Annotated in this window: 113 protein-coding genes, 1 tRNA gene, 1 pseudogene and 1 riboswitch (1 of these 116 cut by a window edge); of the genes and pseudogenes, 62 read left to right on the top strand and 53 right to left on the bottom strand. The window is 65.0% G+C overall.

Going from position 1 to position 110,846, the window contains the following annotated elements:
- Positions 1-3,308, top strand: the 3' portion of a protein-coding gene (gene carB, locus RAD10_RS05925; RefSeq protein WP_461616706.1) for a carbamoyl-phosphate synthase large subunit. It extends 157 nt beyond the left edge of the window; the window shows 3,308 of its 3,465 coding nt (coding positions 158-3,465); its start codon lies beyond the left edge, outside the window; it ends in the stop codon at positions 3,306-3,308.
- Positions 3,309-3,530: 222 nt separating this feature from the next.
- Entirely contained in the window at positions 3,531-4,004 is a 474-nt protein-coding gene (gene greA, locus RAD10_RS05920) for a transcription elongation factor GreA (RefSeq protein WP_018643807.1), read from the top strand.
- A gap of 309 nt (positions 4,005-4,313) precedes the next feature.
- Here the strand turns inward: greA and RAD10_RS05915 are convergent, their stop codons facing one another.
- Entirely contained in the window at positions 4,314-4,793 is a 480-nt protein-coding gene (locus tag RAD10_RS05915) for an Lrp/AsnC family transcriptional regulator (RefSeq protein WP_026201989.1), read from the bottom strand.
- 266 nt (positions 4,794-5,059) lie between these two features.
- Between RAD10_RS05915 and trxB the strand changes: the two genes are divergently transcribed.
- The 5 genes from trxB to RAD10_RS05890 all read left to right on the top strand — a co-directional run bounded on the left by trxB (position 5,060) and on the right by RAD10_RS05890 (position 9,084).
- Positions 5,060-6,025, top strand: coding sequence for a thioredoxin-disulfide reductase (trxB, locus tag RAD10_RS05910; protein ID WP_461616705.1), 966 nt, complete (start codon positions 5,060-5,062; stop codon positions 6,023-6,025).
- A 5-nt stretch (positions 6,026-6,030) separates the two neighbouring features.
- Entirely contained in the window at positions 6,031-6,954 is a 924-nt protein-coding gene (locus RAD10_RS05905) for a LysR family transcriptional regulator (RefSeq protein ID WP_026201990.1), read from the top strand.
- A 459-nt stretch (positions 6,955-7,413) separates the two neighbouring features.
- Positions 7,414-8,322: a 4-hydroxy-tetrahydrodipicolinate synthase family protein gene (locus RAD10_RS05900; RefSeq protein WP_461616704.1), complete on the top strand. Its 909-nt coding sequence runs from the start codon at positions 7,414-7,416 to the stop codon at positions 8,320-8,322.
- A 317-nt stretch (positions 8,323-8,639) separates the two neighbouring features.
- Positions 8,640-8,786 (top strand): hypothetical protein, encoded by a 147-nt coding sequence (locus RAD10_RS05895; RefSeq protein WP_165637427.1) that lies wholly within the window; start codon positions 8,640-8,642, stop codon positions 8,784-8,786.
- 133 nt (positions 8,787-8,919) lie between these two features.
- On the top strand, positions 8,920-9,084 hold the full coding sequence (locus tag RAD10_RS05890; protein WP_461616703.1) for a hypothetical protein: 165 nt from the start codon (positions 8,920-8,922) through the stop codon (positions 9,082-9,084).
- Positions 9,085-9,160: 76 nt separating this feature from the next.
- Here the strand turns inward: RAD10_RS05890 and RAD10_RS05885 are convergent, their stop codons facing one another.
- The gene (locus RAD10_RS05885; RefSeq protein WP_025032179.1) at positions 9,161-9,838 is read right to left on the bottom strand and encodes a ParA family protein; all 678 of its coding nucleotides are present in this window, start codon (positions 9,836-9,838) and stop codon (positions 9,161-9,163) included.
- A 338-nt stretch (positions 9,839-10,176) separates the two neighbouring features.
- On the bottom strand, positions 10,177-10,515 hold the full coding sequence (locus RAD10_RS05880) for a hypothetical protein (protein WP_461616702.1): 339 nt from the start codon (positions 10,513-10,515) through the stop codon (positions 10,177-10,179).
- Between the two features lie 535 nt (positions 10,516-11,050).
- On the opposite strand from RAD10_RS05880, the gene RAD10_RS05875 reads away from it, so the two are divergent.
- The 4 genes from RAD10_RS05875 to RAD10_RS05860 all read left to right on the top strand — a co-directional run bounded on the left by RAD10_RS05875 (position 11,051) and on the right by RAD10_RS05860 (position 14,577).
- Entirely contained in the window at positions 11,051-12,217 is a 1,167-nt protein-coding gene (locus RAD10_RS05875) for a CaiB/BaiF CoA transferase family protein (RefSeq protein WP_461616701.1), read from the top strand.
- A 2-nt stretch (positions 12,218-12,219) separates the two neighbouring features.
- The gene (locus tag RAD10_RS05870) at positions 12,220-13,143 is read left to right on the top strand and encodes an HpcH/HpaI aldolase/citrate lyase family protein (RefSeq protein ID WP_461616700.1); all 924 of its coding nucleotides are present in this window, start codon (positions 12,220-12,222) and stop codon (positions 13,141-13,143) included.
- 6 nt (positions 13,144-13,149) lie between these two features.
- Positions 13,150-14,088: an AEC family transporter gene (locus RAD10_RS05865; protein WP_461616699.1), complete on the top strand. Its 939-nt coding sequence runs from the start codon at positions 13,150-13,152 to the stop codon at positions 14,086-14,088.
- A gap of 84 nt (positions 14,089-14,172) precedes the next feature.
- Positions 14,173-14,577, top strand: a complete 405-nt coding sequence (locus tag RAD10_RS05860) for a nuclear transport factor 2 family protein (RefSeq protein WP_461616698.1) — start codon at positions 14,173-14,175, stop codon at positions 14,575-14,577.
- A 35-nt stretch (positions 14,578-14,612) separates the two neighbouring features.
- On the opposite strand, the gene tenA is transcribed toward RAD10_RS05860, so the two are convergent.
- Together tenA and RAD10_RS05850 are read right to left on the bottom strand one after the other, a co-directional pair.
- On the bottom strand, positions 14,613-15,296 hold the full coding sequence (gene tenA / locus RAD10_RS05855) for a thiaminase II (RefSeq protein ID WP_461617058.1): 684 nt from the start codon (positions 15,294-15,296) through the stop codon (positions 14,613-14,615).
- Between the two features lie 237 nt (positions 15,297-15,533).
- A complete protein-coding gene (locus tag RAD10_RS05850) occupies positions 15,534-16,673 on the bottom strand; it encodes a helix-turn-helix transcriptional regulator (protein ID WP_461616697.1) in 1,140 nt (379 codons plus the stop codon).
- 343 nt (positions 16,674-17,016) lie between these two features.
- Between RAD10_RS05850 and RAD10_RS05845 the strand changes: the two genes are divergently transcribed.
- Positions 17,017-17,730, top strand: coding sequence for a hypothetical protein (locus RAD10_RS05845; protein ID WP_461616696.1), 714 nt, complete (start codon positions 17,017-17,019; stop codon positions 17,728-17,730).
- A 22-nt stretch (positions 17,731-17,752) separates the two neighbouring features.
- Here the strand turns inward: RAD10_RS05845 and RAD10_RS05840 are convergent.
- Both RAD10_RS05840 and RAD10_RS05835 read right to left on the bottom strand, forming a co-directional pair.
- Positions 17,753-17,829, bottom strand: a tRNA-His gene (locus RAD10_RS05840).
- Between the two features lie 197 nt (positions 17,830-18,026).
- Positions 18,027-18,461, bottom strand: coding sequence for a phasin (locus RAD10_RS05835; protein ID WP_461616695.1), 435 nt, complete (start codon positions 18,459-18,461; stop codon positions 18,027-18,029).
- A gap of 667 nt (positions 18,462-19,128) precedes the next feature.
- Between RAD10_RS05835 and RAD10_RS05830 the strand changes: the two genes are divergently transcribed.
- Positions 19,129-22,533: a PAS domain-containing sensor histidine kinase gene (locus RAD10_RS05830; RefSeq protein WP_461616694.1), complete on the top strand. Its 3,405-nt coding sequence runs from the start codon at positions 19,129-19,131 to the stop codon at positions 22,531-22,533.
- A gap of 55 nt (positions 22,534-22,588) precedes the next feature.
- Here RAD10_RS05830 and RAD10_RS05825 read toward each other — a convergent pair whose 3' ends face one another.
- From RAD10_RS05825 to RAD10_RS05770, 12 genes are all read right to left on the bottom strand, one after another.
- Complete coding sequence (locus tag RAD10_RS05825) at positions 22,589-24,562, bottom strand: methyl-accepting chemotaxis protein (protein WP_461616693.1); 1,974 nt, start codon at positions 24,560-24,562, stop codon at positions 22,589-22,591.
- Between the two features lie 247 nt (positions 24,563-24,809).
- Positions 24,810-25,982: a thiolase family protein gene (locus RAD10_RS05820; protein WP_028140513.1), complete on the bottom strand. Its 1,173-nt coding sequence runs from the start codon at positions 25,980-25,982 to the stop codon at positions 24,810-24,812.
- A 156-nt stretch (positions 25,983-26,138) separates the two neighbouring features.
- Positions 26,139-27,728, bottom strand: a complete 1,590-nt coding sequence (serA, locus tag RAD10_RS05815; protein ID WP_461616692.1) for a phosphoglycerate dehydrogenase — start codon at positions 27,726-27,728, stop codon at positions 26,139-26,141.
- 169 nt (positions 27,729-27,897) lie between these two features.
- Entirely contained in the window at positions 27,898-29,070 is a 1,173-nt protein-coding gene (locus tag RAD10_RS05810; RefSeq protein ID WP_461616691.1) for a phosphoserine transaminase, read from the bottom strand.
- An 81-nt stretch (positions 29,071-29,151) separates the two neighbouring features.
- The gene (locus RAD10_RS05805) at positions 29,152-29,343 is read right to left on the bottom strand and encodes a hypothetical protein (protein ID WP_240536301.1); all 192 of its coding nucleotides are present in this window, start codon (positions 29,341-29,343) and stop codon (positions 29,152-29,154) included.
- 173 nt (positions 29,344-29,516) lie between these two features.
- Positions 29,517-29,981 (bottom strand): GNAT family N-acetyltransferase, encoded by a 465-nt coding sequence (locus RAD10_RS05800; protein ID WP_461616690.1) that lies wholly within the window; start codon positions 29,979-29,981, stop codon positions 29,517-29,519.
- A gap of 17 nt (positions 29,982-29,998) precedes the next feature.
- Positions 29,999-30,589: a glutathione S-transferase family protein gene (locus tag RAD10_RS05795; protein ID WP_092254995.1), complete on the bottom strand. Its 591-nt coding sequence runs from the start codon at positions 30,587-30,589 to the stop codon at positions 29,999-30,001.
- A gap of 75 nt (positions 30,590-30,664) precedes the next feature.
- Positions 30,665-31,492: an outer membrane protein gene (locus RAD10_RS05790; protein WP_461616689.1), complete on the bottom strand. Its 828-nt coding sequence runs from the start codon at positions 31,490-31,492 to the stop codon at positions 30,665-30,667.
- A 168-nt stretch (positions 31,493-31,660) separates the two neighbouring features.
- Complete coding sequence (locus tag RAD10_RS05785; RefSeq protein WP_461616688.1) at positions 31,661-32,509, bottom strand: outer membrane protein; 849 nt, start codon at positions 32,507-32,509, stop codon at positions 31,661-31,663.
- A 226-nt stretch (positions 32,510-32,735) separates the two neighbouring features.
- Positions 32,736-33,983 (bottom strand): MFS transporter, encoded by a 1,248-nt coding sequence (locus RAD10_RS05780; protein ID WP_461616687.1) that lies wholly within the window; start codon positions 33,981-33,983, stop codon positions 32,736-32,738.
- Between the two features lie 298 nt (positions 33,984-34,281).
- Positions 34,282-35,625, bottom strand: a complete 1,344-nt coding sequence (gene glmM, locus RAD10_RS05775) for a phosphoglucosamine mutase (protein WP_461616686.1) — start codon at positions 35,623-35,625, stop codon at positions 34,282-34,284.
- 220 nt (positions 35,626-35,845) lie between these two features.
- On the bottom strand, positions 35,846-36,013 hold the full coding sequence (locus RAD10_RS05770; protein WP_461616685.1) for a hypothetical protein: 168 nt from the start codon (positions 36,011-36,013) through the stop codon (positions 35,846-35,848).
- 116 nt (positions 36,014-36,129) lie between these two features.
- Here RAD10_RS05770 and RAD10_RS05765 point away from each other — a divergent pair, with 116 nt between their 5' ends.
- Entirely contained in the window at positions 36,130-37,266 is a 1,137-nt protein-coding gene (locus RAD10_RS05765; RefSeq protein WP_461616684.1) for an alpha-hydroxy acid oxidase, read from the top strand.
- A 155-nt stretch (positions 37,267-37,421) separates the two neighbouring features.
- On the opposite strand, the gene RAD10_RS05760 is transcribed toward RAD10_RS05765, so the two are convergent.
- The 8 genes from RAD10_RS05760 to RAD10_RS05725 all read right to left on the bottom strand — a co-directional run bounded on the left by RAD10_RS05760 (position 37,422) and on the right by RAD10_RS05725 (position 46,429).
- On the bottom strand, positions 37,422-38,024 hold the full coding sequence (locus RAD10_RS05760) for a single stranded DNA-binding domain-containing protein (protein WP_461617057.1): 603 nt from the start codon (positions 38,022-38,024) through the stop codon (positions 37,422-37,424).
- 29 nt (positions 38,025-38,053) lie between these two features.
- Positions 38,054-38,680 carry a hypothetical protein gene (locus RAD10_RS05755; RefSeq protein WP_461616683.1) on the bottom strand — a complete coding sequence of 209 codons (627 nt, stop codon included), beginning with the start codon at positions 38,678-38,680 and terminating at the stop codon, positions 38,054-38,056.
- Between the two features lie 56 nt (positions 38,681-38,736).
- Positions 38,737-39,576: a shikimate dehydrogenase gene (locus tag RAD10_RS05750; protein WP_461616682.1), complete on the bottom strand. Its 840-nt coding sequence runs from the start codon at positions 39,574-39,576 to the stop codon at positions 38,737-38,739.
- 73 nt (positions 39,577-39,649) lie between these two features.
- Positions 39,650-41,392 carry a SulP family inorganic anion transporter gene (locus tag RAD10_RS05745; RefSeq protein WP_461616681.1) on the bottom strand — a complete coding sequence of 581 codons (1,743 nt, stop codon included), beginning with the start codon at positions 41,390-41,392 and terminating at the stop codon, positions 39,650-39,652.
- 106 nt (positions 41,393-41,498) lie between these two features.
- Complete coding sequence (locus tag RAD10_RS05740; protein WP_026201995.1) at positions 41,499-41,771, bottom strand: helix-turn-helix domain-containing protein; 273 nt, start codon at positions 41,769-41,771, stop codon at positions 41,499-41,501.
- Between the two features lie 345 nt (positions 41,772-42,116).
- Positions 42,117-44,165 carry an elongation factor G gene (locus RAD10_RS05735; protein ID WP_091958426.1) on the bottom strand — a complete coding sequence of 683 codons (2,049 nt, stop codon included), beginning with the start codon at positions 44,163-44,165 and terminating at the stop codon, positions 42,117-42,119.
- Positions 44,166-44,353: 188 nt separating this feature from the next.
- Positions 44,354-44,833, bottom strand: coding sequence for a DUF992 domain-containing protein (locus RAD10_RS05730; protein ID WP_028140527.1), 480 nt, complete (start codon positions 44,831-44,833; stop codon positions 44,354-44,356).
- A 393-nt stretch (positions 44,834-45,226) separates the two neighbouring features.
- The gene (locus tag RAD10_RS05725) at positions 45,227-46,429 is read right to left on the bottom strand and encodes a pyridoxal phosphate-dependent aminotransferase (protein WP_026201996.1); all 1,203 of its coding nucleotides are present in this window, start codon (positions 46,427-46,429) and stop codon (positions 45,227-45,229) included.
- 629 nt (positions 46,430-47,058) lie between these two features.
- Here RAD10_RS05725 and RAD10_RS05720 point away from each other — a divergent pair.
- The 6 genes from RAD10_RS05720 to RAD10_RS05695 all read left to right on the top strand — a co-directional run bounded on the left by RAD10_RS05720 (position 47,059) and on the right by RAD10_RS05695 (position 50,935).
- Complete coding sequence (locus RAD10_RS05720; protein WP_018318298.1) at positions 47,059-47,709, top strand: glutathione S-transferase family protein; 651 nt, start codon at positions 47,059-47,061, stop codon at positions 47,707-47,709.
- Between the two features lie 157 nt (positions 47,710-47,866).
- Positions 47,867-48,043 (top strand): hypothetical protein, encoded by a 177-nt coding sequence (locus RAD10_RS05715; RefSeq protein ID WP_212248370.1) that lies wholly within the window; start codon positions 47,867-47,869, stop codon positions 48,041-48,043.
- 73 nt (positions 48,044-48,116) lie between these two features.
- Complete coding sequence (locus tag RAD10_RS05710; RefSeq protein WP_165637429.1) at positions 48,117-48,272, top strand: hypothetical protein; 156 nt, start codon at positions 48,117-48,119, stop codon at positions 48,270-48,272.
- Positions 48,273-48,400: 128 nt separating this feature from the next.
- Positions 48,401-49,213, top strand: a complete 813-nt coding sequence (locus tag RAD10_RS05705; protein ID WP_461616680.1) for a PAS-domain containing protein — start codon at positions 48,401-48,403, stop codon at positions 49,211-49,213.
- Between the two features lie 71 nt (positions 49,214-49,284).
- A complete protein-coding gene (locus RAD10_RS05700) occupies positions 49,285-49,740 on the top strand; it encodes a GNAT family N-acetyltransferase (protein ID WP_461616679.1) in 456 nt (151 codons plus the stop codon).
- A gap of 253 nt (positions 49,741-49,993) precedes the next feature.
- Positions 49,994-50,935, top strand: a complete 942-nt coding sequence (locus RAD10_RS05695; protein ID WP_028140531.1) for an aldo/keto reductase — start codon at positions 49,994-49,996, stop codon at positions 50,933-50,935.
- An 18-nt stretch (positions 50,936-50,953) separates the two neighbouring features.
- Here RAD10_RS05695 and RAD10_RS05690 read toward each other — a convergent pair.
- The 3 genes and pseudogenes from RAD10_RS05690 to RAD10_RS05680 form a co-directional block, all read right to left on the bottom strand.
- Positions 50,954-51,276: pseudogene (locus RAD10_RS05690) on the bottom strand (antibiotic biosynthesis monooxygenase family protein).
- An 86-nt stretch (positions 51,277-51,362) separates the two neighbouring features.
- Positions 51,363-52,577, bottom strand: a complete 1,215-nt coding sequence (locus RAD10_RS05685; RefSeq protein ID WP_461616678.1) for a DUF1501 domain-containing protein — start codon at positions 52,575-52,577, stop codon at positions 51,363-51,365.
- A 2-nt stretch (positions 52,578-52,579) separates the two neighbouring features.
- Positions 52,580-54,151, bottom strand: a complete 1,572-nt coding sequence (locus tag RAD10_RS05680; RefSeq protein WP_461616677.1) for a DUF1800 domain-containing protein — start codon at positions 54,149-54,151, stop codon at positions 52,580-52,582.
- 114 nt (positions 54,152-54,265) lie between these two features.
- On the opposite strand from RAD10_RS05680, the gene RAD10_RS05675 reads away from it, so the two are divergent.
- Entirely contained in the window at positions 54,266-54,460 is a 195-nt protein-coding gene (locus RAD10_RS05675) for a cysteine-rich CWC family protein (RefSeq protein WP_461616676.1), read from the top strand.
- A gap of 98 nt (positions 54,461-54,558) precedes the next feature.
- Here the strand turns inward: RAD10_RS05675 and RAD10_RS05670 are convergent, their stop codons facing one another.
- The 3 genes from RAD10_RS05670 to RAD10_RS05660 form a co-directional block, all read right to left on the bottom strand.
- A complete protein-coding gene (locus tag RAD10_RS05670; RefSeq protein WP_461616675.1) occupies positions 54,559-55,257 on the bottom strand; it encodes a glutathione S-transferase family protein in 699 nt (232 codons plus the stop codon).
- 116 nt (positions 55,258-55,373) lie between these two features.
- Positions 55,374-55,604 carry a hypothetical protein gene (locus RAD10_RS05665; protein ID WP_461616674.1) on the bottom strand — a complete coding sequence of 77 codons (231 nt, stop codon included), beginning with the start codon at positions 55,602-55,604 and terminating at the stop codon, positions 55,374-55,376.
- The gene (locus RAD10_RS05660) at positions 55,601-56,380 is read right to left on the bottom strand and encodes a TSUP family transporter (RefSeq protein ID WP_461616673.1); all 780 of its coding nucleotides are present in this window, start codon (positions 56,378-56,380) and stop codon (positions 55,601-55,603) included. Before RAD10_RS05660 ends, RAD10_RS05665 begins: the two co-directional genes overlap by 4 nt.
- Positions 56,381-56,591: 211 nt before the next feature.
- Here RAD10_RS05660 and RAD10_RS05655 point away from each other — a divergent pair, with 211 nt between their 5' ends.
- From RAD10_RS05655 to uvrB, 4 genes are all read left to right on the top strand, one after another.
- Positions 56,592-57,509 (top strand): LysR substrate-binding domain-containing protein, encoded by a 918-nt coding sequence (locus RAD10_RS05655; protein WP_028140186.1) that lies wholly within the window; start codon positions 56,592-56,594, stop codon positions 57,507-57,509.
- A gap of 103 nt (positions 57,510-57,612) precedes the next feature.
- Complete coding sequence (locus RAD10_RS05650) at positions 57,613-57,837, top strand: hypothetical protein (protein WP_018318312.1); 225 nt, start codon at positions 57,613-57,615, stop codon at positions 57,835-57,837.
- Between the two features lie 54 nt (positions 57,838-57,891).
- Positions 57,892-58,122: a hypothetical protein gene (locus RAD10_RS05645; RefSeq protein ID WP_461616672.1), complete on the top strand. Its 231-nt coding sequence runs from the start codon at positions 57,892-57,894 to the stop codon at positions 58,120-58,122.
- A 92-nt stretch (positions 58,123-58,214) separates the two neighbouring features.
- Positions 58,215-61,190: an excinuclease ABC subunit UvrB gene (gene uvrB / locus RAD10_RS05640; protein WP_461616671.1), complete on the top strand. Its 2,976-nt coding sequence runs from the start codon at positions 58,215-58,217 to the stop codon at positions 61,188-61,190.
- A 59-nt stretch (positions 61,191-61,249) separates the two neighbouring features.
- Here the strand turns inward: uvrB and RAD10_RS05635 are convergent, their stop codons facing one another.
- Positions 61,250-61,636, bottom strand: coding sequence for a hypothetical protein (locus RAD10_RS05635; RefSeq protein ID WP_461616670.1), 387 nt, complete (start codon positions 61,634-61,636; stop codon positions 61,250-61,252).
- 157 nt (positions 61,637-61,793) lie between these two features.
- Positions 61,794-62,027, bottom strand: coding sequence for a hypothetical protein (locus RAD10_RS05630; RefSeq protein ID WP_461616669.1), 234 nt, complete (start codon positions 62,025-62,027; stop codon positions 61,794-61,796).
- 299 nt (positions 62,028-62,326) lie between these two features.
- Between RAD10_RS05630 and RAD10_RS05625 the strand changes: the two genes are divergently transcribed.
- The 5 genes from RAD10_RS05625 to RAD10_RS05605 all read left to right on the top strand — a co-directional run bounded on the left by RAD10_RS05625 (position 62,327) and on the right by RAD10_RS05605 (position 65,903).
- A complete protein-coding gene (locus tag RAD10_RS05625; protein ID WP_461616668.1) occupies positions 62,327-62,773 on the top strand; it encodes a nuclear transport factor 2 family protein in 447 nt (148 codons plus the stop codon).
- A 229-nt stretch (positions 62,774-63,002) separates the two neighbouring features.
- A complete protein-coding gene (locus RAD10_RS05620; protein WP_038947455.1) occupies positions 63,003-63,443 on the top strand; it encodes a nuclear transport factor 2 family protein in 441 nt (146 codons plus the stop codon).
- A gap of 271 nt (positions 63,444-63,714) precedes the next feature.
- A complete protein-coding gene (locus RAD10_RS05615; protein WP_461616667.1) occupies positions 63,715-64,632 on the top strand; it encodes a hypothetical protein in 918 nt (305 codons plus the stop codon).
- A gap of 325 nt (positions 64,633-64,957) precedes the next feature.
- Positions 64,958-65,380, top strand: a complete 423-nt coding sequence (locus tag RAD10_RS05610) for a hypothetical protein (RefSeq protein WP_461616666.1) — start codon at positions 64,958-64,960, stop codon at positions 65,378-65,380.
- A 385-nt stretch (positions 65,381-65,765) separates the two neighbouring features.
- Positions 65,766-65,903, top strand: coding sequence for a hypothetical protein (locus tag RAD10_RS05605; RefSeq protein WP_164936752.1), 138 nt, complete (start codon positions 65,766-65,768; stop codon positions 65,901-65,903).
- A 39-nt stretch (positions 65,904-65,942) separates the two neighbouring features.
- Here the strand turns inward: RAD10_RS05605 and RAD10_RS05600 are convergent, their stop codons facing one another.
- From RAD10_RS05600 to RAD10_RS05590, 3 genes are all read right to left on the bottom strand, one after another.
- Positions 65,943-66,089 carry a hypothetical protein gene (locus RAD10_RS05600; RefSeq protein ID WP_018318322.1) on the bottom strand — a complete coding sequence of 49 codons (147 nt, stop codon included), beginning with the start codon at positions 66,087-66,089 and terminating at the stop codon, positions 65,943-65,945.
- A gap of 197 nt (positions 66,090-66,286) precedes the next feature.
- The gene (locus RAD10_RS05595; protein ID WP_461616665.1) at positions 66,287-66,766 is read right to left on the bottom strand and encodes a MaoC family dehydratase; all 480 of its coding nucleotides are present in this window, start codon (positions 66,764-66,766) and stop codon (positions 66,287-66,289) included.
- On the bottom strand, positions 66,766-67,218 hold the full coding sequence (locus RAD10_RS05590; RefSeq protein ID WP_461616664.1) for a MaoC family dehydratase: 453 nt from the start codon (positions 67,216-67,218) through the stop codon (positions 66,766-66,768). Before RAD10_RS05590 ends, RAD10_RS05595 begins: the two co-directional genes overlap by 1 nt.
- A 167-nt stretch (positions 67,219-67,385) precedes the next feature.
- On the opposite strand from RAD10_RS05590, the gene RAD10_RS05585 reads away from it, so the two are divergent.
- Positions 67,386-67,682, top strand: a complete 297-nt coding sequence (locus RAD10_RS05585) for a DUF4282 domain-containing protein (RefSeq protein ID WP_018318325.1) — start codon at positions 67,386-67,388, stop codon at positions 67,680-67,682.
- 124 nt (positions 67,683-67,806) lie between these two features.
- On the opposite strand, the gene ychF is transcribed toward RAD10_RS05585, so the two are convergent.
- From ychF to RAD10_RS05565, 4 genes are all read right to left on the bottom strand, one after another.
- On the bottom strand, positions 67,807-68,904 hold the full coding sequence (gene ychF / locus RAD10_RS05580) for a redox-regulated ATPase YchF (protein ID WP_461616663.1): 1,098 nt from the start codon (positions 68,902-68,904) through the stop codon (positions 67,807-67,809).
- A 5-nt stretch (positions 68,905-68,909) separates the two neighbouring features.
- Positions 68,910-69,515 carry an aminoacyl-tRNA hydrolase gene (gene pth, locus RAD10_RS05575; protein WP_461616662.1) on the bottom strand — a complete coding sequence of 202 codons (606 nt, stop codon included), beginning with the start codon at positions 69,513-69,515 and terminating at the stop codon, positions 68,910-68,912.
- A 58-nt stretch (positions 69,516-69,573) separates the two neighbouring features.
- The gene (locus RAD10_RS05570; RefSeq protein ID WP_461616661.1) at positions 69,574-70,284 is read right to left on the bottom strand and encodes a 50S ribosomal protein L25/general stress protein Ctc; all 711 of its coding nucleotides are present in this window, start codon (positions 70,282-70,284) and stop codon (positions 69,574-69,576) included.
- Between the two features lie 315 nt (positions 70,285-70,599).
- The gene (locus tag RAD10_RS05565; protein WP_157328420.1) at positions 70,600-70,851 is read right to left on the bottom strand and encodes an accessory factor UbiK family protein; all 252 of its coding nucleotides are present in this window, start codon (positions 70,849-70,851) and stop codon (positions 70,600-70,602) included.
- A 162-nt stretch (positions 70,852-71,013) separates the two neighbouring features.
- Between RAD10_RS05565 and RAD10_RS05560 the strand changes: the two genes are divergently transcribed.
- The 6 genes from RAD10_RS05560 (at position 71,014) to RAD10_RS05535 (ending at position 76,381) form a co-directional block, all read left to right on the top strand.
- Positions 71,014-71,751, top strand: a complete 738-nt coding sequence (locus RAD10_RS05560; RefSeq protein WP_461616660.1) for a dienelactone hydrolase family protein — start codon at positions 71,014-71,016, stop codon at positions 71,749-71,751.
- Between the two features lie 8 nt (positions 71,752-71,759).
- Positions 71,760-72,605 (top strand): prolipoprotein diacylglyceryl transferase, encoded by an 846-nt coding sequence (gene lgt, locus RAD10_RS05555; RefSeq protein ID WP_461616659.1) that lies wholly within the window; start codon positions 71,760-71,762, stop codon positions 72,603-72,605.
- A 20-nt stretch (positions 72,606-72,625) separates the two neighbouring features.
- Entirely contained in the window at positions 72,626-73,744 is a 1,119-nt protein-coding gene (locus tag RAD10_RS05550) for a class I SAM-dependent methyltransferase (RefSeq protein ID WP_461616658.1), read from the top strand.
- Positions 73,741-74,508, top strand: a complete 768-nt coding sequence (pgeF, locus tag RAD10_RS05545; RefSeq protein ID WP_461616657.1) for a peptidoglycan editing factor PgeF — start codon at positions 73,741-73,743, stop codon at positions 74,506-74,508. Before RAD10_RS05550 ends, pgeF begins: the two co-directional genes overlap by 4 nt.
- Positions 74,509-74,621: 113 nt before the next feature.
- Positions 74,622-75,236 (top strand): hypothetical protein, encoded by a 615-nt coding sequence (locus RAD10_RS05540; protein WP_461616656.1) that lies wholly within the window; start codon positions 74,622-74,624, stop codon positions 75,234-75,236.
- Positions 75,237-75,427: 191 nt separating this feature from the next.
- On the top strand, positions 75,428-76,381 hold the full coding sequence (locus RAD10_RS05535) for a ribose-phosphate pyrophosphokinase (RefSeq protein ID WP_026202002.1): 954 nt from the start codon (positions 75,428-75,430) through the stop codon (positions 76,379-76,381).
- Positions 76,382-76,499: 118 nt separating this feature from the next.
- Here the strand turns inward: RAD10_RS05535 and RAD10_RS05530 are convergent, their stop codons facing one another.
- Positions 76,500-77,060 (bottom strand): 6,7-dimethyl-8-ribityllumazine synthase, encoded by a 561-nt coding sequence (locus RAD10_RS05530; protein WP_461616655.1) that lies wholly within the window; start codon positions 77,058-77,060, stop codon positions 76,500-76,502.
- Positions 77,061-77,135: 75 nt separating this feature from the next.
- Positions 77,136-77,310: riboswitch (FMN riboswitch) on the bottom strand.
- Between the two features lie 437 nt (positions 77,311-77,747).
- On the opposite strand from RAD10_RS05530, the gene RAD10_RS05525 reads away from it, so the two are divergent.
- On the top strand, positions 77,748-78,248 hold the full coding sequence (locus RAD10_RS05525) for a type III secretion system chaperone family protein (protein ID WP_461616654.1): 501 nt from the start codon (positions 77,748-77,750) through the stop codon (positions 78,246-78,248).
- A 211-nt stretch (positions 78,249-78,459) separates the two neighbouring features.
- Positions 78,460-79,287, top strand: a complete 828-nt coding sequence (proC, locus tag RAD10_RS05520) for a pyrroline-5-carboxylate reductase (protein WP_461616653.1) — start codon at positions 78,460-78,462, stop codon at positions 79,285-79,287.
- Between the two features lie 93 nt (positions 79,288-79,380).
- On the opposite strand, the gene RAD10_RS05515 is transcribed toward proC, so the two are convergent.
- The 5 genes from RAD10_RS05515 to RAD10_RS05495 all read right to left on the bottom strand — a co-directional run bounded on the left by RAD10_RS05515 (position 79,381) and on the right by RAD10_RS05495 (position 83,649).
- Entirely contained in the window at positions 79,381-79,785 is a 405-nt protein-coding gene (locus RAD10_RS05515) for a thioesterase family protein (RefSeq protein WP_461616652.1), read from the bottom strand.
- A 112-nt stretch (positions 79,786-79,897) separates the two neighbouring features.
- Positions 79,898-80,104, bottom strand: a complete 207-nt coding sequence (locus tag RAD10_RS05510; RefSeq protein ID WP_461617056.1) for a tautomerase family protein — start codon at positions 80,102-80,104, stop codon at positions 79,898-79,900.
- Between the two features lie 115 nt (positions 80,105-80,219).
- Entirely contained in the window at positions 80,220-81,740 is a 1,521-nt protein-coding gene (hisS, locus tag RAD10_RS05505; protein WP_461616651.1) for a histidine--tRNA ligase, read from the bottom strand.
- Positions 81,741-81,906: 166 nt separating this feature from the next.
- Entirely contained in the window at positions 81,907-82,431 is a 525-nt protein-coding gene (locus RAD10_RS05500; protein WP_461616650.1) for a YegJ family protein, read from the bottom strand.
- Positions 82,432-82,566: 135 nt separating this feature from the next.
- Positions 82,567-83,649, bottom strand: coding sequence for a branched-chain amino acid aminotransferase (locus RAD10_RS05495; RefSeq protein ID WP_461616649.1), 1,083 nt, complete (start codon positions 83,647-83,649; stop codon positions 82,567-82,569).
- 336 nt (positions 83,650-83,985) lie between these two features.
- Here RAD10_RS05495 and RAD10_RS05490 point away from each other — a divergent pair, with 336 nt between their 5' ends.
- From RAD10_RS05490 to RAD10_RS05480, 3 genes are read left to right on the top strand one after another with little or no spacing between them, the layout of a single operon-like run.
- Positions 83,986-84,528, top strand: coding sequence for a MarR family winged helix-turn-helix transcriptional regulator (locus tag RAD10_RS05490; protein ID WP_028140157.1), 543 nt, complete (start codon positions 83,986-83,988; stop codon positions 84,526-84,528).
- Positions 84,525-85,256: a response regulator gene (locus RAD10_RS05485; protein ID WP_028140156.1), complete on the top strand. Its 732-nt coding sequence runs from the start codon at positions 84,525-84,527 to the stop codon at positions 85,254-85,256. Before RAD10_RS05490 ends, RAD10_RS05485 begins: the two co-directional genes overlap by 4 nt.
- Positions 85,257-85,274: 18 nt before the next feature.
- Positions 85,275-86,663 (top strand): ATP-binding protein, encoded by a 1,389-nt coding sequence (locus RAD10_RS05480; protein WP_018318346.1) that lies wholly within the window; start codon positions 85,275-85,277, stop codon positions 86,661-86,663.
- A gap of 102 nt (positions 86,664-86,765) precedes the next feature.
- Here RAD10_RS05480 and RAD10_RS05475 read toward each other — a convergent pair whose 3' ends face one another.
- Positions 86,766-87,296: a DUF3617 domain-containing protein gene (locus tag RAD10_RS05475; protein ID WP_461616648.1), complete on the bottom strand. Its 531-nt coding sequence runs from the start codon at positions 87,294-87,296 to the stop codon at positions 86,766-86,768.
- Between the two features lie 45 nt (positions 87,297-87,341).
- Positions 87,342-87,641 carry a hypothetical protein gene (locus RAD10_RS05470; RefSeq protein WP_461616647.1) on the bottom strand — a complete coding sequence of 100 codons (300 nt, stop codon included), beginning with the start codon at positions 87,639-87,641 and terminating at the stop codon, positions 87,342-87,344.
- 185 nt (positions 87,642-87,826) lie between these two features.
- Between RAD10_RS05470 and RAD10_RS05465 the strand changes: the two genes are divergently transcribed.
- The 4 genes from RAD10_RS05465 (at position 87,827) to RAD10_RS05450 (ending at position 90,612) form a co-directional block, all read left to right on the top strand.
- Entirely contained in the window at positions 87,827-88,288 is a 462-nt protein-coding gene (locus tag RAD10_RS05465) for a hypothetical protein (RefSeq protein ID WP_091958589.1), read from the top strand.
- 118 nt (positions 88,289-88,406) lie between these two features.
- Positions 88,407-89,099, top strand: coding sequence for a ribonuclease T2 family protein (locus RAD10_RS05460; protein ID WP_461616646.1), 693 nt, complete (start codon positions 88,407-88,409; stop codon positions 89,097-89,099).
- Positions 89,100-89,271: 172 nt separating this feature from the next.
- Entirely contained in the window at positions 89,272-90,132 is an 861-nt protein-coding gene (locus RAD10_RS05455) for a 23S rRNA (adenine(2030)-N(6))-methyltransferase RlmJ (RefSeq protein WP_461616645.1), read from the top strand.
- 264 nt (positions 90,133-90,396) lie between these two features.
- The gene (locus tag RAD10_RS05450) at positions 90,397-90,612 is read left to right on the top strand and encodes a cold-shock protein (RefSeq protein ID WP_008544396.1); all 216 of its coding nucleotides are present in this window, start codon (positions 90,397-90,399) and stop codon (positions 90,610-90,612) included.
- Between the two features lie 114 nt (positions 90,613-90,726).
- Here the strand turns inward: RAD10_RS05450 and RAD10_RS05445 are convergent, their stop codons facing one another.
- The gene (locus RAD10_RS05445) at positions 90,727-91,350 is read right to left on the bottom strand and encodes an outer membrane protein (protein WP_028140149.1); all 624 of its coding nucleotides are present in this window, start codon (positions 91,348-91,350) and stop codon (positions 90,727-90,729) included.
- Positions 91,351-91,599: 249 nt separating this feature from the next.
- Here RAD10_RS05445 and uvrC point away from each other — a divergent pair, with 249 nt between their 5' ends.
- The 9 genes from uvrC (at position 91,600) to RAD10_RS05400 (ending at position 100,390) form a co-directional block, all read left to right on the top strand.
- On the top strand, positions 91,600-93,654 hold the full coding sequence (uvrC, locus tag RAD10_RS05440) for an excinuclease ABC subunit UvrC (RefSeq protein WP_461616644.1): 2,055 nt from the start codon (positions 91,600-91,602) through the stop codon (positions 93,652-93,654).
- A 97-nt stretch (positions 93,655-93,751) separates the two neighbouring features.
- Positions 93,752-94,369, top strand: a complete 618-nt coding sequence (gene pgsA / locus RAD10_RS05435; protein ID WP_018318354.1) for a CDP-diacylglycerol--glycerol-3-phosphate 3-phosphatidyltransferase — start codon at positions 93,752-93,754, stop codon at positions 94,367-94,369.
- Complete coding sequence (moaD, locus tag RAD10_RS05430) at positions 94,366-94,617, top strand: molybdopterin converting factor subunit 1 (protein ID WP_461616643.1); 252 nt, start codon at positions 94,366-94,368, stop codon at positions 94,615-94,617. Before pgsA ends, moaD begins: the two co-directional genes overlap by 4 nt.
- A gap of 3 nt (positions 94,618-94,620) precedes the next feature.
- A complete protein-coding gene (locus tag RAD10_RS05425; protein ID WP_183236811.1) occupies positions 94,621-95,103 on the top strand; it encodes a molybdenum cofactor biosynthesis protein MoaE in 483 nt (160 codons plus the stop codon).
- Positions 95,103-96,062, top strand: coding sequence for a 50S ribosomal protein L3 N(5)-glutamine methyltransferase (prmB, locus tag RAD10_RS05420; protein ID WP_461616642.1), 960 nt, complete (start codon positions 95,103-95,105; stop codon positions 96,060-96,062). The genes RAD10_RS05425 and prmB overlap by 1 nt, the downstream gene beginning before the upstream one ends.
- 91 nt (positions 96,063-96,153) lie before the next feature.
- Positions 96,154-96,741 (top strand): phage holin family protein, encoded by a 588-nt coding sequence (locus tag RAD10_RS05415; RefSeq protein ID WP_461616641.1) that lies wholly within the window; start codon positions 96,154-96,156, stop codon positions 96,739-96,741.
- On the top strand, positions 96,742-97,872 hold the full coding sequence (locus RAD10_RS05410; RefSeq protein WP_461616640.1) for a YihY/virulence factor BrkB family protein: 1,131 nt from the start codon (positions 96,742-96,744) through the stop codon (positions 97,870-97,872). It begins immediately after the preceding gene.
- Positions 97,873-98,020: 148 nt separating this feature from the next.
- Positions 98,021-99,520 carry an EAL domain-containing protein gene (locus RAD10_RS05405; RefSeq protein ID WP_461616639.1) on the top strand — a complete coding sequence of 500 codons (1,500 nt, stop codon included), beginning with the start codon at positions 98,021-98,023 and terminating at the stop codon, positions 99,518-99,520.
- Positions 99,521-99,535: 15 nt separating this feature from the next.
- Complete coding sequence (locus tag RAD10_RS05400) at positions 99,536-100,390, top strand: TIGR01459 family HAD-type hydrolase (RefSeq protein ID WP_461616638.1); 855 nt, start codon at positions 99,536-99,538, stop codon at positions 100,388-100,390.
- Positions 100,391-100,531: 141 nt separating this feature from the next.
- Here RAD10_RS05400 and RAD10_RS05395 read toward each other — a convergent pair whose 3' ends face one another.
- Positions 100,532-100,927 (bottom strand): response regulator, encoded by a 396-nt coding sequence (locus RAD10_RS05395; RefSeq protein WP_008567674.1) that lies wholly within the window; start codon positions 100,925-100,927, stop codon positions 100,532-100,534.
- Between the two features lie 228 nt (positions 100,928-101,155).
- Here RAD10_RS05395 and RAD10_RS05390 point away from each other — a divergent pair, with 228 nt between their 5' ends.
- The 7 genes from RAD10_RS05390 to arfB all read left to right on the top strand — a co-directional run bounded on the left by RAD10_RS05390 (position 101,156) and on the right by arfB (position 110,222).
- Complete coding sequence (locus tag RAD10_RS05390; protein WP_461616637.1) at positions 101,156-102,127, top strand: bifunctional riboflavin kinase/FAD synthetase; 972 nt, start codon at positions 101,156-101,158, stop codon at positions 102,125-102,127.
- Between the two features lie 202 nt (positions 102,128-102,329).
- Entirely contained in the window at positions 102,330-105,374 is a 3,045-nt protein-coding gene (gene ileS / locus RAD10_RS05385) for an isoleucine--tRNA ligase (protein WP_461616636.1), read from the top strand.
- A gap of 9 nt (positions 105,375-105,383) precedes the next feature.
- Positions 105,384-105,878 carry a signal peptidase II gene (lspA, locus tag RAD10_RS05380; RefSeq protein WP_461616635.1) on the top strand — a complete coding sequence of 165 codons (495 nt, stop codon included), beginning with the start codon at positions 105,384-105,386 and terminating at the stop codon, positions 105,876-105,878.
- Positions 105,879-105,973: 95 nt separating this feature from the next.
- Entirely contained in the window at positions 105,974-106,699 is a 726-nt protein-coding gene (locus RAD10_RS05375) for a hypothetical protein (RefSeq protein WP_461616634.1), read from the top strand.
- 187 nt (positions 106,700-106,886) lie between these two features.
- Complete coding sequence (locus tag RAD10_RS05370) at positions 106,887-108,281, top strand: M16 family metallopeptidase (RefSeq protein WP_461616633.1); 1,395 nt, start codon at positions 106,887-106,889, stop codon at positions 108,279-108,281.
- Entirely contained in the window at positions 108,278-109,645 is a 1,368-nt protein-coding gene (locus RAD10_RS05365) for a M16 family metallopeptidase (protein WP_461616632.1), read from the top strand. Before RAD10_RS05370 ends, RAD10_RS05365 begins: the two co-directional genes overlap by 4 nt.
- A 160-nt stretch (positions 109,646-109,805) precedes the next feature.
- Positions 109,806-110,222, top strand: a complete 417-nt coding sequence (arfB, locus tag RAD10_RS05360; RefSeq protein ID WP_461616631.1) for an alternative ribosome rescue aminoacyl-tRNA hydrolase ArfB — start codon at positions 109,806-109,808, stop codon at positions 110,220-110,222.
- 62 nt (positions 110,223-110,284) lie between these two features.
- On the opposite strand, the gene RAD10_RS05355 is transcribed toward arfB, so the two are convergent.
- Positions 110,285-110,593 carry a hypothetical protein gene (locus tag RAD10_RS05355; RefSeq protein WP_461616630.1) on the bottom strand — a complete coding sequence of 103 codons (309 nt, stop codon included), beginning with the start codon at positions 110,591-110,593 and terminating at the stop codon, positions 110,285-110,287.
- Positions 110,594-110,846 lie beyond the last annotated feature (253 nt).

The following is a 110,846-nucleotide window of genomic DNA, read 5'->3' as shown; positions in this document are numbered from 1 at the left end:
CCATCATGACCGATCCGGAATTGGCCGATGCGACCTATATCGAGCCGATCACGCCCGAGATCGTCGCCAAGATCATCGAGAAGGAACGTCACGTCATTCCCGGCGGCTTCGCGCTGCTGCCGACCATGGGCGGACAGACCGCGCTGAACTGCGCGCTGTCGCTGCGCCAGCAGGGCACGCTGGAGAAGTTCGACGTCGAGATGATCGGCGCCACCGCCGACGCGATCGACAAGGCCGAGGATCGCCAGCTTTTCCGCGAGGCCATGACCAAGATCGGTCTCGAGACGCCGAAGTCGCGGCTCGCCAATGCCTCCGCCCTGAAGAAGTCCTTCCGCGACAAGCGTCAGGCTGAACGCGAAAAGCTCTCGGGCGCGGCGCTCGAAGAGCACGATCGGCAGTGGACGCTGGGCGAGAGCGAGCGCCGCAAGCGCTACCAGGAATACGCCTTCGGCCAGGCCATGATGGCGCTGTCCGAGATCGGCCTGCCCGCGATCATCCGCCCCTCCTTCACGATGGGCGGCACCGGCGGCGGCATCGCCTACAACAAGGAAGAGTTCCTCGACATCATCGAGCGCGGCCTCGATGCGTCTCCAACCAACGAAGTGCTGATCGAAGAATCCGTGCTCGGCTGGAAAGAGTACGAGATGGAGGTGGTGCGCGACAAGAAGGACAATTGCATCATCGTCTGCTCGATCGAGAACCTCGATCCGATGGGCGTGCACACCGGCGATTCCATCACGGTGGCGCCGGCGCTGACGCTGACCGACAAGGAATACCAGATCATGCGCGACGCCTCGCTGGCGGTGCTGCGCGAGATCGGGGTGGAGACCGGCGGCTCCAACGTGCAGTTCGGCGTCAATCCCGAGGACGGCCGCATGGTCGTCATCGAGATGAACCCGCGCGTGTCGCGCTCATCCGCTCTGGCTTCGAAGGCCACCGGCTTTCCGATCGCCAAGGTCGCGGCCAAGCTTGCGGTCGGCTACACGCTCGACGAGATCGCCAACGACATCACCGGCGGCGCCACGCCGGCCTCGTTCGAGCCGACCATCGACTACGTCGTCACCAAGGTGCCGCGCTTCGCCTTCGAGAAATTCCCCGGCGCCTCCACCACGCTGACCACGTCGATGAAATCGGTCGGCGAAGTCATGGCGATTGGCCGCACCTTCCAGGAAAGCCTCCAGAAGGCGCTGCGCGGGCTCGAGACCGGACTGACCGGCCTCGACGAGATCGAGATCGAAGGTCTCGGCCGCGACGACGACAAGAATGCGATCCGCGCCGCGCTCGGCACGCCGACGCCGAACCGGCTGCTCCAGGTCGCCCAGGCGATGCGGCTCGGCTGGTCGAACGAGGAGATCTTCAACTCCTGCAAGATCGATCCGTGGTTCCTCAGCGAGATGCGCGGCATCGTCGACATGGAGGAGAAGGTCCGCAAGAACGGCCTGCCGGGCATTGCCTTCGGCATGCGCACGCTCAAGGCCATGGGCTTCTCCGATGCGCGGCTCGCGGTGCTCGCCGAGACGACGGAGGCCGAGGTCACCGCGAAGCGCCACGCGCTCGACGTTCGTCCGGTGTACAAGCGCATCGACACCTGCGCGGCCGAATTCGCATCGCCGACCGCCTATATGTATTCGACCTATGAGGCGCTGTTCGCGGGCGCGCCGGCGGACGAGAGCACGCCGTCCGACAAGAAGAAGGTCATCATTCTCGGCGGCGGACCGAACCGCATCGGCCAGGGCATCGAGTTCGACTATTGCTGCTGTCACGCCTGCTTCGCGCTGCACGATGCCGGCTACGAATCCATCATGGTCAACTGCAACCCGGAGACGGTGTCGACCGACTACGACACCGCCGACCGGCTCTATTTCGAGCCGCTCACCGCCGAGGACGTGCTGGAGATCATCGCCAAGGAGCGCACCAACGGCACGCTGCACGGCGTGATCGTGCAGTTCGGCGGCCAGACCCCGCTGAAGCTCGCGCGCGCCCTGGAAGCCGCCGAAGTGCCGATCCTCGGCACCTCGCCTGATGCCATCGACCTTGCCGAAGACCGCGACCGCTTCAAGCGCGTGCTCGACAAGCTCCGTCTCAAGCAGCCGAAGAACGGCATCGCCTATTCGGTCGAGCAGGCAAGACTCGTCTCCGCCGATCTCGGCCTGCCGCTTGTGGTGCGCCCGTCCTACGTGCTCGGCGGCCGCGCGATGCAGATCATCCGCGAGGAGAACCAGCTCAACGATTATCTGCTCGGCACGCTGCCCGAGCTGGTGCCGGCCGACGTCAAGGCGCGCTATCCGAACGACAAGACCGGGCAGATCAACACCGTGCTCGGCAAGAACCCGCTGCTGTTCGACCGTTATCTCTCGGACGCCACCGAGATCGACGTCGACTGCCTCTGCGACGGCAAGGACACCTTCATCGTCGGCATCATGGAGCACATCGAGGAAGCCGGCATCCATTCCGGCGACAGCGCCTGCTCGCTGCCGGCGCATTCGCTCGAGCCTGACATGATCGAGGAGCTGGAGCGGCAGACCCGCGAGCTCGCGCTCGGCCTCGACGTCGTCGGCCTGATGAACGTGCAATACGCCATCAAGGACGGCGAGATCTACGTGCTCGAGGTCAATCCGCGCGCCTCGCGCACCGTGCCCTTCGTCGCCAAGGTGGTCGGAACGCCGGTCGCGAAGATCGCCGCACGCATCATGGCGGGCGAGAAGCTCGCCGATTTCAAGCTGAAGAAGGCAAAGCTCAAGCACGTCGGCGTCAAGGAATCGGTCTTCCCGTTCGCGCGCTTCCCCGGCGTCGACACGGTGCTCGGCCCCGAGATGCGCTCGACCGGCGAGGTCATGGGCATCGACCGCAATTTCGAGGTCGCCTTCGCCAAGAGCCAGCTCGGCGGCGGCACGCGTGTACCGCGCAAGGGCACGGTGTTCGTCTCGGTGCGCGAGAGCGACAAGACGCGCATCGCCGAGGCGGTCCGCGAACTGCATTCGCTCGGCTTCAGGGTGCTGGCGACCTCGGGCACCCAGCGCTTCCTGACCGACCAGGGCATCCCGACCGAGAAGGTGAACAAGGTGCTGGAGGGCCGGCCGCACATCGTCGACGCCATCACCAATGGCGACGTCCAGCTGGTCTTCAACACCACCGAAGGCCCGCAGGCGCTCGCCGACAGCCGTTCGCTGCGGCGCGCGGCCCTCTTGCATAAAGTGCCGTATTACACCACTCTTTCCGGGGCCGTGGCGGCCGCGCAGGGCATCCGCGCCTATCTCGGCGGGGACCTTGAGGTTCGTACCCTGCAGAGCTACTTTTCGGAAACCTGATCGCGAGCGGAAGGCCGAGCCTTTAGGGTTAAGCCATCCGCTAAGTGATTGGCAATGAAGCCACAATGGCCGGAGGAACTGTCCGGCCATGGTGGTTGTTCTGTTCCGGCGCCAGCCCACATAACGTTCCGGTGGCCGCGTGTTCAGCGCCGGGAATACCGACGAATCAAGGTTGCCGCGCCCGCTGTTGTGGGGGCGCGGGATCGAAGGACGAGAGAAGAGATGGAAAAGGTTCCGATGACCCAGGCCGGCTTTGTCGCGCTCGGGGAAGAATTGAAGAAGCGCCAGTCCGAGGATCGTCCGCGGATCATCGAGCATATTGCCGAGGCGCGCTCGCACGGAGACCTGTCGGAGAACGCGGAATATCATGCCGCGAAGGAAGAGCAGTCCCACAATGAAGGCCGCATCGCCGAGCTCGAGGACAAGCTCGCGCGCGCCGACATCATCGACATCTCGAAACTGTCCGGCGACACCATCAAGTTCGGCGCCACCGTGACCTTGGTCGACGAGGACACCGAGAAGAAGACGGTGTGGCAGATCGTCGGCGAGGTCGAGGCCGACGCCAAGAAGGGCCGCATCTCCATCACCTCGCCGCTCGCCCGCGCGCTGATCGGCAAGAAGAAGGGTTCGACCGTCGAGGTCAACGCACCCGGCGGCGCCAAGGCGTATGAAATTACCAAGGTGGAGTGGCGGTAAGAATTTGCCGCTGCGCTGACGTTTGAAAAAGGCCGCGCCCAGCGCGGCCTTTTTGTTTCGGCGTGGTGCTTGCGCTCAATGAACACATGCCTTCACCACACGTCATTGCGAGCGTAGAGCAATAGCATACACCGCTCTCGTGTCCCGGACGCGCTGCAACGCCCTTAGCGTTGCTGCGCAGAGCCGGGACCCAGAAAGCAACACGGGAAGGCGCGGTGAGATGGGCCCCGGCTCTGCAGCGCACCGCACCGGACGATGCTTCGCATCGCCAGGAGCGTTGCGCTGCGTTCGGGGCACGAGACCGGAGAGCTACCTCCGCCCCTTCACGTCCAGCGGCACGGCCGCCTCGTACTTCGAATTATGCAGCACCAGCGACGTCCGCACATTCCGCACATGAGGCGCGGCGGTCAGATGGGTGACGAAATCCTGGAAGGTCGCCATGTCGGGGGCGACGCATTTGAGGATGAAATCGACCTCGCCCGACAGCATCCAGCATTCCCGGACCAGGGGCTCGGCGCGGACGAACTCCTCGAAGGCGCGAAGATCCGCCTCGGCCTGGCTGGACAGGTGCACGGCGGCGAATACGGTGACGTCGAAGCCGAGCTTGCGGGCGTCCAGCAGGCCGCGATAGCCGTGGATATAGCCCTCCTCCTCCAGCGCCCGGACGCGGCGCAGGCAGGGCGGCGGCGAGATGCCGACCCGTTTGGCCAGCTCGACATTCGTGATTCGACCGTCGGCCTGAATCTCGGAGAGAATTTTCAGGTCGATGTCGTCTAGGTTCCGCGACACTTGATTGGAACTCCTGGCCTTTGCGGCTTTATTGGTGGGTTTGCCGCAATCCTCATAGCCCAGTCAGCACGACTAGCGCAATTTTATTGCGCGTGCACCGCAATCGACTTTTGTTCCTTGTTGGAAAAATCCGCCGATAGGCAATGCAATTCTTGCATAGCTCACCAGAAGGCTTAGATTAGCTCTGATATTTCAGCGCCTCCGCGAGGCCTCCCGGCACGTTCCGCGCCCGCGCTGCGAATCCCCCGTGAAAGGCGTCCGTCAATATGTCCGCCCATGTCCATGCAAAGGTCGTCATTATCGGCTCCGGCCCCGCCGGCTACACGGCAGCGATCTACGCCGCGCGCGCGATGCTCGAGCCGATCCTGATCCAGGGCATCCAGCCGGGCGGCCAGCTCACCATCACCACCGACGTCGAGAACTATCCCGGCTTCGCCGACGTGATCCAGGGCCCCTGGCTGATGGAGCAGATGGAGAAGCAGGCCGTCCATGTCGGCACCAAGATCATCTCCGATCTGGTGATCAAGCTCGACAGCTCGCAGCGGCCGTTCCGCCTCACCTGCGACTCCGGTGACGTCTATTTCGCCGACGCCGTGATCCTCGCCACCGGCGCGCAGGCGCGCTGGCTCGGGTTGCCCTCCGAATTAAAGTTCCAAGGCGGCGGCGTGTCGGCCTGCGCCACCTGCGACGGCTTCTTCTACCGCAACAAGGAGGTCGTTGTGGTCGGCGGCGGCAATACCGCGGTCGAGGAAGCCCTGTACCTCACCAACCATGCCTCGCAGGTCACCATCGTGCATCGCCGCGACCATTTCCGCGCCGAGCGCATCCTGCAGGAGCGTCTGTTCAAGCACCCGAAGATCAAGGTGATCTGGGACAGCGCCGTCGACGAGATCTGCGGCACCGAGAATCCGAACAAGGTCACCCATGTCCGCCTCAAGAACGTCAAGACCGGCGCACTGACGGACGTGAAGACCGACGGTGTCTTCATCGCCATCGGCCACGCGCCGGCGACCGAGCTCGTGAAAGACCAGATCAAGCTCAAACCGTCGGGCTATGTCGAGGTCGCCCCGAACTCGACCGCCACCTCGATGCCCGGCCTGTTCGCCGCCGGCGACGTCGCCGACGAGACCTATCGCCAGGCCGTCACGGCCGCCGGCCTCGGCTGCATGGCAGCTCTCGAAGCCGAACGTTTCTTGGCCCTGCGCGCCAGCGAGCGCGCGGCAGCGGAATAAAGATCATGCCCCGAACACGCGACGGATTTACGGATATGGACTGGGACAAGCTGAAGGTGTTTCACGCAGCGGCGGAAGCTGGCAGCTTCACGCATGCGGGCGAGCAGCTCGGCCTGTCGCAATCGGCGGTGTCGCGCCAGGTTTCGGCGCTGGAGCAGGAGCTTTCGGTCTCGCTGTTCCACCGCCATGCCCGCGGCCTGATCCTCACCGAGCAGGGCGACCTGTTGTTCCGCACCGCGCATGACGTGTTCATGCAGCTCCAGGCGGCGCGCGCCAAGCTGACCGACAGCCGCGAGCGGCCGAGCGGCGACCTCAAGATCACCACCACGCCCGGCGTCGGCATCAACTGGCTGATCCCGCGGCTCGGCGAGTTCACCGCGCTCTATCCGGAAATCCGGATCTCGCTGATCGTCACCGACGAGGAGCTCGACCTGTCGATGCGCGAGGCCGACGTCGCGATCCGCACCCGCAAGCCGACGCAACCGGATCTCATCCAGCGCAAGCTGTTCGCGATGGGCTTCCACGCCTATTGCTCGCCGGAATACATCAAGCGCTTCGGCACGCCGCGCACGCTGGAGGAGCTCGACTCCCACCGCATCATCACGCTCTCGGACGGCAACTTCGCGCCGCATTTGCAGAACCGCAACTGGCTGGTCGAAGCCGGCCGCAACGGCTCGGGTCCGCGCGAAGCCTATTTCAGGGTCAACAACATCCTCGGTCTGGTGCGCGCCTGTCAGCAGGGCCTCGGCATCGCGGCGCTGCCCGACTACCTCGTCGAGGAACAGAGCAAACTCGTGCAGTTGTTCGGCGAGTCGGATTCGATCCAGCTCGATACGTATTTTGTCTATCCCGAAGAGTTGAAGACGGTCGCGCGCGTGCAGGTGTTCCGCGACTTCGTGGTGAGCAAGGCGCAGCGCTGGCCTTCCTGATTTCCGCATGACTGACATGCGGCCTCGGCTGTTGCTGCAGGGCGCTCGTCAAGCTCATACTGCTTGCACGCTGAGCCTTCGCGTTGCGCATTTGTCCCCCTCCTCCAGTGGCGCGGGAGTTCAGTAATCCCTCTTGGAAGGTGATTGTGTCGGCCTCACGTGGCCAATACCTTAAGCCGGGCTCGTTCGAGCCCGGCTTTTTTTCGGTCAAATCGGCCTTCGCCTTCCGCGTGTATTGACAGTTCCAGGCATACCCCGCATCATTTGCAAATGATCACGAAGTCGTGCGCAATCTCGTCGAAGGCGATCGCCTCGAAAAAAGGCCCCCATCCGGGGACCTCGGAGTTTTGCGCGCGTTAGACCGGCTTCGTCATCGCTGCAATCCCGAAAACCCCGCCGCCTGGACGGGGTTTTTTCATGTGCCCTCCGTCTCAGGTTTCCCGAGAAGGAGATGGAAACATGACCGGACTTGAAGATCATTTGCACGGGCTGTGGCTGCCGCTGGTGACGCCGTTTCAGGGCGGCGCGCTCGACGAGCGATCGCTGCGGCGGCTGACGCGACATTACAGCGCGCAAGGCATCGACGGATTCATCCTGGGGGCGACCTCGGGTGAAGGCATGACGCTGCGCGAGGCCGAGCTCGAACGTCTCGTCGCCATCGTGCGCGACGAGATGGCGGCGGGCCGGCGCACCTTGCCGATCTGCCTCGGACTGTCGGGCGCGGACACCGCGCGGCTGAAGGACCGTCTCGACGAGACCGCGGACTGGCCCATCGACGGTTATCTGATCGCAAGCCCGTATTATGTGCGCCCCTCGCAGCGCGGCCTGTTGGCGCATTTCGAGACGCTCGCCGATCACGCCGCCTGGCCGATTGCGCTCTACAACATTCCCTATCGCACCGCGGTGACCATCACCAACCAGACCATGCTGCGGCTCGCCGAGCATCCCAACATCATAGGCTTGAAGGATTGCGGCGCGAGCCGCGAGCAATCGATCGCGCTGCTGCGCGACCGGCCGAAGGAATTTCGCGTGCTCACCGGCGAGGACGCCAACTATTTCGAGGCGCTCAGCGACGGCGCCGACGGCGGCATCGTGCTGTCGGCCCATGTCGAGACCGCGACGTTTGCGGCGGTGTATGCGGAAGCGAAGCGCGGCAACCACGACGCGGCTCTGGCGCGCTGGCACGAGGTCGCCGATCTGACGCGGCTGCTGTTCACCGAGCCGAGCCCGGCGCCGGCGAAGTATTGGCTGTGGCGATGCGGCCTGATCGACAGCCCCGAGGTGCGCCTGCCAATGGTGGAAGTGAGCAGCGAGCTCGCAGCCGCGATCGATCGCGAGATCGAGCGACGGACGAAGGTGGCGGCGTAGTTTCTCGTTCACCCTCCCCTGGAGGGGGAGGGTCGATCGCGCGAAGCGCGAGCGGGGTAGGGTGATCTCGCAACTCGGGCACTGTCGGATGGGGCGAGACCGTCACCCCACCCCGTCTCACATTTCGCTGCGCTCATGTGAGCCGACCCACGGGCGAGCTTCGCTCGTCCCGGACCCCTCCAGGGGAGGGTAAGAGCGCCGCCCCTTGGTTAACCGCGCCCCAACGGCCTTCGCTGCTGCCGCATGGCGCATCCACGGCTCGTTTACGCTCTGGTGCCTATCGTTTCCTCCAGGACTTTTCATAAGGGGGAATGACCATGGGACATCGCACCCGGCCTACGGCCGCGAGCCAATACGCGCCGGCCGATCTTTTGCAGGGAATTCTCGTCGTTTCGTCGTTCGGGTTCTGGGCCGTGATGCTCGGCCTGATGCCGGTGCTGCTGTATCGGATCTGGCTCGCCTGAAGGCGGCACGTCGCGCGGATGGTTAAGCGGCCGTCACAAATGCGCTCAAAATGCGCAGCGGCTTGCAAGCCGGAATCTTAAAATATCCCGCGTATCGTTCACGCCCATAAGCGAAGAAATCGCGGGGGCGTTTATGAATAGTCATAATGAGATGGCGTCGCATTTCGGCGCCGGACAGGAGCAGCTGTCCACCGAGCAGAGCTTTACCACCGAGGACATTCTCTGGGCCGCCGGCATCTGGTCGGTGATCCTGACGATGTCGCCGGTCATCGTGTTCTACATGCTGATGGTGGCGTAGTCTCCTTCAGCAGATCCCGACGCAAAACGCGCGGACGTTCCCGCGCGTTTTTCGTCCGGGGAAATGAATAATGAAATTAAGCAGCCTGCTTGTGCATTGCGCCGGACGCCGACGCCGTGCCGCGAATGGCCTTAACTGAACGCTCGATCGCTGCCCACAGCCTTGCGATTTCCTGAGCCGCACGGCTCTCGGCCTGATATTCCCGCGCGCCCTCGCCGTGGCTCAGCGCCATCAGCAGATCCGAACGGTTGGTGATCTGGCCGCCCCACACCGGAGCCCGGAATTTCGCCAGCGCTTCGCGGGCGATGGTGACGATCGGGCTTTCGGCTTCGTCGCGCTTGGCCGGCGCACCGTTGAGCACGACCGCGTAGGGCTTGCGCGCGGCGCGGCACATCTGGATGGTTTCCTGCACCGCGTTGACGTCGAACACGCCGGGACGCGCCGGAATGACCACCATCGTCGCGTTCTTGATCGCATCGTCGACCACGGCCGAGAGGTTCGGCGGCGTGTCGATCAACACCCATTCATAACCGTCACGCTTGGCAGCGGAGACGATGCCGCTGACGGAGTTCACGGCCGCCTTGATCGGCGGCTCGTTGGTGCCACGCAGCTTGTGCCACAGCGTGAGCGAGCCCTGCGGGTCCGCGTCCACGAGCATGACCTGCTTGCTCGCCTTGATCTGCGCGGCGAGATGCGCGGCTAGGGTACTCTTGCCCGAGCCGCCTTTACGCGATGCAAAAACAATAACGTTCATACCTTCGGCCTCCAGATTGACCCTAGGCCGCGAAAATGAATCACCGCGCTGATTCGTGAAAGAAAAATTTATCGAGGGTTGCGTTACAGCCACGAAATAACAAGGCGTGTTGGCTTTTGAGTCACACTGCGTCGCAGGACGAGAGACCAACTGCAGCGAAACACCGCCCGCGCGAGCATCTGTGCGTTCTTTGAGCAGCCGAGCGGGACCAAACGGAATGCAACCTTCCCGCGCAAACCCTTACCCGACTCTTTTCCATCGCGCGTTGGTAATTGCCGCAGGCATCAGCGCGGCCCGCGCGAACAAAAGGAGTCCACGGGAACACGGGCTGCCTCGGCTCAGCCGTCGCTGGTCTTTTTCTTCTTGGGCTTGGTGCTCTTCTTCGCGGTTTTGGGCGCGATGTTGGTCGGCCTGCCGGCGCGGACCTCGCCCGGCTCCGGTCCGCGGCGGAAGAACACCGCGCATTGCGGCGAGAGCTGCGCCTTCTTCTTGATCATGCAGGCGGTGATGGCGTCGACGTTCGGAACGAACTCGCCGCACAGCCGCATCGCATCCGGCGTGCAGGCCTGCTGCTCCTCCGGGGTGTAGGCGAAGCCGGTACCGGGCTGGACCAGAACGGCCAGGGCCATCCCGAGGGTTGCAGCAGCCAAGGATGTCTTGAAGCGAAACGCCGGCATCGATCCCCCCACATGTCGAGTCGGAGGGAATAGTGGGTGAACGGCGGTTCGTTGGCAACCGAGGGGAGATGCGAAAGGTCGGACCTGTGCGGTCTCGGCAACAGGCGGGCAGCCCACCAGCCAAGCGCAGTGGCGAAGCCGGCGCGCTACGCGGAGTCGTTCCAACTCACAGCTGTCATCCCCCGCGCAGGCGGGGGATCCAGTACGCCGCGACTTCTCGGGGAACGTCGGGCGTCTCTGGAATACTGGATCCCCGCCTTCGCGGGGATGACAGCGGGGCGCGTGAGCGAGCGACTGCTGCTCACCCCTCGTCCGAGTTTCGCGACCCCTCCCAATAAAAATTGCGAAAACAACCCCATGCACAGTAGCCAAGCCCCGGCAATCGTTACGCATTTCACAACTTAGGATTTAGCGAAGTCGAATTTGACTTGTCGGGCAAAACGGGGGCATGATGTCGTCATCACAAAAGATGCGCGTGGGGTGATCGGCCTGTCTCCTGCGCTGGTTGAAAAGCGCACGAGAGGAAGCGATCGCAATGGAAGGGAATGAAGCGGAGCTGCCGCTGTCGGGCGTCACGGTGGTCTCGCTCGAGCAGGCGATCGCAGCGCCGCTGGCCAGCCGGCACCTCGCCGACTGGGGCGCGCGGGTGATCAAGATCGAGCGGCCGAGCGCAGGCGACTTCTGCCGGGACTACGACCACGTGATGAACGGCATGTCGAGCCAGTTCGTCTGGACCAACCGGTCCAAGGAAAGCCTCGCCATCGACATCAAGAGCGAGGACGGCCGCAAGGTGCTCGACGCCCTGCTGCCGCAGGCCGATGTGTTCATCCAGAACCTGGCGCCGGGCGCTGCCGAGCGGCTCGGGCTCGATGCCGCATCGCTGTTGCGCAGACATCCGCGCATCATCGCCTGCGACGTGTCGGGCTATGGCCCTGGCGGCCCCTACAGCAGCAAGAAGGCCTACGATCTCCTGGTCCAGTGCGAGGCCGGGGTTCTCGCCATCAACGGCACCGAGGCGGAGCCGGCCAAGGTCGGGCTCTCGGTGGTCGACATCGCCACCGGCATGTACATCCTCAACGGCGTGCTGATGGCGCTGTACCGCCGCGAGCGGACCGGCAAGGGCACCGCCTTCCAGGCCTCGCTGTTCGACTCCATCACGGACTGGATGAGCTATCCCGCCTTCTACACGCACAGCACGGGCCGGCCGCTGCCGCGAACCGGCGCCAGGCATGCGACGATCGCGCCGTATGGGCCGTTCCGGGTCGGCGACGGCAACACCATCTTCTTCGGCATCCAGAACGATCGGGAATGGCGGTCGCTGTGCAGCATCGTCCTCGGTGATGCCGGCTTCGCCGATCATCCGAGCTTCCGCACCAATCCGCTGCGCATGCAGAACCGCGACGATCTGCAAGGACATATCGAGCAGCGCTTTGCATCCATGACCAGCGAGGAGGTGTTGGAGCTGCTCGACGAAGCCTCGATCGCCAACGCGCATCTGAATTCGGTCGAGGCTTTTCTGGAGCATGAGCAGCTCCGCGCGCGGTCCCGGGTGCAGAGCGTCGGCTCGCCGTGCGGGCCGGTGATGAGCTTCCTGCCCGCGCTGACCATTCCTGGCGTCAAGCCGCGGATGGATCCGGTGCCGGATGTCGGACAGCACAACCAAGCCATCCTCAGCGAACTCGGTCTGGCGAAGGACATTTGACGATGGTCTCGCTGCGGCCCACGCGGGCCTACCTCGCCGTCCCCGCCCATCGCTCCCGTCTTGTCGCCAAGGCAGCGGCATCAGTTGCGGACGCGGTGTTCATGGATCTCGAGGACGCGGTGCCGCCATCCGAGAAAAGCCTTGCTCTGAACGAGGCCATCCAATCCCTCGCCTCGCTCGACTGGGGCAATAAGCGCGTCGCGGTGAGGATCAACGCCGTCGACAGCCCGTTCATCGCCCAGGAAATCCGCGCGCTGGCGGCGCTTCCGCGGCTGGATGCGGTGATCGTGCCGAAGGCGGAGCGCGCCAGCGACATCGCCGGGATTGCCGAGCAGTTGCGCGCGGCCGCGCCCGATCGCCCCGCGCCGGTAGCGCTGGAATTGCTGATCGAGACGGCGCTCGGTCTCGTCAATGTCGACACGCTCGCCGCATGTCACGACAGCGTCGCCGCGCTGCATCTCGGCGTCGGCGATTTCGCGGCGTCGATCGGCGCCCGCTCCTCCGACATCGGCGTGTCGCCGGATGCCTATCGTCACGTCGGATCAGCGCAAATCGGCTATGCCTCGGCCCCGCTCGACCTGTTCGCCTATCCGATGATGCGCGTCCTGGTGGCCGCCCGCGCGTTCGGCCTCATCGCCATCGACGGCCCCTGCGGCGCGTTCCGCGATGCCAGGCTGACCGAAAGCAGCGCGCAAAAGGCCGCCGCGATGGGTTTCGACGGCAAGCAGGTCATTCACCCCGATCAGATCGCGCCGACGCTACGCGCGTTCCTGCCGTCGGAGCAGGAGCTGGCCCAGGCGCGGCGGATCGTCGACGCCATGGAGCAGGCGGAGGCGAACGGCCAGGGCGCGGTGACGCTGGACGGCAAGATGATCGACTACGCCAATGTGCGGATGGCGCGCCGGATCATCGAGCTGGGGTCGTAGCGGCGCATGGCCACCTTGCTGATCGTCGCGCCGGTGTTTGCGCTGATCGCGGCCGGCTATGCCGCGGTGCTGTTTCGCTTCGTCTCCGAGAGCGCGCACAAGGGCATCTCCGAATTCGCCTTCAGCATCGCGATCCCGGCGCTGCTGTTCCGCACCATCGTCGTGTCGGAATTCCCCGACGTCAGCCCCTACCGGATGTGGGGCGCCTATTACGGCGCGCTGGCCATCATCTGGATCGCGGCGCTGGCGATCTCGGCGCTGCTGCGCGCGCGGCGCGAGGATCGCGAGGACGGCGTCGTGTTCGCGATCGGCTCGGTCTACGGCAACATCGTGATGCTCGGCATTCCCCTGACGCTCTCGGCGCTGGGCAACGAGGCGGCAGGGCCGATGGCGCTGATCCTGTCGGTGAACACGCCGCTGCTCTGGCTCTGCGGCATCCTGCAGATGGAGCTGGTCAACCGCAAGCGGACCGGCTCGGCGCTGTCGGTGATCTGGCCCGTGCTCACCGATCTCGCCCGCAACCCGCTGATGCTGGCGATCGGTTTTGGCGTGGTCTGGCGCTTTACCGGCCTGGGCCTCACCCCCGTCGTCGACCGCACGATCGAGCTCCTGGCGCAGGCGGGCTCGCCGACCGCGCTGATCGCGCTCGGCATCAACCTGTTCCGCTTCGAGGTGAAGGGCGAAAAGCTGAGCATCCTGGTGATGTGCGCGCTGAAGCTAGCGGCGATGCCGGCGGCCGCGTTCGTGCTGGCAAGACTGCTCGACCTGCCGCCGATCGCGGCCGGCGTCGTCGTGCTGTTCGCAGCAATGCCGACCGGCGCGAATGCGTACATCTTCGCGGTGCAGTATCAGCGGCTGGTGAACCCGGTGTCGGGCGCGGTGGCGCTGGGCACGCTGCTGGCGGCGGCGACGTTGCCGGTGGTGGTGTGGTTGGTGGCGCGCTGAGCACGCGCAGCACGATTCCAATGATTTTGCCTTTACACGCGAAGGTCGCTAGGCTGCCCTGATACGTGTTGCAGGGAGGGTGACATGGCACAGCGCGAAGAGATGCTCGCATTGATCAGGACCGCCTACGCCGCGCGCGGCGAGGGCGACGTCGAAGGCCTGGTGATGGCTTTTCATCCCGAAGGCGCTTTCGCCTTGATGGGCGACAAGAGCGCACTCGAACTGACGGGACGCATGGAGGGGCACCCGACCTTGCGCGGGGCTTTCACTCAGTTCACTGCCACCTTCGGCTTCGAAAGCCGCGAAATCCTGGCCGAGCTGGTCGACGGCGACCGTGTCGCAGTCCATTCCCGGGTTGTCGTTCGATACAATCCGAGCGGAAAGACTTTCAGCACCGAGATCCTGGACCTCTTCAGATTTCAGGATGGCAAGATCGCCGAGCTGATCGAGTTTGCGGACACGGCGCAGATCAAGGCGATGATTGCGTGAGGGGCGGTGCAGCTCCGTCGGAGTTTCGTGCACTGTTACCGTAATTCGGCAACACGCTTGCCTGCGCGCCAGGCCATCTCCCAGAAGTCTGCCTCGAGCCGGGTGGCTTCCTTGAAGATCGCAGTCAGCTCGGCCTCGCGGGCCGGCGTGGCGTAGAGATCGGCGAGATAGTCGAGGTGCGCACGGGCTTTGGCAGCGACCTCCTGGTACGGCACGCCGGCGTACTCAGCGATCCAGACGCGATGGGCGTTCGTCGCAGCGTCAGCATTGGGTCGCGAAGCGAGCCGCGTTGCGATCTCGGCGTACCCGATCACGCAGGGGGCAAGCGCCACCTTGAGTGCCAGCAGGTCGCCGCGCATTCCCGCGTCGAGCACGTAGCGCGTATAGGCCAGCATCTCGGCCGCCGGAGGGGCTTGTTCAAGATCGGCCGGGGATAAGCCCCAATCGGCACAGAGCTTCACATGCAGGTTCATCTCGACATCGAGGATGGCCGAAAGGCCGGCCGCGGCTTCACGCATGTCGGCAAGGCTGGGCGACTTGTAGACCGCGAGCGCGTAGGCGCGGGCAAACTCGATGAGGAACAAATAGTCCTGAACGAGATAGTGACGAAACGCCGCTTCAGGGAGCGAGCCGTCTGCCAATCCGTTCGTGAAGGGATGCTCGGTGTAGGCCCGCCACTCAACGGATGCTGCTGTCTTGAGACGCTCGAAGAAACTCACGATCTTTTTCGCCCGGGTTGCTTGTCCATGAAATCTTTGGCTCGCTACCGATATCGCATTGCGAACCGAGGAGCTACGGTGACCGCGCACAAGATTGGCTTTGAGCGGCGTTGCGGAGAGGGCCCTCCCCGTGTCGAATGTTTGGTGCAAAATGGGTCATTCCAACGCCCCCGATTTTCTTCCCCGCTATATCCGTTCATTGGGGTCGATGGGTGCACCGCATGCCATGCCGCTGCTTCAAGGCCCTCGCAACACGAGCCGGCCGAGCAGCGCGGCGAGTTCGCTTTGCCTGGATATGCCGAGCTTTTGGAATACGCGCTTCAGCACGTTGCGCGCGGTGTCTTCGGCGATTCCGAGCCGGCCTGCAGCCTGTTTCGGCGGAACGCCCGAGCCCACCAGCGAGGCGATCCTGGCTTCCCCGAGCGTCAAGCCCAGGATGTCTCGCACGATGGCGGGATCCGGAGGCTCGGCAGATTTCTGCTCGATTGCGAGCACGATCGCTCGCGTGCGGGTCAGGAAGTGGTCGTCTGAAAGTGCGCCGGCGGTGATCGGGAGCAGGTAGATGACGAAGCGCCGACCTGTTGCACTCGACTCCACGAGAATGGGTCTCGGCTCGGCCAGCAGGTCGCGCGCCTCGGCGCGAAGCGTGCGCGTCATTGCGGTCTCGAATGGAGCCCGGCTCGCCGCGATGCGAACACGCAGACGATCGTTTGCGAGGTCGAACACCTCGCCGACAAGACTTTCGCCGACCGGATTGGCGAACAGCAGGCGCGCCGACCAGTCCAGCGCGAACACGCCGATGCCGACCCGCGCGAGGGCGTCGCCAAGGCCGAGATTGGCCAGCTCGGTATCAAGCAGCCTGATCGACAGGCGCAGCGATTTCTCCGCATGGCGCCCGAGCGTCGCGATGAGGTCCAGCTCGGCGTCGGAGAATTGCAGCTTGGCGAAAGCGCGCTGCACGCTGAGCGCCACGATGATCCGCGGATCGGGCGACACGCCTATCGATCCGAACCAGCCCAAGCCGTGCCTTGCAAGGAAGTCCGTACTGAACGGATGGTTGAGGTAGGAATCGTCGATCGGGCCGATGTGCCGGTCGGTGAAGGGCTCGCCGCTGACGTAAAGGCCGGCCGAGACACACCGCTCGGCCTTGAAATCGTGCTGCGCCCAACGCTCCCCATAGTCGCCGAGCGCCGGCCCGAGGCTTTCGGAGGCGATGGCTCCGAACGCCCCGTCGTCCCTCCGCCATTGCAGGATCGCGCCCGCGTCTTCGAAGCAGTCCGCGATCTTGCCAAGTGCGGATGGCCACAATGACGGGCTCGCTGCCGTATCGTAGATCGCTTCGACGGCGGCGAGGAGACGCTCGGTGGCTGCGGGCATGAGGGTCCGATCGATCAGAGAACTCGTTCAGGTTACACGAGATTCCCTTCCAGCAAGCGCGGCCGGGCCGCTTTTACCGGGTTTTGCCCCCCGAGTTCTACGGACAGCCAGCTGTGGGGGTTGGTTGCAGCAGGAGCGAAGCGGCCGGGCGCGGCCTCGGATTTTCGGGGCGAGCGCCGCCAACCAGACCCGTTTGGGTCATGCGACGGTCTGGCGAGGTCTATTGGATAAATAGTCGCTGGCTGGAAGTCCTTTCAATGACATCGCTGTTCGTATTGCCTCACGCCGTGATGCGGCCGCGCCGAAGCGGCGAGGCTGTGTTCAACCTGCACTCGGCCGCGCCATGACCAACGACCGCAAAGAAGACGTGCGGTGTTTCTGCTGCGGGGAGACATCGGAGCAATTGGTCCTTTCGCGCTCCAGCCAGCTCGGCGTCAGGGATCTCGATCTACGTTCCGGAATGATGCCGTCCACCATGGGCGGCTGGCTGCAGGAATGTCCGAACTGCGGCTACGTGGCGACCGACCTGGCGAAAGGAGACGAGTGCGACCGCCTATTTGTTCAGACGGAGCAGTATGCAGCGCTATGCGAGCTTCCTCAATTTTCGCGGCGATCGTCCCGCTTTCTGCTCCGCGCCGCGATCGAGCTCGCGCGGGAGGATTTCGAGCGAGCATTCGACTCCACGCTGTGCGCGGCAGGGGATGCGGATGACTGCAATCTCCCGGACATTGCGCGCGGGTTACGAAAGATTGCGAGTCGCTATCTTGCCGGCCGTCCGCTGACCGTCGACTTGCGCGTGAGCTTGCTGGATGTGCTTCGCCGCGTGTCCGACTGGGCCGCTGCGGCCGCGCTCGCTGTGGAATTGATGGGCGAAAATTTGGGGCAGCCGCATGCCGCAATTGTCTGCTTTCAGCTCGGCAGGATCGAAGCACGAGATGACCGCTGTTACACGCTCAGCCAGGTTTTGCGTTCGAACCACGATCCGGAGGCTTCCAACGATGATGCCGAACATCTGGAGCATGTCGTGCACGTGTTGGGCCGACTGAAGCGTCGATGATCGTCCGTAATCTAAAGAGAGGTGGTACAGTTGGGTGGGCTCGAACCACCGACCTCCTGTTCCACAGACAGGCGCTCTAACCAACTGAGCTACAACTGCATCCTGGCGAGCCGCGCCTTGGGGGGCCCTGAAAAGGGCCGGTCACCGAGGGGGGGCTGGACGGGGCGGAAACTAGGTGCAACGGGCGTTTTTGGCAAGGCCGCAAGACCCCCAAATCGTCCCCTAAGCGACGTTATTTCCAAAGCAAAACCCGGGCCTCGCGGCCCGGGTTTGTTATCGAGAACCGGCCGGCCGGATCAGGCGGCGGGCTTGTAGAACTTCGAGGCGCTGGCCTTGATCGGCTCGGCGGTCTCGGCGGCGACGCGCTGGGTCAGCTCGACCAGCTCCTTGGCCTGAGACTGGAAGGTCTCGAGCTGGGTACGGGTATGGCCGGTCCACAGCTCCATCGCTTCGGCCGGCGACTTCAGGCCGAACAGCTGCTGGGCGAAGTCCAGCTGGGCGTTGCTGTTGGCCTTCATGAATTCCACCAGCTTGGCGGTGTACTCGCTCGCGCCCTTGCTGGCGCAGGTGAACACGGCCTCGACGGTGCCGTTGTGGGTTTCGGCGGCGTCCTTGAACTTGGCGTAGCTCTCACGGGCCTGCGACACGCCCTTTTCGGCGAACGCACGCATCTGCTCGGGGACCTCGAACGGAATGATCGAGGCAGAAAACGGATCAGTCGCACCTGTCATGGTTGTCCCTCACGATAATGAAAAATGGAGTGAGCCTTCTGGCGCGCCCGCCGGCCCCCGGTCTGGGCCGTCACACATTGAGCGGGTACGAAAGACTGGAAACGCGAAACAAACGAGATGGCTCGCCCAGCGCCCAGCATTATGGCTGCCTATCATGTCAACATTGTGCAGCGCAATGCAGCGGCAGGGTGCGTCGCGATATTTAATCTAGGTCAGGGCGAGGTTCCGGGCTGGGGGAACCGGGGGTTGAGGTAAGGGGGTGAGTGCTTTGCCCGGCGGGTCTTTCTTACCCTCCCCTGGAGGGGGAGGGTCGGTCGCGCGTAGCGCGAGCGGGCTGGGGTGATCTCTCCCCCGGGCAGTGTGCGATGTGGAGAGACTGTCACCCCACCTCGGCTCGCATTTCGCTCCATGCGAACCGATCCTCCCCCTTCAGGGGAGGATGGGGACCTTTGATGCCGCGCGGCCTGTGACCGCTCCTCCCTTCGAATCCCTTGGATGAACCGGGCCGCGGCTTGCGGGTTCGGGCTGATTAAGGTTATCGCGGCTTAGGGCCGCCGCCGGGGACCGGGGCCGTGGACCTGCCTGCGGGCGCGGGCGATACTAACCCTTTCTTAAGGCTGTCATTCCCGGCAGCCGCCAGCTTCAAGCGCGAGACACAGCCGGTCGGATGACGAGTTCGGATTTCCAGTTGCGAGGTGTGGGCGATCCCCGGCTGGCCGTGCATGCGACCTCGCCGCTCGCGACCTGGCTGTGGTCCACCGACGGCGCGCGCGTGCTGTGGGCCAATCCGGTCGGCGCAAAGCTGTTCGGCGCGGCGAATGGCGCAGCGCTCGCGGAGCGGATCTTTGGCCCGGCGGACAGCCATCGCCGCCAGGTTGCCCGGCTCGCCCGGCAGTTGCCGGCGAGCGGCACCGTGCGGCTCGAACGGCTGCGCGGCTTCGGCGCCCGGCTCGGCATGCTGATGACCTGCGCCTGCGCCCGGCTCGACTTTGCCGATGGCGGACACGCCGTGCTCGTCACCGCGATGGACCCGACCTTGCGCACCATGCCGCTGGTCGAGCGGCTGCATCGCCTGGTCGAGGGCGCGAAGATGCCGATGGCGGCATTCGCGCCCGACGGCCTGTTCGTCGGCGCCAGCGAGGCCGCCCGCTCCCTGCTCGGCTTTCGCGATCTCGGCGAGGCCGGCCTCGAACAAGCGCGCAGCGATGCGCTTCGCGCGGGCCGCGTCGAAACGCCGATCGGCATCGGGCAGATGGTGCTGCAACGGGTCGGCATCGGCGCCGATGTCGGCCTGATCGCGCTGATCGAGCCGGCCACGCAAGCAGCGCCCGCGGCGGCCGTGCCCGAGAGTGCGGCGGAAACCGCAAACGAGGCGCCGGTTGAACCTGCGCAGCAGGCCGCAGCCATGCCGAGCGAGCCGCCACCGTCGCAGGACGGATCGGCCGGGATCTCGTTGTTCGATGCGTTCGCCGAGCCGATCGAGGCCGAAGAGCCCGTTCGAGAGCCAGCTCGCGAAGCGCCGGACCAGAGCGCCGACATCGCGCCAAAGACTCCGGTTGAAAACCCGCATCAAGCCATCGTCTCGCCGCAGGCTGCGCCGATCGCTCCCGGCATGGTCGAGCCGCTGTCGGGCCAGCAATCGTCTGGCCGGGAATCGTCGGGCCAAGAGCCGCCCGCACCGCGTCAGCATCCGCTGCGCTTCCTCTGGCAGATGGATGCGGAGGGCCGCTTTGTGCTTCTCTCCGACGAATTCATCCGCCTGATCGGCGCGCACACCGCCGCCGGCTTCGGCCGTCCTTGGCGCGAGATCGCCGAGGAATTCTCACTCGATCCTGAGGGGCGCGTCGCGGAGGCGCTTGCAAGCCACGACACCTGGGCCGGGATCACCGTGAACTGGCCGGCTGACGGCGGCGAGCATCTGCCGGTCGAGCTCGCGGGCCTGCCGGTCTACGACCGCGAGCGCAACTTTGCCGGCTTCAAGGGCTTTGGCGTCTGCCGCGATCTCGACGGCCTCAACCGTCTGGAAGCACTCAGGCGCTTCGAGACGGTGGCCGAACCGCCGGCGCAGCACGGCCCGTCGGCCGAACTGGTCGCGCCCGAGCCCGAGGCCGAGCCGGTCGCGGAGGCGCCGCCTCCGCCAATCGAGCCGCCCGCATCCGAGCCCGAGCCAACATCCGAACCCGAACTGCCCGAACCCACCAGCGACGCGAATTCACATCCAACCGATCCGGACATCTCAGTGGAAACGCCAGTCGAAACCCCTCCGAATGTCGTGCCGTTCCGCCCGCACGGCGATGTCAGATCACCCAGTGATCAGAGATCGCCGACGCTGACGCCGGTCGAGAACAGCGCGTTCAACGAGCTCGCCCGGCAATTGTCCGAACGGCTCGAACGCGAGCGCGAGACGATCGCGGCAGAAGCTTCCGAGCCCGTGGCGGAGATCACCACCGAGCCACCGGCGCCGGAGCCCTCACCGCCGCAAGCTGCGGCCGAATGGCTGAGCGAGCCCGCGCCGCCGCCACGCGGCGCCAGCGCGCGCGACCGCACCCTGCTCGACCTGTTGCCGACGGGCATCCTGATCTACCGGCTCGACCGCCTGCTCTACGCCAACCCCGCCTTCCTCGCGCGCATGGGCTATGCCGGCATCAACGCGCTGGAGAATGCCGGCGGGCTCGATGCGCTCTATGTCGAGCCGGGCGTGTCCTCGGCCAGCAGCACCTCGCAAGCCGGCACGCCTGTCACGATCAGCGCGACGCTCGCGAACGGTGAAGCGCCGCTTGCGACCACCGAAGCGCATCTGCACACGATCGACTGGGACGGCGAGAGCGCGCATGCGCTGATCTGCGCGCTGCCGCAGGCGCCCATCGTCGCGGCGGCGCCTGTCATCGCAGAGACCGTCGTCGTCGAGCCCATCGTCGCCGAATCCTTCCCCTACGCGCCCGAGCTCGAATCCGCGGCCGGCGATGCCGATGCCGAGGATCTCGCCGCGATCCTCGACACCACCGCCGAAGGCATCGTCATGTTCGATGCCGAAGGCAACATCCACGCCTGCAACCGCAGCGCCGAGGCGCTGTTCGGCTATGACGGCACCGAGCTGCTCGAGCAGAATCTGACGACGCTGTTCGCGCCGGAGAGCCGGCAGATCGTCGCCGACTATCTCGAAAGCCTCAAGAGCCAGGACATTTCGAGCCTGCTCGACCACGGCCGCGAGGTGCTGGGACGCGAGAGGAAGGGCGGCGTCATTCCGCTCGCGATGATCATGGGCCGCACGCGGCCGGACGGCCCGAACTTCTTCGCCGTGTTCCGCGACTTGTCGCAGAGCAAGAAAGGCGAGAGCGAGCTGACGCAGGCCCGCCACCTCGTCCACAGCGCGGCCAATGCCAAGGCCGACATGCTGGCGCGGATCAGCCACGAGATCCGCACGCCGCTCAACGCCATCATCGGCTTTGCCGAGGTGATGATCTCCGAACGCTTCGGCACGCTCGGCAACGAGCGCTACGGCGAATACATGAAGGACATCCGCGCCTCCGGCGAGCGCGTCATCGCGATCATCGACGATCTGCTGGAGCTGTCGCGGATCGAAACCGGCAAGCTCGATCTCAATTTCGCCAACCTCAGCCTCAACGACCTCGTCGAAGCCTGCGTGACCGTGATGCAGCCGCAGGCCAATCGCGAGCGCATCATCATCCGCACCTCGCTCGCGCATGCGCTGCCGCAGGTCACGGCTGACGCGCGCGCGATGCGGCAGATCACCATGAACCTGATCTCGAACTCGATCCGGCTCGCCAGCGCCGGCGGCCAGGTCATCGTCTCCACCGCGCTGTCCGACCGCGGCGAGATCGCGCTGCGCATCCGCGATACCGGCCATGGCCTCTCCGAGCGCGAAGTCGCCGCCGCGATGGAGCCGTTCCGCACCCCGCCGCCCGGGGACGCCGCGGACAATTCGGCGCTAAGCCTGTCGCTGACCAAGGCCCTGGTCGAAGCCAACCGCGCCCGCTTCAACATCAAGAGCGCGGGGAATTCCGGCACGCTGATCGAAGTGGTGTTCGCGCCGGTGGTGGCGGGGGCGTAGCAGTCACCACAAGCTCGTCATGCCCGGGCTTGTCCGGGCATGACGACACGGAGCCTCACGCCGCGCGTACGGTGTCCAGAAACCTGCTGACCTCGAGCTTCAGACGGCTGCTGTCGTTCGACAGCGACTGCGCCGCGGAGAGCACCTGCGAGGAGGCAGATCCCGTCTCGGTCGCGCCCTGCCTGACGCTGCTGATGTTGGCGCTCACCTGCGTGGTGCCGGCAGCGGCATTCTGGACGTTGCGCGAGATCTCGCCGGTCGCGGCACCCTGCTCTTCCACGGCCGCGGCGATGGTGGACGATATCTCGGACAGGCGCTCGATGGTGCCGCCGATGGTCTTGATGGCGCCGACCGAATCCTCGGTCGCAACCTGGATGCTGGAAATCTGCTGACCGATGTCGCCGGTGGCCTTCGCGGTCTGCTCGGCCAGCGCCTTCACTTCCGAAGCCACCACGGCAAAGCCGCGCCCGGCCTCGCCGGCACGCGCGGCCTCGATGGTGGCATTCAGCGCCAGCAAATTGGTCTGACCCGCGATGGCGTTGATGAGCTCCACCACGTCGCCGATGCGCGCGGCCGCCTTCGACAATTCGCTGACGCGGTCGTTGGTCTGCCCGGCCTGGCTGACGGCTTCGCCGGCCATGCGCGCGGAGGCCTGCACCTGGCGGCTGATCTCGTGGACGGAGGCAGTCAGCTCCTCCGCTGCGGAGGCCACCGACTGCACGTTGGTCGCGGCCTCTTCGGAAGCCGCCTCGACGAGCGTGGCAAGCTCGGTCGAGCGGCTGGCGGTGGTGGTCAGCGATGTCGCCGACGCCTCGAGCTCGTTGGCGGCAGACGACACGGTCTCGACGATCTCGCCGATCGCGCCTTCGAAATCGTCGGCCATCCTGATCATGTCGGCGCGACGGCGCTCGGCGGCGAGCTTGTCCTGCCTGATCTTCTCTTCCGCCTCTTCCTGCGCCTTGCGCTCGGCATTGACCTTGAACGTCTCGACGGCCTGCGCGATCTCGCCGATCTCGTCGGGACGGCCGAGCCCGGGCAGCACGATGGCGAAATTGCCGTTGGCGAGCTCGATCATCGCCGCGCGCATGGCCGACAGCGGCTTGGAAACCGAGCGGCCGATGAAGATGCCGAGGCCGAGCACGCCGGATGCGATCAGCGCGATCGCGACGCCGATCCACCATTGGATGCTGTCGCGCTGGGCATCGTTCAGCCGGTCGGCTTCGACCCGGATCTGGTCGACCGATTTCGACACCTGCTCGATGACGGGCTCGACCGCGGAGAAGGCCTCCGACATCGCCTTGAGTTCGCTCGCCAGAGTCAGCGCGGTCTCCATCCAGGCGAAGAAGTCGCGCTGGTAATCGGCGAGCTTCTGGCGCAACTCGGCCTTCGCATCGCCGGGAATGGAGGGCTCGTCGAGGCCGGCCACAAACTCGGCCGCGCGCTTTTTCATGTCGTCGCCGTATCTGGCGTCGCGACGCAGCATGAAGTCCTTCTCGTGCCGGCGCATCATCAGCATGGTCACTTTGAGCGAGGGATTCCGGAGTTCGCCGACCTTGGTCTCGATGTCGTGGACCGAGGCCCGCAAGCGACCTTCGAGACCGGACTTTTCATCGAGCCCGAGCCGCTGTCTCTGCTCGACCACCGCGGCGAAGCGGGTCTGATAGGTCTTCAGCGATGCGGTCATCGCGTCGATCCTCGCGACCAGCTCGGGCTTGCCGAGCGCTGAAATCCTGGCGCGAAGCTTCTCGATATCGAGCGAAACCTGCTGGCTGATCTCGGCCTGGCGTTGCGCCCTGGCCGGCTCGCTGCGCAAGAGGAAGTCCTTCTCGGCGCGGCGTCCCTCGAGCAGCTCGACGGCGATCCTGTTGTTCAGCTCGAAGATGGTGCGCGCGTTCTCGGCGGCGCCCCGATAGAACGCCATCGCGTTCTCGCCGTACAGATGGATGCCGCCGATCAGGACGACACCGATGACACCGATGACGCCGATCGCGGTGATCTTGTGGGTGAGACGAAGGGAGAGCAATCGCATCTTGGTTTCAAAAATCGGTTGTGGCTGATGCGAGTATGAAACGTCAGGGCGAGGAAACTTCCGTTAATTTACCGGCACGTATGAATACGTACTTGTGCACGATACCCGCCATACGAGAGGTAACAGAGTCCAACGCCAGGTTTAGACCGGCATGTTATGCACGGTGAGATGCACAGGCGCGGACAAAAAAACACGGCGCTCGTGGCGCCGTGCTGTCATGTCTTCAAGCCGTCGGTTGCGGTCCGGATCAGCTGTAGATCTCGAACAGGCCGGCGCCGCCCTGGCCGCCGCCGATGCACATCGTCACCACGCCCCACTTCGCCTTGCGGCGCGCGCCTTCCTGCAGCAGATGGCCGGTGAGGCGGGCGCCGGTCATGCCGAAGGGGTGGCCGATCGCGATCGAGCCGCCGTTGACGTTGTATTTGGCGGGATCGATGCCGAGCTGGTCGCGGCAGTACAGGCACTGGCTGGCAAAGGCTTCGTTGAGCTCCCACAGATCGATGTCGTCGACCTTCAGGCCGGTGCGCTTGAGCAGCTTCGGGATCGCGAACACCGGGCCGATGCCCATCTCGTCGGGCTCGCAGCCCGCGGTCGCCCAGGCGACGAAGCGGCCGAGCGGCTTGAGGCCGCGCTTCTCGGCGTCCTTGGCTTCCATCAGCACCACGGCGGCGGCGCCGTCCGAGAGCTGGCTGGCATTGCCGGCGGTGACGAACTTGCCGGGGCCCTTCACCGGCTCGAGCTTGGCGAGGCCTTCCATCGTGGTCTCGGGCCGGTTGCACTCGTCGCGATCGACGACGTAGTCGACGATGCTCTCCGCCTTGGTGGCCTTGTCGACGACCTTCATCTTGGTCTTCATCGGGACGATCTCGTCCTTGTACTTGCCCGCCTGCTGCGACGCCGCCATGCGGCGCTGCGATTCCAGCGAGAACTCGTCCTGATATTCGCGGCTGAGCTTGTAGCGCTCGGCGACGATGTCGGCGGTGTCGATCATCGCCATGAAGATGTCGGGCGCGACCTTGAGCAATTCCGGATCGATCGATTCCTTCGGCGTGCCGCCGCCCGGCATCGAGATGCTCTCGACCCCGCCGGCGACGATGCAGTCGGCGCCGTCCGAGCGGATCGAGTTGGCGGCCATCGCGATGGTCTGCAGTCCCGAGGAGCAGAACCGGTTCACCGAGACGCCGGCGGTGGTCTTCGGCAGTCCGGCGAGCAGCGCGGCCTGGCGGCCGATGTTGGGCGCGCCATGGGCGCAATTGCCGAGATAGCAGTCCTCGACATAGTCCTTGTCGACGCCGGCGCGCTTCACCGCGTGCTGGATGGCGTGCGCCGCGAGCGACATCGGCGGCGTGATGTTGAACCCGCCGCGGCCGGATTTTGCGAGGCCCGTGCGCGCATAGGAAACGATGACGGCTTCACGCATGTGTTTCTCCCTTGTCGAGCGATTTTGAACGGAGCGCTCTTTGAACGAGTTGTCCTGGCGCCATTGGTACACAAAGTTTGAAGGCTGCGGAAAATAAAAACGCCGCCTCCGGTGACGGAGGCGGCGTTGTTCCGCGGGTCGGAATATGTCAGCGTCTCAGAACGTCAGCGCCTTGACCTGCTTGACCTGCGGCAGGGCCTGCACCTTGGCGAGCACGTCCGCCGGGACCGCGCCATCGACCTCGACCAGCGCGATAGCGTCGCCGCCCTGCTCGACGCGGCCGAGATGGAAGGTCGCGATGTTGATCTTGGCGTCGCCCAGCAGGCCAGCGAAACTGCCGATGAAGCCTGGCTTGTCCTCGTTGGTGACATAGATCATCGACTTGCCGAACTCGGCGTCGACGCGGATGCCCTTGATGTCGACCAAACGCGGCTTGCCGTCGTGATAGACGGTGCCGGAGACCGAGCGCTCCTGGCGTTCGGTCGCGACCTTCACGGTGATCAGGCTCTCATAGTCGCTCTGGGCGGCGCGCACGATCTCGTCCACCACCATGCCGCGCTCCTTGGCGACGACGGGCGCGGACACCACGTTGACCTCGCCCAGCATCGGCCGCAGCAGGCCCGACAGCACGGCGGAGGTGATCGCCTTGATCTTCATCTCAGCGACGTGGCCCTCATAGGTGATCTCGACCTTGAGGATGCCGGTCTCGGTGAGCTGGCCGGCGAACGAGCCGAGCTTCTCGGCGAGCGAGATGAACGGCTTCAGCTTCGGCGCTTCTTCCGCCGTGATCGAGGGGAAGTTGACCGCGTTCGAGATCGCGCCGGTGAGCAGGTAATCCGACATCTGCTCGGCGACCTGGAGCGCGACGTTCTCCTGCGCTTCGGTGGTGGAGGCGCCGAGATGCGGCGTGCAGATCACGTTGGGATGGCCGAACAGCACGTTGGCGTTCGCGGGCTCCTCGACGAAGACGTCGAACGCGGCGCCGGCGATGTGCTTGGAATTGAGTGCATCGACCACCGCCTGCTCGTCGACGAGACCGCCGCGCGCGCAGTTGATCAGGCGCACGCCCTTCTTCATCTTGGCGATTGCGGCAGCGTCGATGATGTTCTTCGTCTTCTCGGTCAGCGGCGTGTGCAGCGTGATGAAATCGGCACGCTTGAGCAGGTCGTCGAGCTCGACCTTCTCGACGCCGATGTCCTTGGCGCGCTCCGGCGACAGGAACGGATCGAACGCGATCACCTTCATGCGCAGGCCGAGCGCGCGGTCGGCGACGATCGAGCCGATGTTGCCGCAGCCGACGACGCCGAGCACCTTGCCGGTGATCTCGACGCCCATGAAGCGGTTCTTCTCCCACTTGCCGGCCTGGGTCGAGGCGTCGGCCTGCGGGATTTCGCGCGCGAGCGCCAGCATCAGGGTGACGGCATGCTCGGCGGTCGTGATCGAATTGCCGAACGGCGTGTTCATCACGATGATGCCCTTGGCCGTGGCGGCGGGAATCTCGACGTTGTCGACGCCGATGCCGGCGCGGCCGATCACCTTGAGGTTGGTCGCCTTGTCGAGAATCTTTGCGGTCGCCTTGGTCGCGGAGCGGATCGCAAGGCCGTCGTAATTGCCGATGATCTCGGCCAGCTTGTCCTTGTCCTTGCCGAGACTGGGCTGGAAGTCGACCTCGACGCCGCGATCTTTGAAGATCTGCACGGCAGCGGGCGAGAGCGCATCGGAAATGAGAACTTTGGGTTTGGTCATGGGATGTCTTCCTTCACACCCTCCCCTGGAGGGGGAGGGTCGGCGCGAAGCGCCGGGGTGGGGTGAAGCTGCGAATTCGAAATTCGCCAGTGCGCCGTGTGGAGAGATCACCCCACCCCGCCGCACCTGACGGTGCGTCGACCCTCCCCCTCCAGGGGAGGGTCAGAACTCAGGCTGCCTTGGCGAGCGTGGCCTTGGTCTCGGCAAAAGCCCAATCGATCCACTGCGTCAGCATCTCGACGTCCTTGGCCTCGACGGTGGCGCCGCACCAGATGCGCAGGCCGGCCGGCGCATCGCGATAATACGCGAAGTCGTAGCCGGCACCTTCCTTCTCCACCAGCGCCACCAGCTTCTTGGAGAAGTCGGCTTGCGCATCCTCGGACAGCGAGGTGATGGCGGGATCGGTGAACTTCAGGCACACCGAGGTGTTGGAGCGGATCGCGGCGTCCTTGGCCAGGAAGTCGATCCAGGGCGTCTTCGCCTTCCAGTCGGCGAGCACCTTGGTGTTGGCATCGGCACGCGCGATCAGCGCCTTGAGGCCGCCGATCGACTTGGCCCAGTTCAGCGCATCGAGATAATCCTCGACGCAGAGCATCGACGGCGTGTTGATGGTCTCGCCGACGAAGATGCCCTCGTTGATCTTGCCGCCCTTGGTCATGCGGAAGATCTTCGGCAGCGGCCAGGCCGGCTTGTAGGTTTCGAGCCGCTCCACCGCGCGCGGGGAGAGGATCAGCATGCCGTGCGCGGCCTCGCCGCCGAGCGCCTTCTGCCAGGAGAAGGTGACGACATCGAGCTTGGCCCAGTCCAGCGGCTGCGCAAACGCGGCCGAGGTGGCGTCGCAGATGGTCAGGCCTTCGCGGGTCGCGCTGATCCAGTTGGCATCAGGCACGCGCACGCCCGACGTGGTGCCGTTCCAGGTGAAGACGACGTCGCTCTTGGGATCGACCTTGGAGAGGTCGGGGATCTCACCATAGGCCGCATTCAGCTTGGTGACGTCCTTGAGCTTCAATTCCTTGACGATATCGCTGACCCAACCCTCGCCGAAGGATTCCCAGGCGAGCGTGGTGACGGGGCGCGCACCGAGCAGCGACCAGAGCGCCATCTCGACCGCGCCGGTATCGGAGGCCGGCACGATGCCGATGCGATAATCGGCGGGCACTTCGAGCACTTCGCGCGTGAGATCGATCGCGAGCTTGAGCTTGGTCTTGCCGACCTTCGCGCGATGCGATCGGCCGAGTGCTGCGTCCTTGAGATTTTGGGCGTTCCAGCCGGGGCGCTTGGCGCAGGGGCCGGAGGAGAAATGCGGCACGTTCGGCCGCGAAGCGGGCTTCGCTACAGTCATAATATCTACCCTTCCAGATAGTCAGCCTCCCGTTGGGGGGAGGTGTCCCGCCGCGGCTGATACGGGAAACAGGAAGAGTCGTCAAGGAAGTTCCGGCGTCTCACGGCGGCGTGATGGTGCTTCCGGTGCGATATCGGGGGATTCGACGACCGCGAGCGCATTCAGCAAGTCCGTGGCCTCGCTGATCAATTGCGCGGCTCTGCGGCGGCTGCCGACTTTCAAAATGCACTTGTCATTGGCCTGCACGACGTAATCGTTGCCGACCTTGATCATTGAATAGCTTGTCATCGAAATCCCCGAACCGACAGAGCCCGGTGTCTGAAGCTGCCGTAGCACCGTTCGTTCCCGGATCAACGTGAACGACGGCTGGGTAGTTTATCAGCTGTTAAGATGAACGAACGCGCGATCCGAATTCGCTGATCGCGCAAGGCTCGCGAGGAGCTGCCTCAAAAGCGGACAGTCATACCAACATGGCTCGCCGCGAATCCCAGCCGCTTGTAGAAGCGCCGCGCATCGACGCGGCTCGCATGCGTCAGCAACTCGACCAGATTGCAGCCGCGCGCCTTCGCTTCCGCAATCGCCCATTGCACCAACCGCTCGCCGATGCCGCGGCTGCGACAATCCGAAGCAACGCGAACGTCTTCCAGCAGGCCGCGCACGCCGCCTTGCGAGCTGATGCCCGGCAGGATCGCGAGTTGCAGGCAGCCGACCACCCTGCCCTCGCTCTCGGCAACCACGAGCGTGAGGTTCGGATCGCGCTCGACCCGCGCGAAGGCCTCGTAATAGGCGGCAGGCAACGGATCCTCGACGCGCTCGCGCGCGCGGCCGAGATGATCGTCGGCGAGCATCGCCACGATCGCAGGAACGTCGTCGCGGCGCGCGCGGCGAATGGAGACGGTTTCGGCGTTCATGTCAGACAACTCCAACCTCAGCGCGCCGGTGGGAGGCCGAGAAACGCTTCGACCTCCCCGATCCAGCGGCGGAGGGCGGCATAGCGGCCGAGATCGAAGCCGCCTTCATGCGCCACGCGGGTATAGGCGAGCAGCGAGACGTCCGCGAGCGAAACCTCTTCACCGGCGAAGAAGCGGCCGGCCGAAAGATGCTGCTCCATGCGGTCGAGCGCCGCATAGCCGCGCTTGACCTTTTCGGGGTCGAGCGCGGATGCGTCCTTGCCGAGATAAACGAGGAGGAAGCGGCACACCGCGATATAGGGCTCGTGGCTGTACTGTTCCCAGAACAGCCATTCGTCCATCTTGGCCGCAATGAAGGCGTCGCGCGGAACGAGCGCGCTGTCGCGGGCGAGATAGCGGATGATGGCATTGGACTGCGCCAGCGTGCGGCCGTCGTCGAATGCGACGGTGGGCACCTGGCCTGCGCCGTTCATCTCAAGGAATTGCGGCGTGCGCGTCTCGCCCTTGCGCGTGTCGATCTCGATCCATTGGTAGGGCAATGCGAGCTTGTCGCAGACCCACTTCACTTTCAGGCAATTGCCGGAATTGCTGTCGCCGTAGATCTTCATCGCTGCCGCCCCGCGTTGGAGCGACAGAGCATCAGCACGCAAGGGAGCTGTCAACCGCGGCGCGGCGAGGTCCCGTCAGAACTTGTAGCCGAGGCCGGCGCGGACGGTATTGATGCTGGTGTCGACCTGGGAAGTGAAGCGGATATATTCGTACTCCGCGCGCATGAACAAGCCGCCCACCAGATTGACGTCGACGCCGAGACCGGCGGTGTAGCCGTAGATCAGGTGATTGTGCTGGGCATCGGTCGAGGTCAACGGCGCCAGCGGCGTGTAGACCCCGAGCTGGGTCGCGCTCACGCGGTCCTGCACGCTGACGGTGCGCACGATGTCGGCATTACCGAGCGCGAGCCCCGCAAACATGTAGGGCAGGAAGCATCCCCATGCGTAGGCGGCGCGGCCGCGGAACGTTCCGATGTCGCTGATGTTGATCGAAGAGGTCGACGTCGCCGTGACATCATGGAAGTTGCCGTCGGACAGTGCAGTGGGGCTGACGCGCCGTTCGCTGGCCGACGACGATCCTCCGAACCTGCCATGCAGCCAGCTCACTTCGAGACCCAGGACGACGTCGTCCCATTGTGCATTGTATCCGACGAAGGCGCCGTAACCGGTGGTGCGCTGCGAGGCCTTGCCCAGTCCGAGATTCCACTGAGACACGCCCATCGAGCTCTCGATCAACGTATCCGCCAACAGGGCAGCCATCATGTTGCTGGTCGAGCCGTTGAAGTTCTCGTCGGACGAGCCATAACCGGCCTGTGCTCCGATATAGGAGCCTTGCCAGTTGACGCTGGACCGGGTGAGGCCGTCAGTGAAGCTGCCGCGCAGGATGGGAAGATCGGGCATGTCGGCCGCATGCGCGGCAGACACCGTCCCCAACATCGCCGCCGCCAACAAAAGGCCACGCATCGCAACGCTCCATCGAACTCGAACTTTCATCCGTGATCATGGCTCGTTAACCTTAACCAATGGTTGCGTTGGCCGCCTTCATCGCTACTCGCCATGAAAAATACGCAAAGCAAAACGGCGCGGGATGATCCCGCGCCGTTAAGAAGTCCTAACCGATCGAAGTGTCGATCAGCCCTTGGTGACGAGCGGCGCCGGCATGTAGGCCGGCGGGCTGTCGAGATTCCAGCGCACTCCGAACTTCAGGTCGTGCGAGGTGATATCCTTGAACTTGAAGACGTTGCCGGTGGTCCCTCCGGTGTAGTCCGACAGGACACCGGTTTGTCCTGGACCCAGGTCGACGTAGCTGTAGGCGAGTTCGAGGACGAGGTTGGGATTGACCTTATAAGCAAGACCGGCATGGGCCGCCCAGGCAAAATTCCACTTCGAACCGGTCGGTGCACTGGCGAAGCTCGTATTTCCGACTGCGAGGTTGTTTATGCCCGTGTCGGTGAAGTTCGCGATCGAAACGCGCGCGCCGCCGACGCCGGCACCGATGAACGGCGTGATGCACCACCACGTACCCAGGTCAACGTACGCGTTCGCCAAGACCAGCCATTCGGACTTGCTTGCACCGTAATTGTCGATGCCGCTGTAAGGCACGCCGCCCGCGGTTCCGGTGAAACGATCCGTTCCCTTGAAGTTCGAATTGCCGCGGTACTGCCCGGTCACGTCGGTACGGAACCAGTTGTTGAACCGGTAGCCGACGCCGACACCGTAGATGCCGGCCGCGTCGAACGAAGTCTGCTGATCAAACGAGGTGAGCTGCGAATAAGCCGACTCGCGACCGTAGCGCAGATCCTTCGTCTTCTGATTGCTGAAGCCGATGTCTCCGCGCAGATACCAGCCACCGAAATCGGCGGGCGGGGCCGGCGGCGCGTACATCGGAGGGGGCGCCGCGATCGGCATATCGGCAGCAAACGCCATCGACGAGATCAGGGTTGCCGCACCCGCGGCAAGGAAAGACTTAACGCTACGCATTGGCTTCGTCCTTTTGGCCGGTGAGGCAAATACACAGGCCTCACGTTCTGGAAACTCACGGAGCGGACGATGCCAGCAAATGCTTAAGCGCCACTTAACCCTAATTTTTAAGGTTGATTTTTCCTGACCGCTCGCGTGCACGGACGAGAAGCGTTGCAAAATTGCAGCGCATCGCGCCGCAATTGCTAACGATGTGTAAAGCCGCAGTGCAGCGGGAGAGAATCCGTTAACGCGCGTGCCGCGGCAGCTTGGGCAGGAACACCGCAAGCAGGCCGATCGCCGGCAGGTAGGCGCAGACCTGGTAGACGAACTCGATCGAGGTGTGGTCGGCGAGCTTGCCGAGCACGGCGGCGCCCAGCCCCCCGATGCCGAAGGCAACGCCGAAGAACACGCCGGAGATCATGCCGAATCTGTGCGGCACCAGCTCCTGCGCGAACACGATGATCGACGACGTCGTCGAGGATATGATCAGGCCGATGATGACTGACAGCACCGCGCTGCCGACGAGCCCGGCATAGGGCAGCGCCAGCGTGAAGGGCAGCGCGCCCAGGATCGAGATCCAGATCACGATCTTGCGGCCGAAGCGATCGCCCAAGGGACCGCCCAGAAACGCGCCGACCGCATTCGCCGCGAGGAAGATGAAGAGATAGATCTGCGCTGCCTGCGTCGACACGCCGAACCGGTCGATCAGGTAGAAGATGTAGTAGCTCGACAGGCTCGAGACGTAGAGCTGTTTTGAAAACAGCAGCGCCACCAGCACGAGCAGCGCAACGGCGACGCGGCGCGAGCTCGGCGCGTCGGGATGGGCCTGAACCGCCGCCGTCTTCTTCGCCTTGATCTGCGGCGCGTACCAGCGGCCGATGCGCCAGAGGATGAGGATCGCGAGGAAGGCGATCGAGGAGAACCAGGCGATGCTGCCCTGCCCGAACGGCACCACGATCAGCGCCGCCAGCACCGGCCCCATCGAGGTGCCGAAACTGCCGCCGAGCTGGAACACCGATTGCGCAAAACCGTAGCGGCCGCCGGAGGCGAGCCGCGCAATGCGCGCGGATTCGGGGTGAAACACCGCCGAGCCGAGACCGACCAGCGCGGCGGCGACCAGGATGACGAGATATTGGTGCGCGGCACTGAGCAGCAGGAGGCCGAAGAAGGTCGAGGCCATGCCGATCGCCAGCGAATAAGGCTGCGCCTTCTTGTCGGTGTAATGCCCGACCACCGGCTGCAGCAGCGAGGCCGTGAACTGAAAGGCGAGCGTGATCATGCCGATCTGCGCGAAGTCGAGCGCGTAGGTATCCTTCAGGATCGGATACACCGAGGCGATCAGCGACTGCATGGTGTCGTTGAGGAAGTGCGAGAAGCTGATGCCGGCGAGCACGACATAGGCCGGCCCGGCCGCTTTGGCGGCGGGTGCCACGTCAGCCACGACGACGGGCTCGGTCAGGGTTTCCTCTGAGACGACGACAGGCTTGTTCAATGCAGCGGCCCCGGCGCGGCAGATTGCCGCGACCTGCTGATTACGATACGGGCGCGGGCCGATCCAGCGCCAATCGCAAATGGCTGGGATGCACTCGCTCTGAGCAGCGCGACCCTGCATGGTTCGAGACGCCCGCTTTCAGCGGGCTCCTCACCATGAAGGTCTGGATCTCGTCAGGAAAATGGAATCGTAGGGTGGGCAAAGGCGCCCTTGCGCCGTGCCCACGATCTTTCCGATACGGCAACAGGAGCGTGGGCACGCTTCGCTTTGCCCACCCTACGGCACTGTGCTTGGGACCTCAGGCCGCCGCCTGGCCGAGCGCGGAGACGATGGTGTCGACGACGTCCTCGACCAGGATGCGGTCTTCGCCCTCGCCCATGACGCGGATCACCGGCTCGGTGCCGGAGGAGCGGATCAAGAGGCGGCCGTGGCCGTTGAGCCGTTTCTCGCCGTCGGAGATCGCCGACTTGACGTCGGAATCGTCGAGCGGCTTGCCGCCCTTGTGGCGGACGTTCTTGAGGATCTGCGGCAGCGGATCGAAGCGGTGGCAGACTTCCGACACGGGCCGACGCAGCTTCTGCACCACCGCCAGCACTTGCAGCGCAGCGACAAAACCGTCGCCGGTGGTGGCGTAGTCGGACAGGATGATGTGGCCCGATTGCTCGCCGCCGAGATTGTAACCGCCGTTCAGCATCTGCTCGAGCACGTAGCGGTCGCCGACCGGCGTGCGCACCAGATCGAGCCCCTGCCCTTTCAGGAAGCGCTCGAGCCCGAGATTGGACATCACGGTGGCGACGATGCCGGGACGCGACAGGCGGCCGTCTTCCTTCCAGCTCTGCGCGATCACCGCGAGCAGCTGGTCGCCGTCGACGACATGACCGCGCTCGTCGACCAGGATGACGCGATCGGCGTCGCCGTCCAGCGCGATGCCGATGTCGGCGCGCATCTCGCGCACCTTCCGCGACAGTGCTTCCGGCGAGGTCGACCCGCAATCCTTGTTGATGTTGAAGCCGTCGGGCTCGACGCCGATCGGCACGACGTCGGCGCCCAACTCCCACAGCGCTTCCGGCACCACCTTGTAGGCGGCGCCGTTGGCGCAATCGATCACGACGCGCAGGCCGTCGAGCGAGAGGTCTCGCGGCAGCGTGCGCTTGGCGAATTCGATGTAGCGGTCATGCACGCCGTCGATGCGGCGGGCGCGGCCGAGGCTCGCGCTCTGTGCCAGCCGCTTGTCGATGGGCTCGTCGAGCAGCTGCTCGATCTGCCGCTCGACGTCGTCGGAGAGCTTGAAGCCCTGCGGGCCAAACAGCTTGATGCCGTTGTCCTCGAACAGATTGTGCGAGGCCGAGATCATGACGCCGAGATCGGCGCGCATCGACTTGGTCAGCATCGCAACCGCCGGCGTCGGCATCGGGCCGACCAGCAGCACGTCCATGCCGACCGAGGTGAAGCCGGCGACCATCGCGTATTCGATCATGTAGCCGGACAGGCGGGTGTCCTTGCCGATCACGACCCGGTGGCGGTGGTCACCGCGCTGAAACGCAAGGCCTGCGGCCTGGCCGACCTTGAGCGCGAGCTCCGGCGTGATCAGTCCGTTGGCGCGGCCCCGAATCCCGTCCGTCCCGAAATATTTGCGACTCATATCGTCCCCCGAGCAACAACCAGGGGATCCCCTCTACAACTACGGGCTGCCCGAACGGGGCCCGCATCCCTGATTTGCTAGGCGTGTTATAATGCCTGTGAGGCTAACTTGGCTTCAAAAAATATGATGAATCATTACGGAACCGGGGCGCCGCCGTTCCGACAACCTCTTGTTAACATTATATTTCCTACCCATGGCGCCGGAATAGGATGGAACCCGTTTAATCGCTGCGCTTCACGTGGCCATCGCCGCGGCTCGGCGCCGGCTGAGTGACGTTGACGGGATCGGAGCCGGGAAAGGTCTCTTCCAGACCCTCTTCCAGGGCTTCCTCGAGATCACGCTTCTCCTTGATCTCTGCCGGCGAAGGTCCAGCGTGCGGCTTCGTCATGGCGCCCTCCTGCAAAACGGTCTGCAAACGGATTTGGCTGTGCATCCAACCATGCTAGATGACCCCGAAATCTTCCGATGCAAGACTCTTGGTAGAAGACGGGCCGGGGAACGATCATGAAACATATCACCTGTATCGACGATCTTCGCACGCTGCATAAGCGCCGCGTGCCGAAGGCGTTCTTCGACTATTGCGACCGCGGCTCCTATGCCGAGGAGACGCTGCGCGCCAACCGCGAGGATATGCAGGCGATCAAGTTCCGCCAGCGCATCCTGGTCGATGTCTCCAAGCGCGACACTTCGACCACGATCCTCGGCGAGCCCTCGACCATGCCGTTGGTGCTCGCGCCCGTCGGCCTGCTCGGCATGCAGCATGGCGACGGCGAAATTTACGCCTGCCGCGCAGCGCAGGCCGCCGGTATCCCGTTCACGCAATCGACCATGTCGATCTGCTCGATCGAGGACATCGCCGCCAATGTCGAGAAGCCGTTCTGGTTCCAGCTCTACGTCATGAAGGACCGCGGCTTCATCAAGGAATTGATCCAGCGCGCGATCGCGGCCAAGTGCAGCGCGCTGGTGCTCACCGTGGACCTCCAGGTGATCGGCCAGCGCCACGCCGACATCAAGAACGGCATGACGGTGCCCCCCGAATGGTCGCTGTCGAAGCTGCTGGATTTCGCCAGCAAGCCCAGCTGGGTCTCCGGCGTGCTGCAGGGCAAGCGCCGCACCTTCGGCAACATCGCCGGCCACGTGAAGAACACCGAGGATCTCAATCGCCTCGCCGAATGGACGGCCTCGCAGTTCGACACCTCGCTGAACTGGAAGGACGTCGAGTGGGTCCGCAGCATCTGGCCGGGCAAGCTCGTCATCAAGGGCATCCTCGACGTCGAGGACGCCGAGGAAGCGGCCAAGACCGGCGCGCAGGCCCTCGTCGTCTCCAACCATGGCGGCCGGCAGCTCGACGGCGCGCCGTCCTCGATCGAGGTGCTGCCCGAGATCGCCGATGCGGTCGGTGACAGGATGGAGATCATGTTCGACGGCGGCATCCGCTCCGGCCAGGACGTGATGCGCGCGCTTGCGCTCGGCGCAAAGTCCTGCATGCTCGGCCGCGCCTATGCCTACGGCCTGGGTGCCGGCGGCCAGGCCGGCGTCGCCAAGGCGATCGACATCATCCAGAAAGAGCTGCTCACCACCATGGGTCTGTGCGGCGTCAACCGGATCGACGAGATCGACGATCATGTCATCGCGATGTGAGGTGCAGCGGCGGTGCTGTAGGGTGGGTTAGCTCTGCGGCTGCGTCAAGCGCAGTCGCTGTGCGCAACCCACCAACTTCGATCCGCATGTGTGGAAGCATGGTGGGTTACGGCTTCGCCTAACCCACCATGCGAGTCCAACGACTTGCCGCGGTCTCACATCGGCGGCGTAATTCCATCCCGTCCGACATTCACCCGGTTCGCCTCCAGCGAGCCGTCGTCCTTCTTCGCCGCGCCGAAGATGATCAGCTTGGCGCCCGGCTTCACGTCCGACTTGTCGGTGGCGATGAAGGTGACGATCGGCGTGTCTGGCGGCACCACGACTTTCTTCTCGCCGTCCTTGTACTTGACCGTGATGTTCTGGCCGTCGGTGCCCTTCACCGTCTGCGCCACGGTGGCATTGGTCATGGTCGAATTGGCACGCGCGTCCCAGGGACGAAAACCCTCGGCTGCGCCGCGCTGGTTCTCCGGGAAGATGTGCACCGCGATCGCCTTCTGCGTGCCGTCCGGTTCAGGCATGCCGGTGACGCCGATATAGGAGCCTTCCTTGATTTCCGCGAGCTGGGTCTTCACCACGGCGAAGACGGCGACGTTGTCGGTCATGCGCACCTTCACGTCGCTGCCTTCGCGCGTCTTGATGCCGAGCATGTTGCCGTCGACACTCTCGATGGTGCCGCGGATGCGGACCGTCGGCGCCTGCTGCGCCGAGGCCGCGAACGATGCGAGGGTGAGGACAGCTGCGAGCAGGCCGGATTTCATCGTCGAAGTCAGCATGATCCGGTCCTTTCTCACATCGGCGGCGTCAGGCCGTCACGGCCGACGCTGACGCGGTTGGTCTCGAACGAGCCGTCCGGCAGTTGCTTCATGAAGGCGATGACCTTGGCGCCGGCCTTCAGGTCGGATTTGTCGCCGGGCACGAAGGTCACCACCGGCGTGTTGTCGGCGACGAACACCTTCTTCTCGCCATCCTTGTACTTGACCAGAAGTGTATGGCCGTCATTGCCGATCACGCTCTCCGACACCGTGGCGTTGGTCATGCTCGAATTCGGCTTGAGGTCATAGGGCCGCGAGCCCTCGCCGGTGCCGCGCATGCTCTCCGGAAACACGTGGACCTCGACCGCGTTCTGGCCACCGTCCGGTCCCGGCACCGTGGTGGCGCCGACGAAGGAGCCGACCTTGATGTCGGCGAGTGAAATTTTGGTAATCCCCGATACGTTCACGTCGGGAGCGATGCGTAGCTTGACGTCCTCGCCGCTGCGCGATTTGACCTGCATCGTGTCACCATTGACACTTTCGATCGTGCCGCGCACGCGCGTCGGCACCGGCGCCCGCTGCGCGTAGGCATAGAGGGTGGAAGCGGCCACCATCGCGACGGCGATCAGCGGACGTGTGAAAGTTGCACGTTGAACAGACATGACGGTCTCCGATTGTCCCCACGGATGGAGAACTCCGGACGACGCGCGCTATTCTCTCAAGTCTTTGTGAGATCGGCCTCGACCAGCGCCCGCAGCTCGGGTGTGACCTCCGGCCGCCGGCCGAACCACAGCTCGAAGCCGCGCACCGCCTGGTGCAGCAGCATGCCGAGCCCGTCTGCCGTCTTCAGGCCACGCGCCGTTGCGGCCGCGAGCAGCGGCGTCACCAGCGGGACATAGACGAGGTCGGCGACCACCGCCGCCTGCGGCAGGCGCGCGACATCAACATCGAGTGAGGGCTGGCCGTGCATGCCGAGCGAGGTCGTGTTCACGAGAAGTTTTGCGCGCGGCAGCACGTCGTCGATCCCGTCCCACGTCACGGGATGCACGTTCGGCCCGAACTGTTTTGCCAGCGTCTCGGCCCGCGCGATGGTGCGATTGGCCAGATGGATGCGCTTGATCCCACGCTCGAGCAGACCGAACACGACCGCCCGCGAGGAGCCGCCGGCGCCGAGCACCAGCGCCTCCTCGGCAGCATCCCAGCCGGGCGCGCTGGCGTCGAGATTGCCGATGAAACCTTCGACGTCGGTGTTGGTCGAGCGCAGCTCGCCGTCGGCAAACCACAGCGTGTTCGCCGCGCCGACGGCCTTGGCGCGGGCATCGGGCGCCGACAGCGCCAGCACGCCTTCCTTGTGCGGGATCGTGACGTTGGCCCCGACGAAGCCGCGCAGCGATAGCCGCAGCACGAAATCCCTGAGATCCTCGGGCGGAACCGCTTCGATGACATAGCCGCCGGCAATGCCGAGCGTGCGCAGCCAGTAATGATGGATCAGCGGCGAGCGCGAATGCGCGGCCGGCCATCCGATCAGACAGGCTGCAGGAGCTTTGGGCGCGGTCATCTTTTCCTCGGGGTCGTATTCCCGAGGCGATCCATTTCGCGTCCCGTGGGGCCTGTCAAGCGTGCGGACGTCGCTAGTCCGCCGCAGCCTCGTCGGCCGCCCGGCCCTTGATGTCGGCAATCGCGCGTTCGAGGCTCTGGCGATAGCGCGCCCGCGGCGGCGTCACGCCATGGGTGAGCAGCGCGCGGCGGACCGCGGGCGAAGCCCCCGTGATGAACAGCCGGATGCCCTGGCGGTGGGCCTTGGCGGCGACGCGGCCGAGCACGTTGGCCGCCGTCGAATCCAGGAACGGCACGGCGGCGAAATCGACCACGAAGGCCTTGCGCTTGTCGGCGACCTCGTCGAGCACGCCGCCGATGGCAGAGGCCGCGCCGAAGAAGAACGCGCCGGTGATGCGATAGACCAGCACGTCACGATCGACCGCAAGCGCAGGATCGTAGCGAACGCGATCGCCGTTGCCGTCGTCGGGACGATCGCCGGCGACGAGTGGCGAGCGTTCCTCGATGCCCGTCATCTCCGCCATGCGATGGATGAACAGCACGGCGCCGAGCGCAAAGCCGACCAGGATGCCTTCGGTGAGATCGCGGAAGATCGTCAGCAGGAAGGTCGCGAGCAGCACGACGGCGTCGCCCCACGACGAACGCAGGAGCGTGGCGAATTCGTGCTTCTCCGCCATGGTCCAGGCCACCACGACCAGCACCGAGGCGAGCGCGGCCAGCGGAATGTAGCTTGCGAGCGGCGCCGCGATCAGCATGAACAGCAGCAGGAACACGGAGTGCAGCATGCCTGCCAGCGGCCCGCGCGCGCCGGCGCGGATGTTGGTCGCGGTGCGCGCGATCAGGCCGGTGACGCAGATGCCGCCGAACAGCGCCGAGCCGACATTGGCGGCGCCTTGCGCCACCAGCTCGCAATTGGAGCGGTGACGGCGCCCGGTCATGCCGTCGGCGACTACCGCCGACAGCAGCGATTCGATGGCTGCCAGCAGCGCGAACGCGATCGCATCCGGCAGCACGGCGCTCGCCTTCGCGACCGAGAACGCCGGCAGCGCCGGTGACGGCAATTCGCGCGGAATGCCGCCGAAGCGCGACCCGATGGTTTCCACCGGCAGCGACAGCACGGCACACGCAACGGCGGCGAGCACGACCGCGATCAGGATGCCGGGCCAGGACGGCCGCCAGATCCGCAAGGCCGCGATGATGGCGATGCTGATGATTGCGACCGCCACGGCGGATGGATTGATGGTGTTGAGACCGCCGGCGAGCGCGACCAGCTTTGGAACGAACTCGCTGGGCTCTTTCCCCGCAAGCGTGATGCCCCCGAGATCGCGGAGCTGGCTGGCGAAGATGATCACGGCGATGCCGGCGGTGAATCCGACCGTCACCGGATAGGGAATGAACTTGATGTAGGTGCCGACCCGGAGCAGGCCCGCGGCGATCAGGAACACGCCCGCCATCAGGGTGGCGAGGATGACGCCATCGACGCCGTGACGTTCCGCGGTCGCTGCGACCAATACGATGAAGGCGCCGGCGGGTCCGCCGATCTGGAACCGGCTGCCGCCGAGCAGCGAGGCGATGAAGCCGCCGACGACAGCGGTGTAGAGGCCGCGGTCCGGCGTCACGCCCGAGGCGATCGCGATCGCCATCGACAGCGGCAGCGCCACGATCGCAACCGTCAGGCCCGCGAAGACATCGGCGCGGAAGTCAGCGACGCCGTAGCCTTCACGCCAGACGGTGACGAGCTTTGGCAGATACAGTTCGGCAAAGGTCGGCTGACGCAGCTGTTGCAGCCGGTTTGCGTGATCGCTTGTGATGCTCATCTCGGCAAAGTGCTCCGCTGCCCCACGATGCTCCACTGCATCGTGCGGCCGCGATTCGGACGCGACGGTGCGTTGGTTCAGTCTGCTCCGGGCATGACCCGCAAGATCACGCCCCCACCCGACGCGGCGGCCCGGGCTCCTTCAGGCGGACGCCACGCCCGCCGCTGTCGCTGCGGACCTGCTCGCCGATCAGCTCGACACCGGCCCGGTCGAACGCCTCGACCACCTTGATCAGGGTCTCGACCACGCCGCGCACATTGCCGGTGCTGGCCTCCATCCGCTGGATGGTCGGCAGCGAAACGCCGGCGAGCTCGGCCAGGGTTTTCTGGTCAATGCCCAGCAGCGCGCGGGCTGCCCGCATCTGGAACGACGTGATCACCTTGGCCTCACTTACCAGAACTTATAAATGATATCTGAGACATGTACAATGATGTAAAATACATCACCCAAGCGCAAGGGGCTTGCGCCTATCTCCTCCGTCATTGCGAGGAGCTCTTGCGACGAAGCAATCCAGACTGCCTCTTCGGAGACAGTCTGGATTGCTTCGCGGAGCCTGTCATCGGGCCGCGCTTTGCGCGGACCCGGTGGCTCGCAATGACGAGTGGAGAGAGGGCGCGGCCTAAATGAAGCGCCGCACCGTGGAGACAGCCCTCACCCCAACCCTCTCCCCGTAAGGATGGAGAGAGGGTGTGAGAGAGTGCCGTCCCTGACTAAGCCAGCTTGATCACGCCGCGTGTTGATGCGCGGCGATGATCTGGTCGGCGGCGCGGCCTGTGACTTCGGCCATGTGGTCGAACGTGCGGGTGAAGCTGCCGGCGCCGGCGGTGGCGGAGCGCAGTTCCACGATCAATTCGCCGATCTCGGCTTCCGGCATCATGGCACGGACGCTGTCCCAGCCGCTCCAGCCGTCACGCGTGTCGAAGCCGAGGATCTGGCCGCGCCGCGCCGACAGGATCGCGTTGATCTTGGCGGTGGCGTCGGTCGGACAGACGATCTCGACCACGTGGATCGGCTCCAGCAGCACTGACTGACAATGCGGCAGGCCCTCGTTGAGTCCGATCCGCGCCGCCGTGCGGAAGGCGAGATCGGAAGAGTCGACGCTGTGATAGGAGCCGTCGGTCAGCGTCACCTGCAAATCGGTGACGGGGAAACCGAGCGGACCGCGCGTCAATCCGTCGACGACACCTTCTTCCACCGCGCCGATGTAGTTGCGCGGCACGGCGCCACCAACGACCTTCTCGGCGAACTTGAAGCCCTCGCCGCGCGGCAGCGGCCTGATGTCGAGCACGACGTCGCCGAACTGGCCGTGGCCGCCGGACTGCTTCTTGTGGCGGCCGCGCTGGACGATCGGCTTGCGGATGGTCTCCTGATAGCCGATGGCCGGTGGATGCGAGGTGATCTTGACGCCGAAGCGGTCGCGCAGCCGCTCGCTGGCGACGCGCAAGTGCATCTCGCCCTGTCCCCACAGCACGGTGTCGTGGGTCTGGGCGTTCATCACGATGACGAGCGAGGGATCCTCCTCGTGCAGCCGCGTCAGCGCCTGGCCAAGCTTGACGTCGTCCTTGCGATCGGTGGCCGCAACCGAGATCGCGAGCACCGGCGACGTCGGCTCCGAGACCGCGAGCGCCGCAGGCGGTGTCTTGCCGCTCGAGACCGTGTCGCCGGTCTTGATCGGATCGAGCTTGGCGAGCGCCACCGTGTCGCCGGCTTCGGCTGTGGCACGCTTGGTGTCGTAGGCGCCGTTGACGGCGAGGATGCCGGAGATGCGGCCCGCTCCTCCGGAAGCGGATTGCAGCGTGGCGCCGTCGTCGAGATGGCCGGCGAGCAGCCGCGTCAATGACAGTTTGCCGCCATGTTGCGAATGCAGCGTCTTGAACACGAAGCCGAGCGCGTCCCTGGTCTCGGTAACGCCGAGACGCTTTGCGGTCTCCGCTATTCCCGGCGCCTCGTGACGCAGCGCCTTCATCAGACGCAGTACGCCGTTTTCGCGCGCGGCTGCCCCTAACAGCACAGGGCAGATCACCCCTTCGCGCAATTCGCGGGCGAGATCGTCGAACACGGCATCACGCGGCGGCTGGATGTCTTCGAGCAGCTGCTCCATCAGCGCGTCGTCGTGATCGGCGAGCTTCTCCAGCATCGAGAAGCGGGCTTCCTTCTCGCGGTCGAGATTGCCGCCTTCGAGCGCGACCACCTCGGAAGCCTTGTGCTCGCGATAGATGAAGGCGCGTTCCAGCGCGAGATCGACGAAGCCCTCGATCAGCTCGTCCTTCCAGATCGGGATCTGGCGCAGCACCAGCGGCACGCGGGAGGCGGGCTGCAGCATTGCGAGCGACTCGCGGATGCGCTGGCTCGCGCGGTCGATCTTGTTGAGGAACAGGAAACGCGGGATCTTCAGCTCCTCCAGCTCGCGCAGGATGATCTGAAGCTGCGGCAGCTTCTTCTCGTCGGCCTCGCAGACCACGATCGCGGCATCGACCGCGGGCAACGCGGCGCGCATGTCGTGGGCAAACTCGACGGAACCGGGACAATCGAGGAAAGTGTAGCTGTCGCCCATGAAACTCGTGGTGGCGGCAGTGAGCCCGACAGTCATCTTGTGATGACGGGCCTCTGGCGCGGCGTCGCCGACGGAAGTTCCGGCGTCGACACTGCCGGCGCGCGGGATTGCGCCCGTTCGCGCCAGTATTGCTTCGAGAAGTGTGGTTTTACCGCTTTGGAAAGGGCCCACCAGCGCGATGCACCGTGGACCTCGGGGACTTCTGACGTCTTGTCCCATTCGCCGCCTCCTTGGTGTGGAGCTCGGCCCATGATTGGGTCGGCAATCGCCGATGCTCTGCCCGTCCCCGAGATTTGGCAAGCATCAAACGTCGCTGCGGTGCGTCGTCGGTTAGATCAAGTCTTAACGGTGGTGTTCCACCTCTTCCCGCTGGGAAGAGGTGGAGCAGCACCACCCGCCCGGCGCGATCAACGGCCCGGACGAAGTTCCAGGCTCTCGAGGCCGGCGGCAATGTTGAGGCCAACCTGGCCCTGCACGCTGAGCGGTTGGAGCGCGATCGAATTGTTGGAGCCGCCGACCAGCACGTTACCCCCCAAGCCGACACCGACCGAGGCGCTGCCCTGCGCACCGGCATAATTGCCCGAGAGGTCGCCGGGGCCGAGCCGGTCAACCGGCGCGAACACGCCCCACGCCAAAGCCGTCTCCTGGGTGATGCCGATGTCGAGACCGACTTTGCGGATGGTTGCGACGTAACGATCGTCGGGCAGACCGTCGGCGCGCAGCACGCAGCCGAGATGGGTCACCGATCCCACGATGAAGCCGACGCTGGCGCCGCCGCGGCATTCGAGCACGCCGACCCGCGCCATCCGCTGCTGCGCACTGCCGCTCACGCTGGAGGCAACGAGGCTGGCGGCGGCGAGCCCGGCGAAGATGAACGAACGACGCATGAAATGTCTCCGGCGATGAAGTGATGCGAGCAGAGAAGGCGCACTGCACGCTGCGCGATGGTCTATGCCACAAGTGCGTTGTGGGTGCCAGATCGCAGGCGGTTAGAATCGAACTTGTGGGGAGAGCCCCTCACCCCACCCTCTCAGGGCGAGCTTTGCTCGTCCCGCCCCGTAAGAACGGGGCGAGGGAGTGAGAGAGCGGTGCGCCCCTCGCTCAAAGCCAATCGAACTTCAATGGCGCGTGGCGGCGTCCTAACCTCTCCCCGCTCTTCAGCGGGGAGAGGTCGGATCGCCCCGGCGATGCGAAGCATCGTCCGGCGTGATCCGGGTGAGGGGCAAGGCACAATGCTGCCCCAAGCGAAGCGGGCCTTTCCTAGTCTTGTTGCGACAGTCTCAGCGCAAATTACCGCAGAAGCGCTGGATGCGCTTGCAGGCGTCTTCGAGGTCCGAGGTCTTGGTCGCGTAGGAGATGCGGAACGCCGGGCCGAGGCCGAAGGCCGAACCCTGCACCACCGCGACGCCTTCGGTCTCAAGGAGCTCGGTGACGAAGGTCTCGTCATTGTCGATCACCTTGCCCGACGGCGCGGTCTTGCCGATCGTGCCGGCGCAGGACGGATAGACGTAGAACGCGCCCTCGGGACGCGGGCATTCGATGCCCTTGGCCTGGTTGAGCATGGAGACGACGAGGTCGCGCCGCTCCTTGAACACCTTGTTGTTGGCGGGAATGAAGTCCTGCGGACCGTTCAGCGCTTCGACCGCGGCCCATTGCGCAATCGAGGACGGGTTCGAGGTCGACTGCGACTGGATTGTCGACATCGCCTTGATCAGCTGCGCGGGGCCACCGGCATAGCCGATGCGCCAGCCGGTCATGCAATAGGCCTTCGACACGCCGTTCACGGTGAGCGTGCGGTCGTAGAGTTTCGGCTCGACCTGCGCGACCGTGGTGAACTGGAAGTCGTCATAGACGAGATGCTCGTACATGTCGTCGGTCATCACCCACACATGGGGATGCTTCACCAGCACGTCGGTGAGCGCCTTCAGTTCCGAACGCGTGTAGGCGGCTCCCGTCGGGTTCGACGGCGAGCACAGGATCACCCATTTGGTCTTCGGCGTGATCGCGCGCTCGAGCGCCTCGGCCTGGAGCTTGAAGCCGGTCGCCGCGGTGCAGACCACCGGCACCGGCTCGCCGCCGGCGAGCGCCACCATCTCAGGGTAGCTGACCCAGTACGGCGCGGGAATGATCACCTCGTCGCCCGGATTGATGGTCGCCATCAGCGCGTTGTACAGCACCTGCTTGCCGCCGGTGCCGACGATGATCTGGTTCGGCTTGTAGGCAACGCCGTTCTCGCGCTGAAACTTGGCGATGATCGCGTCCTTCAGCTCGGGAATGCCGTCGACCGCGGTGTACTTGGTCTTGCCGGCCTCGATGGCGCGGATCGCCGCCAGCTTGATGTTGGCGGGCGTGTCGAAGTCGGGCTCGCCGGCACCGAGACCGATGACGTTGCGGCCCGCCGCTTTCAGCGCGCGTGCTTTATCCGTGACCGCGATGGTCGCGGACGGCTTCACACGGTCGAGCGCAGCGGCAAGGAAGGACATCGTCATCTCCTGACAAGCGTCGAAAAGCCCTGGGCCTCACGACTCTGATTGTGGGAATGAGATACCCTAAAACGTGTGCCGCTGCGCCGCAAGAAACTTCGGCCCGATCTCGGAAAAACTTACGGATTTGGAGCGGTTCAAGCAGCGATTTCCAGCAATTTTCCGCAACTTTACCGCGCGAATCGCTCATATCCCGGAAGGCTTGTCCTCGGAGCAATTTTACGTGTTGCGTGCTGAAGCGCCGTCATGGCCGGGCATAGCCGTCCGAACGACAGCGTCGCTCTCCGCTCGCCTGTGTCCCGGCCATCCACGCCTCGCCCGCGGAACGAAGAACGTGGATGCCCGGGGACAAGCCCGGACATGACGGCGCACTGGATTGATGACAGCGCTCTTCCCCAATCGCTCACCCTGCGCACGATCGCGCGAGCCAAGCGCTCGCATGCTGACGCAAGCGTGATCTGATTTGCATCGTCGCGCGGAAATGATCTTCCGCGGCGCTGCAGTGCGGTAGGGTTTTCGAGTTTTTCTATTGGCCGGCCCTTGCGGCGGATTCGCATCGGCATCATTGTTTAGCCGCCTCGCGCGGCAACGAGCGACGCGCGTCCCCGTCTTCCGGAATCATTCTCAGAATGTACAAGCTCTATTCGATGCAACGCTCGGGCAACAGCTACAAGGTCCGCCTTGCGCTGGCGCTGCTCAACGTGCCTTACGAAGCGATCGAGGTGGACATTCTGCGCGGCGAGAGCCGCACGCCGGACTTTCTGACCAAGAACCCGTCGGGACAGGTGCCGCTGCTCGAGGTCGGCGACGACCGCTTTCTCGCCGAGTCCAACGCCATCCTCTGGTACGTCGCCGTCGGCACGCCACTCGCGCCCGAGAACCGCATCGACCGCGCCGAGGCGCTGCAATGGATGTTCTTCGAGCAGCACGCGCTGGAGCCGAACATCGGCGCCGCCTATTTCTGGCTATCATTGGTCAAGGGCGGCCGCGACCTCCAGACCCATTCGCTGGAAGACTGGATGGAGCGCGGCTATGGCGCGCTCCAGGTGATGGAGAACCACCTCAAGACCAATGCCTATTTCGCCGCGCGCCAGCTCACGGTCGCCGACATCGCACTGTACGGCTACACCCACCTCGCCGACCGCTGCGACTTCGACCTCCAGGCCTTCCCGGCGATCCGCGACTGGCTGAAGCGGGTGGAAGCTGCGCCGGGCTTCGTGTCGATGGACTGGCGGCCGGCCGACGTCGACGACCCCGCCAGCATTGCCGCCGGCGCCTGAGCGCGCGCCCTGCGCTCCGGCGAATAGCGGGTACAAAGGTAACATTCGCCGCAATCCCGCCATTTTCCGCGCGATAGCCGCCGCAATATTGCCGGTTGAAACTGGGAAATTGTGGAAAGTCGCGGGTGATTCGCTCGCGTGTTGAAGGATTTAGACCATGATACGGGCGTCCGGCACGGCAGGCTTTCAGGGCCATCCCGCTACCGTCGCGTCTTCCCGGCTGACCAACGCGGTCGTGGCCTCGCTCGCCGTCGCCGCGCTCTCGCTGTGCCTGATCGTCACCCTGACGGTGCTGTCGACCAAGGCGACCATGGCGATGGGCCTGCCGGTCTGATTCCCGTTTCATCCTGGTCCAGCCTTCAAGGCGCCGCGTGGCCCGTGCCTTCAGGCATCGCGACAGGACGTCGATGAAATCACCCGTGGTAGTCGTTGCAATCGCACTGACTGCGGCCATTTTGGTCGCGGCGTCGCTGTTGATTGTCGTCACGCGCAAGGGCCCGGGGATTTCGACGCTGAATGCGCCAGCGCTGCAACAGCCCCTCAAGCACGCCCACTTGGTCTAAAATCATCCGAAAACCTGAAGCTTGCACGCAAGCGGACCTTAAACACACCGCGGGAAAACGTATCGCGGTGGCGCAACGATCAGTCAGTGTTGCGACGTTACCTCGTTCGGGAGGAGCGAGACGGGTCCATGCGGTTCGGATGGCGTGCGATCTCCGGTCCGGTGCTGACGGCAGCAACCCTGCTGCTGGCGATGCTTTTCGATCGCTTTCTCCCCACTGCCTCGCCCGTTCCGCTGCTCGTCGGCATCGTGGCGCTCGCCGGCGCACTGTCGGGTCTCGCCTCCGCCGTCACCAGCGCGGCCGTCGCGGTGATCGGCGCGGCGCTGCTCCTCCTCGGCCGCCACGGCGTTTCCGGCTTGACCACCACCGATCTGGTCCAGTTCGGCCTGCTGGCGATCACGACTGCCGCCACGGCCGGCATTACCGGCCTGATGCGCGAGCGGCTGCTCGGCACGGTCGCGGCCGAGCGCCGGAGCCACGCCACGGCGGCACGGCTGTCGGCCGCGCTCGACCAGGTCGATATCGGCATCGTGCTGCTCGATGCCGAGACGCGGGCCGAGTTCATCAACCGTGCGTTCCGCGATTATTTCGCGGTGCCGGACGAGATCGCCGACGGCAAGCCGCCCTTCATCGCGCTGATGTATCACGGCCGCGACACCGGCGCGTTCGAGCTGCCCGAAGACGAGCTCGGCACCTTCATCGCGCAGCGCATGGAGATGGTGCGCATCGGCGATGCCACGCCGATCAACATCGCCTTGCGCAACGGCGAGGTGCTGCGCTTCGTCTGCGCCGCGCTGCCCGACGGCGGACGCATGCTGAGCTACACGCCGGTGACCGACCTCGTCCGCCACACCGACGCGCCCTCACGCGCCGACTACTACCGCTCGCTGCGCGATCCCACGGGCCGCAGGCTGATCCGGCATCTGCGCGCCGCGGAGTGATGCGACTGGCGATTGATCGGCACGCCCGTCATCACGTATGAAGGACGTCCCATCGATCGCAGGAATTCCACATGTCGCTCACCATTCGCGCCGTCACCAAGCAGGACTACGATCAATGGCTGCCGCTGTGGGACGGCTATAACGCCTTCTACGGCCGCTCCGGCCCGACCGCGCTGGCGGGCGAGATCACTGCGATGACGTGGCAGCGTTTCTTCGATGCTTATGAGCCGGTGCACGGGTTGGTCGCCGAGAGCGACGGCAAGCTGCTCGGCATGACGAACTACCTGTTTCATCGCAGCACCACCGCGATCGAGCCGTCCTGCTATCTGCAGGACCTGTTCACGCTGGAAGCCGCGCGCGGCAAGGGGGTCGCCTCGGCGCTGATCCACGGCGTGTATGAGCGGGCGAAACTGGCGGGATCGCCGCGCGTCTATTGGCAGACGCACGAGACCAATCTCACGGCACAGCGCCTGTATGACAAGGTCGCGGAGCGGTCCGGTTTCATCGTCTATCGCAAGCTGTTCTGATCTCCGCCCGCACCCTGTGGATAACTCCCGCTGTCACCCGCGCGTAACATAGCGGGACTACGCTGCACCTGCGTCTGATCAGGCCCCCCGTCACCGATCAAGCGCCCCAAGCGGTCCCCGTCAGTCGCCGCGTCTGACAGGGGCCGCATTTTTTTTGTCCGCCTTGTCAGCATGGCAGCAGCGCGGCGCGCGCCTTGCTGCTGCGGCGCACGATGGTCACAATGAGTGGCTGCTCTCTCTGACAGGATCTCCCATGGAAATTCGCAATCTCGGCGCCTCCGGCCTTCGCGTGTCCGCGGTCGGGCTCGGCTGCAACAATTTCGGCCAGCGCACGGATCTGGAGACCTCGCGCAAGGTGATCCATCGCGCGCTCGATCTCGGCATCACGCTGTTCGACACCGCCGACATCTATTCGAACATGGGCGGCTCGGAGAACGTGCTTGGCGCCGTGCTGGGCGACCGCCGCAAGGACATCGTGCTGGCGACGAAATATTCCAAGCCGATGGCGGAGGACGGAACCAAGCAGGGCGCCTCGCGCCGCTATATCATGGACGCCGTCGAAGCGAGCCTGAAGCGGCTGAAGACCGATTACATCGATCTCTATCAGCAGCACGACTATGACCCGCTGACGCCGATCGAGGAGAGCCTGCGCGCGCTCGACGATCTCGTCCGCCAGGGCAAGGTACGCTACATCGGCAATTCGAACTTTCCGGCCTGGCGCGTCGCTGAAGCCGAATACGTCGCGCGCGCGATGAATGTCAGCCGTTTCGTGTCGTGCCAGGACGAATACAGCCTCCTGGTGCGCGACATCGAAAAGGACCTGCTGCCGGCGGCGCAGGAATACAAGCTCGGCCTTTTGCCGTTCTTCCCGCTCGCGAGCGGACTTCTGACCGGCAAGTACCGGAAGGGCGAGGCCGCGCCCGATGATACCCGCTTCGGCAAGGTGGAGCGGCTGCGCGACCGCTACGTCACGCCGCGCAACGAGGACATCGTCGAGAAGCTCCAGGCCTTCGCCAAGGCCCGTGGCCACAGCATGCTCGAGCTCGCCTTCTCCTGGCTCGCCGCCCGCCCGCAAGTATCGAGCGTGATTGCCGGCGCCACCCGTGTCGAGCAGATCGAGCAGAACGTCAAGGCGATCGCCTGGAAGCTCAGCGCGGATGAGATGGCGGAGATCGACAAGATCACGCTGGGCTGACGTTCGAGGCGCGGCGTGTTATTTCGCGCCGCGTCCCACGGTCTGCATCACCTCAAAGCCTTCGAACTGGGGATGGCCGAGATAGAGCGGCTTGTTGTCGCCTGCCTTGTGGTGCGCGGCCCGAAACGCTTCGGACTTGGTCCAGGCGTCGAACGCGGCATGGTTCGCCCACACGGTGTGCGAGGCATAGAGCGTGTGGTCCTCGAGCTCGGGTCCACGCAGCAGATGGAATTCGACGAAGCCCGGCACCTTGTCCAGATACGTATCGCGGCCGACCAGACCTGCTCGAAAGCGGCCTCGGAGCCCTTGGCGACACGGAAGCGGTTCATGGCGATGTACATGGGGATGGTTCTCCTGATGCTGCACCATTATTTCGTCATTCCGGGATGCACCGCAAGGCGCAGGCCCGGAATGACGGCGCGTGGGGTTAGGCGACCAATCCCTTCATCGGCCGTACTCCCGCACTATCCGGGAACACCGTCTCGGCCAGCACGCGATCGGACAGGCCGAACTGGCCCTGCAGCACACCCTTGATCACGGAGCGAAGATCGGTGGTCGGCTTGAGATCGCGAGCTTCATACAAGTTCGCGAGCTTGAGGCCCGGCCAATCCGAGATGACCCGGCCACCTTTCACGGCGCCGCCGGCGAGCAGCGCGATCGTGCCGGTGCCGTGATCGGTGCCGTCGGTGCCATTGATGCGCGCGGTGCGGCCGAATTCAGTGGCAACGACGACGACGGTGTCGCGCCAGCGCTCCCCCAAACCGCTTTGAAATTCGGCGAGTGCGCCGTCGAGCCCGCCGAGCAGGAAGGCGAGACGACCGACCGGGCCGCCCTCATTGGCATGCGTGTCCCAGCCATCGAAGGCGAGCGCGGCGATGCGCGGGCCGTCGTCCGCCGCCATCAGCTTGGCCGCGCCGCGCGCGACCTGGCGCATCTGTGCCACCGCATTGCCGGGTTTCGGCTTCATGTCGTCCCCGCTCGCGGCCTTGTCGAGCTGAAGGCCTTGCGACAGGGCCATCGCCAGCGCGGGATCGCGATGACGGTAGAGATCGACGAGGCGCATCGCGGTGTCGTCATCGGCCTGCGGCAGCGCCACCGGGGCCCAGCCGACGGTCGGCGCGTTGCCGCGCAGCACCAGCGGCGTGGTGGGCCCGACTGCAAGAGCGCTCGATACGCGCTCGCCGCGCGGCAGCGCTTCGAGGGCGCGGTTGAGCCAGCCGGACTGCACGCGGCCCGGTCCGGCATAGCCGCTTTCGAGCACGTCCTGGCCGTCGAAATGCGAGCGGTCGCGATAGGGCGTCGCCACTGCGTGAACCACCGCGGCATGCTTGTCGCGATACATGCGCGCAAATTCCGGCATCGCCGGATGCAGCGCGAAGAAGGAATCCAGCATGATCGCGGGATGCGCGCCGTCAGAAGTGAGCGCGATCGAGCCGTGCAGGCCGGCATAATCGGGGTCGCCGATCGGCGCGACGGTCGAGAGACCGTCGAGCGCGCCGCGCAGGATCACCACGATCAGCCTGGGATCGCGCCCATCGGCCGCGCGTGCGAATTTCGGCAGGTAAGCCCAGGCCGCGAACGAGGCGCCGCCGAGCAGGAGACTGCGACGCGAGGTGAGCAGCCGGTTCTCGGTGCAGTCCATCGTCACCTCCTCTGCATTTCCGGCGACATCAGCAGCAGCGCCAGCGCCTGCTGGCGCGACTCCGCGCGCTCGATGGTCCGCCGCGTTTCGATGGAGGCCGCATCCGCCGCTGCGAATTCCAGCAGATCCAGCGGATCGATGTTGGGCCCCAGCCGTGCGCCCATCTGCGCGGCGATATCGAGCCTCAGCTTCATGCCCTCGGGCGCGGCCCATGCGGCGCTGGTATCGGGGAAACCATTGGGGCCGGCCGGCGACCACAGCGGCTGTCCCAGCAGGTTGAGATTGTTCAGATAGGCGCCGGGATCCTCCGGCACGCGCGCGAGCAGGCGGCCGCTCGCGACGAGGAAGTCGTAAGGGCTGCGCATCTTGGTCAGCGGCGCCTTCCACGCCTCGTCGGAATCGACCAGCGCCGCGGCAAGCGCCTTGAGGTCGCCGTCGGTCTTGACGAAGAGTTCGCGCAGCCGCGCCACCAATCCCGGCGGCGGATCGTCGGCGACGAAATGGCGGACGAACTTGGTGGCGATGAAATTCGCTGTCGACGGATGGCGCGCGATGTCGGCGAGCGCGGCCTCGCCTTGCGCGAGGCCCGTCGCCTCGTAGCTCTTGCCGAGCAACATTTGCGCGCCGGGCTGGTGCGCATTGGTGTTGAACACGAAGGAGCCGGGTGTGCCGAGCTGCCCCTGCCTTCCGGCAAAGGTCCAGCCGGTGATGATGCGCGCGAGCGAGGTGACGTCTTCCTGCGTGTAGCCGCCACCGACGCCGAGCGTGTGCAGCTCCATGATCTCGCGCGCGAGATTCTCATTGAGCCCGCGCTTGCGATTCTGGCCTGCGCGCGAATCCGGCCCGAGCGATTGCTGGTTGTCGAGGAAGAACAGCATCGCCGGATGCTGCTCGACGGCCCGGAGCATGTCGGCAAAACGCCCGAGCACGTGCGGTCTGATCGCCTCGCGCTCGAACGCGCCGGCCCAGATCCGCGCCAGCTCGCCCTTGGTCGCGGAAATGCAGAAATGGTTGGACCAGAACGCGACGAGACGCTCGGTGAAGCCACAGGTGGCCAGCGTCGCGCGCTGCAGGCGCGCCAGCGCCTCGGCGCGGAAGGTCTTTTGAATCACGTTGAGCGGCTGCGGGGCCGGCCTTGCCGGCGGCGGTGCAGCCGCATTGGGCTGCATCGCGTCCGGCTTTGCCGCATTGTCCGCCGGCTTGTTGTCCGCCGGCTTGGCCTCCGTCATCTGGCCGGCGACCTCCGTTGCTGCCGCATTCAGCGAGAGATTGCGGCGGAGCCCGGGCTTCTGTTCGGTCGGCGCAGGCGACGGCGTCTCGGCGGGCGCGGCGGCCTTCGCCGCTTCGCGCGCCTGCCTGACCTGATCCTGATACGCGAAGACGGCCTGCCCGAGTTGCTGCGTCGATTGCAGACCGGGCGCCTCCAGCAGCACCCCACTCGCACGGACCAGCTCTGCCTTCACGAAACCGCGCGGATCGGAGGCTGCGTTGATGAGATCGCCCGAGGCGCCGCCGCGAGCGCCGAAGCCAAAACGGTTGAGCGCGACGAGCGCGGCTTGCGAATCGCGGGCCATCGATTTGTCCTTCGCGTGCCCGGAGCCGCTTTCGGAGTCCGCGCGCGACGCCTAATATACCGCAGCGACCGATGAACCCGACATGAAAATCACGGCGAAGCTTCGACGTAAATCATGACAAATCCGAAAGAATCCTCACCGCCGGAACCGCGCCGCCTCGCCTGCGCGCGCTGCGGCACCGAGTTCGGCTGCGACCTCTCGGGCACCTGCTGGTGCGCGGAGGAAACCGCGAAGCTGCCGATGCCGGTCGAGGGCGAAGACTGCCTGTGCCGGGAGTGCTTACGCAAGGCGGCGGAGGCGGCTCGTTAGTGTCGTAGGGTGGGCAAAGCGAAGCGTGCCCACGCATTTTTGGCGATCGAGAGAGATGGTGGGCACGACGCTTTGCGCCTTTGCCCACCCGGCGAAGCTTACACCTCATGCCCCGGCGATTTCCGCGCCATGCCGTCGAACGCATCGAGCAGCTTTTCGCGCCAGGCATGAACGGGATCGTCCGCCTCGAGCAGCTTGAACGGGCTCACCACGCGCGCCCACTGGAAACCGCCGAACACAATGTAGTCGGCGTAGTTCGGCGCCTCGCCGCCGAGATAGGGCTGCTTCTTCAACGCCTGGCGCATCACCTCGAGCGACTTGCGGAAGGCGACCACGGCAGTATCGCGGCTCGCCATGACCTCCTCCAGGCTCTTGCCGCCGAAGCGCGCCTCGCGCGATTTTCGGAAATAGGCAGCGTCGACCTCGGCGAGATTCGTCGGGATGTCGGCAACGATCAGCGGAAAGATGCCGCCGACGATGGCGATGTCGCCGAAGGCGTTGATCATGCGCGCCATGGCGCGGCCGCCCTCGCCGCCGAACAGCGACGGACGGTCCGGGAAATTGTCCTCGAGATAGGTCGCGATCGTCCAGGAGTCGACCACGGGCTTGTCATCGTGCAGCAGCACCGGAACCTTCTCCGAGCCGTGCGGCGCGAGCGCGCTCTTCTCGGTGAAGCGCCAGGGCAGCGATTCCGCCGCGAGGCCCTTGTGCGCCAGCGCCATCCGCGTGCGCCAGCAATACGGGCTGAAGGGACGCGAGGCGTCGGTGCCTACGAGTTCGTAGAGTTTGAGTGACAAAGGCGCCTCCACTGGCTCCGTCATTGCGAGGAGCTCGTGCGACGAAGCAACAGCCTGCCGCCGCGGCGACATTCTGGATTGCTTCGCTGACGCTCGCAATGACGATGTGGCGAGAGTTAGCGCCCGTTGGTTCGCAGCAATTTCTCGCCGCCCTCCGTGACCGCGATCACCAGCCCGAGACCGGGCAGCGTCTCGCGCGCGACATAGCCGCGCTCAGTGGCGTCTTCCCAGATGGTGAGGCGCGGGCACGAGGTTTTCCAGGTCGCGATCACCTCGGCATAGGCGCGCGGCTCGCGCGCCACCCATTCGACGAAGTCCAGCACCAGCGGATCGGCGTTACAGCTCATTGCAAACCTCCCTTGTCGAAGGCGGCCAGCACTGGCGTGCGAACCATGAGCCAGCCGCCATAGGCGATGTAGTAGCAGGCGATGGTGGTGATCAGCTTGTTCGACCAGGCCACGAATTGCTGGTCGGTCATGGCTTCGAGGATGCGCCGCGCCAGCGTGGTGCCGAGCATCGAGGCAAGGATGGCGACGCCGGCGAGCACGGGATCGAGGCTCGCGGCCTGGTCGATGATGCCGCCGAAATAGACCAGCTTGGTGAAATGGCTGACGAGCTGGCACATCGCCTTGGTCGCGACCTTCTCGCGCCGGCCGAAATCACCGCCGAGGAAGAAGGTGTCGAGCAGCGGGCCCGAGACGCCGGTCATCAGCATCAGGCCCATGCAGATCGTGCCATAGACGGTGCCCTGCCAGAGACGGTCGGGATCCGGCTTGATATTCGACGGCAACAGCCGCGCCATGAACGGGGTGACGCCGAGCAGCAGCAGGGCCATCGGCTTGTCAGGCACGTAGCGCGTGATCGACCAGGCCGCGAGCGCGACGGCAGCGCCGACCATATAGTTCGCGACCGGCCGCCAGCGGATATGCGCGCGCCATAAAAACGCGCGCCAGCCGTTCGAGGCCATCTGCGTGATCGCATGCAGCACCATCGCGGTCGGCAGCGGCATCAGTGCCAAGAGCACGCCGATCAGGATCAGCCCGCCCGCCATGCCGAACAACCCCGACAGGAACGCGGTGGCGACCATCAGCAATCCGAGGGCAGCGATCGTGATGGGCGTCACGTGGGAATCTCCGGTGGTGGGGCCGTTGAGTAGGGGACGCAGGCTGCTTCACTCCCTCGTCCGGCCTCTCCCCGTACGCGGGGAGAGGCGAAGAAGCCGCGGCGCTCCCAACAAATCATTCCGAACTACGCTGCAAAATCTGCCTCGCTTGCTCCTTCCGCGCAAACTGAGTTATCTTGGCCTGGCATCAGCTTTCCTGAGGGTTGGTCCTTTGCGGCGTCTGCTGTTTCTCAACGGCATCAAGGCATTCGAGGCGGCGGCGCGGACCGGCAGCTTTGCTGCCGCCGGGCTCGAGCTCAGCGTGTCCGCGGCCGCCGTCAGCCGCATGGTGCATCTCCTGGAAGAGCGCCTCGGCGTCGCGCTGTTCGAGCGCAAGGCCAATCGCCTCGTGCTGACGCAGGCCGGCCGCGCCTATCAGAGCGGGCTGACGCCGATCTTCGATGCGCTCGCAAGCCTCACCGCGCAGGTGACGGCGCCGGCAAGCGTCCGCGTGCTCACCATCGGCGTCGGCCACACCTTTGCGATGCGCTGGCTGATCCCGCGCCTGTCGGAGTTTCGCAGCGAAGAGCCCGACATCGAGGTGCGCTTCACCACCGGCGGCGCGTCGGTGCCGTTCGGCGAGGACTGGAGCTGCGGCATCAAGCTCGGCACCGGCGACTGGCCCGGTCTCGTCGCCGAGCCCCTGTTCGCCGGCGATCTCACGCCGGTCTGCGTGCCCCGGCTCGCGAGCGGCCTGAAGCGGCCGGCCGACCTGAAGGGACCGAGCCTGATCCGGGTCGAACATTCGCCGGAGGACTGGCCGATCTGGCTGAAAGCCGCGAACCTCACCCGCATCAATCCGCGCGGGCCGGAGTTCCAGTTTTACGGCCAGGCGCTGCAGGCCGCCGCCGACGGGCTCGGCATCGCCATGGGCATCCGCCCCTATATCGACGACGATCTTGCCGCCGGCCGGCTGGTCGCCCCGTTCGACCTCTCGGTGCCCAAGGGCATGCGCTGGTACCTGCTCTATCGCAGCTTTCAAACCGAGCACCGCGACTTTGCCGCGTTCCGCCGTTGGATCATGCGCGCGGCCTCGGAACCCGCCGCCCGCCCCGTCAAGCGAACGGGCCGTGTCGCCGCGCGGAACTGACGCCGAAAGGCAAAAAAGCCTGTCGCTTGTGAACGGCTTCACATTCCGGAATCCGCAAACGTGGTCCCCTGACCCTCCGAAAAGAAACGTGGGACCGACAAGAATGACGACCCTCTACGACGGCTTTGACATTGAATCCTTCGAGGCTGGCAAAGGCCTCTGGCACGCCCGCATCCGCCGCGCCGATCTCAGCCCCGTCGCCATCGACGGCGTGCTGTTTCCGGCGATGGAAGTCGGTTTCGCCTGGCCCGATCAGAACGCCGCGATCGCCGACGCCAAGCACCACATCGACCGCTTCCGCCGCCGGGCCGACAGCGACGACGAATAAGCGAGCCGGTCGGCAAGCGAACCAGGGCAGCAGCATAAAGGGGGGAACCGGGTCATGTCAGTCATCGAAATCGAAGACACGCCGCGGCCGAGAATTTACGCCCGCAATGTGCTGTCGAATTGCCCGGAATGCGACGGCGATCTCTCGGTGCTCCGCGTGATCGGCGGCCGCGCGGGGTGCGAATATTGGACCATGCGCTGCAGCGATTGCGGCGGCATCCATCTCGACATCCTCAAGCCGTATCAGGCGGGTGAGGACGACGGCGGGCCGCTGCCGGCGGCGTAGGGCCGAGGCTGCTGCCAACCTGCTGTCAGCAGGCTGCATGAGGACGGTCATTCGCCCTTTATTGAGGGGCGGACTCATCCCATATTCGGCTCATGGCGAAGAAACCTGCATCCTCCGAAAAATCCGGCAAATCCCCCAAGACCAAGGCCCCGAACTCGAAGGCGCATCGGCCTGACGTACAGCCGATCGGGCCGGCGCTGGCCGAGCTGCTCAATCCCGCGATCAACCGTGGCGACGCCGGACTTGGCTCGGGCACCGGGCTGCAGCCGCCGCCGGACAATTCGCGCGACCGCCGCTCCGGCGGCGAGGCTGCAGCGCATCGCGCGCGGGCCTCGACGCCGAAGGAGTTTCCGCAGGATAGTGCGCGGCCGATGCCGCTGCGGCCCAACCCCCAGCCGCCGGGCGCCCAGCAATCCACCGAGGCCGGCGGGCTGGAAGAAGCGCCGCAGGCCAATTACGGAACCGCGGCCACGATCCCGACGCTCGATCCGGAACTGGCGCGGCAGCTCGGCTTGCCCACCGAGGAGGACGATGCCGAAGCGCTGGCGCGTCCGCCGCGCAGCAAGATGGAGGCGCTCGGCGTCAAGGCGACCGCGGATGCGCTGGAATCACTGATCCGCGAGGGCCGGCCGGAATTCCGCAAGAACGACGGCTCAACCAAAGTGTGGACGCCGCACCGGCCGCCGCGGCCGGAGAAGTCCGAAGGCGGTGTGCGCTTCGAGATCAAATCAGAATACCAGCCCAAGGGTGACCAGCCGACCGCGATCGCCGAGCTGGTCGAAGGCGTCCAGCGTAACGACCGCACCCAAGTGCTGCTCGGCGTCACCGGCTCGGGCAAGACCTACACCATGGCGCAGGTGATCGAGAAGACGCAGCGCCCCGCGCTGATCCTGGCGCCGAACAAGACGCTCGCCGCCCAGCTCTATGGCGAGTTCAAGAATTTCTTCCCTGATAACGCGGTGGAGTATTTCGTCTCCTATTACGACTACTACCAGCCGGAAGCCTACGTCCCGCGCACCGACACCTATATCGAGAAGGACTCCTCGATCAACGAGCAGATCGACCGCATGCGCCACTCGGCGACGCGCGCGCTGCTCGAACGCGACGACGTCATCATCGTCGCCTCGGTGTCCTGCATCTACGGTATCGGCTCGGTCGAGACCTACACCGCGATGACCTTCGCGCTGAAGAAGGGCGAGCGCATCGACCAGCGCCAGCTCATCGCCGACCTCGTCGCCTTGCAATACAAGCGCACCCAGGCCGATTTCACCCGCGGCACGTTTCGCGTGCGCGGCGACGTCATCGACATTTTCCCGGCGCACTATGAGGACCGTGCCTGGCGCGTGAATTTGTTCGGCGACACCATCGAAAACATCGAGGAGTTCGATCCGCTCACCGGCCACAAGCAGGACGAGCTCGAATTCATCAAGATGTACGCCAACTCGCACTATGTGACGCCGCGCCCGACGCTGGTGCAGGCGATCAAGTCGATCAAGTTCGAATTGAAGCAGCGGCTCGACCAGCTGCACGACCAGGGGCGCCTGCTGGAAGCGCAGCGGCTGGAGCAGCGCACCACCTTCGATCTCGAGATGATGGAGGCGACGGGCAGTTGCGCCGGCATCGAGAACTATTCGCGCTATCTCACGGGACGCCGCCCCGGCGAGCCGCCGCCGACGCTGTTCGAATACGTCCCCGACAACGCGCTGATCTTCGCCGACGAGAGCCACGTCACCATCCCGCAGATCGGCGCCATGTTCCGCGGCGACTTCCGCCGCAAGGCGACGCTGGCCGAATACGGCTTCCGCCTGCCCTCGTGCATGGACAACCGCCCCTTGCGCTTCGAGGAGTGGGACATGATGCGGCCGCAGACCGTTGCGGTGTCGGCAACGCCGAGCGGCTGGGAGCTGAACGAGAGCGGCGGCGTGTTCGTCGAGCAGGTCATTCGTCCCACCGGGCTGATTGATCCGCCCGTCGACATCCGCCCGGCCCGCACACAGGTCGACGATCTCGTCGGCGAGGTCCGCGCCACCGCGCAGGCCGGCTATCGCTCGCTGGTCACGGTTCTCACAAAACGCATGGCGGAGGATCTGACCGAATATCTGCACGAGCAGGGGATCCGCGTCCGCTACATGCACTCCGACATCGACACGATCGAGCGCATCGAGATCATCCGGGACTTGCGTCTCGGCGCGTTCGACGCGCTGGTCGGCATCAACCTGTTGCGCGAAGGCCTCGACATTCCCGAATGCGCGCTGGTCGCGATCCTCGACGCCGACAAGGAAGGCTTTTTGCGCAGCGAGACCTCGCTGATCCAGACCATCGGCCGCGCCGCGCGCAACGTCGACGGCAAGGTGATCCTCTATGCCGACCAGATGACGGGGTCGATGGAGCGCGCCATCGCCGAGACCAACCGCCGCCGCGAAAAGCAGGTCGAGTACAACACCGCCCACGGCATCACGCCGGAGAGCGTGAAGAAGCAGATCGGCGACATCCTCAACTCCGTCTACGAGCGCGACCACGTGCTGATCGAGGTCGGCGGCCACGACATGACCGACGACGTCATCTCGATCGGCCACAACTTCGAAGCCGTGCTCGGCGACCTGGAAACGCGGATGCGCGAGGCCGCAGCCGATCTGAACTTCGAGGAAGCTGCGCGCCTGCGCGACGAGGTCAAGCGCCTGCGCGCCACCGAGCTCGCCGTGGTCGACGATCCCACCGCCAAGCAGCGCACCGTGCAGGGCAAGGCCGGCGCCTATGCCGGCGCGAAGAAGTATGGCGACGCCGCGAATTTGCCGGTCAGCGCCATGAAGAAGAAGACCGTGGGCTCCGCGCTGAAAGCCAGCGGCGGCGGTAGCGGCTCGAAGGTCCACAAGCCGCATCTCGACGAGATGCACGGCCCGGAGTCGTTGCCCTACCGCGAGAACCAGACCCTGCCGTCAAAGCCGTTCGGAAGTACGAGCCGGATCATCCAGCCGACGGATTCGCGGCAGTCGGGCCCGGAGTTTGGGCCGGCACCGAAGTCGACGGGCGGGCAGCCGGGACGACGGGGTGGGTGGAAGAAGAGGTGATTGTCCGATACAGCGGCAGGGGTTGATCGTCGGCAAGCGAGACGCGCTCGGCGTTCCCCTTACCCCACACTCGCCGTCACCACCGCCATCACCGACAGCAGCAGCACCATCGTCACCAGTTGGAGCGAAGCGACGGGCTGGGTGCGCCAGGCCGTGATCTTGTCGGACAGCGAGAGATGGGCCTCGAAGAACTTTGGTTCGTAGACGGTCTTGAAGAAGGCGGGGAAGCTCGGGCCGAGGGTCACAGCGAGCATGGCGTGGGCGAGCGAGGCGATGGCGACGAAGATGGCGACGCCGGAGTCGCCGACGAGATCGTGGTTGCCGCAGAGCTTGAGCAGGAAGGCGGCGGCGGCGAAGGTCGGGAAGCTCTGCAGGATCGTGGTCAGCGCGAGGCCTTCGAGCGCGTTGTGCAGGCGGGACTTTCTGACGGTGGCGAGGGCGGCCATGGCACGTCTCCCTGATGACATGCCGATGACGATAACCGCGATCTCCAGCGGGTGATGTGAGATGGGTCACGCGATGCTCGGCCTCTCCCCGCAAGCGGGGCGAGGGGGCGGACCGCCGACGCGGCAGCGGGTTTCCTTTTGCCGAACCGTCGGGCGGTTAAAGCTTGCCCTGCCCATTCATCTGGCTCTGCTGCTGCCGCTGTTTCTCCTGTTCCTTGGCGTGGTGCCTGCCGTAGAGGCAGCCGGCGGCGGCGCCCAGCACGCCGTGATGGCCGGCATAGTGGCCGGCAACGCCGCCGACGACGGCGCCCTTGATGCAGCCCTTGGCGTTGGCGGCGGAGGGCACGCCGCACATGAGCAGCGCGGCGGCGATGGCGAGGCTTGATTTCATGGATCGTGTCTCCCGAGACATTGTCGGCGTCCCAACAACCACGAGCGCGTCGCGGTTCCATGCGGCTGCGCCGCGCCGACCTTGCGCATCGCGCCATGCGCGTGGCGCGTCACGCAATGAATCCAGCACGAACTCGTGCAGCCATAGCGCAATTCAACTCGCAATTGCCACGCCATGAACCTGGCATTGCGCTCGGGCGTCATATCGTCTGCAACATCCCTGTGATTTTGCGGATTGCCGGTGCGCGAGACCGCGCGTTAGCGTTGCAGGGCGCCACACGGCCAATGAGGACGGGCGGAATGACGGTCGAGAATCTCAATCGCCAGCGCGTGCTTCATCTGCTCGACGCGTTCGCGCGCGGCGATATCGAGGCCGCGCTGGCGTGCTGCACCGACGACGTCGACTTCCTCACCCATGCGCCGATCGACGTGCTGCCGCACATGGTGCCGCGCCACGGCAGGGCCGACCTGCGCGAGCTCTGGCAGACGGTCTGGTCGCGCTATTCAGAGATCCGCTACAAGGCGCCGCATATCGTTGCCGAAGGCGAGGCGGTCGCGACCTACATGCAGGCCTATTTCAGGAAGCGCAGCAACGACCGCATCGTGCAGTTCGACATGGCGGTGTTCTACAGCTTCCGCGGCGGGCTGGTGGCGGAGATCCGCGAGATCATCGATTCCTACGATCTGGTGCAGCAGGTGCTGGAGCGCGAGATCGGGCCGCTGATCACAGGCGCGCGGGTGGACTGATCGTCCCCCGCTGGAACCCGCACGCGAGCCGCCGGGACCCGGAAGATTACGGGGTTCTGTTGCGAATCTCACATATCGCCATCAATTGTGCATTGCAAAAACGTGAATTGCGTTTTGGCCGAAATCGGGTATTTTATTCGTATACAAATGAGTTGAGCCCCACCGCCTGACTGCGCTTGGGGTCGTTTTTCGTTTTTCTTTCGCAAAGCCAGCTTCAGGACTGCCCAAAATGACAGAGCACAGCCTCTGGCGTTTCTCGCGCGCATTGCACCGCGCGATCAACGACCGGCATTTCGAGGACATCGAGGCCCTGATCGACGAGGACGTCGAATGGGCGCTCTACGGCCCGATCGACATGTTTCCGTTCCTCGGCGCGCGCCAGGGCAAGGACGCCGTGCTCGATGTCATCCGCCAGCTCGCCGACAATTTCCAGGTCCGCCGCTTCGACCGCGAGAGCATCATGCTGGGCGTCGATTCCGCCGCCTCGATGCTGCGCTATTCGCTGACGGCACTGGATTCCAACAAGCCGATCAGCTTGCGGGTCGCGCAGTTCGCCCAGTTCAGGGCGGGCAAGCTCACCAGCATGCGCGTCCTGATCGACACCTTCGACCTGGTCGAGCAGGCACTCGGCCGCGCCATTCATCTGCCGAAGATGACCAGCGTCGGCTGATGGGGACGCCAACGGGCCCCGCTGTTCGGGACCGATGACAATGCCTGACGCGACGTCCTGGCCTCCAGCCCCGCCGGATGCCGTCGTGCCGGAAGCTCGTCGTCGGGCGCGCGCCTCTCGCGCGGCCCGTTGGTTCGCGTCTCCACGCGAGTTGCCACAATTTCGCAACGATAAATCCGCATTGATGCAAGCAGACCGAATGGCGCATGGTCATCACCAAGGACCGCCTTATATTGGCGGACAACATGCGCTGGGGTTGGCGGGCAGGACGATGGAATTCTCGACAGGTTGCGGCTGGACCAGGCTGCCGGTGCTGGCGGCCGCGTTCATCTTGGGCTCTGTGCTGACGGTTTCGGCGCAGATCATTCCGCCCTTCTCCCCACCCCCGGCCACGTCCGACGAGGCCGAGACCGAGACGGCAGAGGCCCCCGACGTCAACGACCCCGACGTGCTCAAAGGCATCGACGTCGACAAGCTCGACTGGAGCCAGCTCGCGGTCGATGCCGGCACCGGCATTGACCCGATCGCCGCCAAGAAGCGCGCCCAGGCCGCCGCCAAGGACGGGCTGGATTGGTCGTCGAACGCCAATGCGAACGGCTCCTCGGCGGTGACGGTGAAGCAATCCGTGTTCTCGTTCTGGGATACCCGGATCGGCGCCGACATGACGGTGACCAGCGAGCCGCGGACGATGTCCGAGCTGCTGGCGCAAAAGGCCACCAATGGCGGCAACCTGCCGCAATCCTCCGGCAGCGCCTGGGCGACGGCAACCGCGCCCGGCGCTGGAGTGATCTGGGACAAGACCGCGGTGGAAGCCCGCGTCGATCCCGGCTCGGAACACAGCAAGCTCGGGGCCTCGCTGACCAAATCGGTGCCGCTGTCCGGCGACACCTCGCTGACGCTACAGAACGGCTACAGCGTCAACCAGCAGGGCACGAGTGCGGTCCCTGGCATCGGCGGCCACATCACCCGCAATTACGAGACCGACCAGACCGCCAAGGTGACCCTCACCGACACCGGCACCAGCGTTACCGCCGGCCAGACGCTGTCGACCACCGACGACAAATGGCTGCGCAAGGTCGGCGCTGAGCAGAAGCTGTTCGACAACGTCACCGTCTCCGGCTCGGTAGGCGAGACTTCGCAGGGCGCGATCAACAAGAGCGTGACGGCGGGTTTCAAGAAGAGCTGGTAGGCCGACGCGCCGCTCTCTCCCCTCATCCTGAGGAGCGCCCCGAAGGAGCGCGTCTCGAAGGATCGAGGCCCCCGTTGCGGCAGCGGGGCCTGCATGGTGCGAGAGGCGCTTCGCGCTCCTCACCAGGAGGAGCTGGAAAGTCCTTTGCATCGACGGCGTTCACACTCTCCTAACCATACGCCACGGCAAAACCCCCGAATGGTCCGCCCTTGCCGCATCTCGGCCCATTTGCGGCCCAATTCCGGCGCCCTGATGCGGACTGCCTCACAGACGTCGTCGTGCGGGGGACACTCGCGCTGCGCTCAACGCGAACAGGGGAATAACGATGAACGCCATGCGTCCGGAAAAGACCGAAGCCGCCGAGACCGAGACGGTCGACACCAACCTCGCTGCAGTTACGGAAGTCGAAGCCGGCATCCGCGACTTCGTCCGCAACGATATCGCCTATCTGCGCCGTCCGGCGGCGGCGACCACCGACGCGGCCCCGCTCGATGCGAGCGCGGAGGCCACCGTCACCAACGTCAACTCGCTGATCCAGCGCGTGGCCGGCACCTCGCTCGCCGAGATCGAGAATCTGATTTCGGAGCTCGAGAGCCTGCGCGACCTGCTGCATGCCGAGGGCCAGCGCGTCCAGCGCGAGATCTCCGGCTACGCCCAGCTCAGCCAGGCCGCGATGAAGTCGACCCGCATGATCGCCGACAACGTCTCGCAATGGAAGCGCGCCGCCGACGGCCTGCGCAATAGCTAAGCACTGGCGCCAAGCATCACCGAGCCGCCGCGTCCCCGGAAGGGTGCGCGGCGGTTTTGATTCTGGATGTCGTACAAGCGTAGCCGGGGGGTCCGCACCCCGTTCCTCAACACAAGTGTCATCGCCCGCGAAGGCGGGCGATCCAGTACCCAGAGGCCGGCGTTGGCGGACTCGCTCTCCCCACATCCGCCGCGGCGTACTGGATGCCCCGGTCAAGCCGGGGCATGACGGCGGTGGGTGTGGCTGCGAAAAAGGCCGCATAAGACGGTGGACGCACGTTGACACCGTCACCGTAGCCATGCGCTGCGCTATTGAACCCGCCGCGCCTTCCCAACGACCAATGCCAAGCGCCCGCTTCTCTTGCGGCCGGGCCGGTGGACATTTCATGGAAAGTATTCGGCCCGACAACACGGACCCGATATCGCTGCGGCCCGCGCCCAATCAGCTCGGCACGATCATGCTGCGCTTCGTCGGATTGCTGGTGGTTGCGATCGCGGTGCTGGCGTTCGTCTACAGCCGCTGAGGCAGGGCCGTTTTCCGGCCCCGAAAACTTAACAGATTCTTACCGGCTCGCGTCGACAGCCGAGGCTTCCAGGGTGTAGGCGCCATCGGCGTAGCCCTTCACCACCATGCCGGCGACCAGCATCACGGCCAGCGTCGCGGTAGCGAAGATAAATCCAACAAACTTGAGTGCGCCGCGATCAGCCATTGTCCTCGTCCCCTGTCTCTGCCCAATTCGTTTCAATTAGACAGCGACAGGTTCATAATTAGTTAGCAACTCACTGGTTCCACCAAACTGCTTCGCGGTAACCATGTTGCGCAGGCTTATGGCAGCCGCCCGGAATCGCGTCCATAGCGCGCGGGCAACACTCACGCACTGATTTGCCCGTTCATCTTGGAACAGATCTAACCGCTCTTCCGCATCGGCACGAAGGCGCTGGCGGTGATGGAATAGACTTCCTCGCCGCGCTGGTTGGTGCCGGTGGTGCGGGCGGTCAGGATGCCCCAGCCGGGACGCGAGGCGGAAGTGCGCTTGTCGGTGACGACGTTGACGTAGGCGACAGTGTCGCCGGCTAGCACCGGTCTGATCCAGCGCAGATCGCGAAAGCCCGGCGAAGGTCCCCACACCGCAACCTCCTCACCGCGCGATACGGCCTCGCGCGCCAGGCGCTGGCCGTCGGCGACAAGCAGGCTCATGCAGGCCGAGCCGACATGCCAGCCCGAGGCGGCAAGCCCGCCGAACAGCGAGTTCTTGCCCTCCTCCTCGTCGAGATGAAAACGCTGCGGATCGAACTTCGCGGCGAAATTCTTGATGGACTCGGCCGTGAACGTATAGGTGCCGATCTGGCGGCGCTGGCCGATCTCGATGTCATCGAAGAACCGCATCAGACCGCCCCCTCGCGCCGCTTGATCAGGATCGGCGAGGTCATTTCGCCCAGCGCCTCACCCTTGGCGTTGCGCACGGTGCATTTGAACTTGACGATGCCGAGCTCGGGCCGGCTCTTGGAGGTGCGGGCTTCCAAGACGTCGACGTCGAGCATGAGATCGTCGCCGGGCCGGAGCGGCGAGAGCCAACGCACCTCGTCGACGCCGGGAGACCCCAGCGACGCGGCGCGGGTAATAAAACCGTCGGCCATCATCCGCATCATCAGCGAGCAGAGGTGCCAGCCTGAGCCGGACAGACCACGCAGCATGCTCTTGGCTGCTGCCTCCTCGTCCAGATGCATCGGCTGCGGATCGAACTCGGCCGCGAAGGCCAGAATCTCGTCGCGGGTGACGTGGCGCGGGCCGAATGTTCCGAACCGGCCGGGCGGGAAATCTTCGAAGGTCAGGGTCATCTTGGGATTGGCTAGCGGAAATGACAGATTGTGGCCGCACTTTGCGGCAATCTCAACCCGCCGGCCCGCATGGCTCGTGCTACATACGGGGTGGCGGCGTTGGTCTTGAGTCGGATCAACCGAGGGCCAAGATCCATTTACCAAGGCCCGATGCCCTGGGGAGAGCAATGTTTTCATTCAGCGATCTGTTTCAGTGGGACCGCTTCATCACGCCGACGATCATCAAGACCTTCTATTGGCTGGTGATCGCGCTGATCTGCCTGTTCGGCCTCTCCGGCATCTTCTCAGGGCTGGCCGCGATGGCGATCAGTCCGTTCGGCGGCTTCCTGGTGCTGCTGTCGTCGATCGCCAGCGTCGTCGTTGGAATCGTGTTCTCGCGCATCGCCGCGGAGCTGATCCTGATCGTCTTCCGCATCAACGAGCATCTCGGCGCCATCCGCGACCAGGGCAGCGGGATGCGGTAGCGGCACGCACAGGTGCCGTAGGGTGGGCAAAGGCGCAAAGCGCCGTGCCCACGATCATTCCGCGATATGAGAGAGGTGGTGGGCACGCTTCGCTTTGCCCACCCTACGGCACTGATGTCGCGGCTTACGTATTAAACCTGAAATGCATCACGTCGCCATCGGCGACGACATATTCCTTGCCTTCGAGGCGGAGCTTGCCGGCATCGCGCGCGCCGGCTTCGCCGCCGAGCCCGACGTAGTCCTCATACGCGATCGTCTCGGCGCGGATGAATCCCTTCTCGAAGTCGGTATGGATCACGCCCGCCGCGCCCGGCGCCTTGGTGCCGCGGTAGATGGTCCAGGCGCGTGCTTCCTTCGGGCCCACGGTGAAATAGGTGATGAGGTCGAGCAGCGTGTAGCCGGCACGGATCAGGCGATCGAGGCCGGCCTCTTCGAGACCCAGCGTCTCCAGGAAGTCGGCACGTTCCTCACGCGAAATGGTGGCGATCTCGGATTCGATCTTGGCCGAGATGACGACGGCAACCGCGCCTTCCTTGGCGGCCTGCTCCTGCACCGCCTTCGAGAACGAATTGCCCGTTGCGGCCGAGCCTTCCTCGACGTTGCAGACATAGAGCACGGGCTTCGACGACAGCAGGCCGAGCATGCCGAAGGCGCGCTCCTCCTCCGCCTTGCGCTCGACGAGGCGAGCGGGCTTGCCCTCGCGCAGCAGCACCAAGGTGCGGTTGACGAGGTCGAGCTGCTCCTTGGCGTCCTTGTCGTTGCCCTTGGCCTTCTTGGTGAGGTTGTCGACGCGCTTCTCGAGGCTGTCGAGATCGGCGAGCATCAGCTCGGTCTCGATGGTCTCGATGTCGGCGAGCGGGGCGATCTTGCCCTCGACATGGGTGATGTCGGAATCTTCAAAGCAGCGCACGACATGCGCGATGGCGTCGACCTCGCGGATGTTGGCGAGGAACTGGTTGCCGAGGCCCTCGCCCTTGGAGGCGCCGCGGACGAGGCCGGCGATGTCGACGAAGGTCAGCCGGGTCGGGATGATCTGGCCGGACTTGGCGATCGCCGCGAGCTTGTCGAGCCGCGGATCGGGCACCGCGACTTCGCCGACATTCGGCTCGATGGTGCAGAACGGATAGTTCGCGGCTTGCGCCGCAGCCGTCTCGGTCAGCGCATTGAACAAGGTCGACTTGCCGACATTGGGCAATCCGACGATTCCGCATTTAAATCCCACGAGCGTTATTCCTTGCCGTTCTCGTCCTTGGTCAAAAATCCCTTCGCCTGCATGGCGAGATGCACCCTGTTGGCGAAGGTCGCATCCGTGCCCTTGGCGACCAGGCCTGCGTGCTCGGCCACCGCCTCGCACAGCGTCGCCACCCAGTCGTTGTCGGCCTTGGCGAAGTCCGACAGCACGTGGCCGTGCACCAGTTCCTTGACGCCGGGATGACCGATGCCGAGTCGCACCCGGCGATAGTCGTTGCCGATATGCGCCGAGATCGAGCGCAGGCCGTTATGGCCGGCGATACCGCCGCCGATCTTCACCCGCACCTTGCCCGGCGGCAGTTCGAGCTCGTCGTGGAACGCGGTGACGTCGCCGGGAGCGATCTTGAAGAAGCTTGCGGCTTCCTGCACGGCGCGGCCGGAATCGTTCATGTAGGTCGTGGGCTTGAGCAGGATCACGCGCTCAGTGCCGAGCGTGCCTTCCGAGGTCTCGCCCTGAAAACGACGGCGCCATGGTGCGAAACCATGACGCCGCGCGATCTCGTCGACGGCCATGAAGCCGATATTGTGCCGGTTACGTGCGTATTTCGCGCCGGGATTGCCGAGCCCAACAAAGAGTCGCATGACGCGGCGCGCCCCTCGCTCGGCGCGCGATCAGGGACCGCGCGCCAGCTTTGAGAGATTACTTCTTCTTGTCGCCGCCGGCGGGAGCCTTGGCAGCCGCGGCAGGGGCAGCAGCAGCCGGAGCCGCAGCGCCAGCCGCCGGAGCAGCCGCAGCAGCGCCAGGAGCTGCAGCCGCAGCGGCGGCCTTCTGCTCTTCGGCGTAGCCGGACGGCGGCACGATGGTGACGAGGGTTGCGTCCTCGCGGGTCAGCGCCTTCACGCCGCTCGGCAGCTTGACGTCGGACAGATGCAAGGAGTGACCGATTTCCAGCGCGCCAACGTCGGCCTCGATGTACTGCGGGATGCTCTCGACACCGCATTCGAGCTCGATCGCGTGGGCGACGATGTTGACGGTGCCGCCGCGCTTCACGCCCGGGGAGGCTTCCGACTTCACCACGTGCAAGGGCACGCTGATGCGGATGGTGGCGCCTTCGCCGAGCCGCATGAAGTCGACATGGATCGGGAAGTCCTTGACCGGATCGAGGTGGTAGTCGCGCGGAATCACGCGGTGCTTCTTGCCCTCGAGATCGATGTCGACCAGCGTGGTCAGGAACCGGCCGGCGAGGATGCGCTGGCGCAGTTCGCGATCTTCGATCGAGATCGTGACGGGGGGCTGGTTGTTGCCATAGATCACTCCGGGCACTCGCCCGGCGCGACGCTCAGCCCGGGCGGCCCCCTTGCCGCTCTGCGGACGTGCGGTCGCCTTCAATTCCTTGACGGTCGTCGCCATGTCGTTAAGTCCTTGTTTTTGCAAAAGTTAATGGGCCGCAGCGCGGCCCATGGCATCATTCGCAGCAAGCCTCCAGGGGTGCGGGGGCCACGAACTGGCGGGCTTTTACCCGGAAGATGCGGAAATGACAAGGAGAATGGGCGGCCACCCTCCCCTGGAGGGGGAGGGTCGGCTCACATTGAGCGCAGCGAAATGTGAGGCGGGGTGCGGTGATCTCTCCCCACGGGCACTTTCGACGCGGAGAGACCGTCACCCCGCCCCGCTCGCGCTACGCTCGATCGACCCTCCCCCTCCAGGGGAGGGTAAGAAGGGCGCCTACCCGCCGAGCTTGGCCTCCAGCGCTGCAACCCGCGCCTTCAGCGCCTCGTTCTCCTCGCGGGCCAGGCGGGCCATGTCCTTGACCGCCTCGAACTCCTCGCGCTTGACCAGGTCCATGTCACGCAGGAATTTTTCGGCCTGGGTGCGCATCACCGTGTCGAACTCGCGCTTGACGCCCTGGGCGGCACCGGCGGCATCGTTCATCAGGCGGCCGATCTCGTCGAAAAACCGGTTGTTGGTCTGGGTCATTTCGGTCTCCTGGCGGCCTCAACTTTGCGCGAACTCTCGAAAAGACAATGGCAATCCGAGCGGAACGGTTCAAGGCCCGATCGGAGGTATCCTTGTCATGCCCCGGTTTCCTTGCAATCGTATTCATCGTCCCTGCATAAGAAGAATCACAAGGCGCATGAGATGATCGACCAGCAGATCGCGATCCCCACCAGGGACGGCCACACCGCAACCTTCATCAGCCATCCCGAACGCGGCGGGCCGTTTCCGGTCATCCTGTTCTACATGGACGCGCCGGCGATCCGCGAAGAGCTGCGCGACATGGCGCGGCGGCTCGCGACCTCAGGCTATTACGTGATGCTGCCGAACCTCTATTATCGCTCCGGCGTGATGGAGCTCGGCGCGCTTCCGGCCGACCCGAACGCGCCGGAGCGCAAGCGCATGTTCCAGCTGATGGGCTCGCTCACCATCCCCATGATCATGGACGACACCAAGGCGCTGCTCACCTATGCCGAGGGCCAGGCGGCCGCGAACACCAAGCTGGTCGGCACCGTCGGTTATTGCATGAGCGGCCGCTACGCCATCAACGCCGCCACGCATTTCCCTGATCGCGTCAAGGCAGCCGCCTCGATCTACGGCGTGCAGCTGGCAACGGATCAGGACGACAGCCCGCATCTGGCCGCGGCTAAGACCAAGGCCGAGCTCTATTTCGGCTGCGCCGAGACCGATGTCTATGCGCCGCCGGAGGTTATCGAGAAGGTCAAAGAGGGCATGAAAGCTGCGAAAGCCGAGGTCGAGATCTATCCCGGCACGCATCACGGCTTCGCCTTCCCCAAGCGCCCGGTCTATGACCGCGACGCCGCCGAGCGGCATTGGGAGCGCCTCTTGGCGCTCTATCGCCGCAATCTCGTCCAGATATAGAAGGCGAGATGCAACTTCTTCTCATCGACTTCCCCGCCTTCAAGCCGATCGCGCTCGAGATCGGCCCGTTCGCGATCCGCTGGTATGCGCTGGCCTACATCAGCGGCATCGTGTTCGGCTGGCTCTATGCGCGCTCGCTGCTGAAGAAGGAGCGCCTGTGGGGCGGCCCCGCGCCGATGTCGCTGCTGCAGATCGACGACTTCATCCTGTGGGTCACGCTCGGCATCATTCTCGGCGGCCGCACCGGCTACGTGCTGTTCTACAATCTGCCTTTCTTCATCGATCATCCCGCCGCGATCTTCCGGTTGTGGGAGGGCGGCATGTCCTTCCATGGCGGCTTCCTCGGCTGCGTCGTCGCGGTGATGTGGTTCGCCTTTCGCAATGGCATCTCGATCCTGTCGCTCGGTGACATCACCACCGCGGTCGCCCCGGTCGGACTGCTGCTCGGGCGCATCGCCAACTTCATCAACGGCGAATTGTGGGGCCGCGCCACCGATGCGAGCCTGCCCTGGGCGATGGTCTTCCCCAACGATCCCACGCAACTGCCGCGTCATCCGAGCCAGCTCTACGAGGCCGGCATGGAAGGCATCCTGCTGTTCACGGTGCTCGCGGTGATGATCCGGCTCGGCGCGCTGAAGCGGCCGGGCATGATCCTCGGCGCCTTCATCCTGATCTACGGCCTGTCCCGCATCGCCGGCGAGCACTTCCGCGAGCCGGACGCGCAGCTCGGTTTCCTCTGGGGCGGATTAACCATGGGCATGCTGCTGTCGATCCCGATGCTTATCGTCGGCGGCATACTTATTGTATTGGCAGTCAGGCGCGGGGCGCCGAAGCCCATCGAGGCCATTCGTTAATTCATTTCGAGAAGATAGCCGTGACCGAACAGCCGCTACTCAACGAGATCAAGGCGCTGATCAAATCCTCAGGTCCCATGCCGGTCTGGCGGTACATGGAACTGTGCCTGATGCATCCACGCCATGGCTATTACGTTTCGCGCGATCCGCTCGGGCGCGAAGGCGACTTCACCACCGCGCCCGAAGTCAGCCAGATGTTCGGCGAGCTGCTCGGACTGTGGACCGCCTCGGTGTGGAAGCAGATGGGCTCGCCGCAATTCCTGCGGCTGATCGAGCTCGGCCCCGGCCGCGGCACCATGATGGCGGACGCGCTGCGCGCCCTTCGCGTGCTGCCACCGCTGTACCAGGCGCTTCATGTCCACATGGTCGAGGTCAATCCCGTCTTGCGCGAGCGGCAGAATGCAACGCTGTCGGGCGTGCGCAACATTGCCTGGCACGACAGCATCGACGACGTGCCTGAGGGACCGAGCATCATCCTCGCCAACGAATATTTCGACGTGCTGCCGGTCCACCAGATGGTCCGCCACGAGAACGGCTGGCACGAGCGGGTGATCGAGATCGATTCCAACGGCAAGCTTCAATTCGGCGCAGCGCCCGAGCCGACGCCGCGCTTCGACGTGCTCCTGCCGCCTCTCGTGCGCGCCGCACCCGTCGGCGCCGTGTTCGAATGGCGCCCCGACGGCGAGATCATGAAGCTCGCCACGCGCGTGCGCGACCAGGACGGCGCAGCGCTGATCATCGATTATGGCCATTTGCGCAGCGACGCCGGCGACACCTTCCAGGCGATTGCGCGCCACACCTTCGCCGATCCCTTGAAGGCGCCGGGCCAGGCCGACGTCACCGCTCATGTCGACTTCCAGGCGCTGGCGCGCGCGGCCGAAGATGTCGGCGCGCGCGTGCACGGGCCGGTGACGCAAGGCGACTTCCTCAAGCGGATCGGCATCGACACAAGGGCGGCCGCCTTGATGCAGAAGGCAACGCCGGAGGTCGCCACCGACATTTCGATCGCCCTCAAGCGGCTGACCGACACCGGGCGCAGCGGCATGGGTTCGATGTTCAAAGTGCTCGGCATCTCCGAACCGCGGCTGACAGGCATTGCCGGCCTCAGCGATCTCGAACAGGCCGGAGATGATTCATGACGCTCGCTTCGTCGCTGCTGTCGGCCGTGCCTGGCCTGCGCCACTCGTTCTTCACCCGCGAAGGCGGCGTCTCCAGCGGCATCTACTCCGCACTGAACGGCGGCCTCGGCTCCAATGACGATCAGGCCCTTGTCGCGGAAAACCGCCGCCGCATGGCCGAGCATGTCGGCGTCGCGCCGGAACGCTTCCTCAGCCTGCACCAGATCCATTCGCCCGACGTGCTCATCGCCGAGACGCCGTGGCCGAACGGACCGCGGCCGAAGGGCGATGCGCTGGTGACGAACACGCCCGGCATTGCACTCGGCGTCTCCACCGCCGATTGCGGGCCGGTGCTGTTCGTCGATCCCAACGCGCGCGTAATCGGTGGCGCCCATGCGGGGTGGAAGGGCGCGCTGACCGGCGTGCTGGAAGCAACGATTCTAGCGATGGAAAAACTCGGCGCGACGCGCAGCGGCATCATCGCCGCGATCGGCCCACTGATCCGCCAGGACAGCTACGAGGTCGGCAACGAGTTCGTGGCGCGCTTCATCGAGGCCGATGCCGACAACGCAATGTTCTTCATCCCGTCGGTGCGCGAGGGCCACGCGATGTTCGACCTCGCCGGCTTCATCCGCAAGCGGCTGGACGCCGCCGGCATCCTGATGATCGACGATCTCGGCGTCGACACCTACGCCGACGAGCGCTTCTTCAGCTATCGCCGCTCGGTGCATCGCAAGGAGCCGGATTACGGCCGCCACGTTCACGCAATCGCGCTCGAAGCGTGAACACAGCGGCAACTCCGTCTCATTCCGGGGCGCTGCCCTGATGCGATGACAGTGGCCTGTGTCGCTCCCGCCCTAGACCTTAATCGATTTTAACGATATCGCTGCCCTCCATAATGAGGGACGCGTCATTCATCTTGGGCCGTGCGGGTTCGCGCGTGCTGGCGGTCATGCTGCTCGCGGCAACGACCGCGCTTGGCGGCTGCGCCGGCGGCGGTGGGGGCGCCAATTCCTATGCGATGGCGCCGAGCGCCGGCTCCGGGGCAACGGTCGCCTTCGAATCGATCGACGGGCCGCCGCCGCAGGTGTTCGACCGCATGGTCGGCGTGATCGACAGCGAATCCAAGCTGCGCAGCCTGTCCGTCGTCTCCCGCGAAGGGACCGCCGCCTATCGCGTGCGCAGCTATCTCTCCGCCCAGGTGGTGCGCGGCAAGACGGTGATTGCCTGGGTCTGGGACGTCTACGACGCCAACCAGCAGCGGGCGCTGCGCCTCTCCGGCGAGGAACCGACCTCGGCCAAAGGCGGCCGCGATCCGTGGGCAGCAGCCGACGACCTCGTGCTGCGGAAGATCGCCCAGGCCGGATTCAGCGGACTTTCCAACATGATCAATGGAACGCCGGATGCCCCGGGCACGGCTCCGGGCTTGCGGGGCCCGGCGGTGGCAAGCGTGATCCCGCAGGGCCCAGTGGCGGAGATGCCGGCCACGGCACTCGGCTACGCCGAGCGATAACCCCCGCTAAACCACGGCCTCAAGTTGCGGCCAAGCCGTTGGCCCGACTCAGGATTTCGAAGGGAAAACGTAGCATCCCGGGTTGCCATTGCAGCCTCCGGCCTGATATTTCCTCGCCCGTCGTAACCGTGCTTCCAGTGGGATCTGAGATGTTGAACGTCGTATCCAGCAAAGCGCGGGAGGAAGCGTCTATGTCGGCCAAAAACGGCTCCATCAAGCTCGTCGCCGGCAACTCCAATCCGGCCCTCGCGCAGGCGATCGCGCAGGGCCTGGACCTGCCGCTGACCAAGGCGGTGGTGCGGCGCTTCGCCGACATGGAGATCTTCGTCGAAATCCAGGAGAACGTCCGCGGCTCGGATGCCTTCATCATCCAGTCGACCTCGTTCCCGGCGAACGACCATCTGATGGAATTGCTGATTATCACCGACGCGCTGCGCCGCTCCTCGGCGCGCCGCATCACGGCGGTGCTGCCCTATTTCGGCTACGCCCGGCAGGATCGTAAATCGGGCTCGCGCACGCCGATCTCGGCCAAGCTGGTCGCCAACCTGATCACGCAAGCCGGTGTCGACCGCGTCATGACGCTCGATCTGCACGCCGGCCAGATCCAGGGCTTCTTCGACATCCCGACCGACAACCTCTACGCAGCGCCACTGATGGTGCGCGACATCAAGGAGAGGTTCGACCTCTCCAAGACGATGGTGATCTCGCCCGACGTCGGCGGCGTGGCCCGCGCGCGCGGCCTCGCCAAGCGCATCAACACCCCGCTCGCGATCGTCGACAAGCGCCGCGAGAGGGCGGGCGAATCCGAGGTCATGAACGTGATCGGCGACGTCGCCGGCTACACCTGCATCCTGATCGACGACATCGTGGACTCCGGCGGCACGCTGGTGAACGCGGCCGACGCGCTGATCGCCAAGGGTGCCAAGGACGTCTACGCCTACATCACCCACGGCGTGCTCTCCGGCGGCGCGGCCGCGCGCATCGCGGGCTCGAGGCTGAAGGAGCTCGTGATCACCGACTCGATCCTGCCGACGGACGCGGTGACCAAGGCGCCGAACATCCGCACGCTGCCGATCGCCAGCCTGATCTCCGACGCGATCGCGCGCACGGCGGCGGAAGAATCGGTGTCGAGCCTGTTCGACTAGTTTTTCCGATCCGAAAGGTCTCGTAGGTGGGCAAGGGCGCAAAGCGCCGTGCCCACCTTTTCTTTTGTGATGAAGGTGGTGGGCACGCTTTCGCTTTGCCCACTCTACGGCAGTCTGCCTATCCCACGATGCCCGCCGCGACCTGGCCGCGCAGACGTTCGAGCCCGAGCAACGTCTCCGCACAGGCGGCAGCGACCTCGACGCCCTTGATCGCAAAATGCTTGCGGAAGAAGTCGTAGTGCACCTCGGTCTCGTGGAATTGCTGCGGCGTCAGCACCGCGGAGAACACGGGCACTTCGGTGCGCAGCTGCACGTCCATCAAGGCCTTGATCACGGTATCGGCGACGAACTCGTGGCGATAGATGCCGCCATCGACGACGAGGCCGGCCGCGACGATGGCGGTGTAGCGCCGCGTCTTGGCGAGGACCTGCGCGTGCAGCGGGATCTCGAACGAGCCCGGCACCTCGAACACGTCGACATGGGTGAGATGGCGCGCCTCGGCCTCCTTGATGAAGGCGATGCGGGCCTCCTCGACTACGTCGCGGTGCCAGCAGGCCTGCACGAAGGCCACTCGCTGCGGTTTGGCAAAGCGCGGGTGGTCAGGCGCCGGGTCTTGTGGAACCGGCGGTTGGGCGGCTTCAGAAGTTTCGGCTTTGGGGTCTTGCAGCATCTGATTCATGGCTTTCCTTCTTAAGGACCAGAATCAGGGCACACGGAACGACAAACAGCCGCATCTTGCGATGCGTCTGCCTCCGACCGTTCTCTTTCATCCGGACTTTAACCGTCGGCTTCGGAGTTGCACCGAATCTGCTGACCCCTCCCCCTCGGCAAAATCCTTTTCAGGAAGATCCTGGGGGAAGGCGCTCGCGGGCTTAGGCCTTTCGGCCCTTACCGCCGGTGGGGACTTTCACCCCGCCCTGAGAACATCGGCCGTCCGGGATGAACGACCTGACCGGAAATATGACGCCAGCCGGCGGCCGCAGCAAGCGTGTTCCGTATGGGCGGATCGCATGGTCCCATGTCATTCCCGCGGGAGCGGCCCTCGCGGGACGGAATTAACGAATGGCGCCCTCCCCCGCGAATCCGATTCCGGTTTGTTCTCATCCATCCGGATCGAGGACTTCCCTCCGTTAAGAATTGTGGCGGAGATGAGCTGTGGACGAACGAGTCCTGGCTTGTGGACGGACTCGGGACCCCGTTGCGCAGATTCCGCAAATCACATCACTTGATCCGCGACAGGCCCGCGCCGATCCGAGGGGATCGCAAGAGCGACCCCGAGGGGAATCGCGATAGCGACATTGAGGGAGCGTACCGGGCCGACCGCGTGCGTATCAAAGACAACAAAAAGGCAAGAGGTCGAGACGGAATGTCCCTGCTCGAAGGCACTATCGATTCCAAAAGCCATCCGCTCGCGGTGGTCGAGGATATCGCTGCCAGCAACAACTGGCCGTTTGAACGCTCCGGCGAAGACGAACTCACCATTGTCTCCAAGGGACAATGGACCGACTACCAGATCTCGTTCACCTGGATGGGCGAGATCGAGGCGCTGCATCTGGCCTGCGCATTCGACATGAAGATTCCGGTTGCGCGCCGCGGCGAGGTCCAGCGGCTCGTCGCCGCGGTCAACGAGCAGCTGTGGGTCGGGCACTTCGATCTCTGGACCAACACCGGCATGATCATGCACCGCCAGGCACTGGTGCTGCCGGGCGGGCTCACCGCCTCGACCGCGCAATGCGAGGCCATGCTCGCCGGCGCCATCCACGCCTGCGAACGCTATTTCCCGGCGTTCCAGTTCGTGGTGTGGGCAGGCAAGACCACCGCGCAGGCCATGGACGCGGCAATGTTCGACACGGTGGGAGAGGCGTAGCCTCAAGAAGTGAGGGAGCCCCTCCCCACCGTCGTCCCGGACAAGCGAAGCGAATATCCGGGACCCAGACCGCGTGATGCCGCTTGTGGCACGCGGCTTGTTGCCAACATCCCCATCCATTAGAACCGCCTGTGGTGACGCGACGAGCGCAAGCGCTCGCGCGGGGGTCCCCGCGTTCGCAGGGACGACACCTTTTGCTTGGGTGATCACAGTGGCTAACAACAGCACTCTTCAAAACATCACCGGCACCATCCTCCTCGCCGGCGCCGGCAAGATGGGCGGCGCGATGCTGACCGGATGGTTGGCGGGCGGACTCGATCCGCGCCGCGTCGCGGTGGTCGATCCGCACATCTCGCCCGAGATCACCGCGCTCGCGGCCAAGGGCATTGCGCTCAATCCCGATGCGAAGACTGCCGGGACGGTCGAGACGATGGTCGTCGCGGTGAAGCCGCAGATGTTCCGCGAGGCCGGCGCGAAGCTGAAATCGTTTGTCTCGGACAAGACTTCGGTGGTCTCAATCATGGCGGGAACCACGATCGCATCGCTCCAGGAGGTCTGCGGCGGCGCCGTAGTGCGCGCGATGCCGAACACGCCGGCCGCGATCGGCCGCGGCATCACCGTTGCGGTCGCAGCCAAGAACGTCAGCGCCGGGCAGCGCGCGGTGGCCGATGCGCTGCTGCGCGCCACCGGCTCGGTCGAATGGGTCGATGACGAGAGCCTGATGGACGCGGTCACGGCCGTGTCCGGCTCAGGGCCGGCCTATGTGTTTCTGCTCGCCGAAGAGCTCGCCCGCGCCGGCGTCGAGGCCGGATTGCCCGAGTTGCTCGCGACCAGGCTCGCACGCGAGACCGTCGCCGGCTCCGGCGAACTGCTGCACCAGTCGGAGCTGCCATCGAGCACGCTGCGCCAGAACGTCACCTCGCCCGGCGGCACCACGGCCGCCGCGCTCGGTGTGCTGATGGGCGAGCCGGGTCTGCGCGATCTCATGATCCGCGCGATCGCGGCAGCGACGCAAAGGTCGAAGGACCTCGCGAAGTAAACAGCTACCGTAGGGTGGGCAAAGCGGAGCGTGCCCACGATCTGTATCCATCACGGAGGATGGTGGGCACGGCGCCTTGCGCCTTTGCCCACCCTACGGTGTCGTGCCCGCGGCTAACCGCCTGTTGAACATCTCGACATTGACGAGCCCGCGCGCGTGGCGGCCCTCGCCGAGCTTGCGCGTGCCCTCGAACGCCTCGACCTCGAAGCGGATGACGCGGCGCTCGACTGCGACGACCTTCGCGGTGGTCCGGACCGTCGCGCCAACGAGGGCGGCTGCGAGATGGCGGATGTCGACCTCGGTGCCGACGGTGACCCAGCCGGGCTGAAGCGCAGCGCGGATCGCATCGCCTGCGGTCATCTCCATTTCCAGAATCATCATCGGCGTCGCGTAGACAAACGGCATGCCGGGCACGAAATGCCCGACCGTGCGCTCCGCCGGGACCACCAGCATGCGCTCGGCATTCATGCCGACCTTGATGAAATCGCGTGCGTCCATGGGTCTTGCTCGTCATTCCGGGGCGGCGCCTAGCGCCGAACCCGGAATCCAGAAGTTTGCGGCACGAGATTCCGGGTTCGCGCTTCGCGCGCCCCGAAATGACGCTAACGCGTCACTTCTTCGCCGCCGCCGCGCGCTCCACGAAGGTCTTGCCGCCCTTCATCTTGTGACGGAGCGGGGCTTCGTTGATCTGGATGACGACGGCATCGGCATCGACGCCGAGATTCTTCACCAACGCCTGGGTGATGTCGCGCATCATGCCGGCCTTCTGCTCGTCGGTGCGGCCTTCGGCCATGCTGACAGTGATCTCAGGCATCATCTTCTCCCTGTTGCTGTCGTCATGGCCGGGCTTGTCCCGGCCATTCACGTGCTTATCCATCAAACAAGACGTGGATGCCCGGGACAAGCCCGGGCATGACGGCTTGGCGGAATAGCTATCCCCACTTTACGTCATGGCGGGCCAGGACCTCACGCACCTTGGCGACGAGATCGGCTTCGCTGCATGAGAACTGCGCCGGGCGGCTCTCGCGCCATTCCTGGTTGGAGGCGATCGCCGCGGCGGCCTTGGCGCCTTCGATCAGATCCTTGATCTGCAGCTCGCCGCGCGCCTTTTCATCCGAGCCCTGGATAATCACGCACGGCGAATTGCGGCGGTCGGCATATTTGAGCTGATTGCCCATGTTCTTGGGATTGCCGAGATAGAGCTCGGCGCGGATGCCGGCGGTGCGCAAGCTTGCCACCATCTTCTGATAGTCGGCGACGCGGTCGCGGTCGAACACGGTCACGACCACGGGACCGAACTCCGGCTTGGTGTCGAGCTTGCCGAGGAGCGTCAGCGCTGCCTGAAGCCGCGAGACGCCGATCGAGAAGCCGGTCGCCGGCACCGGCTCGCCGCGGAAACGTGAGACCAGGCCATCGTAACGCCCGCCCCCGCCGACCGAGCCGAAGCGCACGGGCCGGCCCTTCTCGTCCTTGGTCTCAAGTAGCAGTTCGACTTCGTAGACGGGGCCGGTGTAATATTCGAGGCCGCGCACGACGGACGGATCGATCTTGATGCGGTCCGCACCGTAACCCGACGCCGTCACCAGCTTGGCAATCTCGTCCAGCTCGCTCACGCCGGCCTGACCGATCTCGCTCTTGGCGAGGTAGGTTTCGGCCGCTGCAATGGCCTCTTTCCAATCATCGCGCGGCTTGGTGATGGCGAGCACGACATCAGTCTCCGCCTCGCTCAAATTGGCGCCCTTCGTGAAGTCGCCCTTACCTTCCTCGCCGCCGTCCCATCGTCCGGGACCGAGCAGCTTGCGCACCTCGTCGGTGGAAAACTTGTCGAGCTTGTCGATGGCGCGCAGCACCGTCAGACGGCGTGCGGCGTTCTCGTCGCCACCGAGCCCGATGGCTTCGAGCACGCCGTCGAGCACCTTGCGGTTGTTGACCTTCACGACATAGGAGCCGCGCGCGATGCCCAGCGCCTCCATCGTGTCCGCCGCCATCATGCAGATCTCGGCATCCGCCGCCGGCGTCGCCGAGCCGACCGTGTCGGCATCGAACTGCATGAACTGGCGGAAGCGGCCGGGGCCGGGCTTTTCGTTGCGGAAGACGTAGCCGACCCGATAGCTGCGGTAGGGCAAGACCAGAGCGTCGGTGCCGTAGCGCTCGCCGACATAGCGGGCGAGCGGCGCCGTCAAATCGTAGCGCAGGCTGATCCACTGCTCGTCGTCGTCCTGGAACGAGAACACGCCCTCGTTCGGACGGTCCTGGTCGGGCAGGAACTTGCCGAGCGCATCGGTGTATTCCATCGCCGGCGTTTCCACGGGCTCGAAGCCGTACAGCTCATAGACGGCGCGGATCTTCTCGACCATCTCGCGCGTCGCGCGGATCGCCGAGGGATCGCGATCCTCGAGCCCGCGCGGCAGGCGCGCCTTCAGTTTCTGGGGTTTTTTGGATTTCTCGGCCATGCGCGGCATTTACCAGCCGGGGCGCGGGGCGGCAACCGGTGCTTAGGGAACGTCGTCATTCCGGGGCGATGCGCAAGCATCGAACCCGGAATCTCGAGATTCCCCGGTGCGCAATTGCGCACCTGAGGTCTGGTCCTTCGGACCGTTCCGGAATGACGGCCAACCTTTACGGCTGCTCCATCCGTGCCCTCAGGGCATCCGCGTCCGCCTTGGGCAGCGACTTCAGCGTCGGCTTGATGGTTTCGCCGCCGACGATCTTGCCGTTGCGCATGAACATCCAGTCCGAAATGTCGGCTTCGGTGAACTTGACCTCGTCGCCGGCCCGCTTGCCTGGCAGGTCACGCGGTTCGTTGGCGAAGAGACCAGAATAGGTCCCGTCTGGCCGCTTCTTCACCTCGCCGATCCAGATGTGCTCAACGCCCTTGCGGGTCGAGAAGCGCACCTTCAGGGCGTGCCCGGCCTCCGACGGCTTTGGCGATTGATAGGAGGCCCAGAAGGTCGACAACGTGCCGCGGGCGCGCGCGATCGCGGCATTCATTTCGGGATCGCTGGTGCGCACATCGACGATCGGCGAGCGGTCTTGCGCGACCACCTCATGCATCGGGCCGATGGTCAGGATGCCGAAAACGGAAACGCCGGTGATTGCGGCGAGAACGACCCATTTCATGGGTTGGGAGAGTTTCGTTGCCATGGTCGCGATGTCCTGATGTCCAGATGTGTCCAGACTTTGTCGCATGTCGGCAACGGCACGTTCAGTGCACGAAAAACCACAAACGATGCGCGTTTCCCCTCTCCTCACGAGAGGAGAAACGCGCATCGCCGCATCTCAAAACACCTTGCGGATCCAGTTGTGCGGATCGTTGGTGCGGCCGTACTGGATGTCGACGAGCTGCTTGCGCAAGCCCATGGCGACGGGACCGGCGGCGCCGCCGCCGATATCGAAATCACCGCTCACCGAACGCACCTTGCCGATCGGCGAGATCACGGCCGCGGTGCCGCAGGCAAACGCTTCCTTGAGCTTGCCGCTGGCCGCATCCTTGCGCCACTGCTCGAGCGAATACGGCTCCTCGCGCACGGTCTTGCCGGCATCCTTGGCCAGCGCGATGATGGAATCGCGGGTGATGCCGGGCAGGATGGTGCCGAGCGGCGGCGTCGAGAGCGAGCCGTCGTCGAACACGAAGAACACGTTCATGCCGCCGAGCTCCTCGATGTAGCGGCGCTCGACCGCGTCGAGGAAGACGACCTGATCGCAGCCATGCTGGATCGCTTCGGCCTGGGCACGCAGGCTCGCAGCGTAATTGCCGCCGCATTTGACGGCACCGGTGCCGCCGACGGCCGCGCGCGTATAATTCTCCGAGACCCAGATCGACACCGGCGCAGGCCCGCCCTTGAAGTAGGAGCCGACCGGCGAAGCGATCACTGCGAAGATATATTCGGACGACGGCTTGACGCCGAGGAAGGTCTCGCTCGCGATCATGAAGGGCCGCAGGTAAAGGCTGCCCTCGCCGCCCGGCATCCAGGCGCGGTCGATGCGCACGACCTGCTCGACCGCCTCGATGAAGACGTCCTCGGGCAGCTGCGCCATCGCCATGCGGTCCGCCGAGTCCTTGAAGCGCCGCGCATTGGCGTCGGGACGGAACAGGTTCACCCCGCCATCGTCGCGCTTGTAGGCCTTGAGGCCCTCGAAGATTTCCTGGGCGTAGTGCAGCACCGCGCCGGCCGGATCCATCTGGAAGTTGGCGCGCGCCTCGATCTTCGCCTCGAACCAGCCGCCCTTGGCCTGGTTGTAGCGCACGATCGCCATGTGATCGGTGAAGACCCGTCCGAAGCCGGGGTCCACCAGCTTGGCCACGCGGTCCTTCTCGGGAGTCGGATTGGATGCGGGCTGGATGTCGAATTTCATGCTCATGTCCTTGCCTCCCGCTGCCGGTGGCGGCGCCGTTCTGGCGCCGGCCTGCCCCTTTCGGGCCCGGCTGGCTTGATTGGTTTTAGGCCGGACCACCGCCAGCCTTGTTACGGCCGGTTTCCGTGGCCAGCATATCGCCGAGGACATGCTTTTGCGGAAGGCGGAAGTCCAGTATGTTTTGTCGAAACGCCGCTCGACAATCGCACGGTAGATCTGATCCGGCCGTCGTCGCCTGTCCGGCTCTCTCCAGCCGCCCTGCTTCGATGCCACCCGCGCGAAACGATCTAAAATTTCGTGCTGGTCAATCGTTTTGTAACATTGAACCCAAGATACGTCAATATGCCTGACATAAATTTCGCGACTTCCTCTCACGACGCTGCCGAGCCCAAGCCGGCCGCAGACGACGGAGGCAATTTGCGCTGGGATATCATCGAGCTACTGTTCTTCGCCTACCGCGACTTCGTCGGCGACCCCGACCAGGAGCTGGAGGCTTTCGGCTTCGGCCGGGCCCATCACCGGGTCATGCACTTCGTCTACCGCTATCCCGGCCTCAAGGTCGCCGATCTGCTCGACGTCCTGCGCATCACCAAGCAATCGCTCGGCCGCGTGCTCAAGCAGCTGCTGGACGAGGGCTACATCGTGCAGAAGACCGGCGACAATGACCGCCGCCAGCGCCTCCTCTACGCGACGCCGAAGGGCGAGGCGCTGGTGCAGAAGCTCGCCGGTCTGCAGACCACGCGGATCACCAAGGCGCTCGCCGAAATGGGTCCGCAGGATGCCGAGACGGTCAAGCGCTTCCTGCGCGCGATGATCGATCGCGACGATCCGGACAAGGTGCTCGAGACGATCTTCGCTTCCGTCAACCACGACGCCAAGGAGTGACCGTGACGCTCGCTGCCACTCTCGCCCGCCCGCCGGCACGCCCGGCCGATGACGCGCCGCATCTGCTGCTCGTCGACGACGACCGCCGCATCCGCGATCTGCTCTCGCGCTTCCTCGCCGCCGAGGGCTACCGCGTCACCACCGCCGCGAGTGCCGGCGATGCACGTTCGAAACTGCTGGGCCTGCATTTCGACCTCTTGATCCTCGACGTCATGATGCCCGGCGAGACCGGCTTCGATCTCGCCCGCTTCATCCGGACATCCTCCTCGGTGCCGATCGTGATGCTGACGGCACGACACGAGGCGGAAGCGCGCATCGAGGGCCTGCAGATCGGCGCCGACGACTACGTCGCGAAACCGTTCGAGCCGCGCGAGCTGGCGCTGCGCATCAACAATATCCTCAAGCGCGCCGCTCCGCCGCCGCAAGCCACGGCGGTGGAAAAGATCGCGTTCGGTCCCTACGTCTATCATCTCGATCGCGGCGAGCTGCGCCAGGGCGAGGAGGTCATCCACCTCACCGACCGCGAGCGCGAGATGCTGCGCATTCTCTCGGAGACGCCGGGCGAGACCGTGCCGCGCAGTGCGCTGACCGGCAACGGCAGCGTCAATGAGCGCGCCGTCGACGTGCAGATCAACCGCCTCAGGCGCAAGATCGAGACCGACCCCGCCAATCCGCTGTTCCTCCAGGCGGTGCGCGGCATCGGCTACCGGCTGGTAGCCTCGCCATAAATCAGTGAAGCGCGACCGATGAGCACGATTGATACCGGCCTGACGCTGCTCCGAAGCGCCGCCGGCCGCGTTTCCGCCGCCAATGGTTGGATGGGCAACGCGTTCAAGGGCTGGATGCCGACCGGCCTCTACGCCCGCGCGCTGCTCATCATGATCGTGCCGATGGTGGTGCTGCAATCGGTCGTCGCCTTCGTGTTCATGGAGCGGCACTGGAACACGGTGACGCGCCGACTGTCGGCCGCCGTGGTGCAGGACATCGCCGCGCTGATCGACGTCTACAAGGGTTATCCGCAAGATAAGGATCGCGACCAGATCCGCCGCATCGCGCAGCAGCGCCTCGGCCTCGTCGTCGATTTCCTGCCCGCCGGCGACATGCCGCCGCCGGGACCAAAGCCGTTCTTCTCGCTGCTCGACCAGACGCTGTCGGTGCAGCTCGGCCGCCAGATCGGACGCTCGTTCTGGATCGACACGGTCGGCCGCTCCAATCTCGTCGAGATCCGCATCCAGCTCGACGACGCCGTGATGCGCGTGTTCGCGCAGCGCAGCGCCGCCTATGCCTCCAACTCGGAGATATTCCTGTTCTGGATGGTCGGCACGTCCTCGATCCTGCTGATCGTCGCAGTGCTGTTCCTGCGCAACCAGATCAAGCCGATCCTGCGTCTTGCCGACGCCGCCGAGAGCTTCGGCAAGGGCCGCGAAGCGCCGAACTTCCGCCCGAGGGGCGCGCGCGAGGTGCGGCGCGCAGCGGTCGCCTTCCTCGAAATGAAGTCGCGCATCGAGCGCACCATGGAGCAGCGCACCGCGATGCTCGCCGGCGTCAGTCACGATCTGCGTACCATCCTGACCCGCTTCAAGCTGGAGCTGGCGCTGATCGGCGACAGCCCCGAGCTCGAGGGCATGCGCAAGGACGTCGACGAAATGTCGATGATGCTGGAAGATTACCTCGCCTTCGCGCGCGGCGATTCCGGTGAGCAGTCGCAGCCGACCGACATGGCGCAGGCGCTCGAGGAGCTGCGCAGCGACGCCGAGCGCCACGGTCATACCGCGACCGTTGCCTTCCACGGCCTGCCCGTGGTGACGGTGAAGCCGGCCTCGTTCAAACGCTGCCTCGCCAATCTCGTCACTAACGCGGCGCGCTACGGCAAGGCCATCGCCATCACCGGCCAGCGCGATCACCGTTATTTGACCGTGACGATCGACGACGACGGCCCGGGCATTCCCGCGCATTTGCGCGAAGAAGTGTTCAAGCCGTTCCTGCGGCTCGACAACGCCCGCAACCAGGATGAAGGCGGCACGGGCCTTGGCCTTGCCATCGCCCGCGACATCGCCCGCTCGCATGGCGGCGACATCACCCTCGGCGACAGTCCGATGGGGGGACTACGGGCGAGCGTCAGGATACCGGTGTAGCCGCCGTAGCCCGGATGGCGCGAAGCGCAATCCGGGATTCTTTCTCGCATTCGACGCAAGGCCCCGGATTTCGCTGTGCTCAATCCGGGCTAGGATCTCGCCCTACTTCGGCAGCAGCGCCTTCAGCTTATCCATGTCGCTCACGTTCATCTTGAAGCCGCCGGGCATCACGATGTCGCCGGGCTTCTGGTCCGGTTTGCAGGCCCCGAGCCATTTGGCTTGCAGCGTCATGGTGGTATCGCGTCCCGCAGCGCCGGCGACGCCGCCTTGTGCGTGCGAGGCGGTCTTCACCGTATAGGCCGAGTTGAAATCGCCCGTGATCTCGGCATGCGAGGTCGTGCTGACGCCGGCGACGCTGCACTCGGAATCGCTGACATAGCCGGTCGCGGTCTTCTTGATCTCCTGCTTGGCGCAAATCTGCTTGGCCATCGGGGAGACGTTGTTGCTCATCTCCTTGTCGACGGTCTCGTCGGTGCAGTGCTGCATGGTCATCTCGGGCACGGGCGAGCCTGATGTGACCAGCTTCATCTCCCAAAGACCGGCCTTGCGCACCGGCAGGTCGTCGGCAAAGGCACCGCCTGCCGAAACCACGAGGCAAAGGGCCGAGCCGAGCAAAGCGAGTTTGCGCGTCATGTGAAAAGGCTCCCGGCTGAGAGAGTGCGGCGTTACGACAGCGCCTCAGTAGAGCGTGCGGATCGGCTGGTCGGCGGCGCCATAAGGCACCCAGCGGCAGGAGAACGAGATGTAACCGCCCTCATAGGCCTGCACCGCCAGGAATTTCACGACTTTGCCATAGCGCGCGCAGTGATCGACCGCGGCCTGCCGGGCATCGACCTGGGTGGCCATCGAATAGGCGATGATGCCGCCGGTGTCGTTGCCCTTGAACGCCGGCACATAGTCGGCGCGCGCCGACTGGCTCGCCGTCATACCCGAGACAACCAGGCTGGCGAGAAGACCCGCGGCCGCAATGATTCGCATTCCCGTCACTCCAATTGGCTGGCGGCCAGTTTACGGTGCCGGGAGGGAAGTGAAAAGAACGGAAGCCCTGCCAACCACGAAGTTGTGGTCAACTCCTGGCGAAGTGTTGCCGCGCTGCACTTGACCTCCACCGGCCTTCGCGGCACCGTCCAACCTTCGCAAGACTTTAGCTGTCCGGATTGACCATGCGCGCCCCCTTCCTGAAATTGCTCCGCTATGCCGCCGTGCTCGGCCTCATGTTCGGAGCGATGTCGCTCGGTGAGGCCAGGGCCGCCAATCCGCTGGAGCTGAACTTCTGGCTGAGCGGACCGCGCTATGACGGCGCCGTCGCCGATTGCGACAGGGCGCTGCCGACCATCGCCACCCAGTTCTGGGAAAAGGAAAGCACGTTCTGGAATTCCTCGTTGAGGATCACCGGCTTCTCCGCCGTTCGCGAGACCGCATTCCGGCCCTGGCAATCCGACAATATTCCGCGCCGCTATTGCACCGGCGAGGCCATGCTCACTGACGGCAAGGTGCGCAAGGTGCACTTCTCGATCATCGAGGATGGCGGCTTCGCCGGCTATGGCAACGGCGTCGAATGGTGCGTGGTCGGGCTCGACCGCAACTGGGCCTACAATCCGGCCTGCCGCGCCGCCAAGCCCTGATCAGGAAGCCCTGATTAGTCGCTCGAGGCGCCGAAAGGCGGCCGCCCCGAATTTTGTTCTTGAAATGTTCCTATCGCCTGCTAGGCTTCCTTGCACAGTCTAGTTGAGGGGCGTCGCCATGTTTCATTCCAGATTGCATTCGTTCTCCCGTCTCGTGATCTCCCTGACCCTTGCCGCCGGACTGGCCTTGCTCGCCGGCAGCGCAAACGCCCAGGACAAGCGGCAGAACGCGCCCGGCGAATTCGACTTCTATGTGCTGTCGCTATCGTGGTCGCCCTCGTTCTGCGAGGAGGCGGCCGAGCGTGGCGGCCGCTCGCAGATCCAGTGCAGCGGTCGGCCCTACGCTTTCGTGGTGCATGGGCTGTGGCCGCAATATGAGAATGGCTTCCCGGAATATTGCCAGCGGCCCGCACCGCGGCTGAACCGCAGCATCGTCTCCTCGATGCTCGATTTGATGCCGGCGCCGGGTCTGATCTTCAACGAATGGGACAAGCACGGCACCTGCTCCGGCCTCGAGGGACGCAGCTATTTCGAGACGATCCGCAAGGCACGCGCTGCGATCAAGATCCCGGCCGAATATCTCGATTTGTCGCAGGCCAAGACGGTGGCGCCGGCGGAGGTCGAGGAAGCCTTCATCAAGGCCAATCCGGGACTGAGCAATGCCGCCGTCTCGGTCACCTGCAACCGGACGCGGCTGTCCGAGGTCCGTATCTGCCTCAGCAAGGACCTGCAATTCCGCGCCTGCGACGAGATCGAGCGCCGCACCTGCCGCCGCGATCAGGTGACGATGCCGCCGATCAGGGGCGGTTAGGATTTGTTCGCCGTCATTCCGGGGCGCGCGGAGCGCTAACTGTGATGCGCAGTTGCGCATCTGAAAATCCATCCAGGATGTTCCGTGGCGAAATGGATTCCGGGCTCGGTGCTACGCACCGCCCCGGAATGACAGCAGTTACTTTCATCGTGCGATGTCGTAACTCTTCGCCATGAATTATCGCCACGCCTTCCACGCCGGCAACTTCGCCGATGTCATCAAGCACATCGTGCTGGCGCGCATCATCACCTATCTGCAGGACAAGCCGGGGGCGTTCCGCGTCATCGACACCCATGCCGGCGCCGGCCTCTACGATCTCGACAGCGACGAGGCGCGCCGGGGCGGCGAATGGCTGACCGGCATCGCGCGGCTGATGCAGGCACGCCTGTCGAACGAGACCCTGGCGCTGGTACAACCCTATCTCGACATCGTCCGCGCCTTCAATCCGAAGGGTGAGCTCAGGGCTTATCCGGGCTCGCCGTTGATTGCGCGCGGCCTGCTCAGGCCGCAAGACCGGCTCGTCGCCTGCGAGCTCGAGCCGAAGGCGCGGAAAGCGCTGATCGCCGTGCTGCGCCGCGACGAACAGGCGCGCGTGGTCGACCTCGACGGCTGGGTGGCGCTGCCGGCCTTCGTGCCGCCGAAGGAGCGGCGCGGCCTCGTGCTGATCGATCCGCCCTTCGAGGCCAAGGACGAGTTCGAGCGGCTGGGCGAAGCATTCTCCACCGCCTTCGCGAAATGGCCGACCGGCATCTATGTCATTTGGTATCCCGCTAAGAACCGGCGCGCCACCGACACATTGGTCCAAACGGTGGCGCGGCTCGCAGCTGCAGCAAAGCCGCCGGGAAATTGTCTGCGCCTCGAGTTCAGCGTCGCGCCTCAGCTCGATGGCGGGGCGCTCGCCTCCACCGGGCTCCTCATCGTCAATCCGCCCTACACGCTGCAGGGCGAGCTCAAGACGGTCCTGCCCGAGCTGGAAATGCCGCTCGGCCAAGGTGGTGCTGCCAGATTCCGATTGGAGGTGCCCAAGCCTTAAAGGCAGCCCGTAACACTCCGGCATTCTTGGGAAAAATATGCAGGAGCGGTAGTCAATCTGCAGAGAACCGTATTATGCTGTTTCCGTGACTGGCTTTACGTTCCGCTTCCGCGAATGGTTGCGGCGGAGTGAAGGCCTAAGAAAGATCCGGCCGGACCGTTGAGGTCCGCCCAAGGATGGCCAGCTCCCGGGCTCCGTAGTGCCCCGTCATGTCGTGACGTGAGTCTGCGTCGCGGCGGAGGAGCAATGAGGGGGAGTTTCCCGATGGCCATGACGGGAACGGTCAAGTTTTTCAACGGCGAACGCGGCTACGGATTCATCAAGCCTGACGACGGCGGCCGCGACGTCTTCGTACATATTACTGCTGTGGAGCGGGCCGGACTGAAGGACCTTGCGGAAGGACAGCGTATTACTTTCGAAGTCGAACCCGACAAGAAGGGGAAGGGACCGAAGGCGGTCAATCTGGTCATCCTGTCCTAGCGGGACTGACGCACAACATTCGGCGCAATACTTGGCGCAAAGAATACCTGGCGCAAAAAAATCCCGGCCGCGAGCGGCCGGGAGGTTGTGGTCCGGTATTTTCTTCTTCAGCTATCAGAAACGATAGTTCACGCCGGCGCGCACAACGCTGGCGCTATAGCCGTTTGACACCCCGGTAATTGCGAACTGCGTGGTCGACAGATCGATGTAGAGATATTCCAGCTTGGCGCTCCAGTTGGGGGCCAGACCGACTTCCGCACCGGCGCCGATGGTCCAGCCGGCGGTGGTGTGCGATTCCGTCCAGCCGAAGGTCTGCGCACGCAGCTCGCCGAAGGCGAGGCCGGCGGTGCCATAGAACAGCACGTTGCTGAAGGCATAGCCGGCGCGGCCGCGCAGGGTGCCGAACCACGGATTGGAGAATTTCCACGGCGCGAAGGTGTCGTCGGCACCGGCGGCCTGGATGTCGCCCTCGACGCCGAACACAAACGGGCCATTCTGGAAGTTGTAGCCGGCCTGCACGCCGCCGACGAAGCCCGACGGCTTCGAGGGGTTGTTGTCCACCGAGCCCCATTCATAGCCGATGTTGCCGCCGAGATAGGGACCCGCCCAGCTATAGGCGTTGAGCGGCTGGTTGACGGTATAGGGCGCGCGCTGACCGTAATTCATGTCGGCGGCCTCCGCCGAAGCTGTCCAGCCGGCGGCAACCAACGCGGCTGCGCCCACAACGAGCCTCTTCATCACTCACTCCAACGCAACTGCCGTCACCGGTGCGGCGCCCGCGCCGCCGCGCAAGGCAAACCGCATGGTGACGGAACCACGACCTTTTCGCGTAAGATTTATCGAGAGTTTTAAGTTAAAGGGCTGTTAAGCCGGGTTACCGCGCTGTTAACAGGCTTAAGCAAGCGTTACCGGGAACTGCGCCGCCATCCTGTGCGTGCCGCACGGCCGGAACTTCAAATCGGCACCCCCAGCGCCTAAATTCGCTCCATGGTTCACGATTCCACCGACAATCCGGACGATCGCGCGCGCAAACCCGCGCGTGGCACCGCGCCGGACGTCCCAGCCGAGACGCCTCCGGATCTCGATCCCGCCACCAGCGGCGGCGATGACGAGGACGATGCGCGGCTGCCCGATATCCTGGAAGAGAGCGGCGCGGTCGGCGAGGAGCCCTTGGCGACCGGCCACGAGGCGATCGAGCGCGCGGTCCGACTCGCCCCGACCTCGCCCGGCGTCTATCGCATGCTAAATGCGAATGCCGACGTGCTCTATGTCGGCAAGGCCAAGAACGTCAAAAAGCGCCTCTCCAACTATGCGCGCCAGAATGCGCCGCAGCCGGCCCGCATCCTGCGCATGATCGCGGCCACGGTGACCGTGGAGATCGTCTCGACCAACACCGAGACCGAGGCGCTGCTGCTGGAAGCCAACCTCATCAAGCAGCTTCGGCCGCGCTTCAACGTGCAGCTGCGCGACGACAAATCGTTTCCCTATATCCTGATCACCGGCGACCATTGGGCGCCGCAGATCCTGAAACATCGTGGCGCGCAGAGCCGGCCCGGGCGCTATTTCGGTCCGTTCGCCTCCGCCGGAGCCGTCAACCGCACCATCACGGCGCTGCAGCGCGCCTTCCTGATCCGCTCCTGCACCGATTCCTTCTTCGAGAGCCGCAGCCGGCCCTGCCTGCTCTACCAGATCCGCCGCTGCGCCGGCCCCTGCACCCGCGAGATCGACTTTCCCGGCTATACGACCCTGGTGCGCGAGGCGAGCGACTTCCTGTCCGGCAAGAGTCATGCGGTGAAGCAGGAACTTGCAGGCGAGATGGAGAAGGCGTCCGGTGAGCTCGAGTTCGAGCGCGCCGCGCTCTACCGCGACCGCCTCGCCGCTTTGTCGGCGATCCAGTCGCAGCAGGGCATCAATCCGCGCACGGTCGAGGAAGCCGACGTGTTCGCCATCCATCAGGAGGGCGGCTTCTCCTGCGTCGAGGTGTTCTTCTTCCGCACCGGCCAGAATTGGGGCAACCGGGCCTATTTTCCGCGGGCGGAGAAGACGTACACCCCCGAAGAGGTGCTCGGCTCCTTCCTCGCCCAGTTCTACGACGACAAGCCGCCGCCGAAGAACATCCTGCTCTCGCACGAGATCGAGGAAAGCGAGCTGCTCGCCAATGCGCTGTCGATCAAGGCTGGCCACAAGGTCGAGGTCACCGCGCCCAAGCGCGGGGAGAAAAAGGAACTCGTCGCCCACGCGTTGACCAACGCGCGCGAAGCCCTCGGCCGCAAGCTCGCGGACAGCGCCACGCAAAGCCGCCTGCTCGACGCCATCGCCACGACACTGAGCCTGCCGCATTCGCCCAAGCGCATCGAGGTCTACGACAACAGCCACATCCAGGGCACCAATGCGGTCGGCGCCATGATCGTCGCCGGCCCTGATGGTTTCGTGAAGAACCAGTACCGCAAGTTCAACATCAAGTCGGAAGGGATCACGCCGGGCGACGACTTCGCCATGATGCGCGAGGTGCTGGAGCGGCGCTTCAAGCGCCTGATCAATCCGCCCGAGGAAGGGGCGGCCAAAGCCAAGGACGACGATTTTCCGCAATGGCCCGACCTCGTCATCATCGACGGCGGCCGCGGCCAGCTCAACGCCGTGCGCGAGATCTTTGCAAATCTCGGCCTGACCCAGGTGTCGCTGATGTCGGTCGCCAAGGGACCGGACCGGGATGCCGGCCGCGAGACCCTGTTCATGCCGGAGCGTGAGGCGATCAAGCTGGAGCCGCGCGATCCCGTGCTCTATTTCATCCAGCGGCTGCGCGACGAGGCCCACCGCTTCGTCATCGGCTCGCACCGCAAGCTGCGCAAGAAGGATATCCGCGAGGCTGGTTTGCAGGAAATTCCGGGCATCGGCCCGTCACGCAAACGTGCCTTGCTGCATCATTTCGGAACCCTGAAGGAGATCGAACGGGCCTCGATCGCCGATCTCGGCAAGGTTCCGGGGGTCAGTGCCGAGAGTGCGCGCAGGATTTTCGAGTATTTCCATCCCCAGCCGGGATGAATTAAAGGGGGACCGCAGTCATATGATCGTCGTGTCCGCACCTCATTTGGGGTGCGGGACGGTTGACGTTCAGGCAGCAGCGGTATTGGTAGGACGGATGAACATCGCCACCACACGAGGGACGACCAGCCGCGCGATGTCCCTCCCCAACATCCTGACCTATGGCCGGATCGCCGCGATCCCGGTCGTCGTCGGATGCATCTATGCGCAGTCGATTCTGGATCAGCCGCTCTGGCTGCGCTGGGTGGCGGTGGCCCTCTTCATCGCGGCCGCGGTCACCGATTACCTCGACGGCTATTACGCGCGGATCTGGAATCAGCAATCGGCGTTCGGCCGGATGCTCGACCCGATCGCCGACAAGCTGCTGGTCGCCTCGTGCCTGCTGATGCTGGCCGCCGACGGCATCATCCATGGCTGGTCGTTGTGGGCCGCCATCGTCATCCTGTGCCGCGAGATCCTGGTCTCGGGCCTGCGCGAATACCTCGCCGCGCTCAGGGTCAGCGTGCCCGTGACCAAGCTTGCGAAGTGGAAGACCACGGTCCAGCTCGTCGCCATCGGCTTCCTGCTCGCGGGACCTGCCGGCGACGAAGTGGTGCCCGTTGTCTCGATGATTGGCCTCGCGCTGCTGTGGGCCTCGGCGATCGTGACTATCTACACCGGCTACGATTATTTCCGCGCCGGCATCCATCACCTCATCAAGGAGGACGAGGGATGAAGGTGAAATATTTCGCCTGGGTGCGCGAGCGCGTCGGCAAGGCGGAGGAGACCATCGAGCCGCCGGCGACCGTGCGCACCGTCGAGGAGCTGATCGCCTGGCTGTCCGGCCAAAGCGAGGCCTATGCCTACGCGTTCGAGACGCCGAAGGTGATCCGCACCGCGATCGACCATGCCCATGTCAAATCGGATGCCGCGATCGCGGGCGCCCGCGAGATCGCGTTTTTCCCGCCGATGACCGGCGGTTAGGCCATGTCTTCCCCTGTCGCCAGCTGCCCTGTCACCATCCGTATTCAAGAAGACGATTTCGACATCGCGCGCGAGATCGCGGTCCTGACCAAGAGCCGGACCGACATCGGCGCGGTCGTGAGCTTCTCCGGCATCTGCCGCGCAGACGATGACAGCGCCAAGGTCGCCGCGCTCACGCTCGAGCACTATCCTGGCATGGCCGAGGAAGAGATCAGGCGCCATGCCGACGAGGCGACCTCGCGCTGGCCGCTGAACGGCGTCACCGTGATCCATCGCGTCGGCCGCTTCATGCCGGGCCAGAACATCGTGCTGGTACTGACCGCCTCGCAGCACCGCCAGGCCGCATTCCATGCCGCCGAGTTCCTGATGGACTACCTCAAGACCAGCGCGCCGTTCTGGAAGAAGGAAGAGAGCGCCACCGGCACCGGCTGGGTCGAGGCCCACGCCCGCGACGACGAGGCCGCCGCACGCTGGACCAAATCCTGATGGCAAAAGCATCCAAAAAGACCGTCGGCGGCCGCGCCGCGCCCAAGCTCGCCAAGGTCGGCCCGGGCGAACTTCTCACGCTGCTCGATTTCGTCCGCTACGGGGTGAGCCGCTTTGTCGAAGCCAAGCTCGCCTTTGCGCACGGGACGACCGATCCGGTTGCCGAAGCAGCCTTCCTGGTGAGCGAAGCGCTGCATCTCAATCCCGAGCAGTTCGAGATTTTTGCCAACGCACGGGTCACGGCGGCCGAAGGCAAGTCGATCCTCGACCTCATCCATCAACGCGTCACCACGCGCAAACCGGCCGCCTATCTCGTCAACAAGATTTACATGCGCGGCCTGCCCTTCTATGTCGACGAGCGCGTCATCGTTCCGCGCTCCTTCATCGGCGAACTCCTGGAGTCGCATTTCGGCGGCGAAGGCAATGCTGGAGCGCTGATCGACGACCCTACGGGCGTCGAGCGCGTGCTCGATCTCTGCACGGGATCAGGATGCCTCGCCATCCTCGCCGCGCATCATTTTCAGAACGCCGCAGTCGATGCCGTCGACATCTCCAAGGGCGCGTTCGAGGTCGCTACACGAAATGTCGGCGAATATGGGCTCGAGGACCGGATCAGCCTGTATCGCGGCGATCTGTTCGCCCCGCTCGGCGATGCGCGTTACGACCTGATCATCACCAACCCGCCCTATGTCGACGCAGAAGGCATGGCCGCACTGCCGCCTGAATGCCGCGCCGAACCCAAGCTCGCCTTTGACGGTGGCGCCGATGGCCTCGACGTGGTGCGCCGGATCCTGGCTGAGGCGCCCGATCATCTCACCCCGGACGGCGGATTGATCTGCGAGATCGGCCGCGGCCGGGAATTGGTCGACGAGGCCTTTCCGGAACTGCCGCTGCTCTGGCTCGACACCGAGGACTCCGAGGGCGAGGTGTTCTGGATCGCGGCCGCCGATCTCGGCTGATTCGACACGGCGGACGGAGCTCCTTCGGAACAACTCAAATAGCGCCACGTTCATCCCCCGACGAATTTTCTTGCTCTCGGAGGATGTCCGCATGCTCGCGCCATCGGGCGAATTGCTGCGCGCCGGCATGGCGCTGAAGCTCAACCACCTCAAGCGCGCCGCGCAATCCTATTTGCGTGACCGCACCAGCCAGGCCACCGGACGCGCGACGTCCTACGCGGTCGCGGCCGGTCTGTTCGCAGTGGCCGGGCTGTTCGTGATCGCGACCTTCTTCGTCGGCCTGATCGCCCTCTACCGCTGGGTTGCAATCACCTACGGACAATTCTGGGGCTTTGGCGCCGTCGCCGCCGTGCTGCTGGTGCTCGCCGCGATCTGCGCCGGCGTCGCCATGGCGATGATGAAGCGGCCGACCAAGCAGATCGTACCGCTCGCCAGCCGGATGCGCGTTGCGATCGCCTCCCCGCGGATTCCGCGCGGAACGGTCAAGCAGGCGGTGAAGGAGGTCGCGACGACGATTCCCCTGGTGCCGCTCGCGCCGGGCGAGCGCGGCCATGGCAGAAGGGCCTCACCCGTTCGCACCAACCGGCCCGTGCAGCTTGGCCTGATGCTCGCGGCGATTGGGCTGGCGGGGTTCACGGCGGCGCGGCGCAGACGTCACGGTCAAAGATTGGGCGCATGAATGCTGGTGCGGCGCTCCGAACAGCTCGACTCCTGGCTGCTGGTGGCGGCGACGGCCGTCTTCGTGCTGACGGCGGAGCGCTACTTTCAGGACAGGGACCTGGTCCCATCGGGGCCGCCGCAAGACCATCGCAAAGGCGAGGCGAATTCTCCGGAGACGCACCCTGCGCGCGCGGCCGTGCAGCCCGGCCATGGCCGCCGCGCCAAGAGCCCGTTTGAGATCCCCTGGAAGGGCTGGAAGGATATCTTCTGGCGGACCTATCAGCGCATCGACGAGGATCGCCTTCTGGCGACAGCGGGCGGCGTCGTGTTCTTCGGGCTGCTCGCGATCTTTCCGGCGGTTACGGCGCTGGTTTCCTCCTACGGCCTGTTCGCCGATCCCAAGACGATCAGCGCCAATCTGCAGACGCTCGCGACGATGCTCCCTGAGGGCTCGTTCCAGATCGTCGAGGATCAGGTGGCGCGCGTGGTCTCGCATGGCAGTACCACGCTCGGTGCGACGTTCCTGTTCGGCCTTGTGCTGGCGATCTGGAGCGCCAATGCGGGCGTCAAGGCGATCTTCGATGCACTCAACGTCGCTTATGAGGAGCGCGAGAAGCGCAGCTTCATCAAGCTTAATATGGTGTCTCTGGCCTTCACGGTCGGCGGCATCGTGGCGCTGCTGGTGATGGTGGGGCTTGTCGTTGCCTTCCCACTGGCGCTCAATCATCTCGGCATGGCGCCCGAAAGCAAGCTGATCGTGGCGCTGGCACGATGGCCGCTCATGTTCCTCGTCCTGCTGGTGGCGCTTGCGATCCTCTACCGCTTCGCGCCCAGCCGCGATGCGCCGCGCTGGCAATGGCTCAGCCTCGGCGCGGTGATTGCCGCCATTCTCTGGATCGCCGGCTCGGCGCTGCTCTCCTGGTACCTCTCGGAGTTTGCCAACTACAATGCGACCTACGGCTCGCTCGGCGCCGCCATCGGTTTGATGACCTGGATGTGGATGTCGGCGATCGTCATCATGTTCGGCGCCGAGCTGAATTCGGAGATCGAACGGCAGACGCTGAAGGACACGACCGAAGGGCCGCCCAAGCCGCTCGGCACCCGCGACGCCGTCTCGGCCGACACGGTCGGAGCCGCCGCGCCAGCCTGACCTCGCCCGAGAACGGGCCGCTATCCCCTCGAATCAACAATGATGTTAAGCTCATGCGGCTTGGGGGAGCACGAGGCGTGACGGGATCGTACAGCGGCCCGTGTTTTCCCGGGTGAGGCAGTCAGCTCTTTGAGGCGTAACGCGCGGCATGATTCGCATTTCGACGATCTTCATCGCCATCTGCATGGTACTGGTCGCGGCCTCGCTCGGGCTTGTGCTCTACGCCGTCGCCGGCATCAGCGGAACCGAATCCGCGATCGTGGCGCTGACCGCGCTGACCTTCCTGATCCTCTACAACGCGGTCTCGATGCGGCTGCGCGACCGCAGCGACGTCGGCGGCCAGATCGCCGACCTGTCGCGCGGCACCGCTGATCTCGCCCGCCAGGTGGCCGAATTCGGCCGCCGGTTAGCTGCGATCGAGGGACGCATCGCCTCGTCCAATTCGACCAACTCCGACCGCATCCAGTCGGTGGTCGGCGAGATCAACGAGCTCGGCGGATTGGTCAGGCAACTCGCCAGCACCGTATCGACCCATGAGGATCTGTTGGCCGGCAATGCGCCAGCGCCGGCTGCCGTTCCCGCTCCGATCGCCAGGCTGGAGCCGGAGGCGCCGATCGACCTGATTGCGCCGTTCGAGGAGCGGCCGGCGGCCCCTCCCCCGCTGCCCGCACCGCCGTCACGACCGGCACCGGCGATCCAGACCCAGGCCCAGGCCGCCAATCCGGTTCCGGCGGTCAACGGCCGCAACCAGACCCAGCTGCTGGCGACGCTGCGCAACGCGATCGACGAAAACCGCATCGACATCTTCCTCCAGCCGATGGTGACGCTGCCGCAACGCAAGGTGCGGTTCTACGAGGCGGTGACGCGCCTGCGTGACGAGCGCGACCAGCTGATCGCCGCCGAGGAGTTCATCAGCATCGCGGAAGCGTCCGGCCTGATCGGGCGCATCGACAACATGGTGATGCTGCGCTGTGTGCAAGTGCTGCGGCGCCTGATGGTGCGCAACAAGGACGTCGGCGTGTTCTGCAACGTTGCGGCCTCCACGCTCGGTAATTCCACCACCTTCGCGCAATGCCTCGACTTCCTCGAAGCCAACCGGGCGCTGGCGCCCTCCCTGGTGCTGGAGTTCAAGCAATCGACGTTCCGCAGTCTCGGCCCGGCCGAGACCGAGAATCTCGCGGCGCTCGCCCAGCGCGGCTTCCGTTTCTCGATCGACCATGTCACCGATTTGCGCATCGAGCCGCGCGAGTTGGCCGACCGCGGGGTGCGCTTCATCAAGGTGCCGGCCACGCTGCTGCTCGACCCCAGGCAGGCCTCGGCCTCGGACATCCATCCCTCCGACCTCTCCGACCTGCTCGGCCGCTTCGGCATCGACCTGATCGCCGAGCGGATCGAAGGCGAGCGCGCGGTCGTGGACCTGCTCGACTATGACGTGCGGTTCGGCCAGGGGTTCCTGTTCGCGCCGCCCCGGCCATTGCGGCCTGAGGGGGCATCTGCTACCGGCGGGGCCTCGCCGAACCAGGCGCAGGACATTCAGGGATCCAATGGCTCCGCTCCCCCCAGCCAAGGCGCGACATCTGGCGCGACGTCAGCCGCTCCTCCGGCACAACGCATCACCGGCAACGCGGCGCTCGCGCGCCGCATCTGATCGGCGCTCCACATCATGACCACACTGCATTTCGCCGAAAGCCTGCGCGAGCTCGTGGGCGGTGTCGAGGTCGTGCTCAGCGACATCTGGGGCGTGGTCCATAACGGCCTCGAATCCTTCCCCGAGGCCTGCGAGGCGTTGCACACTTATCGCAGCCGCGGCGGTACGGTGATCCTGATCACCAACGCACCGCGCCCGGCCGATAGCGTGCAGCGGCAATTGCGCAAGCTCGGCGTCGCCGACGAGACCTATGACGCGATCGTCTCGTCCGGCGACCTGACCCGGCTCTATGTCGCCGAGCATCCCGGCCGCAAGATGTTCTGGCTCGGCCCCGAGCGCGACAACTCGATCTATCGCGGCCTCGACGCGAAAACCGCGCCGCTGGAGGAAGCCGACTACATCGTCTGCACCGGCCTCTATGACGACGAGACCGAAACGGCGGAAGACTATCGCGGCATGATGCTGAAGGCGCGCGAGCGCAAGCTGACGCTGGTCTGCGCCAACCCCGACATCGTGGTCGAACGCGGCGACCGGCTGATCTATTGCGCCGGCGCCATCGCGGAGCTCTATCGCGAGCTCGGCGGCGAGGTGATCTTCTACGGCAAGCCGCACCGGCCGATCTACGAGCGCGCGATGGCACTCGCCGGCGAACGCCAGGGCCATCCGATCGACCGGAAGAAAGTGCTGGCGATCGGCGATTCCGTCCGCACCGACTTAACCGGCGCGCGCGAATTCGGCATCGACTGTCTGTTCGTCACCCGCGGCATCCATGCCGAGGAGTTCGAGGGGCTCGACCAGCTCGACCCGGCATCGGTGATGGAATTGTTCGGCCACCCGCCGAAAGCGCTGATGCGCGAATTGAAGTGGTAGAAAGTATCGTGCCCCGGACGCAACGCGAAGCGTTGCAGAGCCGGGGCCCAGAAGCCGCAAGTGATGTCGTGGATAGACTGGGTCCCGGCTCAGCGTCGCGTCACTGACGTGCCGCGCCGCGTCCGGGACACGAAATCGTGCTTACGCGCTCGCCATGTCCGGGAAGACCGCCTCGATCTTGGTCTTCAGCGTCGCCGCGTTGAACGGCTTGACGATGTAGTTGTTCACGCCGGCCTTCTTGGCTGCGATCACGTTCTCGGTCTTGGATTCCGCGGTGATCATGATGAAGGGCGTGGTGGCGAGGTTCGGATCCGCGCGCACTTCGCGCAGCAGGTCGTAACCCGTCATCGGCTCCATGTTCCAGTCGGAGATCACGAGCCCGTACTTCTTGCCGCGCATCTTGTTCAGTGCTGCCGAACCGTCGCTGGCATCATCGATGTTCTCGAAGCCAAGCTGCTTCAGCAGATTCCTGATGATACGGATCATGGTGCTGTAGTCATCCACCACCAGAACCGGCATCGACAAATCAACCGCCATCTCGACTCCCCCAACACAAACGCAGGAATATTACGATCGGACCTGCCCAAGCCGAAGCCCGGCAGTTCCACGCCCAAGGACTAGCACCAAGGCGTTAAACAGCGCGTTAATTGGGGACGCCCCCCAAGGGCTGAAATCGCGTTCGCTGCGGCCGCCCCTCCCGCTTGACTTCATCCGGCCGGTCGCGCCACGGTCCCGGCCGGTCCTGCCGGTTTGAGAATTCCCCTGATGGCTCCGCATTTTACCATTATCCGCGACACCACGCCGGACTCCGCGATTCCAAGGGGGGCCGTGGTCGCCATGGGCAATTTCGACGGGGTTCATCTCGGCCATCGCGCCGTGATCGCCGCAGCCCTGGAAATGGGTCGGGCGCAGGGCCGCCCTGCGCTGGCATTGACCTTCGAGCCGCATCCGCGGCGGTTCTTCAGCCCCAACACCCCCCAATTCCGCCTGACGGACGAGTGGGCCAAGTTGCGGCTTCTGGCCGGCACCGGGCTTGCCGGCGCCGTGGTCATGACCTTCGACAAGGCCCGTGCCGGAACCAGCGCGCAAGACTTCATTCACCATGACCTGATCGGGCGGCTCGGCGTCAGCGGGATCGCGGTCGGCTATGACTTCCATTTCGGCAAAGGACGCGTCGGCTCGCCGAGCCTTCTGGTCAACGAAGCGCCCCGGCTCGGCATCGAGGTCGACGTGCAGCCCCATGTCGATATCGACGAGCGGCCGGTGTCCTCCAGCGCGATCCGGATCGCACTCGCCGAAGGCCAGCTGGACGAGGCCACCACCATGCTGAGCGCACCCTGGTTCGTCACTGGCGAAGTGATCCACGGCGAGAAGCGCGGCCGCGATCTCGGCTACCCCACCGCCAATATCCGCCTCGACGCCAATTGCGGCCTGAAGCACGGCATCTATGCAGTGCGCGTCGGCCGCGGGCCTGAGCGGCTGGACGGGGTGGCAAGCTTCGGCCGCCGCCCGACCTTTGATAATGGCGCTCCCCTCCTCGAGATCTTCCTGTTTGACTTCAAGGGCGACCTCTACGGGCAGGCTCTGGACTGCGCCTTCGTCGGCTTCATCCGCGAGGAGCTGAAATTCGACAGTCTGGCGGCCTTGATCCGGCAGATGGACGACGATTCCGCCCGTGCCCGCGCCATCCTGGCCGCCGCCCCGGACGCGTTTCCGCGGCTCGGCACCATCGATTGAGCCCCGACCCAGCCTCCCCGAACCTTTGCGCTTCCCTTGGCCCCCTGCTATGGAGTGCCCATGTTTTCGCGGCGCATCATAGGGATTAGCGGCCCGGCTTCCGCCTGAGCCTTCGGCTCGGCGCAAGACCGGGATTTTGTCGTTTCACCCCGCGATTCCGCATCGCCATCCGTTCCCGCGCCCTTCCGAGCCAGTCAGCCTCATGTCCGAAAAGCCGCAAAAGTCCCAAAAGTCTGAAGCCAAAGACTATTCGAAGACCCTGTTCCTGCCGCAGACCGAATTCCCGATGCGCGCCGGCCTGCCGCAGCGCGAGCCGGAGATCCTCAAGCGCTGGTACGAGATCGGCCTCTACGAGAAGCTGCGCGAGAGCGCGAAGGGCCGCGCCAAGTTCGTGCTGCATGACGGCCCGCCCTATGCCAACGGCAACATCCATATCGGCACGGCGCTGAACAAGATCCTCAAGGATCTCGTCACCAAGAGCCAGCAGATGCTCGGCTTCGATTCCAACTACGTGCCCGGCTGGGACTGCCACGGCCTGCCGATCGAGTGGAAGGTCGAGGAGGAGCACTATCGCAAGAAGGGCAAGCAGAAGCCCGACTTCCGCGACAGCGCCGCGATGATCGATTTCCGCCGGGAGTGCCGCGCCTACGCCACGCATTGGCTCGGCGTGCAACGCCAGGAGTTCAAGCGCCTCGGCGTCATCGGCGACTGGGATCATCCCTACGCCACCATGAGCTATCCGGCCGAAGCCCAGATCGCGCGCGAGCTGATGAAGTTCGCGGCCAACGGCACGCTCTATCGCGGCTCCAAGCCGGTGATGTGGAGCGTGGTGGAAAAGACCGCGCTCGCCGAAGCCGAGGTGGAGTACGAGGACCACACCTCCGATACGGTGTGGGTGAAATTCCCGGTCACGTCGCCCGCGCACGGTGCGCTCGCCTCCGCAAGCGTCGTGATCTGGACCACCACGCCCTGGACCCTGCCGGGCAACCGCGCCATCTCGTTCTCGCCGAAGATCGCCTACGGCCTTTACAAGGTGACGGACGCGCCCGCCGACAATTGGACCAGGACCGGCGATCTGCTGATCCTCGCCGACGCACTCGCTGAGGAAGTCTTCAAGCAGGCGCGCGTGACGGCCTTCGAGAAGGTGCGCGATATCCCCGGCGACACCATGGACGCGATCGAATGCGCCCATCCGCTGAAGGGCCTTGCCGGCGGCTACGACTTCATCGTGCCGCTGCTACCCGGCGACCACGTCACCGACGACACCGGCACCGGTTTCGTGCACACCGCGCCCGGCCATGGCCGCGAGGACTTCGATGCCTGGATGGCGCAGGCGCGCGATCTCGATGCGCGCGGCATCACCACGGCAATCCCCTATACCGTCGACGAGAACGGCGCCTACACCGATCATGCGCCGGGCTTTGTCGGCAAGCGCGTCATCAACGACAAGGGCGAGAAGGGCGACGCCAACGAGGCCGTGATCAAGGCGCTCGTCGAAAGAGGCATGCTGCTGGCGCGCGGCCGGCTCAAGCACCAATATCCGCACTCCTGGCGCTCCAAGAAGCCGGTGATCTTCCGCAACACGCCGCAATGGTTCATCGCAATGGACAAGCCTGTTGTGGAGGCGCCGGGCAAGCCCGGCGCTATGGACGTGGCGGTGAGCGGCAAGACCAAGAGCGGCGACACGCTACGCGCCCGCGCGCTGCACGCGATCTCGGTCACGCAATGGGTGCCGCCTTCAGGCGAAAACCGTATCAACGGCATGATCGAGGCGCGGCCCGACTGGGTGATATCGCGCCAGCGCGCCTGGGGTGTGCCGATCGCCGTGTTCGTTCGCGAGAAGGGCGACGGCTCCGCCGAGATCCTCCAGGACGAGGCCGTCAATACCCGTATCGGCGATGCCTTCGAGCAGGAAGGCGCCGATGCCTGGTACGCGAAGGGCTCGCGCGAGCGCTTCCTGGGCGCGCGTGCCAATGAAGACTGGCAGAAGGTCGACGACATTCTCGACGTCTGGTTCGATTCCGGCTCGACCCACGCTTTCGTGCTCGAAGACCCCGTGCAGTTTCCCGGGCTCGCCGGCATCAAGCGCAAGGTCGACGGCGGCACCGACACGGTGATGTACCTCGAAGGCTCGGACCAGCATCGCGGCTGGTTCCACTCCTCGCTGCTGGAGAGCTGCGGCACGCGAGGCCGCGCGCCCTACGACATCGTGCTGACCCACGGCTTCACCCAGGCCGAGGACGGCCGCAAGATGTCGAAGTCGCTCGGCAACACCATCGAGCCGCAGGCCGTCATCAAGGAATCCGGCGCCGACATTCTGAGACTTTGGGTCGCATCATCGGACTACACTGACGACCAGCGCATTGGCCCCGAAATCCTGAAGAATACGGTCGAGACCTATCGCAAGCTGCGCAACACCGTGCGCTGGATGCTCGGCACGCTGCATCATTACAAGCCGGCCGACGCAGTGGCGCCTGCCGAGATGCCCGAGCTCGAACGGCTGATGCTGCACGAGCTCGCGGTGCGCGCGGCTGCGGTCGACAAGGCCTATCGGGAGTTCGACTTCAAATCGGTGGTCGCGATCCTGTCCGCTTTCCTGAACAGCGAACTCTCGGCGTTCTATTTCGACATCCGCAAGGATACGCTGTATTGCGATCCGCCGTCGTCGCCGACGCGCAAGGCCGCGCTGACGACGATCGACCTGTTGTGCGCCTCGGTCCTGAAATGGCTGGCGCCGATCCTCAGCTTCACCGCGGAGGAAGGCTGGCGCATGTATCGCCCCAACGCCGAACCGTCGGTGCATCTGACCCAGTTCCCGACCGATCTCGAAGCCTTGCGCGACGACAGGCTCGCCGCGAAATGGGAAGCGATCCGCAACGTCCGCCGCGTCGTCACCGGCGCGCTCGAGCTCGAACGCGCCGCCAAGAACATCGGCTCCTCGCTGGAGGCTTCGCCGGTGATCTACGTCGCCGACCGGGACATGCTGATGACGCTGTTCGACGTCGACCTCGCCGAAATCTGCATCACCTCGAATTACGAGGTGCGCGAAGGCGAGGCGCCCGCCGATGCGTTCCGGCTCGATGCCGTCCCCGGTGTCGCGGTCGTGGTGGAGAAGGCGGTCGGCACCAAATGCGCCCGCTCCTGGAAGATCTCCCCGACGGTCGGCGAAGACGCCGAATACCCCGACGTCACCCCGCGCGACGCCAAGGCGCTGCGCGAATGGAAGGCGCTGGGGGTGGGGGTCTGATCCCCGGCCATGACCCCGCTCCGCGCCGGCATCCTCGCGGCTCTGGTCACGCTCGTGGCCGACCAGGCCTCAAAGCTCTGGCTGCTGAACGCGTTCGACCTCGCCCGTCGCGGCGTGGTCAAGGTGACGCCGTTCTTCGACCTGGTGCTGGCCTGGAACATCGGCATCAGCTTCGGCTGGCTCCAGAACGACAGCCAGGCCGCGCAGCTCGCGCTGATGGCGGTCAAGGCCGTCGCCGTGGTCGCGCTGGCGATCTGGATGGCCCGCTCGCACACCCGGCTGGCCACGGTCGCACTGGGCCTGATCATCGGCGGCGCCATCGGCAACGGCCTCGACCGCCTGGCCTATGGCGCGGTGGTCGATTTCGCCCTGCTCCACATCGAGATCGGCGGAAATACCTATAATTGGTATGTGTTTAACCTCGCGGACGTGGCCATCGTTGCTGGGGTGGCGGCGCTATTGTATGATTCCTTCCTGGGGGTACCCGCCGCAAAAGCGCCCTGATCCCGGCCGATACGGACCGGCAGGTGGAACCCGGCCTTTGCGAGGGTTTGCCGCGTGCGAGCGGCGATCTGACACAATATGGAACAGGTACAGTAATGCGCAGCTCGAAGACCAGCTTTTCGATGGTTCGAGACCCCGGATCGGGGCTTTGGCAGGCGTTGAAATTGTCCGCCGTCGCGCTCGGCATCGGTCTCGTCATGTCGGCCGGCGCAGCCCGCGCCGGTGACGACGACGAGGAAGATGACGGGATGACCTTCGAAGAGAAGATCATCGACAATCTGATGTCCGGCATCGGCGCCAAGAGCATGGAAAAGCCCGGCATCGAATACCGCGAGCGCTCGCCGCTGGTGGTGCCGCCCAAGCTCGACCTGCCGCCTCCCGCGACTCAGGCCAAGGCCGCTCCGAACTGGCCCAAGGACCCCGAGGAGAAGCGCCGCAAGGAAGCCATCGCCGCGCGCAAGAAGGCAACCAAGGAAACGGAAAACTGGCAGGCCGCCCGACAGCTGACGCCCGCCGAGATGAAGGCCGGCCAGGTCGCCGCAGCCCCCCGGACAAGCAATGACCCGATCCAGCCGGGCACCAACGGCAATCCGTCACTCAGCCCCGCCGAACTCGGCTTCTCCGGCGGCCTGTGGAATATGATGAAGGGCGGCAACGCCACCGAAGAAAAGAAATTCACCGAGGAGCCGCCGCGCCAGTCGCTGGTCGAGCCGCCGCCGGGCTATCAGACGCCGTCTCCGAACTACTCCTATGGCGCCGGGCCGGACAAGTCGCGGCGGACCTATTTCGACATCATGTCCGGCAAGGACAAGGAACAATAGCGTTCCTGTCCGACAGACGCGCCCCCGCGCCGGCGATCATGCACGCCGGCCGAGGTGCATAAATTGCTGATCAGTAACTTGCCTATGCGTTGAGTTCTCTGCTTCGTGACGCGAAGCCTCAGCCGCACGGTGTAGCATGCCGTGCCGTCCGAGCCGGACATCCGGACCTCGGCCTTTCAAAAGGATCATGATGTCCTCTTACCGATCGGCTGCCTGCCTCCTTGCCGCGCTGCTTTCGACCAGTGTCCTGACATCAGGCGCGGCCCTTGCCCAGACCACGGTAACATCGGCCCCGCCCGCCAGCTTCACGCTCAGCAACGGCATGCAGGTGGTGGTGATCCCCGACCACCGCACGCCGGTCGTCACCGAGATGATCTGGTACAAGGTCGGCTCGGCCGACGAGACGCCGGGCAAGTCCGGCCTCGCCCACTTCCTCGAGCATCTGATGTTCAAGGGCACCTCGAAGCATCCGGTCGGCGAATTCTCCCAGACCGTGCTTCGCGTCGGCGGCAACGAGAACGCCTCGACCTCGGTCGACTACACCAACTATTACCAGCGTGTGCCGAAAGAGCAGCTGCCGACCATGATGGAGTTCGAGGCCGACCGCATGACCGGCCTCATCCTCAAGGACGAGAACGTGCTGCCCGAGCGCGACGTCGTGCTCGAAGAGTACAACATGCGCGTCGCCAACAATCCTGACGCGCGGCTGAACGAGCAGATCATGGCCGCGCTCTATCTCAATCATCCCTACGGCCGTCCCGTGATCGGCTGGCATCAGGAGATCGAGAAGCTCGATCGCGAGGACGCGCTTGCCTTCTACCGCCGCTTCTATGCGCCGAACAACGCCATCCTGGTGATCGCCGGCGACGTCGAGGCCGCCGACATCCGCCCGCTGGTCGAGCGCAATTTCGGCTCCATCCCGGCGCAATCAGCGATTCCGGCGCGGCGCGTCCGTCCGCAGGAGCCGGAGCCCGCCGCCCCGCGCACCGTCACGCTGGCCGACCCGCGCGTCGAGCAGCCGAGCATGCGGCGTTATTATCTGGTGCCCTCGGCAACCACGGCCGCTGCCGGTGAAAGCGCCGCCCTCGACGTGCTGGCGCAGCTGATGGGCAGCGGCAGCAATTCCTATCTCTACCGCGCCCTCGTCGTCGACAAGCCGCTCGCGGTCTCCGCCAACGCCAGCTATTCGAGCATCTCACTCGACCCGACCCAGTTCGCGATCTCGGCCTCACCAAAACCCGGCGTCAGCTTCGCCGAGGTCGAGCAGGCGGTCGACGGCGTCATCGCCAATGTCGCGCAGAACCCGATCCGCGCCGAGGATCTGGAGCGGGTCAAGACCCAGCTGATCGCTGAGGCGATCTACGCCCAGGACAATCAGGCGGTGCTGGCACGCTGGTATGGCGGCGCGCTGACCACCGGCCTGTCGATCGAGGACATCAGGAGCTGGCCCGATCGCATCCGCGCGGTCACCGCCGAGCAGGTCCGCGCCGTCGCGCAGAAATGGCTCGAGAAGAAGCGCTCGGTGACGGGCTATCTGATCAAGGACACTGCCGCCACCAAGCGCGAGGAGAAGCGTTCGTGACCTATCCCTTCCTTCGACGCGCTGCATTCTCCCTTGCCACCGGCGCTGCGCTTGCGCTCGCTTCGGTCTCGCCGTCACAGGCGGCTGCGAAGATCCAGCACCTGGTCTCGCCGGGTGGTATCGAGGCCTGGTTCGTGCAGGACGCAACCGTGCCGCTGATCGCCATGGAATATTCCTTTGCCGGCGGCTCGGCGCAGGATCCCAAGGACAAGCCGGGCGTCGCCAATTTGGTCGGCGATCTCCTCGACGAAGGCTCCGGCGATCTCGACTCCAAGACCTTCCACGAGCGGCTCGACCGCCGCGCCATCGAGCTCTCCTTCAGCGCCACCCGCGATACTTTCCGCGGCAGCCTGCGCATGCTGCGCGACAACAAGGACGAGGCCTTCGACCTGCTCAGGAGCGCGTTGACCTCGCCGCATTTCGACACCGCCGATGTCGAACGCATCCGCTCGCAGGTCGTCTCGGGCCTGCGCCGCGAGACCACCAATCCGACCTCGCTGGCGAGCCGCAAATTCCTGGAGGTCGCCTTCGGCGATCATCCCTATGGCCGGCAGACCAACGGCAACCTCGACAGCGTGCCGACCATCACGGTCCCCGACATGAAAGACTATGTCGGCCGCGTGCTTGCGAAGGATGGGCTGAAGATCGCTGTCGTCGGCGACGTCGATCCGGCGACCCTCGGCAAGCTGCTCGACCATACGTTCGGCAGCCTGCCCGCCAAAGCCAACCTCACGCCGGTTCCGGACGTCGAGGCCGCAAAGCCGCCGCAACGCGCCTTCGTGACCCTAGATGTGCCGCAGACCGTGATCACGTTCGGCGGCCCCGGCGTGAAGCGCAACGATCCGAACTTCATGGCGGCCTATGTCGTCAATCACATCCTCGGTGGCGGCGGATTGTCTTCCAGGCTCTATCGTGAGGTGCGCGAGAAGCGCGGCCTGGCCTATTCGGTCTATGAAGCGCTGCTCTGGATGGAGCATTCGGCGGTGTTCATCGGCAATACCGGCACGCGCGCCGACCGCGCCGGCGACACCATCGATGCCATTGAAAAGGAAGTGCGCCGGATCGCCGAGGAAGGTCCGACGCAGAAGGAGCTCGACGAGGCCAAGTCCTACCTCAAGGGCTCCCAGATGCTGGCGCTCGACACCTCCTCCAAGCTGGCGCAAGCGCTGCTGCAGTATCAGCAGGACAAGCTGCCGATCGACTATATCGAGAAGCGCAACGCCATCGTCGATGCCGTGACGCTGGACGACGCCAAAGCCGCCGCCAAGCGCCTTTGGGGCCAGGGTCTCCTGACCGTCGTCGTCGGCCGCGCCCCGCAGGCCGCAGCGCAGCCTTCCGCGGCTCCGGCGACGAAGTCGAACTGATCTGGCTGTCATTCCGGGGCGATACAAAGCATCGAACTATGGTGCGCGATTGCGCACCTGAGAATCTCGAGATTCCGGGTTCGCCCTTCGGCGCCCCGGAATGACGAACCCCATCTAAAACAGCTATGGTGCGCGCGCGAATCTTTTTCCTGGTGCCATCATGCTGCGGATATCCCGCGATCTCGTCATCGACGAGGACGACATCGAGATCGGCTTTGTCCGTGCTTCCGGCCCGGGCGGGCAGAACGTCAACAAGGTCGCGACCTCGGCGCAGTTGCGCTTCGACACGCGCAAGCTGACCCTGCCGGAGGATGCGGCGATCCGGCTCGCCCGCCTCGCCGGTCAGCGCATGACCAAGGACGGCGTGATCGTGATCCAGGCGCAGCGCTTCCGCACCCAGGAGCGCAACCGCCAGGATGCCATCGACCGCCTCACGGAGATGCTGCGCGAAGCCATGGTGCGGCCAAAGCCGCGGCGGGCGACAAAGCCAACTTTTGGCTCAAAGCAACGCCGGCTCGAGGGCAAGAAGCGCCGCAGCGACGTCAAAGCCGGACGCGGCGGGCGCTTCGACGACTAATTAGCGCGGCAAAAACTCCGGCCGCACAGGGCGACCGGAGTTGTGCCGTTTCACCGGCGAGACTAGTAACGCTTGGAAGGGGCTGCGCCGCCCGTCGCCGCATCGTCGGCCGTACCCTTGTGCGCAGCGCTACCCGTGGTGCCGACCGTGCCCCTGGTTCCTTTGGTCGATTTCATGCCGGTCTTCTCGCCCGCCGCGCCCGGTTGAGCATTCATCTCCTCGTCGCCGCTGCCCATCGTGCTGCCTTGCATGGGTTTGCTCTGCACGGTGCCGCCTGGCTTGGCGGTGGGTGGCGCGCTTTGCGCGAGAACGGGCGTCGCAATGAGAGCCGACAGAGCGCATGCGATCATCGAGGTCTTCACCAACTTCATCCATTTCTCCTGGATTGTTTCGCGACGAATGGCTCGGCGGCGCACACGCCGCTGATCTGCACCGGGCCATTGCATCGCGTCGAGAGTTCAAGCGGCGCAATCGTCATGCAATGCGCATGGTGTGGTGATCGTTTAGGGATTTGACGGCGGTTTCGCGGAATTGTGCTCCGCATATAAGGCAGTGCGGAACAGTGCGCATCACGAGCATCTCCGCGCGCAGCGAAACAGCCCGCTACTACCACCGTCCATCTGA

Source organism: Bradyrhizobium sp. 23AC, assembly GCF_054863025.1.
The sequence above is the reverse complement of the archived record's forward strand: the minus strand, read 5'-3'. Positions and strand labels throughout refer to the sequence as shown.

Coding starts and splice junctions, on each gene's coding strand:
- greA (WP_018643807.1), top strand. CDS start 3,531: ATGGAAAAGGTTCCGATGACCCAGGCCGGCTTTGTCGCGCTCGGGGAA.
- trxB (WP_461616705.1), top strand. CDS start 5,060: ATGTCCGCCCATGTCCATGCAAAGGTCGTCATTATCGGCTCCGGCCCC.
- RAD10_RS05905 (WP_026201990.1), top strand. CDS start 6,031: ATGCCCCGAACACGCGACGGATTTACGGATATGGACTGGGACAAGCTG.
- RAD10_RS05900 (WP_461616704.1), top strand. CDS start 7,414: ATGACCGGACTTGAAGATCATTTGCACGGGCTGTGGCTGCCGCTGGTG.
- RAD10_RS05895 (WP_165637427.1), top strand. CDS start 8,640: ATGGGACATCGCACCCGGCCTACGGCCGCGAGCCAATACGCGCCGGCC.
- RAD10_RS05890 (WP_461616703.1), top strand. CDS start 8,920: ATGAATAGTCATAATGAGATGGCGTCGCATTTCGGCGCCGGACAGGAG.
- RAD10_RS05885 (WP_025032179.1), bottom strand. CDS start 9,838: ATGAACGTTATTGTTTTTGCATCGCGTAAAGGCGGCTCGGGCAAGAGT.
- RAD10_RS05880 (WP_461616702.1), bottom strand. CDS start 10,515: ATGCCGGCGTTTCGCTTCAAGACATCCTTGGCTGCTGCAACCCTCGGG.
- RAD10_RS05875 (WP_461616701.1), top strand. CDS start 11,051: ATGGAAGGGAATGAAGCGGAGCTGCCGCTGTCGGGCGTCACGGTGGTC.
- RAD10_RS05870 (WP_461616700.1), top strand. CDS start 12,220: ATGGTCTCGCTGCGGCCCACGCGGGCCTACCTCGCCGTCCCCGCCCAT.
- RAD10_RS05865 (WP_461616699.1), top strand. CDS start 13,150: ATGGCCACCTTGCTGATCGTCGCGCCGGTGTTTGCGCTGATCGCGGCC.
- RAD10_RS05860 (WP_461616698.1), top strand. CDS start 14,173: ATGGCACAGCGCGAAGAGATGCTCGCATTGATCAGGACCGCCTACGCC.
- RAD10_RS05850 (WP_461616697.1), bottom strand. CDS start 16,673: ATGCCCGCAGCCACCGAGCGTCTCCTCGCCGCCGTCGAAGCGATCTAC.
- RAD10_RS05845 (WP_461616696.1), top strand. CDS start 17,017: ATGACCAACGACCGCAAAGAAGACGTGCGGTGTTTCTGCTGCGGGGAG.
- RAD10_RS05835 (WP_461616695.1), bottom strand. CDS start 18,461: ATGACAGGTGCGACTGATCCGTTTTCTGCCTCGATCATTCCGTTCGAG.
- RAD10_RS05830 (WP_461616694.1), top strand. CDS start 19,129: ATGACGAGTTCGGATTTCCAGTTGCGAGGTGTGGGCGATCCCCGGCTG.
- RAD10_RS05825 (WP_461616693.1), bottom strand. CDS start 24,562: ATGCGATTGCTCTCCCTTCGTCTCACCCACAAGATCACCGCGATCGGC.
- RAD10_RS05820 (WP_028140513.1), bottom strand. CDS start 25,982: ATGCGTGAAGCCGTCATCGTTTCCTATGCGCGCACGGGCCTCGCAAAA.
- serA (WP_461616692.1), bottom strand. CDS start 27,728: ATGACCAAACCCAAAGTTCTCATTTCCGATGCGCTCTCGCCCGCTGCC.
- RAD10_RS05810 (WP_461616691.1), bottom strand. CDS start 29,070: ATGACTGTAGCGAAGCCCGCTTCGCGGCCGAACGTGCCGCATTTCTCC.
- RAD10_RS05805 (WP_240536301.1), bottom strand. CDS start 29,343: ATGATCAAGGTCGGCAACGATTACGTCGTGCAGGCCAATGACAAGTGC.
- RAD10_RS05800 (WP_461616690.1), bottom strand. CDS start 29,981: ATGAACGCCGAAACCGTCTCCATTCGCCGCGCGCGCCGCGACGACGTT.
- RAD10_RS05795 (WP_092254995.1), bottom strand. CDS start 30,589: ATGAAGATCTACGGCGACAGCAATTCCGGCAATTGCCTGAAAGTGAAG.
- RAD10_RS05790 (WP_461616689.1), bottom strand. CDS start 31,492: ATGCGTGGCCTTTTGTTGGCGGCGGCGATGTTGGGGACGGTGTCTGCC.
- RAD10_RS05785 (WP_461616688.1), bottom strand. CDS start 32,509: ATGCGTAGCGTTAAGTCTTTCCTTGCCGCGGGTGCGGCAACCCTGATC.
- glmM (WP_461616686.1), bottom strand. CDS start 35,625: ATGAGTCGCAAATATTTCGGGACGGACGGGATTCGGGGCCGCGCCAAC.
- RAD10_RS05770 (WP_461616685.1), bottom strand. CDS start 36,013: ATGACGAAGCCGCACGCTGGACCTTCGCCGGCAGAGATCAAGGAGAAG.
- RAD10_RS05765 (WP_461616684.1), top strand. CDS start 36,130: ATGAAACATATCACCTGTATCGACGATCTTCGCACGCTGCATAAGCGC.
- RAD10_RS05760 (WP_461617057.1), bottom strand. CDS start 38,024: ATGAAATCCGGCCTGCTCGCAGCTGTCCTCACCCTCGCATCGTTCGCG.
- RAD10_RS05755 (WP_461616683.1), bottom strand. CDS start 38,680: ATGTCTGTTCAACGTGCAACTTTCACACGTCCGCTGATCGCCGTCGCG.
- RAD10_RS05750 (WP_461616682.1), bottom strand. CDS start 39,576: ATGACCGCGCCCAAAGCTCCTGCAGCCTGTCTGATCGGATGGCCGGCC.
- RAD10_RS05745 (WP_461616681.1), bottom strand. CDS start 41,392: ATGAGCATCACAAGCGATCACGCAAACCGGCTGCAACAGCTGCGTCAG.
- RAD10_RS05735 (WP_091958426.1), bottom strand. CDS start 44,165: ATGGGACAAGACGTCAGAAGTCCCCGAGGTCCACGGTGCATCGCGCTG.
- RAD10_RS05730 (WP_028140527.1), bottom strand. CDS start 44,833: ATGCGTCGTTCGTTCATCTTCGCCGGGCTCGCCGCCGCCAGCCTCGTT.
- RAD10_RS05725 (WP_026201996.1), bottom strand. CDS start 46,429: ATGTCCTTCCTTGCCGCTGCGCTCGACCGTGTGAAGCCGTCCGCGACC.
- RAD10_RS05720 (WP_018318298.1), top strand. CDS start 47,059: ATGTACAAGCTCTATTCGATGCAACGCTCGGGCAACAGCTACAAGGTC.
- RAD10_RS05715 (WP_212248370.1), top strand. CDS start 47,867: ATGATACGGGCGTCCGGCACGGCAGGCTTTCAGGGCCATCCCGCTACC.
- RAD10_RS05710 (WP_165637429.1), top strand. CDS start 48,117: ATGAAATCACCCGTGGTAGTCGTTGCAATCGCACTGACTGCGGCCATT.
- RAD10_RS05705 (WP_461616680.1), top strand. CDS start 48,401: ATGCGGTTCGGATGGCGTGCGATCTCCGGTCCGGTGCTGACGGCAGCA.
- RAD10_RS05700 (WP_461616679.1), top strand. CDS start 49,285: ATGTCGCTCACCATTCGCGCCGTCACCAAGCAGGACTACGATCAATGG.
- RAD10_RS05695 (WP_028140531.1), top strand. CDS start 49,994: ATGGAAATTCGCAATCTCGGCGCCTCCGGCCTTCGCGTGTCCGCGGTC.
- RAD10_RS05685 (WP_461616678.1), bottom strand. CDS start 52,577: ATGGACTGCACCGAGAACCGGCTGCTCACCTCGCGTCGCAGTCTCCTG.
- RAD10_RS05680 (WP_461616677.1), bottom strand. CDS start 54,151: ATGGCCCGCGATTCGCAAGCCGCGCTCGTCGCGCTCAACCGTTTTGGC.
- RAD10_RS05675 (WP_461616676.1), top strand. CDS start 54,266: ATGACAAATCCGAAAGAATCCTCACCGCCGGAACCGCGCCGCCTCGCC.
- RAD10_RS05665 (WP_461616674.1), bottom strand. CDS start 55,604: ATGAGCTGTAACGCCGATCCGCTGGTGCTGGACTTCGTCGAATGGGTG.
- RAD10_RS05650 (WP_018318312.1), top strand. CDS start 57,613: ATGACGACCCTCTACGACGGCTTTGACATTGAATCCTTCGAGGCTGGC.
- RAD10_RS05645 (WP_461616672.1), top strand. CDS start 57,892: ATGTCAGTCATCGAAATCGAAGACACGCCGCGGCCGAGAATTTACGCC.
- uvrB (WP_461616671.1), top strand. CDS start 58,215: ATGGCGAAGAAACCTGCATCCTCCGAAAAATCCGGCAAATCCCCCAAG.
- RAD10_RS05635 (WP_461616670.1), bottom strand. CDS start 61,636: ATGGCCGCCCTCGCCACCGTCAGAAAGTCCCGCCTGCACAACGCGCTC.
- RAD10_RS05630 (WP_461616669.1), bottom strand. CDS start 62,027: ATGAAATCAAGCCTCGCCATCGCCGCCGCGCTGCTCATGTGCGGCGTG.
- RAD10_RS05625 (WP_461616668.1), top strand. CDS start 62,327: ATGACGGTCGAGAATCTCAATCGCCAGCGCGTGCTTCATCTGCTCGAC.
- RAD10_RS05620 (WP_038947455.1), top strand. CDS start 63,003: ATGACAGAGCACAGCCTCTGGCGTTTCTCGCGCGCATTGCACCGCGCG.
- RAD10_RS05615 (WP_461616667.1), top strand. CDS start 63,715: ATGGAATTCTCGACAGGTTGCGGCTGGACCAGGCTGCCGGTGCTGGCG.
- RAD10_RS05610 (WP_461616666.1), top strand. CDS start 64,958: ATGAACGCCATGCGTCCGGAAAAGACCGAAGCCGCCGAGACCGAGACG.
- RAD10_RS05605 (WP_164936752.1), top strand. CDS start 65,766: ATGGAAAGTATTCGGCCCGACAACACGGACCCGATATCGCTGCGGCCC.
- RAD10_RS05600 (WP_018318322.1), bottom strand. CDS start 66,089: ATGGCTGATCGCGGCGCACTCAAGTTTGTTGGATTTATCTTCGCTACC.
- RAD10_RS05595 (WP_461616665.1), bottom strand. CDS start 66,766: ATGCGGTTCTTCGATGACATCGAGATCGGCCAGCGCCGCCAGATCGGC.
- RAD10_RS05590 (WP_461616664.1), bottom strand. CDS start 67,218: ATGACCCTGACCTTCGAAGATTTCCCGCCCGGCCGGTTCGGAACATTC.
- RAD10_RS05585 (WP_018318325.1), top strand. CDS start 67,386: ATGTTTTCATTCAGCGATCTGTTTCAGTGGGACCGCTTCATCACGCCG.
- pth (WP_461616662.1), bottom strand. CDS start 69,515: ATGCGACTCTTTGTTGGGCTCGGCAATCCCGGCGCGAAATACGCACGT.
- RAD10_RS05570 (WP_461616661.1), bottom strand. CDS start 70,284: ATGGCGACGACCGTCAAGGAATTGAAGGCGACCGCACGTCCGCAGAGC.
- RAD10_RS05565 (WP_157328420.1), bottom strand. CDS start 70,851: ATGACCCAGACCAACAACCGGTTTTTCGACGAGATCGGCCGCCTGATG.
- RAD10_RS05560 (WP_461616660.1), top strand. CDS start 71,014: ATGATCGACCAGCAGATCGCGATCCCCACCAGGGACGGCCACACCGCA.
- lgt (WP_461616659.1), top strand. CDS start 71,760: ATGCAACTTCTTCTCATCGACTTCCCCGCCTTCAAGCCGATCGCGCTC.
- pgeF (WP_461616657.1), top strand. CDS start 73,741: ATGACGCTCGCTTCGTCGCTGCTGTCGGCCGTGCCTGGCCTGCGCCAC.
- RAD10_RS05540 (WP_461616656.1), top strand. CDS start 74,622: ATGAGGGACGCGTCATTCATCTTGGGCCGTGCGGGTTCGCGCGTGCTG.
- RAD10_RS05535 (WP_026202002.1), top strand. CDS start 75,428: ATGTCGGCCAAAAACGGCTCCATCAAGCTCGTCGCCGGCAACTCCAAT.
- RAD10_RS05530 (WP_461616655.1), bottom strand. CDS start 77,060: ATGAATCAGATGCTGCAAGACCCCAAAGCCGAAACTTCTGAAGCCGCC.
- RAD10_RS05525 (WP_461616654.1), top strand. CDS start 77,748: ATGTCCCTGCTCGAAGGCACTATCGATTCCAAAAGCCATCCGCTCGCG.
- RAD10_RS05515 (WP_461616652.1), bottom strand. CDS start 79,785: ATGGACGCACGCGATTTCATCAAGGTCGGCATGAATGCCGAGCGCATG.
- RAD10_RS05510 (WP_461617056.1), bottom strand. CDS start 80,104: ATGATGCCTGAGATCACTGTCAGCATGGCCGAAGGCCGCACCGACGAG.
- hisS (WP_461616651.1), bottom strand. CDS start 81,740: ATGGCCGAGAAATCCAAAAAACCCCAGAAACTGAAGGCGCGCCTGCCG.
- RAD10_RS05500 (WP_461616650.1), bottom strand. CDS start 82,431: ATGGCAACGAAACTCTCCCAACCCATGAAATGGGTCGTTCTCGCCGCA.
- RAD10_RS05495 (WP_461616649.1), bottom strand. CDS start 83,649: ATGAGCATGAAATTCGACATCCAGCCCGCATCCAATCCGACTCCCGAG.
- RAD10_RS05490 (WP_028140157.1), top strand. CDS start 83,986: ATGCCTGACATAAATTTCGCGACTTCCTCTCACGACGCTGCCGAGCCC.
- RAD10_RS05480 (WP_018318346.1), top strand. CDS start 85,275: ATGAGCACGATTGATACCGGCCTGACGCTGCTCCGAAGCGCCGCCGGC.
- RAD10_RS05475 (WP_461616648.1), bottom strand. CDS start 87,296: ATGACGCGCAAACTCGCTTTGCTCGGCTCGGCCCTTTGCCTCGTGGTT.
- RAD10_RS05470 (WP_461616647.1), bottom strand. CDS start 87,641: ATGCGAATCATTGCGGCCGCGGGTCTTCTCGCCAGCCTGGTTGTCTCG.
- RAD10_RS05465 (WP_091958589.1), top strand. CDS start 87,827: ATGCGCGCCCCCTTCCTGAAATTGCTCCGCTATGCCGCCGTGCTCGGC.
- RAD10_RS05460 (WP_461616646.1), top strand. CDS start 88,407: ATGTTTCATTCCAGATTGCATTCGTTCTCCCGTCTCGTGATCTCCCTG.
- RAD10_RS05455 (WP_461616645.1), top strand. CDS start 89,272: ATGAATTATCGCCACGCCTTCCACGCCGGCAACTTCGCCGATGTCATC.
- RAD10_RS05450 (WP_008544396.1), top strand. CDS start 90,397: ATGGCCATGACGGGAACGGTCAAGTTTTTCAACGGCGAACGCGGCTAC.
- RAD10_RS05445 (WP_028140149.1), bottom strand. CDS start 91,350: ATGAAGAGGCTCGTTGTGGGCGCAGCCGCGTTGGTTGCCGCCGGCTGG.
- uvrC (WP_461616644.1), top strand. CDS start 91,600: ATGGTTCACGATTCCACCGACAATCCGGACGATCGCGCGCGCAAACCC.
- pgsA (WP_018318354.1), top strand. CDS start 93,752: ATGAACATCGCCACCACACGAGGGACGACCAGCCGCGCGATGTCCCTC.
- moaD (WP_461616643.1), top strand. CDS start 94,366: ATGAAGGTGAAATATTTCGCCTGGGTGCGCGAGCGCGTCGGCAAGGCG.
- RAD10_RS05425 (WP_183236811.1), top strand. CDS start 94,621: ATGTCTTCCCCTGTCGCCAGCTGCCCTGTCACCATCCGTATTCAAGAA.
- prmB (WP_461616642.1), top strand. CDS start 95,103: ATGGCAAAAGCATCCAAAAAGACCGTCGGCGGCCGCGCCGCGCCCAAG.
- RAD10_RS05415 (WP_461616641.1), top strand. CDS start 96,154: ATGCTCGCGCCATCGGGCGAATTGCTGCGCGCCGGCATGGCGCTGAAG.
- RAD10_RS05410 (WP_461616640.1), top strand. CDS start 96,742: ATGCTGGTGCGGCGCTCCGAACAGCTCGACTCCTGGCTGCTGGTGGCG.
- RAD10_RS05405 (WP_461616639.1), top strand. CDS start 98,021: ATGATTCGCATTTCGACGATCTTCATCGCCATCTGCATGGTACTGGTC.
- RAD10_RS05400 (WP_461616638.1), top strand. CDS start 99,536: ATGACCACACTGCATTTCGCCGAAAGCCTGCGCGAGCTCGTGGGCGGT.
- RAD10_RS05395 (WP_008567674.1), bottom strand. CDS start 100,927: ATGGCGGTTGATTTGTCGATGCCGGTTCTGGTGGTGGATGACTACAGC.
- RAD10_RS05390 (WP_461616637.1), top strand. CDS start 101,156: ATGGCTCCGCATTTTACCATTATCCGCGACACCACGCCGGACTCCGCG.
- ileS (WP_461616636.1), top strand. CDS start 102,330: ATGTCCGAAAAGCCGCAAAAGTCCCAAAAGTCTGAAGCCAAAGACTAT.
- lspA (WP_461616635.1), top strand. CDS start 105,384: ATGACCCCGCTCCGCGCCGGCATCCTCGCGGCTCTGGTCACGCTCGTG.
- RAD10_RS05375 (WP_461616634.1), top strand. CDS start 105,974: ATGCGCAGCTCGAAGACCAGCTTTTCGATGGTTCGAGACCCCGGATCG.
- RAD10_RS05370 (WP_461616633.1), top strand. CDS start 106,887: ATGATGTCCTCTTACCGATCGGCTGCCTGCCTCCTTGCCGCGCTGCTT.
- arfB (WP_461616631.1), top strand. CDS start 109,806: ATGCTGCGGATATCCCGCGATCTCGTCATCGACGAGGACGACATCGAG.
- RAD10_RS05355 (WP_461616630.1), bottom strand. CDS start 110,593: ATGAAGTTGGTGAAGACCTCGATGATCGCATGCGCTCTGTCGGCTCTC.